Here is a 111799-nt window from a genome sequence, read left to right as displayed (position 1 = left end):
CCAAGAATTGGCTATCTACCAAAAGACATCAGAAAGCTGGTCTTTGTATGGACTAGGAGGGAATTTAAAAATCTCCAGAGGGCAATGAAATACGCTGTTAGGGCTCCAGAGCCAATAGCATTCAGCAATAACGTTCTCATAATGGAGTTCATCGGGGATGAATACCCCGCTCCAAGATTAAAAGACGTGGAAAAAGAACTCACTAAAAAAGAATTTGAAGAGCTCTATAACTTTGCCATGGATTCAATTGAAAAGCTCTGGAAAAGAGGAGATATGGTTCACGGTGATCTCAGTGAGTATAACATCCTAATCTGGGATAAGCCAGTAATAATTGACTGGTCTCAGGCAACGGTGAAGAGGAATAGAATGGCGCTCTCACTGCTCTATCGTGATTTAAGAAATGTCATCAATTACTTCGCTAAAAAGGGAGTGGCGGTTGATAATCTTGAGGAAAAGTTTAGAGAGCTAGCTGGTGATTGAAATGGATGAGTTTGAAGAGAAGCTGAAAAAGTATGAGTATGTAGACAAAGAGGGAGAAAAAAGGGAGTCCTTTGAAATTGAAGAGTTTGAGGCCCTAGGCGAGCAGGAAGAGTTTGTGAGAATTCCTAAAGAGAGAATTGGAGTGGTTATAGGGAAAAAGGGCGAGACAAAGAAAAAGATTGAAGAGGCGACAAAAACCAAGATAGAGGTAGACAGTCAAACAGGGGAGGTATTTATCACTTCCACAGAAAAAACTGACGATCCTTTGGCAGTGTGGAAGGCGAGAGATATTGTGTTGGCTATTGGAAGGGGCTTCTCTCCAGAGAGGGCATTCAGACTGCTTAACGAAGGTGAGGTTCTTGAAGTCGTTGACCTGACAGATGTTGTTGTAGGGAATGAGAAGAATGCCCTTCCAAGGGTTAGAGGGAGAATAATTGGTAGAAAGGGTAGAACGAGGGAGATAATCGAAGAAATGAGTGGGACGGACATAAGTGTCTATGGAAAGACCGTTGCTATCATTGGAAATCCAATTCAAGTCCAAATAGCCAAAACGGCTATTGAAAAGCTCGCCAAAGGTTCCCCCCACGGAACCGTTTACAAATATCTTGAAAGAAGAAAAAAGGATTTAGAGCTTGAGGGAGGCATGTATTATGGCGAATTCTGAAGCAAACAAGCTGTTTAAAGAGTTTAAAATCCAGAGTGTCAGTGAGTTCTTTAGAAGAAATGCCGCAATGCTTGGCTATACTGGAAAACTGCGCTCCTTTACAACTCTTATCCACGAAGCGGTAACAAATTCTTTGGACGCTTGTGAGGAAGCTGGTATCCTGCCTTACGTTAGAGTCGAGATAGAAGAACTTGGAAATGAGCACTATAAAATAATCGTTGAAGACAACGGCCCTGGAATTCCAGAAAAGTTCATAGCACATGTCTTTGGTAAAATGCTTGCTGGTACAAAGGCTCATAGAAATATTCAAAGCAGGGGTCAGCAGGGTATTGGTATTAGCGGTGCCGTAATGTTTGCTCAAATCACCAGTGGAAAAGCCACCAGAGTTATAACCTCCACTGGTGGTGATGAGATAATAGAAGCTTGGGTCGGCATAGATGTGGAAAAGAACGAAGGAAAAATTTTCAAAAAGATAAAACACCCCAACCCTACGGGATGGAGGGGAACGAGAATAGAAATGGAAGTTAAGGAAGTTCGTTACATCCGCTCCAAGCAGGGCCCTTACTGGTATCTTAAGCTTACCGCGATAGCCAATCCTCATGCCCATATTGAACTTATAGAGCCTGATGGAAAGTTGATAGTCTTTCCGAGAAGCAGTGAAGAAGTTCCAGAGCCTCCGGAGGAGATGAAACCCCACCCAAAGGGAGTAATGACGGATGACGTTTACAGAATGGCCAGAAGAACGACAAGAACAACAGTGAGGACTTTTCTTATAGGAGAGTTTTCAAGAATAAGCGACAAAAAAATAGACGAGCTTGTAAAATATATAACCGCATTGAGGCTTATAAAGGAAGAAGAGGAGCAGAATGTCAGGGAACAACTCTTAAAAAGGCTCGCTGAGGGAGAGGTTGATAGAATAATCGCAAGTTTTGGAAGAAGAGGTAAAAAAGTTCTCAGAGAAGTCAGAAAAATTATGGAAAAGTCTCCGGATAAGCTCACTTGGCACGAGGCTGAAGAGATTGTAGAGGCGTTTAAGTACATGACATTTTTAGCTCCCCCAACCCATGGATTAAGACCAATTGGAGAAGAGAACATAGAAAAAGGACTTTTAGGAATTTTAAAGCCGGAGTTCGTAACCGCTGTAACAAGACCTCCCAAAGTCTATCGTGGTGGAATTCCTTTCCAAGTAGAGGTGGGCTTGGCATTTGGGGGAGAGCTGAGCAGTGGTTTTGATCTCCTTAGATACGCTAACAGGGTTCCTCTGCTCTTTGATGCCGGTTCGTGTGTTATAACCTCCGCGGCAAGAAATATCGATTGGAAGAGATATAGAGTGGATGATCTCGAAAGGACACCGCTGGTACTTTTGGTTAACGTAATCAGTGTGCACGTTCCCTACACCTCTACAGGAAAGCAAAGCGTCGCCAGTGAAGAGGAGATATACGAAGAAATAAGACTTGCTGTAATGGAAGTTGCGAGAAGACTTGCTAAATATCTAGGAGGAAAACACCGCAAGCTCTATCAGGTGAAAAGAAGGAAGACGTTTGAGAAGTATGTTCCAGAGATAAGTAGGGCTTTGAGCATTCTAACCGGAGAGCCTGAAGGCACAATAAAAACCCTTCTGATAAAGATTATTGAAAAGAAATTTGAAACCATAGAAGAAAAGCCACTGGAGGCTGAGGAGAATGCTTAAACGTGAAAAGCCTAAGGAACGCTTCAGCTACGATCCTAGAAAAGTCCTTCAAAAGCTTGAGGAATTCGGAAAAGAAGTTCTCGAAGAAATAAAAGCAGGCAGAAATCCCTTTATAGATGTTCCTACAAGAGGCCTCAGCAACGTTTATTTCGATGAAAAAGATCGCTTAATTAAAATGGGTAACAAGACCTCAAGGAGGTACCTCTTCCACGTTGCCCATGCTAGGAAATTTATGCAGACGCTCTTGATAGCGGCATACATAAAGAGATTGGTCGCTGAGGGTAAGCACGCAAGCTTGAGAGAAGCCTATTATGCAAACAAACACACAATCCCCGGTACGAAGGAAAACACCTTCGAAGATCAGAGCGAGAGCGATCCCATAATAGAGGACCTGGAGAGAATGTTCGGTGTTTTGAGAGAGGAAATGCACATAACTGCGGACAGAAGGGGATATGTTTACGGTGATATCGTTATTAAGGACGGAGAAGATGAGTTCAACGCTTCAAAGCTCGGTATGGGTGGATGGGCAGTCCCCGGAACCGTGGAGCATATAGAGTTCCCAGAAATTAATGTAGATTACGTTCTTGTAGTAGAGACTGCCGCTATGGCGGACAGGCTTATAGAAGAAAAGTATCCAAAGAAAGAGAAAGCCCTCATAGTTGCCACCCAGGGACAGGCTTCAAGAGGCGTTAGAAGGCTCATTCACAGGCTTCACTACGAGGAAGGTTTGCCGATAATTGTCTTTACTGATGGTGACCCTTATGGATGGTACATCTACTCTACAATCAAGCAGGGATCAATAAACCTCGCTTATCTCAGTGAAAAGCTTGCAACGCCAGAGGCAAAGTTCGTTGGCATGACGATGGACGACATCAAGAAATACGGTCTTGAAAACGTTACAGAAAAGCTCAAGGGAATTCCGCCAAACAAGAAAGGTGGTCCAACCGGGGATTACAAGCGTATTATAGAGGAGATGAACTACCCGTGGTTCCAGAACAAGGAATGGCAGAGACAGCTTAAATTGGCACTCAAGTGGGGAGTTAGGATTGAACAGCAGGCTCTGGCAAACAAGAGTTTGGAGTTCGTTGCGAGAAGATATCTCCCCGAAAAAATTGCCAATGAGGAACTCCTGCCATGACGACAACTGAGGAGCTTATAGCACAGATAAATAGGGTTTTGGACGATATAAAAATAAACATGGGCAGGTTATTTGAGAATTTCGACCCTCTTTATTTAGCTTTTAATTTAAACCGCAATCTTGCCTTCCTTAAAGATTTGGAAGAAGAACTTTCCCGTAGAGTTGGTGAGACGCTCTCTTATACAATGTCAAGTAAAAGGGAACGAGATCCCCATATCAGAAGAATTCTGCTGAGAAATCACTACCGCATGCTAACCCTTGAACGGCTTAGAACGGCAATAACAGCCCATAAAATGGCCCTTGCTACAATAGAATCCAATTATACCTTTTACAAAGGGAAGAAAATTGTTGAAGTTAAAGACATCACTAACAAGGAAGAACTCGGCTCAATAAGAATCTCTGAAAAGCCCATTAAGCTTGGAAGAGTGGAGATATTGCCTCATTTGGCTTACTCAGGTGATGTTCTTAGAATCCTGGGGCAAAAGAGCAACAAAACTAGAGATACTTTTAAGGAGATAAAGTCCAAGCTCAAGGAAAAAGGTCAGGTTCAAAGAAAGGGGATGAGAATAGAGGTGGAGTACTGGCAGGGAGGAAGGTTAAAGAAAGAGAGAGTTGAGCTCCCTGTAGATGCCGATATAGACGGGGAACTCAAGAAGCGCTTTGGTCGAAAATTCAGATGGAGGCTCTTAACATATGTGAAAACTAAGGGAGTTCTGATAAACAGTCACTACACCATAGACAACCTATCACTCGCCTATGCTTCCTTATATCCCGAAGACGGGGCTAAAATTCTTGCCTTAGATTTATTCAGATATTACTACATAACCTCTGAAAAAGAGAGAGAAACTATTGGCCTATATCCCCAAATAAGGCCCTGTATAGATTGCCATTACTCAATCTTCGATCTGCCGTTTATGGATGAGCCAGAGTTCCGTACTGGATTTGGCAGTATGCTTATTATTAAAAAATGTGAAATTGAGACTCTCTTAAGCGGGAGGAGGAGCGAGATTTCGAACATCCCCAACTACCTTTTGGGCGGGGTTATTCTGTATGGAGTTAGCCCCTTTGATGAAGAAAAAGTGAGCAAGCTACTTGGGATAGATGAAGAAGAACTCAAAGAAGCTATAGAGAAGTTTGTACTCTCTGGCTTACACATGGCGCTATTTGAGGATACAAGCAAATTTGAGAAGTTTATGCCAAAGAGTGATAAGGCAAAACAATTTTTGGAGCTCCTCCAAGGGTGAGAAAGATGAGGGTTGAGATAAAGGCGAGAAATAATGATGAGCTCTTGAGAAAAATAGAGGAGAAGCTTAATAGGGATGTTACTGAGGTTTACATAAATCTCAGACCAACCAAGATAATCCTTGTGAAGATACTTGAGAGGGCTCCAAATGTGAAAGTCATCGGATGCCCTCCGAGTTTGTATCCAAAAGTTTCCAAAAAAATCATTAAAGCACTTAACCAAATGGGAATTAAGCTTGTCCCTATGAACCACGCCCGAGGAAGACCTAAAAAGTATGATCCGGCTACATTAAAGCTTATTGAAGAGCTCATTAAAAGCGGAAAAACACCTAGGGAGATAAGTGAAGAACTTAACATTCCTCTGAGGACCGTCTACTACATAATAAACGGGCGGTAGATATGAGGCAAATACTGCCATTTTTGCTTATGTTGTTGCTCTTTGCCGTGCTCTTTAGGGCTACTGTGGAACATGGACAAAGCACCTTCAATATCGAGGTGATTTACATCCTGTGGGCGGCACTATTTTTTGGACTTCTTGCCTATTCAGTATGGTTTCTTTTCGAGAAAGGCATCCCCCTGCAGTCAGTTAAAAAAAGAAAGCGAACAAAAGGAGATTATCTCCGAGAGCTTGTAATTATTCTGGCGATTGTGATAGCGCTGAGGGCTCTTTTCAGCAGGAGGGTTGAGCCTTATAGGGGCGTTCAAGCGCCTATAATAAAATACCCGAAGTTCAGCTTCTTTAATGATACTTTCAAAATAACCTATGAACCCCTTCCAGGCTATGCTTATCTTGCCCCAATTTTTGTTTTTGCCCTTATCCTCGTTTTTCTTTTTATAACTAGAAGAAGGAAACCAGAAAAACTTGAGATTGCCAAATTTGATCCTGAGATAGCTTTTGATTCAATTGAAGGAAGTCCCGAGGAAAGAATAATCAAAATGTACAAAAACGTCGTTGCGGGGTTAATAAGGAAAGGTTATCCTTATCAAAAAAGCTGGACCCACTGGGAGCATGAGGACAAGCTAAGGGATATTTTTGAGGATCTGGAGGATTTGGATAAACTTACCCGCGTGTTTGAGAAAGCAAAATACGGGTATCGACTCAACAGGGAGGATATTACTGTAGCAAAAGAAAGTTACGAGAAGCTTATGAGATTTTTGAGATAAGTTTAAAAGAACCGATTAGGTTCTCCTAATGGAGGTGAGAAAATGTTTGAGACTCAAGAAGAGATTCCAGAGATCAAAGAGAGACTTCACAGAGTTGGCATAACAAACTTGAGAACAATAGCGAGAATAAACTGGAAAGGTAAGCTTTACACCTTTATCCCAACATTTGAGATAACGATAGACGTTCCTGAGGAAAAGAAAGGCATTCACATGAGCAGGCTTGTTGAAAGCATCACCGAAACAATGAGTGAGGCCGTTGAGGAGGAAGTGAAAGAAGCACACACTTCTCTTGAAGAACTTGGTCTCGCGGTGATAAAGAGGTTGGAAGGAAAGCATCCCCATAAGAGGGCTGAAGTGTGGATTAAAACACAGCTTATCATGGAGAGAAAAACACCTGCCAGCAAAAAAATCAGCCTTGAGACGTATGATGTTGAGGTTGGGGTAATAAAAGAGCCCGGGCAAATTGAGAAAGTTTTGAGGGTTAAGGTAATTGGAAACACCGCTTGTCCACACGCGATGGCCAACAATCAAGGGAAAACCCACATCCAGAGAGCAGTTGCGACACTCGAAATAAGAACAGACTACAATGAGGAAATAGCCCTAGAAGATATGATAGATGTGGTAGAGAGTTCTTTTAGCTCCCCGACATATACCTTATTGAAGACCATTGATGAGAACGCAGTTGTTCAAAATATGTACTCAAATCCAAAATTCGTGGAAGATGTTGCGAGAGAAATAATATTCAAAGCAAAGCAGAAATTTAAGGGCAAAATCCACGTAAAGGTTGTAAGTCATGAAAGCATACACAAGCATGACGTTATAGCTGAAACCTGGTATTGACTTTCTTCTCTAAATTTTTAAAAAGAAGAGAAATCAAAGGAGCATTCTAGCATCAACTGCAACTGCACTGTCTTCGTAAGCGAAGATGGGGTTTATGTCAAGCTCCTTGATCTCTGGAAGCTCCAAGGCTAATTCTCCAACTTTGACGATTATATCCGCAAGGGCATCGATGTCAACTGGCTTTTCTCCTCTTGCTCCGGCAAGGATTGGGTAAGCCTTTATTTCTTTGATCATCTCAAGGGCTTCGTCTTTGCTTATTGGAGCAACCCTAAAGCTCACATCCTTGAGAATCTCGACAAATATTCCACCGAGACCAAACATTACTGCGGGTCCAAATTGTGGGTCTCTTATCATACCAACGATAACTTCCTTGCCAAGAGGGAGCATCTTGTACACTATAACTCCCCAAAGATCTGCATCGGGCTTGTAGTTTTTGGCGTTCTCCATAATAGTTCTGAAAGCTTCTCTAGCCTCTTCGTCGTTCTTTATGTTGATCTTAACACCACCAGCGTCGCTCTTGTGGATAATTTGTGGAGAAACTATCTTCATAACAACTGGATAGCCTATTTCCCTTGCGAATTGAACAGCCTCTTCCTCGTTTCTTGCAACCTTAAAATCTGGAACTGGAATGCCGTAAAGCTTAAGAATTTCCTTTGCCTCCGGTTCCACAAGTGGTCTGTTCTCAGCTTTTGCCTTTTCGATTATTTCCCTAGCTTTTGCAACTCTATCCATCTCTACCACCTCGATTATAGTGATGACAGTTTCAGTTATGTTGACAATGTTAAAAGTCTTTCCATTTCGAATGTGATTGAAGCTGTCGATTCCTATAAATAGAATGAGGGTGATATCCTCTTGGGTGATTGAAATGAAGCGAAAAATTGTTGGAGGAGTTTTAGTGGTTTTTGTTCTTCTAGCCATGATTGTATTCCATCAAACGAAAGCTGAAGAGAGCCACACTGCACTTGCACTCTATGATTCAGCCAAGATTGGAGTTGTGGAAAAGACCATTCAAGTTGAGCTGAAGAAAGGCATAAATGAAGTTCCGCTGGAGATGCTTAAAGGACTCCAGATTGATGAGGTTACGCTGAAGCCTCTTGATGAGAAGGTTAAGGTTCTTGGAGTCGTAGGTAAAGAACTTAAAGGAAAAGATCTGGTTGAAGCCAATATTGGAAAAGAGATAACAATAAAACTGAAAAGCGGAGAAACACTAAGTGGAAAATTCCTGGGATACAAAGACGGGAAGATAGCAATCCAAGGAGATGGCTATTATTTGATAAGTCAGGAGGAAATAGCCTATATAAAGATGGCCTCAATCGGTGAAGAAAGTACCGCGGATGTTTATGCCATAGTAAACGCTGAGGAGGATGGAAAGTACTTCTTCAAGCTCATCTACCGGGTTGGAGGAATAGGCTGGAGCTCAAGGTACAAGCTTTACCTAGGAGATAAGGCGGAGTTTTATGGGTATGTGGTGATTGACAATCCTACCAACAAGAGCTTTGAAAACACTGACGTTCTTCTTGTTTCGGGAGATGTTCAGTTTTACCAGCCTCCTCAGATAATTATGGATAGATACTATACACTAGAGGCAGCTACAAAAGAAGTACCTCAGCAACCAATCCAGAGGATAAAATTGGAGGCTTTTTATCTCTACAAACTCGGAACTATTGACATTGAGGCATTTGAGAAAAAGCTCATCCCTTACATCTACCAGGAGAGCAAGTTTACGCGGGAATACCTCTATGAAAGCTATCCCTACGGTGGAAGTCAAGATGTTTATGAGATTATCTCCCTAGAGACAAGTGAAGTCCTGCCCAGAGGTGTTGTGGAAATTTACAAAGAAATGGAAGACAAGAACGTATTAATTGGAGAACAAATGATAGACCACACTGCGAAAGGCGACATTTTGAGGCTTAAATTAGGCAGAGATGTGGACTTAAAAGGAAAAACGGAAGTGCTGGAAGAAAAGCACAGGGAAAGATATTCTTACTATAAAATCAAAGTCACGGTGGAAAACTTCGGCAAAGAGAGCAGGGAAGTGATTGTCAGACACTACAAGTGGCGTGGAAAAATCTTGGAAAGCTCAGTGAGCCCAATAGTAGAGACAGCCAACTACGTGGAATTCAAAATAACGGTTAATCCGGGAGAAAAGGAAGAAATAATTTTCGATTATGAGGTGACCTATTAAAGCTTTCTCAAGAGGATTTCGTAGCTCTTGTTTTCTTTTACTATTTCCAGCACAAGGCTCTTCTCATAGTCCAGGAACCTTGTGCCCTTTAAAGTGTATCCCTCCTCTTTCAGGTGGTTCATTATGCTCAATCCCAAGTCTCCGAAAAGCTCCGCTGCCATCGTGGCAAAACTTGGTTCTTTTATGCCCAGTTCAACATGATATTTTTTAGCCAGCTCAAAAACATCCATGCTATCACCCGTAAGATAATTGGCATTCAGAACTTTAAGCTCTTTCGATTCCTAGAAAAGTTGTTAAGTGGCGGGCCGGACGGGATTTGAACCCGCGACCACCGGGTTAAAAGCCCGGTGCTCTAACCAGGCTGAGCTACCGGCCCTCGATAAGTTAGGGATTACAATGCTCTTATAAATTTTTTGGTTTTTAAGGGCGTGTTTATAGTAACCTTTATTAGGGTTTTTGCTGAATTCTTTCAGGTGGTTGTCGTGATCCCCAGATGGGATCACAGACTCAAAGACCCTGAAAGCGTGGCATTCGCAATTCTTGACGTTTTAGCAGACTTCGAATCAGAAGGAAAGCTGAAGAACCTACCAAAATCCAAAAAATTCCCAGTAAAAACAATACTGGCAATACTCCTCTTTAAACAATACTACAACCTACCTCTCAGAGACGCCCAGCACTACGGCAGAAAATTCTTCGGAGCAAACATTCACTACTCAACCCTCCACAACTGGGAGAAAAAGCTGAACCTCGAAGAACTGACAAACCACCTCCTGAAAAAACTCCAGAAATTACCCTACGCCAGCACTCAAGCAGACTCAACCATTATCACAAATAAAAAAAGGACAGAATAGAAGTTCAGGCAATAACGAGAATCCTGCCGGGTTTACTGTATCCGGTTGCTGTGAAGATCACGACTTCTGAGAACGAGCTGATTGAACTCCTGCCGGAGGGTTCTGGGAATTTTTATGCTGATGGGGCTTATGATTCAAAGAAAGTTCTGAACACTGTGGTGGAAAAGGGTTATCGGCCGATTGTTAAGAAGACTAAGAACCCTCCAGGTGGTTTTGGTAGTAAGAAGAGAGACAGAGTGTTTTCTGAAGAAGAGTACGGGCATAGGAATCCTCATGAGGGGTTCTGGGGTGCGTTTACAACTTGGTTTGGCAGTAGAATCCCCTGTTTTCTGAAAAAGACTACTGTAACCCGAATCCTGCTTGGGGTAATGTGTTATGGTCTGAAAATCCTCCTCAGAGTCAAATACTGTTTAAATAACAGGGGGTGAAACTAAACACGCCCTGGTTTTTAACGTGCCGCTATCAGGATAAGCCGTTGGGTGTTGCGTTTTAATATCTGACCTCCTCCCCGCCCCTGAAGGGCGAGGCTTTCAAAAGAAAAATTTAACCTTTTGATTCAAGAAAGTGGAGAAGGAGATAAAGCGAGTTTCTTGGTTTGATAAATCTAAGGCGATGCTACCAGATGGCTTCAGAGAATGTTGTCCTGATAAGGGGGTACCTACACAAAAAACTTTTAATATTCTTCTAACTTAGGAATACATTAGGGTTTATAGTTGGAGACTGGAGGGTGTCATTTCATGAATACGAATTTTCTAAATACTCTCCGTTATGTTGGGAAGAACAAACTAAGGCTTCTTAGATATCTAGCTCGAACATATCCCTCGCCAGCTTATCTTTCAGAAATAGCCAAAGCTACAAATTTAAGCATACAAGAGGTCAAAGACATGCTCTTAGGAACAGCATCTATACATCAAGATGATAAATCACTTGTGGACTTAGGGTTAGTTGACATTGTTGAGGGAGAAGGATTTAAGTATTATCGCTTATCTGAGGAGGGAAAGAGTTTTTTGGATTTTTTGGAATCTCAAAATGTGAAAGAGAAACTTCTTTTTCAAAAAAATGGTGTAAAGACCCTAGTTCGTGTCCTTGATACAACGCTATCTTTTGCCGTGAACTTAGCACTGCTTAATTTACTCAAACTTGGTTTGGAGTATGGAGTATTTCATGCAATAAATGAAAAAAAGCATTATGCAGACGCCCTGGTGGACATTCCTGTTAGAAATAAAGTTTTACTCAAAACAATGCTAGAGACTTACACAACACTTGGGTTTGCAGAAACCGCATTTAATAGAATCTGGGGGAGGAGTATAAATTACAAACTAGAATTAGACATAGGATCCATATCGTATCTCACTCTCGATGTAATCCCTATATTTGACAGAATGCTTGAATTTGTAGAAGTCTCCTTAAATTCCAACTCTCCAATAAGTCTTATGGACTTTGACAAGAATGCAGAGTTTTGGGATATGCGCCTCAACAGTCACTTGACAAGAATTTACCGAACAATTATCAAAGAGGTTGGTGGGATTACCCGGGGTAAAAGGGTTCTAGATCTTGGATGTGGCTCTGTATCTCCAGAAGAGATTGGAAAAATTGTTGGTTATGAGGGAGTATATACAGGAGTCGATTTTTCCCATAATCTTCTGAATATCGCAAAAAGACGAGTAAAAAGAAATGGGTTAGACTGGGTGACACTAAAAGAGATTGATGTTCAAAAAGTTAAGCCGAAAGGAGAGTATGATGTAGTAATAGTGAGTTTTCTCTTAGAATATATCCCAAATATTCAACATGTCATAAGCAGTGCTGTTAATGCTTTGGGTGAAGGAGGAAAACTTATAATAGTTGAACCTTTTAGAGAGAATTATCCTGGAATTGAAGCTTGGGAGTTCTTTGAAAAATTAACTAAAGAATTTATCAAGTTTCCAAGCAAAAATGAAATTATCTATTCATTGGAATCTACCGGTCGAACTTTTAGAGTTGAAGAATTTGGAAAAAGTGTTCTCGCAATTGAAGTTCTATAACAACCAAAGCAGTTATAAACCCAGCTAGTTTTTCTCCCTTAGGTGAGATAATGAGAAAAGGGCCAGTATTTTTAGGGAAAGCCCACATTCACTGGTGCGAGGAATGTAATGTCCCGTTAATAAGTGAGAAGTGCGATATACATGGTGAGGGATTTAGGGTAGACTTAACTCCCCCTGCAGACGTGAGACTTGCTTTTGAAAAGGATTTAGAGTTTATTAAGAGAGAGTTTAAAGCCCATTATGGTGTTGATGTAGGGGAGATACTTGACGGCAAGGTAGTCCTTTTGAACAAAACCCCTGGGGAAGACGATGTATATGAGATAATTGTAGACGGCTACGTTTTTGGGTGGCTTCGCTTTGACCCGCTTGAACTTAAGTGGAAGCCGGGGTTGAAGATTGAAGGTGCCATAGCCTTATGGAAGCGCTTTGGAAAAAATATGAAAAAGTGGGTTATAGTTGACAAGGGTGCAAAAGAGCCGATAAAAAACGGTGCAAACGTTTTGCCTGTGGGAGTTATCGAGGCAGAAGAGAGCATTAGAATTGGAGACGACGTTATAGTGGTCTGTGAGGATGAAGTCATCGCTACAGGAATAGCTAAAAAGAATTACGAACAGCTGATTGATAAAAAAGAACGCGGTACCGGGATAAAAACAAGGCACCAAAAAAAGGTTCAATACCGGGAAGGGAAGAAAGCAACTATGGAAGAGGTAATAAAGGCCAACAAATCGGCGCTAGAGGAGAGAGTTAAAGAAGCCAGAGCGTTTATGAGAACAACTGCTCAAAATACAAATAAGCCAATTGCCGTTGCCTTCAGCGGTGGAAAAGATAGCTTAGCCGTTTTGGGTTTAGCCCTTGAGGAATTTGAGAACTTTACGGTGTTTTTCAACAACACTGGAATAGAGTTCCCAGAAACCCTTGAGTATGTAAGAGAAATTAAGCAGGATCTTGAGAAAAGAAACATAAAATTTATCGTGGCTGATGCTGGCGATGCATTCTGGAGCTCTCTCAGCGTTTTTTCACCCCCGGGAAGAGACTATAGATGGTGTTGCAAAGTTACAAAGCTGGGCCCAATAACCTTAACGATAAAGGAACACTACCCAAATGGTGTCCTAATGTTTGTGGGCCAGAGAAAGTACGAGAGCCTGCAGAGATACAAGCAGCCCAGAGTGTGGAAAAATCCATGGGTGCCTAACGAAATTGGAGCCTCTCCAATATTTCACTGGAACGCCCTCGAGGTGTGGCTCTACATATTCTCCCGCAAGCTGAAATACAACCCCCTCTATGAGAACCGTTTGGACAGAATTGGCTGCTTTATGTGTCCAAGCTCTTCCCTAGCTGAAATTCAAACACTAAAGGAGGAAAAGCCGCAGCTGTGGGAAAAATGGGAGAGTGAGCTTAGGAAGTGGAAAGAACGCTTTGGAATGCCAGAGGAATGGATAACCTACGGCTTCTGGAGGTGGAGGCGGTTAACTAAAGGGCAAAAGGCCATTGCAAAGGAACTTGGAGTAAAGATTCCGGAAAAACGGACATGGGAACCTATAAGATATTCGCTTGAAGAGAGAGATGGAGAATTTATTCTCAAAATAAATACGAAGATACTCTTGAAAAGAATCAAAGAAGTAGCCCCGATATTGGGTGAAGTAAGCGAAGATAAAAACTCCATAAGGGTAAAGACTATAGTGTTTACGGAGGAAGAGGTTAGGGCAAAGAGCAGAGAAGATGCTATAAGGGCGTACTACCTAATAAAGAGGGCATATGAGTGTGTTGGATGTGGGGTTTGTGTCGGAAAGTGTCCAGAAAATGCTTTAAGAATAAACCCCCATACAAAAAAGATAGAGGTTGATTCAGCGAAATGTATTCACTGCGAGGAGTGTATGGAAGTATGTCCACTGTTAAAAATAAAAAACCCTCAAGAAGGAAGTCAGCTTTAATAGCCATGCTATTTTTCCTGCTCTTGCCTTCAAAATTTGTAGTTTCCCAGGAGTACGAATATAACTTGGACAGTTACTCCCTTTATTTTGATATTCTGGAGGATTATAAGGTCAAAGAAACCATCGAGGTTGTTCTATTTCCAAACGTTCCCCTTTCCTATTACACTTTCTACTCTGAGTACCCAATCGAAAACCCAGAGGCAATAATTGAGATCAACGGCAAAACTCAAATAGCCAACATAAGTGTTTCTAAAATTGTGGGTGACATAAATGCCGTTTATATTGAATTTCCTGAGGTCTCGCCGGGAAGCAGGTTAAAGATAAGAATAAGCTTTTATTCAGAAGGAATGCTCCAAGAGGTTAGTGGGAAAAAGCAGTTTTCATACTACGTCAAATTTAACCAGCCGGTTGGGTATTTTTACGCGAGACTCTACGTTCCCAAGGGTTATGCAATTCTATCTCCTGTAGTTCCCTCCCCGGATAAAGTTGAAAGCACGGGAAATGCACTGATTTTGGAATGGAAAAAGACAGACGTTAGACCAGAGGAGGAGTTCTATTTTATAGTGGGATTTTCGGGAGAGGTGACAAACCAGTTCCCGTTAGCGATGTTTCTGGCAACAATTTTTATAGCCTTTTTAGGCGGCTTTTTTGCTGGAACTATCTATAAGAGAAAAGAAAAAACCCTAATTGACCTTCGCTCAGATGAAGAGAAGGTTCTTGAACTGCTTAAAGAAGGCCCACTCTACCAAAGCGACCTTGTAAAGCGCCTTGGCTTTTCAAAGGCAAAAGTCAGCTTGCTGTTAAGAGACATGGAGGAAAAAGGCTTAATAGAAAGGGTTAAAGAGGGAAGAACGTATCTAGTTAGATTAAAAGAAAGCTGAGCTAATCTTTATAAAGAAAAGTCATCCAAAGCTGCAAGGTGAGGAAAATGGAAGAGTATTTTGTATGTCCTGAATGTGGAAGCGAGGAAGTTGAGGTTATATCAGAGAGAGGGAGAGAAGTAAAGCTAAGATGCAGTGAGTGCGGTCATGTATGGCAGATCACATTAAGCAAGCTCATTAAAATCCCAATAATAGTTAGCAAACATGAAAGAAGCTTCAAGAGATTTGCGGAGCTTCCCGAGGATGAGGAAATAAAGGTAGGGGATATAGTGGAGATTGAGGATGATGAAGTTAGGATTACTGGAATTGAGCTGGAGGAAAACAAACGGGTTGAAAAAGCCCTAATAAAGGACGTTAAGACGCTCTGGGGAGAAAGCCTGACCTACCCAAAAATAATTGGAGTTTCCATCTATCTTCCCAAAGGAATTACGCAGTCATTTAAGGTCAAAGTTGATAGGGAAGAAGAGTTTGCAGTTGGGGAGGTTCTGGAAGTCGGAGGCTATACCTTCAAGATAGACAAAATAAAAACTGAAAATAAAATGCTAAGGCATGGAAAAGCTAAAGCTGACAAAATTGTTAGAATTATGGGGAGACCTATAAGGGCAAGGGCAAGCAGAAGCCTTGAGATTTATAGGGGGTACAAAGGGGAACAATCTCCACAAACTTAAAATCCTTCTTTTGCAATTTTTATATGTGAAGGACATGGAAGAGGATGAGCTGTATAGAAAATGGATGAGACTTGTTGAGAACCTCGAAAGAGAAGGAATAATCAAGAGTGAAAAAGTAAAGAGGGCTTTTCTTCGAGTGCCGAGATATAAGTTCGTTCCTGAGAGGTATAGGACATATGCTCACGTTGATGAGCCTCTTCCAATTCCCGCAGGTCAAACAATAAGTGCTCCCCACATGGTCGCTATAATGCTGGAGCTTGCCGAGCTGGAGGAGGGAATGAACGTCCTTGAAGTGGGAACTGGAAGTGGATGGAATGCTGCTTTGATCTATGAGCTCGTTAAACGAGATGTCTATACAATAGAGAGAATTCCAGAGCTTGCAGAATTTGCCAGAAGAAACCTTGAGAGAGCAGGCTACAAAGATAAGGTGCACGTAATCGTTGGCGATGGCACTAAGGGGTTTCCACCAAAAGCTCCCTATGACAGAATAATCGTTACCGCCGGAGCTCCCAAAGTTCCCGAACCTCTGATAGAACAGCTCAAAGTGGGAGGCAAAATTTTAATTCCTGTAGGAAGTTACCACCTGTGGCAAGAGCTCCTTGAGGTTATAAAGATAAGTGAAGACAACAGGGTAAAGATAAAAAACCATGGTGGCGTGGCATTCGTGCCTCTAATCGGAGAATATGGATGGAGGGAATGAGATGTACCTCATAGCGTTTGATTTAGAAGGAACCTTGGTAAAATCCAAATCAAGCTGGGTTGAGCTTCATAAAAAGTTTGGTACGTGGGACAAAGGGAAAGAATACGCAGAAATGTTCTTTGCTGGGGAGTTTGACTATGCAACATGGGCAAAGTTGGATGCTTCCCTCTGGAAAGGGAGGACAAAAGATGAGGTTATGGAATGGGCAAATTCAGTTGAGTATTTTGAAGGTGTGGAAGAGCTTTTTCAATTCTTGAGAGAGAGGAACTTTAAAATTGCAATAATTAGTGGTGGCCTTAAATGCCTTGCTGAGAGGGTCGGAAGGGAACTTAAGGCTGATTTTGTGTATGCAAACGAGCTTGTCTTTGACGAAAAAGGCAAGATAACCGGAGAAGTTCTTCCATGGGTAGACTTCAGAAACAAGGGGGATATATTGCTCGAGCTTAAAAAAAAGCTCAAGCCGAAGCTGACCATAGCTGTAGGTGATGGGCATAACGATATAGCGATGTTCAAAGTTGCGGATGTGAGCATAGCAATTAACCCCCATGAGGGCGTTGAAGGGGACTACCTTGCGAGAAACCTATATGAAGTAAAGGAAATCATTGGGAAAATTCTAAAAGAAAAAGGGTAGGTCAGAGAAGGGCGTGTTCATCACAATCAGCAAAGCAAAAGCTCATCATCCCTTTTCTATATTAAATTCTGCAAGGTTTTTAAAGTTTAAAGCCCTGAGCTTTTTAGCACGAGCCACCAGAATAAGTCGCCGTAAAACACCGATATTAAGAAGCCCAAAAATAAGGCCGGTGCAAAGGGCATCGCATTCCTTACAACAAATTCATCTTCCAACTTTCCTTCGTTCACAAGAGCTTTGAGGGTCTCTATGTCCTCTTTTCTGAGCCCTTCAGCCGTTGGTGAGGCGATTAGTTTGTCGTATTCAACTCTCAGCGCATTTAGGTTAAGAGTTTTCAAAGCCCTAATAACCTTGTCAAAAGAACTTTCTCTGTCTCTGTAGATTTTGCCGTCCTTTTCATATATCCACTCGCCGAGGATGTCCCATTCCTTAAGCTCATTAGCAGAAACTTTTTTTGTCAATACTTCCTCCCTTAAAACCTTTACAAGGGAAAAGAACACCTTAAAGGTATAAAATGTTGCGGCAAGTTTCAAATAGCTGTAGACGATTTCCGGCGTTTTAAATGCACCATAAGCAAAAAGCATTAACCCAACGACATCTCCAACCTTTTGCAGTTTTGCTAAGATAACTATCGCTATTGCCCATATTAAAACCCCAAATTGAGGAGGAATAGCTTTCCCGACAATTCTGAGAATCACAAAAGCCGCGGATATCCAGAGGGCAAGCTCAAAGGGCTTGAGCCATTTATCGATGAAAATCCCCTTTAATTGGGCAGTTTTTCTCCTTATTACTAACACTGCGAGAGAATAAAAGAAAATGAAGGGGAACACAGCAAGTATGCTGTTAAATAAGAGGGTTATGCCGTGCAGGGGGTATCTTATCGCATAAGGAGGAACTATCTTTGCATAGCTTGATGCGTATGGAAAGAGAGCTGAGTAGCCCATTAAGATAACAACGTCCCCACTTGCCCAGCCTCCCATGAGATAGAGCAGATAACCCAACAAAAATCCGATGGCGAGTCCTATTAATCCGGAGAATGCGTAGAAAACGTCATGCTTTATGGCAATCCCATAGTAGAGATAATAAAGAATCCCAATCCCGGCAATTGGAAAAACGTGCTTATCTTCTATAAATCCAGTTTTTATATCAGTGTAAGAGGTTAGAATGCCCATTATAACCCCGAGACCTATTAAAAAGAGCTCCATTGAACCACCTCACAGAGTCTCAAGAATCTTGTCCTTTACGGTGTCGATGTATTCAGTTACTGATGAGTTTAATGCCTGAACACTTGTGAAAACAACTCTTATGGTTACCATAACCAGTATCAGAACAGCAGCCAGTATGAACAGGTACTCAAGTGCACTTTGAGCTCTTCGCATTTTATCACACCAAGTATATTTAGCTCTCAAATGATTTAAACCTTTTCATTTTTGTGCAATCTTTTTAAGGCATCTACCCCACTAACTAAAGGAGCAATGAAAGTGCACAAACTATACGTTAGGGATGAATATCTTGAGATGATAAAAAGCGGAGAAAAGCGGATCGAGGTTAGGGTAGCCTACCCACAGCTAAAGGGGATCAAGCCCAAAGATAAAATACTATTTAACAATGAAGTTCCTGCGGAGGTTATCTCAGTTAAAAAATATGAGACCTTTAGGCAGGTTTTGAGGGAGGAACCTATAGAAAAGATTTTTCCAGATAAGCCCAGCTTTGAACAGGCTGTGAAAAGATTCCACAATATGTATCCAAAATGGAAGGAGAACCGCTATGGAGTAATCGCCATAAAGTTCCGCCTCCTGAAACCAAGGAGGGAATAAAATGAAGAATCTAAAGTTCGATGGAAAATACAAAGATATGCTCCTTAACGGGAAGAAAAATGCCACTATAAGGATGGGCAAAGTTAACCTAAAACCAGGAGATGAGGTTCTTATCCATGCAGGAGGTTATGTTCTTGGAAAGGCTAGAATAAAGAGAGTTGAGAGGAAGAAAGTTTCCGAGCTTACTGATGAAGACGCTGTTAAGGACGGGTTTAAGAACAAAGAAGAGCTTTTGGATGCCCTTAAAGAACACTACAAAAACATAAAACCTGACACGGAGGTAACTATAATTGAATTTGAATTCACAAAGCTGCTGGATAAGCCCATATTGTCGGCAGATTTTCCATATGAGGGCAACAATCCAATCGAGATAGCAGAGCTTGCCCTGAAACACCTAAAAGATTTAAGTTTTGAAGAGGTTGCACTTTTAAAGCTCTTTTTGCAGTCAGGCAGCCTTAGAAAAGCAGCTTATAAGCTTGGAGGGCTCAACAAGAGGTATAAAATCCGAGAAGTCCTAAGGAAAGCTTATGAAGAACTTAAGAAGATGGGCATTATGGAACCGAAATTATGAATTAATTTGACTTTAGGGCTGGAAAGGTTCCTTTCTTGCTGAATATTTTACTGGATATATTTTAAACTTCTCACTTCCAATTAGATGATGCAGCTCTCTCTTGAACTCCTCCAACTCTTTGTTGTCTTCAAATCTTAAAAATGCTATGAAGTCGTATTCTCCGTACAGCCAGTGACCTTTTATTGGAAGTTTTTCCAATACCTCGTCTCTAACCCCCCATATCAGCAGTACAGCCTCGAGCACAGTCACCCCCTTCGATTATATTCCCTTGCTCTATAAATACATTTTCCAAGATTTTACGTTTAAATGGCAAAATCAGGCAAAAGTATTTCTATTTAGTTGTCTTTTCTCCAACTATATTTCACGCTTGTTAGATATTTAATCCCCCCACAATAAAAGGATTTTTAAGACGGGAGACCATTTTTGTATTGGTGATAAGTAATGATAAAGGCGGTGTTTTTTGATTTCGTTGGTACGCTGCTCAGCAAGGAACATGAAGACATTACCCACCAGAACATAATAAAAGAAGTTTTGAGAGAGGTTAAAGCGGAGAACGTTGACCCAGTGGAGGTATGGAAAGAATACGAAGCTCTTACAAGTGAAAGATTTAAGGAATTTGCAGGGAAGCCCTACAAACCAATTAAGTTGCTTGAGGAAGAAATTATGCAGGAGCTTGCTAAGAAATACAATTTTGAGGTCTCTCCCAAGTTCTGGGAAATTCACCTTAAAATGCATCAAAAGTATGGGAAACTCTACGATGAAGCCCTCGAAACTCTAAAAACCTTAAGAGCCAATGGATATCATGTAGGACTCATCACGGATTCTGACAATGACTATCTCAAAGCCCAACTAGAAGCCTTGGGTATTCTAGAACTCTTCGACAGCATAACAACAAGTGAGGAGGCAGGTTTCTACAAACCCCACCCACGGATATTTGAGTTAGCTCTGGAAAAGGCAAATGTAAAAGGGGAAGAGGCAATATACGTTGGTGATAATCCTCTTAAAGACTGTGTAGGCGCTAGGCAGGTTGACATGGTCAGTGTTCTGCTGGATAAGAAGGGAAACAAAAAAGAGCTGTGGAAAGAGTGTGAATTTGTTATAAGCGACCTTAGAGAGATAGTGGTAATAATTGAAGAGCTAAACGGTCAGTAACGGCAGGGATCTTCACAAGCTCCGCTAGCGAAATTTTCATCATCCCGTTTTAGCTTTTCCTCTCAATCCAATCTTTTCTTCGCTTCCCACAATCTTTGGAATGCCGTTATCCATGCTAAAACTGCAACGGCATAAACACCAATATCGACCCTGTTGAAAAGGGCCGTTACAATTATTATGAGGAGCCGCTCTGCCCTCTCAGCTATTCCAATTGCGAGAGTACCGCTTCCAGCAAGTTCCGCCCTGCATCTCTCGTAACTAACCAAATATGAACCTATGAGCGCAATAACTGCAATCTCCCATTTTACTAACCCTCCATATGCGATTCCAAACAGCACTGCCCCATCGCTTATTCTATCGAAGGTTGAGTCTAAAAATGCTCCAAACCGTGAAGTTTTTTCTGTAAGCCGTGCCAAAGTTCCGTCAAGGGCATCTACAAGTGATCCAAAGAGCAGTACTAATGCGGCAATCCTCTGAGAGCCTTGAGCAAAGAAATACGCCCCTAAAAGAGATATCAACAGTCCAACAAATGTAAGCTGGTTGGGGGTAATGCCTATTTTAGCTAAAGGCTTTACTATAGCCTCTAAGTATCCCTTAACTTTTGAACGGTATCTATTCAACATCTCCCTGCTCCTCCAGAGATATTACCTTCTTCCCTTTTTCTTGTGGGATTATCTTAACCTTTGCGTTTTTGAATTCTTTTTTGAGTCCTTTTCCCTCAAGAAGTCTATCGAGAAACACCGCCAATGCTGCAACTTCGCTGTGGGGCTGATTCCCAACAGCCACGTTGTAGTGGGCAATCTCATAAACTTCCCTCGGGACTTTCTCAGCACCAACAACAATCAAGATGTCCTCATTCTTTGCTACTTCCCTTATCTTTGAGATAGCTTCATCAATGTGTATTCCATACATAGTTAAATGAACTATCTTTCCTTTCCACTCTCTCAAAATCTGCCTCCAGTGGGGGTTAAATTCAATCTCAAACGGCCCTCCCCAACGTTTTACAACGTCTGTAACGCTCTCATACACATGCTCATCCTTTTCGGCTGCTATTATAATTTTATCCGCTCCAAAAGCCCTCGCAGTTAGGGCTACATGGGTTGTTATTCTTTTGTCCCTTTCCGGCCTGTGTCCCAATCTGAGCACCACTATCATTTGTACACCTCCATCAGGATACCCCAGTACTCTCTAAAGTTTTCTGGCCATGGTTTGTCTTTATAAAATTTGTATAGTGCATCAACGTTTTTTGCGAGGTTCTTTGGGTCAGCCTTTTGAAAGACAAGGTTTAGTTCTCTTTCAGAGGCAGAAGCAAATAAGAAAAGGGTGAATATACGCTCGTTTTGATTCATGTTGATCAGCACCACTGATAGTTTTGGCTTTACCATAGGGTTAAGTCTTTCAGAGACGACCTTCTTTAAGGACTCTTCTATATTGGCCAAATACTTGGGGCTTACATCCACGTGCTCGTGCTTTTCTTCCTCTTCCGGTGCTTGAGCTACAAGATTGTAGAACCCATCCGTTACCATCTGATAGATCTTGGGGAAATGTGGGGTTGCTATGTATTCTTCTCTCGAGCCAAAGAATTCTCTCTTGAAGTCTACAACATACCATCTCCCCGCTGAATAAAACTCTGAAATTGCATTCTCCGTGCAGTCTTCCCCGTTATAAAGTGTTACAACCCTAGCCGGAATATTCAAAGATCTTAAAATCCCTGTGAAAAGAAGTGTGCCCTCTTCGTAGCTTATCTTATTCTGGGGAAGTATATTAGAGGGGTTTGTGGTCGTTGTGATGTCCCCAAAGGTGTATCTGCTTTTAATCATATCATAAACTGCCTTCGCAGCTTCAATCTCTGAGGTGGCGTTTTTCACAAGTGAAAGAGACTCATTCTTTAATAGTTCTCGGTTTATCCTGGATGTAGAATTGAATTTTTCTTTCCAAAATCCATCAACGAGGTAAGGTAGCCCTATCCAGTAGTACTCCTCACCATAAGCGACTCTTAAAATGTCGTCATCATAGTTCCACGGTCTCCAAAGAGTTTTGACAAATCTGTTTTTAAGCTCTCTCTTCTCCTCTCCATTTTCAGAGTAGATTACGGAGATAGTTATATATCCCTCTTCTGGCATGTAGGGGGCTTTGATCACATAAATCAGCCCATGTTCTTCTCCAGGAAGAATATTTGCTGGAACCTCTGGCTCTCTGACAATTTCCATGCCATCTAATAGATTCAGCGAGATTCCTTTAAGTGTTATGGGGGCGTTGCCAGTATTTTTCAGCGTTATCTCAACTCTAAATTCGCTACCCCCTTCAACTTTCTCTGGAGAAGCAACGCTTGCACTCAAAACCCCAAATAAAGGTATCTCGCTTTCTTTTTCCACGACGTTTATTATCAATTCTTTATAGAATCCACCCCACGTTCTCTGAAGTTCATCCACTACCTCTACGGATGCTTTGAGCATATATCTACCGGGATTTGAAGGAGCCTGGACTATCCATATAAGCTCTGCCCTCTCGCCTACTTTGAGAGGTGCCTGCAAAGAAGGGGCTTGAAGTATCCTAAAGTCTGGGTTGTTAAGATACAGGTTAACCCCAGTTATCGCGACTTTTCCAGTGTTGTTGACCTTAACTATTATATGAAAAATATCCCCCTCCTTAACGACGCTTTTGTCTAGGTTAATATCAACTTTTGCCGGTTCCTTAACTAAGCATCCAGAAGAGAAAATCAGAAGAATGAGCACGATTGGAATAAATTTTAAATACCTCATGCTTTCCCCCAAAGTTCTTTTAAAGATAAACCTTAATAATTTTTAGGTGGTGCCAGTGATAACTCTAACCACAGATTTTGGCGTCAAAGGGCCCTATGTGGGAGAAATGAAAGGTGCTATTTTGACAATAAATCCGGAAGCAAAAATAATTGACATTACTCACTCGATAACACGGCACAGCATTGTTGAGGGCTCTTTTGTTATGGAGCAGGTTGTAAAATATTTCCCCCCAAACACTATCCACGTAGGGGTTATTGATCCAGGGGTAGGCACCGAGAGGAGAGCAATCATAATAGAAGGCACCCAATTTTTAGTGCTCCCTGACAACGGCTTAGCAACGCTTCCCCTTAAGTGGATACAACCAAAAGCCGCATATGAAATAGACCTCAAAAAAATGGAGACGATCATTGGGAGGAAAATAAGCTCAACTTTCCACGGAAGAGATGTTTTTGGCCCTGCGGGAGCTCTGCTCAGTCTTGGGTATGAGCCTTCGAGGTTTGGAAAAGAAATTGACATAGAAAGCATAATCAAGCTTGATCTAGAGCCCAAAAAACAAGAAGATTGCTGGCTTTTGAAGGTTATCTATATCGATGACTTTGGAAACGTCATTCTAAACCTCGAGAACTATGAACGACCGAAATACGTCGAGATTCTGGGAAGAAAAATTCCCTATTTGGACACCTATGGCAAGGTAAAACCTGGGGAGTTGCTCTCTCTTCCAGGGAGTCATGATTATCTTGAGATAGCGGTTAATCAAGGTTCAGCTGCAGAGCTTTTGGGACTGAAGGTTGGGGATGAAGTGAAGGTAAAACTAATCTATGGGGAGGGATAGATGATGAGGGGTCTTTTCGTTGGTAGATTTCAGCCCGTACATAATGGACATTTAAAAGCCCTCGAATACGTTTTTAAGCAGGTTGATGAGGTTATAATTGGCATTGGGAGTGCTCAGGTTAGCCATACTTTGAAAAACCCATTTACAACAAGCGAAAGAATGGAGATGCTTATAAGGGCTTTAGACGAAAAAGGAATTCCGAGAGGAAAATACTTCCTCGTTGCCCTACCAGATATAAACTTCAACTCCATTTGGGCCCCGTATGTGGAAGCAATGGTGCCGAAGTTTGACGTAGTCTTTACCGGTAATTCCCTTGTCGCACAGCTTTTTAGAGAGAGGGGTTATAAAGTAGTAGTCCAGCCGATGTTCAGGAAGGATATACTCTCTGCTACAGAAATAAGGAGGAGAATGATTGAAGGCGAACCATGGGAGGATCTGGTGCCAAAGAGTGTGGCCGAGTTCATAAAGGAGATAAAGGGTGTCGAGAGGATAAGGATGCTTGCGACGGATCTTGAAAAGAATGAAAAAGAACTCCAGGCGCCTATAAGGATTCCTGAGTTTTGAGGCGAAGTGAATGAGGAGAAAGCCAGCTCTTATGGTGACATATTCCTTCTTTGTCTTTTTCATCGAAACATACCTCGGAATCGGCAACTGGAAAGTTGTCAGTTTCTACATGACTACTCGAAGAGTCGGACAGAACCCCTGTGTCGAGTTTTACTGTGTAACATCTACTTGGATTCTCGCCTTAGCCATTTTGATAGTTCCCTTGCTCATTGCTTACCTTATCCTTGGGCGTTATGGTTTGAAGGAGTTCGCAAAGAGCCATTTACTCTTCGGCCTTCTTCTCGTCCCTGTTGGCATCTGCAAGACGCTCTATGGTGGAGGCTTTGTGATGATGCTCATCTTCCTTTTCCTCGCAACTGCCCTCTTGTACTTTCTTCATCGCGATTACTACGAAAAACGCATTGACGAGCTCGCTTTAGTGGTTTTTACATGGTTTGTAACAACATCGGCACTGATGGTCAAGCCCTGGGCATGTTGAAAGCTTTATCAGATGGACATCTTAACCGACAAATATTTATAGTAGCGGACTCAATCTTTCCACCATGAGTGACTCAGTGCGGCAACTCAAAAGGCTCCTAGGCTACCTCAGAGACCACAAACTCCACTTCATAGGTGGTCTAGCCATAGTTCTCCTGATGTCGTACACCAACGGCGTTATTCCGGTTCTTATAAGGGAGGCCATAGATCAGGGTGTAACCACCGGCGAGTATAGGCTCGCCATCCGCTATGCTCTCCTCGTGCTTCTCGTTGCTATTCTCAACGGGGCCTTCAGCTTCAGCGGGAGGTACCTTTTGGTTAAAGCCGCTCAGCACGCCGTCTACCACCTCCGTATGGACGCCTTCAGGGCAATCCAGCGGCACAGGATGGAGTTCTTCGACAAGACTTATTCCGGCCAGCTCATAAGCAGGATAACCAACGACACGGAGAGGATAACGCGCTTTTTGTCGTTCCGCGTGAGAATGTTCGTCTATTCCATCTTCCTCATCCTCGTCTCGCTCTACTACATGGCCCGCATGAACAGGGCCCTCACAGGTGTTGCTCTCCTCACGATAGCCCTCGTGGTCGCTTTAAACACCACCTACGCGAAGAAAGTGAGGCCCATATACGACGAGGTGAGGCACCAGACGGGAGTTATAGCCTCGGTCTCGACGGGCAGCATAGCGGGAGTTAAGACGATAAAGGCCCTCTCCGTGGAGGAGGAAATCCAGGGGAGGTTCCAGGAGGAGAACGAGAAGCTATATTCCCTCAACGTCGAGGCCACCAAGATAACTGCCCTCTACGGCAACGCGCCATTCCTTGTAATGGGGATAGCTATGAGCGTCATGCTCTACTACGGCGGAAGGGCGATAATGGGCCAGAACCTTACCGTTGGTGAACTCACGGCCTTTCTAACGTACATGCTAACCATGACGTGGCCCCTTAGAGCTCTCGGCTTCACCATAGGCGACATCCAGAGGAGCCTTGCCGCCGCGTCAAGGCTCTTTGAGGTTATCGACTCTGCCCCTGAACACATCGACCCGCCTGACGCTGTCGAGCTCACCAACCCGCGCGGTGAGATCGAGTTCAAGGACGTTTACCTCACTTACCACACCGGAAAAACGGTGCTAAAGGGATTGAACCTGAAAATCAGGCCCGAGGAGAAAGTCCTCATAACCGGCCCGCCCGGAAGTGGGAAGAGCACCCTGTTAAAGCTCATAGCGCGCTTCTACGAGCCGGAAAAGGGGGAAGTCCTCATTGACGGCGTGGACGTGAGGAAGATAAAGACTTCTTGCCTGAGGAAGATAGTCGCCTACGTTCCCCAGGAGCCCTTCATCTTCAATAGGAGCATAAGGGAGAACATAGCGCTGGCGAAGCCCGACGCTAGCCTTGAGGAGATCATCAGAGCGGCCAAGATAGCGAAAATCCACGACTTCATCTCCTCGCTCCCCGATGGCTACGACACCGTTGTCGGTGAGAAGGGCGTAACCCTCTCCGGCGGCCAGAGGCAGAGGATAGCCCTGGCGAGGGCCCTTCTCCTCGAGCCGAAGATAATCCTCCTCGACGATCCAGTGTCAAACCTCGACGCGAAGACCGAGGAGAGCCTGATTGCTGATCTTAGGGACATCCTAAAGGGCAAAACTGCCGTTATCGTCTCCCAGCGCCTTTCAATGGTGAGGCTCGTGGACAGGGTCATAGTTATTGTTGATGGCAGGATTGTGGAGGACGGGAAGCCGGAGGAGCTGGCAGAGAAAGGAGGCCTCTTCAGCGAGATGCTGGGCAGGGGTGGGTGGAATGGCGGCTAACTCGTCCCTTGCGCTCCTAAAAAGGTTCATAGGTGAGGCCCTGTCCCATAAAAGAACCCTCGCGATAGTCGTTGCGAGCATAGTGGGCTCCGCCCTGGCCACGCTCGCTCCCCCGTACATCCTGAGGATAGCGATAGACCGCTACATTTTGGCGAACAATTATTCCGGCTTCTTAGCTGTGGCTCTCCTCTACCTTGCCTCCCTCGTGGCCCAGTGGTTCTTCGCCACGCTCCAGACGTTCTACATCGAGGTCTTTGGGCAGAAAGTCCTCCGCGACCTGAGGGCAAGGCTCCACGAGAAGGTGCTCCTCTCAAATTTAGACTTCTTCAAGGACAAATCGACCGGAGACCTCGTTTCGAGGATAGTTAACGACACCGGAATAGTGAACGACGTCCTTGTGTCGGGCCTCCTCGGCAGCCTGGGCAGTCTGCTCAGCCTCATAGGCATAATAATTGCCATGCTCCTCCTCGACGTGAAGCTGACGCTTGTGACTCTCACGAGCGTCCCGCTGATGGTCATCGTCGCTTACTACTTCGGCGGGAAGATGAGGAGGGCCTACAGGGAGACGAGGCAGAAGATAGCGAGGATTTCGAGCGTCGTGGAGGAGAGCGTGGCTGGAGTTGAGACCATAAGGGCCTTTGGAAGGGAGAGCGACGTCGAGAGGGAGTTCTCGAAGGTCTCAAGGGAGACCATAAAGGCCTATTTGAGGGTGGCCGTGTATATGGGCCTCTTCTGGCCGCTCATGAACATAACCAGCCTGCTCTCGGTCATAGTCGTGATTGCCTATGGGGGCTATTTAGCCTACCAGGGCGCGGTTAGCGTTGGCGTTGTCGTTGCATTCATCCAGTACGCCCAGCGCTTCCGCGGGCCGATAAACGAGGTCATAGGCCTCTACGACAGCCTGCAGTCGGCCCTAGCCGCGCTTGAGAGGATATACGAGGTTCTGGATGACGAGAACGTTGAGGACTACTCTGGAAGAGAAGTGGAGAGGCTGAAGGGCGAGATCAAGTTCGAAGACGTCTGGTTTGAGTACGAGAACGGCGTCCCCGTCCTCAAGGGGGTAAACCTCCACATACCCCCCGCCACGAAGGTGGCCGTTGTCGGGAAGACTGGAGCCGGAAAGACCACGATGGCGAACCTGATAATGCGCTTCTACGACCCGACGAGCGGTAAGCTTCGCTACGACGGAATCGACGGGCGGGAGATAAGCAGAAAGAGCCTGAGGAAGAGAATAGGCTATGTCCCGCAGGAGACCTACCTCTTCCCGGGAACGATAATGGAGAACATCCTTATGGCGAACCCGGAGGCGAGCGAGGAGGACGTGATAAGGGTCTGCAAGCAGCTTAGCGTCCACGAGTTCATAGAGAGGCTTCCGCAGGGCTACAACACCTCCGCGGGGGAGGCCGGAAAGCTCCTCTCCGTTGGGGAGAGGCAGCTCATATCCCTCGCGAGGGCCCTTCTAAAGGATCCTGACATAGTTATCCTCGACGAGGCGCTCTCAAGCGTTGACCCGAAGACCGAAAGGCTGGTGCAGGATGCCATGCTCAGGCTGATGGAGGGGAGGACTAGCATCATAATCGCCCACCGCCTCGGAATAACGCGCTTCGCCGATAAGGTCGTGGTGGTTGACGACGGGAGGATTGTAGAGGAAGGCTCTCCAGAGGAGCTGTTAGCGAAGAAGGGCTACTTTTACAGGCTCTACACATCGCAGATGGGTGAGGCGTGAGACTTTCCTCCCGCTTCTATCTTTAGCCTCGACATCGAAAGATATTAATTTCTGGTACTCAAACTAACTTCGGTGGGACGATGCACTACGAAGAAGTTGAGGTTCTCCTTCAGATGTCAGAGGACTACATGGAGCTTGCTAACTCTGCTTTTGAGGGGAAGAAGTACGACGCCGCGATTTTTCTGGCGGAGCAGGCGCTCCAGTTTTACCTCAAAGCCCTACTGATTAAATACGCTGACGTGAGGCTCAGAACCCACTCGGTGAGGGAGCTTCTAGCGGCCCTTGGGAAAGCCCTTGAATCGGAAGAGAAGGTAGCTGACTTCATAAGGTCGCACAGGAGCCTCCTAAGGGAGCTTGAGGATGCATACATAGGCACGAGGTACGAACCGCGGCGCTACTACCGCGAGGATGCAGAGGAGCTCATGGAGTTCGTGGGAGAAGTTATGGACTTCGTGGAGGGCTTAGCTAATGAGTTCGAGAGAAAAAACCCTTGAGGCAATGATCGAGCGCGGGAGGAAGAGGTACCTCATGATAAAGAACTACCGGCGCTACCTTCCTACGATAAAGAGAGCCTGTGAGGAGGTTTTTGGCGAGTGCGAGCTCTACGTATTTGGAAGCGTCTTAAGTGGTAAGTTCACCGCCGGGAGTGACGTTGACCTGCTGATAAAGGTTCAAAAAGTCCCAAAAAGCCTCCGAGAGAGGGCCGAACTTGAGGCGAGGATAGAGGAGCTCGCAGGTCTGCCCGATTATCACCCATTTGAGTTCCACATCGTTGATGAAGAGGGATTCGAGCGGTACAGGGAGCTTTTAAACGTTAGACTCGAGAGGGTTGGGTAACTTGGACGCTGTGCTGTCCTGGTGGCTGGCACATCACCCCCGAATCCGTTTGGTAATGTTGTCCGGGAGACTGCCAAGCGTGGGGGTCACTCCAAACAAAACAAAGGGAAGATAAACCAGGGGCCCCTGTCCAACAATAACCCGCTCCTCAACATTTCTACTCAATTTAAACGCCCCCACGCTTACCCGATGGTATCAAGAGCCAGCCCCGAGGAGCTTTTCGAGCTTGTCCTCCTTTTCCCGGGCTATCAGCTCGGCCGCGAGGGCATAGAGGCAGGCCCTAAGGAAGGCCTCCTCGTTAAGCTCTCCCTCGGCTATCTCCTCAACCTTTTCCCTGAGTTCTTCAGTGGCCTTGCTCCTCGCCTCTGGAGAACCTACGAGCTTAACGGCCTTCACGAGGGAGAGGACCTCCAACCTCACTCCCTCGGGGACTGTCTCCAAGATCCATTTGGGGACGTCCTTCTTCTGAACCTGGGTGAAGTTGGACTTAGCTCCAGCGGGCTCCAGTATTTTTGGATCGATGCCCTTCTTCTTGAGGAATTCGTACCAACGGTCGCCGTAGACTTCCTCTGGCTTTGAGAATCCGGGGAAGAGTTTATTTAGTTCGAGTATGGTGTCTCCCACTTTTTCGAGAAGATCCACCCCCAGAGTTTTTTCAGCGTATTCTATTGCTTTAAAACCCTCCGTTCGGTGCACTTCTGCAGATTCCGCTACCATGTGGTACATGCTCTCATCTACGCCTCTGAACATATCATGGAATCTTTTGCCATATTCCGCTGCGAGTTCGAAAGCTCTTCTCAGCTTTTGGCGCTCCTCAGATGTTAGCTTCCTACCTAGGATCCTCTCTATACTTTCTGTGGCTCGGTTTGCAAACTCTTCTTTGTGGTTCCTATAAAAGTCCTCGTATTTTGGGTAGTAAACTAGAATGTGCTGGTGATAATTTTCCAGCTTTGGGTTGTCTGGGCTAAATTCTTTTACGAATTCTCTGTCGTTTTCCTTTCCGAAACTCTGCAGTATATGTAGTGTCGTTTCGACGGGATCTTGTGTTCCGGTTACTCTCTTTATAATCTCTTTGCCAATTGCAACCAACGCGTCGTACCCCGCTGCGTCGTGGTGCCCTTCTACAACGTTTGCGTAGCGAATCTTTCCGACAAAGTGTGTGTGGACACATCTGTTCCTAATGCCTTTCCTAGGGCATTGTCAGCAAGTGGTGTAAGCCCAATATGTTTCTCGTACAGATATTCTTGCTCGATCTTTTTTTCTCTACCAAAAAGCCCTTTCTCGACAACATATCCTTTCTTTTTGCGGTGTGCAAGCAGCATTTTCTCCACCCCTTAAACTTTGGCCTCAAAAGAATTAAGCCTTTCGAAGTCCCTCAAATCCCAAACCTGCCAGCCCTCTTCTCTGAGCTCTCCCTTTCCCTCCACCCTCTTTGCCACAAGTCCGTAATACTTCTCCCATTCATCGAGACCCACGAGCTCGGCCTTCCTCTCTAAGTCCTTCAAAATCCCCCTCGCTTCCCTCCCCCTAAGATCTTTCCATTTCACCTCAACGAAGAGGGCCTTCTTTTCACGCTCGTTCAAAGCAACGAGGTCAATCTCCTCCCCCTTACGCCACCAGCGACCTATTTTGATAAAGCGGAGCGGGGGCTTTCCGGCTTTGTTCAGCTCGATGAGGAACTGCCTAGCGACCTTCTCAAACACCCGGCCGAGGTAGTGGGGGTAATCCTGCTTGATCTCAGCCACATCAAAAGTCCCCTCCTCGATGCGGGAGAGGTTCGGATAGATGAAGCGGAACCAGAAGGCGAGGAAGTTGTCGGCCAAATAGTAGCGCCCCCTCTTCGAGGTCGGCTTTTCCGTCACCGGAACCTCGCGGACGACGAGGTCAACGGCAATTAGGTTCCTGAGGTAGGGGGTTATGTCGGAGTGTTTCATCCCAGTGAAGTCCCTTATCTCCTTGGGGGTCGTCCTTCCGAGGGCTATCGCCTCAAGGATCCTCTTGTAGGTGCCTATTTCGCTGAACTCGTAGCGGAGAAGAAAGTCGACCTCGTCCCTGAAGAAGCTCACCGGATCGCTCAGTTCTTTCTCAAGCCACTCCCAAAAGGGCAGTTTAACGCGAGTGATGTAGAAGGGAATACCATCGGTAAGGCCATAAACTTCAACCAGCTCCTCCCAGCTCGCATCTGGGAAGAACTTTTTGAGGGCAAAGAAACTCATCGGCTTGAGCTTCATCGAGCCAGTTCTCCTGCCGTAGAGGGGGCTCTTGTAGCTGAGGACCTTTTCGGTCATCATTCCGACTGAAGAACCAAGGAGTACCAGCTTCGTTCTTGAATTCAAGAGGTCGAGATCGATCGCCCTCTGAAAAACCGAGAGGACTTTGGGATCTTCCTTTATCAGGTTCGGGAACTCATCTATGACGATGACCTTCCCTTTGAGCGCGTGGAGCGTTCCCTCCCAGTCCTCGCGGGAGTACCTGACTTCAGGAAAGACCCTCTCGGCGGTCTCGCGGAAGTGCCTGAGGTTGTCCCCCTCGACTGCGAGGTAGTAGACGTGGGGTAGGTCTTTGACTGCCTCAAGAACGAGCCTCGTCTTTCCGACCCTTCTCCGACCATAGATAACTATAAGCTCGAAGCCCTCTCCCTTGAGCTTCTCGCGGAGGGACTTCAGCTCCTCCCTCCTGTCCACGAAGGGCATCATTTGATAATCACCATTATCATAATGGCAGTTATCATAATTAAGGTTTTCGGATGTTAGGGTTTCAACTGTGTGAACGAAAGGGGGCTCAACGCTCCTTACGGAGCTTTTCTAGTCTGTCCTCCTTTTCCCGGGCTATGAGTTCAGCGGCACCGCGGCCCAATCCTTAAAACCCTTTTGAGTGCATGGGCGGGAAGAGTTTTGCACTCTCACTGCAAAAGTTTTATAAATACCTTTGCACTACAACTGCACATGCTTGAGGTCCAGAACCCCTGGTGGCTCGGCGAGCCAGACAAAAGCTGGGAGCTCTTTGAGAGCCTGCCCTACAGGGTGAGGCCGAACTGGCTTGAGGAGCTCTCGATGAAGCCCTTCTCCCTCAACTTCGTCGTCGGGCCGAGGAGGGTCGGAAAGACCCTCGGGATAAAGCTCCTCATCAGGGAGCTCGTGAAGGAGAACCCCTACCGCGTCTTCTACTTCAGCTGCGACGTCCTTGAGGACTACAAAGATCTCCTTGAGGTTCTCCGCGAGTACTTGAGGATGCGGAAGAGAAAGGGAGTTAAGGGCTCCTTCATCTTCCTCGACGAGGTCAGCCTCGTCCGCGACTGGTGGAGGGCACTGAAGTTCCTCATAGACAGCGGCGAGCTCCGGAACGACGTCATAACGGTTACCGGCTCAATATCGCTCTTCGTCGGCAGGCAGGTGGAGACCTTCGGCGGCAGGAGGGGGCACGGAAGGGACGTAACGGTGATGCCCCTCAGCTTCAGGGACTACTACAACCTCTTCTACGACGACTTCTTCCCCTCGAAGGGACAGGAGGTTTTTGAGGACTACCTCGAAACCGGCGGCTACCTTGCCCACCTCAACGGGACTCTGAGGGTGGAGGAGCTGGTTGGGCTCATCAAGGCAGATCTCAAAGCCCTTGAGCGCTCCACTGGTCTGGCAAGGGAAATAATGGGGGCCGTGATCGATAAAGCCCCTTCGCCAGTTTCCTTCAACTCCATAGCGAAGGCAGTAGGAGTTTCCCCCCACACAGCGAGGGACTACATAGAGCTCTTCGAGGCCCTACACCTGCTCCTCCAGATCCCCTACCTCGGCGGGGATGGAAAACTCTATCCAAGGAAGGAGAGGAAGTTCGCGCTCAGGGACCCCCTGATGGCGAGGGCCATGGAGCTTTGGACGCGCAGGGAAATTGAGAGGGATATACTTTACGAGTGGGTTGTCCAGGAGCACCTCTACCGCGCCTTCGGCGAGGTCTTCTACTATCGCAATTCCTACGAGGTAGATGCCATAGCCGATAGCCTAAAGGTCGAGGTGAAGTCTGGGGAGAGGGCCAAAACGGGAAGGTACCCAAAGGACGTCAGGGTGCTCTCTGGAAAGGAAGTTCCCCGGTTCCTCTATGAGCTGCCCTCCTAACTGCCTTACCGTGGGTTCGTTGAGTAAATGGGGGAGGAGGCATGGGAACAAGACTGTGGCAGGTGTGGGATGGGGTAGTGTTCTACGTCCAAACTTTTTTATCCCCGTCCTGCCAAGTTATGCCGGTGGTGCCATGCACGTCCTTGAGCTTGCGAAGCGCAGGAAGACCGTGAGGAAGTTTCTCCCGGATAAGCCGCCAAAGGAGGACATCCTGAAGGCCATAAAGGCGGCAAAGGAGGCCCCCTCCGGGATGAACGCCCAGCCCTGGAAGTTCGTCGTTGTTGATGACAACTGGCTCAAGGCCAAAATCCGTGAAGCCTGCGAGAGGGAAGAGGAGAAGTTCTACTCTCACACCAAGGGAGAGCTCATAGCCTGGCTGAACGCCAAGGGCTTTAAGCCGGAGAAGCCCTTCTTAAGTGAAGCTCCCTACCTAATCCTCGTCTTCGGACACACTAAAGCCCCATACTGGCTCCACTCCACTTGGATAGCCGTTGGGTACCTTCTCCTTGCGCTTGAGGAACTCGGCCTCGGGACGGTAACGTATACGCCCCCGAACCCAAAGCCCATCAAGGAGCTCCTCCGGGTGCCAAACGAGTGGAAGCTCCAGACGATACTCCCCGTTGGCTATCCAGCCGATCCAAAGCCAAAGTACGAGAGGAAAAAGCTTGAGGATGTCGTGAGCTTCAACGAGTTTTAGCCTTCTCTCCCACCATTAGGAGCATCGCCCCGGCCAGGGCGAAGAAGGTAAGACTCGCGCCGTAGGGCAGCGTGGGGCGAATGCTCGCCAGGGCTCCTGCCGCGATCGGCGTTACGAGGCCGAGGGCCCTGTTGTAGCTCGAAAGGGCCGCGTGGAACTCGGTGGTTTTTTCCTTCGGGATGAGCTTGAAGAGCCACGAGCGATAGAATGGGAACCACAGCGCGTTGCCGAAGTCTCCGATGGCGTAAACCGCCAATGCAAGCCAGAATGGCGGAGCCAAAGCCATCACGAAGGCGTAGAGGGCATTGAGGAACATCCCCAAAGCTATCACGTGGAAGCCCTTATTCTTTGGAACGCGCTCGCTGGCGTAGGTACCCGCTATCCTGAGAATGCTGCTCGCGACCGCTATCAGCGTTATCTCGAAGACCGTCTTTTTCAGCACGAAGACGACGTAGTTTATGAGGATGAACTCCGGTGCAAGCCCCCACGCGAGCGTTAAGAGCGTCTCAAACGCGATTAGACGCTTGAACTCACCCGCTTTGAACGTGAACCCTTCCGGGCTTATCCTCTCCTCCTTCCCGACGCTCGGGAGGAAGAGCCAGAGATAGGTAACCGTTACGACCGAGAAGAGGCCGAAGAAGAGAAAGGTCAGGCGGTAGTGCTCCGGCTTATTGTACACGTACCCGAGGAGGTAGCCCATTATCGGAAAGCTCACCAAGGTGGCTATCTCGGGCAATCTTAGATGCCAAGCGAATATCTCCTCGTACTTGTCCTCAGGATAAATTATCTGCTCGTAGGCCTGGTAGAGAGGATAGAGGAGAGTGGAGAGCTTGTCGATCACTTTTCCGCCGAAGAGCATCAGCGGCGCTGTCGCTCCCTTGGCGAGGCCGTACATGACGTAGGCTATCCCGTCGAGGATGTCTATCGCTATGAGGCCCTTCTTGATGTCCCAGCGGTTGAAGAGCCTGCCGAAGATGTAGGTGAGCGGGATCGAGGTGATGTTGACTATCGTGAAGAACGCTCCAACTTCGAGGACGGAGTAGCCCGTCATCATGAGGTAGAGTGGGAAGAGCGTCCAAGTTATTAGGCCTGGCGCTATGAGGGTGTGGTAGATCATGTAGGCCTTGGCTTCCCTGGGAATTTCACTCCAGCGCATAAAGAACCCTCACAGAGTTTTAAAGCGTCGTGCTTTGGGTGAAAAAACTTTAAATAATTTTCGGCAGGAGTAATGGGAGCATCCTTGAGGGAACTTAAATAGCAGGGTCTTGTACGTTTTTTCCTCATGGTGTATTCTCAAATCTTGAACGAATCACCGAAAAATTTATATGTAATCATTTTATTACATGTTATCAAGTGATAACATGGATGTGGAAGAACTGGCAAGAATACTCGATGGGCTGGGACATCCACTAAGGCTCAAAATTGTTGGGGTGCTTGCCAAAGAGAACAGACCAATGTATCTTAATGAGATAGCCATAGCACTTGGAATAAGCAGGGCTCTCGCAAAAATCCACTTAAAAAAGCTCGAAAAGGCGGGAATAGTTAAGAGCAGAGTCGTGATGGATGAAAAACGAGGAATGGCCCTTAGGTTTTTATGAACTTGTTCCGTTTGATGTTAGGATCTCTCCTGATATCCTGAAGGAGGTGGTCGGATGAGAACGAGAGATGTGATTATTTTAGCAAGTTGGTTAGCCGCAATAGTTCTGTCTACAGTAATAATCCTGAAAGGGGGCGCAAACTATTCAAACATAGGCATTGCAATAGTATTGTTCCTGATGGCGGCAGGTATCTCCTACTCCGTTGGCTACTCTTTGCATGACAGGGAAGAAATTAAAACGGCAAATGAAATCTCCCGGCTTGTTTCAAAGCTAGAAGGCATTGAAAAAAGGCTTGAAACTATAGAAGGGAAGGTAGAGAAGGTGGAAAGGTTTTTGGAGGAATAAAATCTTTTTTCAAAATTTTAACTCCTTCCTGAACACCAGCACATTGGGCTCCTTGCAGTTGTCCCAGACTTCAAAGCCAAGCTCTCTGAGGGGCTCAAGCAATTTCTTTCTCTCTTCAGGCACCATAATTTCAAGGTATTTTTGATTTGCTTTCAAGGCTTCTTGGGCCATGCAGGGGAGGAGTTGTTTTACATATGGCTTTGAAAGGTGAAACGGTACAAAGGCACTTTCGGAGTCTTTGGGCATCATGAACTTGGTTCCGCCGCATTCTTTGATAATAGCTTTTTCTTTAAGCCAGTCTAAAGCTTCCGGGACTTTATGAACGAACTTCCATCCTACTGGGATATACTCCTCGTATTCAAGCTCTTCTAAAGAGGCTATTGTGCTGTCGGATGGCTTTGAAGGTTTAATTTCTTCTACAGCTTTCCCCATAATGTAGTAGCGCTTCACAATCTTGAATCCATCCTTCTTTGCCATTGCTATGCTCTCCTTGTTGAGGAAGTAAGTCGAAAACTCCAAAGCATTTATGATGCTCTTTTCTGCAAGTTCCCTTCCTTTCTGTATCATGAAATTGTGAACTATTCTTCCAAAGCCCCTGCCCCTATAGTCAGGGTGTACTCTAAGCCCTTCAAGCCAACCAACCTTATCGGGTAAAAGAGTCAGCTTTGCCGTTCCGATTACTTTTCCCTCAAGCTCAAGAACATAGAGGTTTCCATCTTCTACCCAGCTATCAAAGACTCTTGCGAGGTAATCTTCACCTTCCCATGTTAGCTTTGCTATTTCTTCGATGAATGGTTTATCCTCGGGTTTGGCCTTGCGGATGATGGGTTCCATTGTGCTTCACCTTATTAGAAAGGTCGATATCTTGGAATTTATACTTTACTCGCCGAAGGAACCCACAAGGACAAAAAGCTCAGGAACTGTGGCATTTGGGAACCACTAAGCCTTAATACTCACTGGGCACTCTCCTTCTCCAAAATTGTACACTCTGCCTTCCCAGCTTCTGCTTCCATCGGTGTAGATTACTTTCACCCATCCCCTCTTGAGCCCTTCCCTGTGTTCGGCTATAACCTCTGAGCGGACAATCTTAATAATTTCGCTATTTCCAGGGGATACCAGGATCACTAGGGTGTTGTTCTCAAATTTTAAGTCCTGAAAGCTGTATCCTTCTGGAATACGGATTTCTGCAATCTCGCTTAAGTTGTAAGGGCTCACAATGTACTGCATTCCAACAATATCTCCCTTGTTATCAAAACTCATGATATAATCCCTGCAGGTTGGGTTCAGAGAGGCTCCATCTATAAGGATGGTTGCGTTCTCAAGATCAAGATTGCAGAAGAAGCAACGAACTTTGAAGGTTTCATGCTTCGTCTTGATTTCCTCGGAGCTATTTAGTGCATGGAACTTGAGGATTACTTGGCCGTCCTCCACGAGGTAGCCTTCGCTCACGAGTTCCCCTGGGTAGTATATGGTGACCTGGACTTCGGCGGTTTTCATTGCTCGGGAAAATACAAAAGCTCCAATAAGCAATAAAAAGAAAAATACAACAACAGCACGCCTAACTATCATATGCCACCACCATGTTCCCTAACTCACAGAATATTCCGTCAATTTCGCTGAAACCCGTTACTGTTGTCCCTTCCACACCACCAAAGAAAACTCCGACGATCCTTGTTGCGGTGGTGTAATACGGTTTTACGAATACCGGTGCACCGCTATCTCTCTTTTTCCACTCCATGCCTACAACCTCTGAAGTGTCCTTTAATCTGACCTCCTCCCCGCCGTGAACGACGAGGGTTCGGCTTTAACCCCTTGCCAATGGCGGAGAGGTTTACGGGCGACTCATTCCCTACTCCCGTTGCCGGTTTCGGTTCAGCCCGAGGGGACGGTCTCGCCCCCGTTACCCCTATCCCCAAAGGGGACTTGGGGTTATGGTTTCAGAGGCTAAACCTTTGGTTTTTGGCCGCTCGAAGGCGGTTTTTGAAGACGCCTCACAACGTCAACCACTCCAAGGCGGAGTGGTAACGTAAAACCTTGTCTCATCGGGTTTTTTGAGTGGCCTCTCCGAGGCCTTATTAAAAAGCCAAGACATTTAAGGGTTTCGTCTTCCCAAGGGCTGGTTTTTCAATCACTGCATCCCCACCCTAAAGGGCGAAGCTTTCAAAAGAAAAAAGTAATTTCTCCTTTCAGACTTGGAATCCTTTTGCCCCTTTCTTAGAGGTGGCAATAATGTACAAGCACCTCTTTATTTCCGGATCACCGCTACGTAGCTTTTAACGACTCCTCTTAAACGATTGAAAAGCCTTATACAAAGCTATCCCCAACAAGGACCCAATGTAGAAAAGGACGGTAACAACTACCCCACCTGAACTCTCATCGTAGTAGGCTGGACTCAGAATCCTCGCGATTATGGACTGGGCAAATATTGTAAAAGGTGTTACCAAAAGGGTGAAGACTCCAAATTCTCCTGGCGACACACGAACCAATGAGAGGAATAGAGGGGTTGAGAGTAGCGGGAACAAAAATGATAATCCCCAATGATAGCCAGACCCCCTCCGCTCGCGGTTATTAAACCCCCCACCTCGCTTAGGGCAAACACTGTCAGCTCAATGAGCAGGATTATAAAAACAATAGAAAAAGTGTATTCTTTCACCATCATCGGATTTTTGTGCTCTAATGGGGTTTCGTTCATAACATCTCCTCTTTACATATTCATCCTGTCATATCTCCATTACTATGAACTCGAACTGCTCTAAGTGCTTGATACAAAGCGACTCCAAGCAGGAATGAAACAACCGGCATAATGTACGCACCAAATATCAGCACCGGACCGCTATCGCTGTAATCGGAATGGCCGGAGAGTGAACTGATGGCAAATGCGAATACTAACGTTATTAATGGGACAGTTAATGCCAAGACTCCGAATTCCCGGGGGGACACTCTCGTTTTCCACAGGAATGCCAGTGTGAGCACCGAGAGCAAGAATGTGGGATACACGAGTTCGTAGGCCCCGGATAAAAGATACCTTCCTGAAATAGGGTCATAGTGAACCCTTACAAGGGGAATATTGTCTATGGCATTAGGATAATGCTGGGCAAGCTCGGTGATTCCGATTATGGTTAAGATCCAAAGGGGAGAGGCAAGGAGTAAAAAGAAAATGGCACTTTTGTGTTCCTTCATGGCTGTTCACCATCCACCCCAGAGGGATTCCCATAATATTATGTGCGTTTAGACTATTTAAGAATTCCTATTTGTGCATGTAAAATTGTCTGAAAAAAGAAAGTAACTTACAATGCCCTGCGTTTCTAGAAATAGCCGAGATCAAAGTGAACAGTGAACATGGAATCAACAACAATATGTCTGAGCCTTCTCTCATTTATGTCTCTGCTTTCTGTCTATTCAGAGGTATTGCAATGGTGTAGTTGATGTCTCCGTAGATATAAACTATTATTTTTTCGGCTTTGACTTTGGGAGTGACCTTAAAGATCGATGTGTATCCAAGTAGTGGTATGGTGGCGTTTATTTCTTCGCCTGAGGGCAAGGTTGTAGCAACTACCCTCCTTTCTCCTGAGCCTTTGAATTTTAAATATAGTTCACCTCCAGAATATGAACACATAACAAGCTCGAGGTTCGTGATTTCATCAACCATTATAAAGGCACTTCCATTTTTTATGCTTATAAAGGCATCATTAACCTTTTCCCAGTTTGTTATTGGGGATGACATTCCCTCTAGAACGTGGTATTCCACTAGGCCATCGCAGTCATTACTCCAGGAGATGTTCCCTTTCTGTGATCTGCTATGATCAAAGTAAAAATAAAGAATCCCAGTCAATAATATAAATAAAAAGCATAAGAGTAGAACCCTTTTTTTCTTCATCCTATCTTCACCCTCTCATCAATTTACGTCGAGAGTTACTCCTAAGTCCTCTTCAATTCCGTCTATTGGGCTATAGGCTGAAACAGTGCTAGTACCTCCCCAGAGAATGCCATAAAGTTCGACAAAAGTGCCGTATGACTTGAATACCGGAGCACCACTATCCCCTCCGGCACTTTCCAAGTTCGTCTCCATCTGACAGTACAATGCAACTAAATCCGGATAGTAGTCCTCTTTTGGGGATAGGAATGAAGTTACACATTTATTTGTAATCTCACCTGTAGTTTTTCCTGTTGTTGCGCCCACTTTGATAACAGTTTCGCCAACAATTTGATCTGCGGAATATCTTTTACCTATAACAATATAATCCGAGCTTGTATATGGTGATGGATTATATATTTTCGTTGAGCCTGCAACATCTGCTTTGACAAGCATTGAGTCGCTGTATCTATAGGGAATTGACTCATCATCCCGGAAATACGGATTGTACGTAACTGTTCCCACGTAATTCTCTTCATCCACTGTGGGTTGATAAATCCTCTGACCACTGGTACCCCAGATCCCAAGATGCCCTGCTGTAACAAAATATGGGGTTGATCCAATGAATCCAATATAACCTAAGGTTCCCCAAGAGTCTGGAGCATCTTCTCTCCTTATCATAACACCTCCCACTAACGGTCGTGCTCTGTGATAATCAGCCAGTAGTTTCATGTATTCTCTCCTCTCAACCCTTACTGCTTCTTTTGGTATTCCAAGCTTCTCTAATCTATTTTCAAGTAGCTTCAGTTTCTCCGGTGTTATTTCTTCCAAACCAATGGTTAGAGAGTTGTGGGCTTCGTCGACATCGAGCATTGTAATTCCGAGCTGTTCAATGATTCTTTCATCCAGTTTTTCCATCGAGTGTTTCCATTTTACTAACTGTTCAAAGCTGTATTTGCCTTTTAAAAACACCACGTTCACTTTTCCTCTGTATTTTCCTAATGCCTGTTTGAGTTCCGCCTTATCTTTCTCATCCCTCACATACACGAAGATTAATCCTTTTTCCTCGTTGATAAACATTCCCCCGTAGGATGGCAAGCTTGTGGAGAATTTCCCGCGAGGCTCATCAACTCCCACCAAATTTATTAAATCCCTTGCAGCTTGGTGCAATGTCATTGGATCCGGTTTCTTGAATAAACCATAGGGCATTTCTTTGAATGCAAAACTCATAAAACCCTTGACTCTCTCGGGCTCTTGGCAGTACCACCAAACTCTGGGCTCGCTCTTCTGAACCCACTGTCCATTCTCAAAAACCCAGTAACTCACAAGCTGGCAAGCCTTGTCATTCCCGTTCTTAACAATATTTGCACTCCCAAAAGAACCCAAAATCAACAAGCCAAGCAACAAAATACCCAGTAGTTTCCATCGCATTGGCATCACCATATGAAGTTTTCATAATTTTATATAATCTGTAAGATATTTAAAATTTTTGACTTTAAGGTATCAAATTTATTTTAAAAAAAAAGTAAGTGTTAGAAAGTCCTATTTTTGAAATAGAAGGAATTTAAAGCATAAAAATCCCAGAAAGTAACCAAAATGTTGATACTTTTTTGATTATCTGAATAAATTACTACTTTAATGTGTCAAACTGATAGAAGCTATCACTCTCTTTAATTCTCCCTATGAGTAACTCTTTATCCCTAAACTCTACGCCAAAACCATTCTTCTCAAGGGCATAACGCAGAATCCATGGGGACCATATGTAGAACTTATCCCTTGAGAATACGCCTTTTTCAAAATCAATGAGCAGTCTCTCAAGATATCCCTCGTAAACGTTTACATCTATGTTTATTCTAATCAAGCCCTCAGCTTCAAGTCCCGGCTGGTTGAACCCCCTTATGAGTGTCCAGAGGAAGTCGCTTTCTTGAATCACAATCCAGCCTTGAGGCTTCAGAACTCGTCTAACTTCCTGCAAAATCTTATCAAAATCCCAGATGCTAAAATGTGCCAGTGGATAACCTAGCAGAGCAACGAGGTCAAAGGTGTTTTCTTTGAAATCCAGATTTTTAGCGTTCATAACATAAAATTTTGCCTTTGAACCTCGCTTTTTGGCTAACTCTTTAGCCCGCTCTACGGCCTTTTCTTGAATATCTATGCCCACCACGTCGAAACCCAGCTCTTCTAAAACAAAACTGCTTAGCCCAGCGTTGCAGCCAATGTCCAAAGCTCTGCCTCTTTTAATGGGTAAATGCCTTGAAAGAATCTCTCTTAACTCTGAAAATCTTTCTTTACCTCTCTCGCTTTCTATATCGTATTCATCTTAGGTCTTTTCGTAAAAGGGTGAATCAGTATAGCCGAGGTCTTTAAACATGGCAACCCCTCGTTATTACGACTCAAAAGAGTTTTAAATCTTTATCGGTAAATTAAAGTTTGGTGGTTGCATGAAGAAAAACTTATATTTCATTCTCATAGCATTACTCTTAGTTTCAGCCTTCTCGATATATTCTTGGTGGCAGTGTAAAGAGAAGGAGAAAAGAATGCTTGTTGAGATGTACACGAAGTTTGAGTTGAATAGGTGGGAGCTTGAATCAATGGGAGAAACTTTTGAACATCTTCTCCAGAACAATGCTTCTGATGAAGTTATCCAATTATATGCTCGAAACTATCGTGATAATGTTTTTGTTGCTAAAAACACATTTATAATCTTAGCTTCTAAAGAAGAGAAGTTTTGGAAACTTTATGTTGCGATGGGAGATTTATTTGATTTTCTAAACAATGTTTCAAAGAGGAAGGATGTTGAGGAAAATTTAGAGACTCTAAAACAATTTGATAGTCTGTTCAAAGAACTCAACAAGTACCGAGATCCGTTTGATATTCCTGATGAGCTTGCAGAAAAAGCATTCAACCTAAGTAAACAGCTGAAGTGGTAGTTTTCCTAGTATGGGGTGCATTACAAAGATGTCTTTGTAATCCAATAAACTAATAAGTAGTGAATTCCACAATTATGATGGTGGTATAAGTGGAGGTGGCAATGACCGAAGGTGCTAAAATATGGGAATCAATTGTTCCGGGAGAGAGTGTCTTGATAGAGTACGATTCACTGACACTTCCCTACAAGGGGTTCTACTACTTGCTCACCTGGGCTAGAAAAAAAGGTATGATGTCATGATCATTGATATTCTCGATACTCTGTCTTTATACAAAACTCAAATAGGCCTTGCAAAGCTGGAAACGAACTTTTTTGAGAACTTAAAGGTCATTAAAGTTGGTGGTCGCTTAAACGTAGGCAAAGTACTTGCTAGACTACCTGCGAGTGATATTCCAAAGCTCATTAAGGATTTTGAATTAACTTGCACTCCCTACTTCTCCCAAAATGAAACCAAACAAACCATCGTCGTCGTTTTAGGCTTATCTAGAGTGTTTTTACTGGCTGAATCAAAGTTTGAAGCCCTTATGCTCCTTGACCTGCTTGTGAAATACGAAAACTTCCGGAAAAATACTATATTTTACTTTGTGAACAGAGATGTCCTAGATGATGGTTCCAGATACGTGATGTCCCTCCTAGAAGAATTGGCAACCACTGTAATAAGAGCTGTAAGGGCAAAAGATGGGAAGGAAACTAAACCATACGTGTATGTTATGGTTTTAAAGGCAATTAACACAGAGATGGAGGGCTTTAAACTAAAACTCTAGCACTTTTTATTGCTTAATTTTTCTGGTGTTTAAGGTGAAAGTTGCTCTAATCCCGATGCGCGTTGAGGATGGAAACTTTGGGACTAACTGGAAGGAGTTTGAGAGACGATTCAAAGAAGCACTACAATATAGTCCCGATTTTATAGTTTTCCCGGAGTACTGCCTCACGGGCTTTAGGGAGTGGGACTTCAGTGGAGCAAAGCTATATGATGAAATTGTTAAGAGAGTGAGCACTCTTGCGAAGAATAACGCCGTGTATGTAATCTTTGGGCTCTTGGAACCGTATAAGAGCTGTGTCTATAACTCCGCTCTCCTGATAAACCGTGAAGGAGAAGTGATCCTTAGGCACCGCAAGTTTCAGGAACCAATGAAGTTCTGTACGGGCAATACAGTGAAGACTGCTAAGACTGAATTCGGTAAGGTTGCAATAATCATCTGTGGCGATCTTTACAACAAGCGCATAGCGAAGTGGATAAGGAAGAAAAAGCCCGATTTTCTGTTTGTGCCTATGGAATATTCACCCGAGAGCGGAAAGATAAGCGAAGAAGACCTTAAGGCAATGTCCGAAAGAGTTAAACTCCTCAGCGTTAAGACTTTTATCGTTAACAGTTACCCTCCAGGTGGAGCTTGGGTGTTTGATGAGAGCGGAAATCTCTTGAGGAAAAGTAGCGGTGATAAGCTCTTAATTTTTGACATCTAACAATTTCTCCATTATAAGTGCTCTTGCTTGATACCCTCGTTCTTCGTACCATTTTACTGCAGGGTTATCAACTTCCACCCTAAGTACAACTTTCTTTGCTCCCTTCTCTCTTGCCCATGCTTCAGCTCTTCTTAAAAGGGCTGAACCGATTCCAAGCCCTCTTGCCTTTTTAATAACTTCAATGTCGTAGATATAGGCTATTTTAACGTAATCCACAGTATCAAGGGTCAAACAAACCCAGACATGGCCCAGTAGCTTTCCTTTCTCATCGAGGGCTGCGAAGAACTTGTGCTCTCCATGTGAAAGAAGTTCCCTAAAGAGTTCTTCGTGCCTCTTTGCGAAGTCCTCATAGGGAATGGAAAAGCGAACGAATGAGTAGCTTATTTCCCTGTCAAGCTTTTTGATCTCTTCCAGGTATCTCTCCCCATCAACTATCGTGTACTCCATGGAGCGCCTCCTCCCTTGTTATTTCAACCCATTTGCCTTCCTTTAGGTAGGCATAACCCCTTGTATACTGCTCGAATATTGAGTATATCCTCTCTCTGAACTCCAGAGGGATGTTGTCGAAGAGGGAATTTCTGTCATCGAAGTGGAGCATCTCCACGTGGTCTCTCCTCCCCCCGCTGAGGGGAAAATCGGGTTTTCTCTGCTTTATCAGATAGAGCGAGTGTAGGAGTTCATCCTCGTCAAGTCTAACTTTTCCTTCTGCTATCCTCTTTGGAAGCGTCTCTATGTGGTGCGGTTTGTATTTAATTAGCTGGGGATCTATTCCATTAGCCAGCAAGAATGTTTGTATGCCGTTGCACTTGAAGCACGTGCCACAGGGCACATAATCTCCGCCTTCCTTATGAACTGAGTGACAGCTCCTCTGGAGTTTAAAGAGCTCCGGATAACGGTTGTAGAGGATTCTCTCAACGATAAGTCCCGTTATTGGTCTTACGGCAGACCACTGCCTTATATTTAAACCCCTCTCGGCGAACCATCTCGTCATATACTTGTCGAAGAACTGGCTCTGGTCGAGGACGGCATAAAAGTGAGGTATCCCATGGAACTCATAAGTAAGCCCCCTCGGGTCGTCATATTCGTTGCCCAACAAAACGTTTCCTATGCTGTACTTTTCAATTAATGGCAGGAATGAGAAGACGTAATGCTCAAAGAAGAATAGCCTTATCGGATATACCTCAGCCTTTGGCTTCCCAACGTTTTGGAGTATCTTCATGTGCTTTTCTATAAATGTGTAGAGCCTGTCCACGTTGCTCCACACTTTCTTGGTGTTTGGCTCCTGCTCCTTGAACCACTTGTACGCTGTTAGGGCGACTTTCCAGTGCCCGCCGGACTCATTGAAGAAGAATGGATAAACTTCACACCCTATTTCCTTCATAAGCCCATAGGTGAGAAGGCTCTCCTTTCCACCACTAAGCATTACAGCGCATTTGTTGTAGTCGGGAGTGAGTTCTGCCTCTTCCTCTTCGACTCTTTCCGGGACAACCTCCGCTAAAGGCTGCGGTTTTATCTCTTTGGGGATGAACTCTTCCCTGACAAATCCTGTCCTCCTGTATATCCTGTTCACAAGGATATCATTTGCAGTAAGCTCCATCATATCCTTGAAGAACTGCAGGTCTCTTGGATCAAGGGAAAAGTTAAAGGAAATTTCTGGGGTGAAGAGAGCGTAGTTTATCGCTGGAGTTATGACCATAAGCTTTGCGAAGACTTCATTTCTGGGAATTTTTTCTTCGTAGGTGTGAATGAGCCTAAATTTTTCCTCATTTCCATCAATAGAAATTGTATAAACGGAGGAAATCCTCCGAGAAGAGAGCTTTGGCTTTTCAATGGATATGTAATCAAAGCATTTGAGAGGCATTTGCAGCCACCTCTTGCTGGGTCACTGCTTTTAGGCGTTCTGCGTCTTCAAGAATTGCCTTAACTATGTCTTCGACACCTTCATATAGAGGTACTCTCGTTAGAATTCCGTAAGTTGCTTCTATCTCTCTTGCTTTTTGAAGAGCCTCTTCCTTCGTGAGTCTTTCAGAGTTTATTGTGATAGCTATCGGTTTTTTACCGGAGAGGAGTTCAATCAGCTGTATGTACCTCTCCAAGGGTGGAATCTCGTACTGGGGGAAGTCATCGAAAAATCTTCTTGCCGGGGCATGTTGGAGCACAATGTAGTCCGGTCTACCTGAGGCTATTAACTCAAATCCACCTGGATAAGCTGGGTGGAGGAGAGAACCCTCTCCGTGTGTAACAATAACATCCGGATTTTCTTCTTTCCAAGCTCTCCAGATAACGTCCTCAATAGCCCCTGCAACGAAGTCGTTTACTATTGAGTCCATTACTATGCAGTATTTTGCCCCTTGCATCCACCCGGTCTGTCCCATTGCCACAAAAACGCTCTTCTTTCCAAAGTGCTTGAATGCCTCATGAAGCATTATCGCGGTGGTTCTTTTGCCTATTGCACCATCAGTCCCCAGTACGGCAACTTTTATGGCTTTGACTTCCTCAATTTTTCCTGTGAAAGGAATCTTTAGGTCTCTGTATATCTTCCTTACATCTATCAGCTGAACTTTGTACCTCTTGGCTAGGCGAGAAAATTCGGGATCGTCGCTGAGAAAGTTGTGGAGACCATTAACTATGTTCATCCTTCTTTTTATTGCCTTTTTTATAATCTCCCTGTAGATCGGAGGCAAATATCCGCCAGGGGTTGCCACTCCAATTATGAGGTACTTGACATCGGGATTCTCTGCAACTGCTTCCTCGAAGCTTCCGTAGATGGGAATGTTGCGGGGTATTCCATCCAAGACTTCTCCAGCGTCCTTTCCAGCCAAAGTGGAATCTATTACCCCCACAATCTTAAACCTCTTAGAGTATCTAACCAACCCATGGGCAGTCTTTCCATCGGTCGTTTTGTACCTTCCTTCCGCAAGAATCAAGGCTTTCTTCATTTTCAAACCCCTCCAGTAAGGAGCAGGACGAAATTCTCGTTATTTACACCGAATTTTCTAACAAACTTAACAAGCCCGGCTAAAGTTAGGGCAGAGGCTGGGAGAACCTTTATCCTCTCACTCATTTCCAAAATCTTGGCATATTTTAAGGCTGTATCATCGGTAAAACCAAAAACATACCCTTTCGATGCTTTTACAGCTTCAAGGGCATTTTGAAGATCAAAGGATATCGATGAGACAAGGGGTTCATTAAGATGAGTTTCAACGAAGTCTCTAACTTCTTCCATACTACCGGTATAAAATGCGTTCAGTATTTGATTTCCGTAGCTTGTTGTAACTCCAATGATTTTTGGCATCTTTCCATATTTTTTGAAACCATAGTAAACCCCCACTAGAGTGGAACCGTTTCCTACGGGAACAAAGACTGCATATGGCTCAATTTCTTTGAGAATTTCTTTTGAAATGAGGGAATAAGCTTCGTAATCTATCATGGGTTGCGATCCCGGGTTTGCATCGTAATAATTCATAGTTGCTGCAAAAGTTTTGCTCATAAAGACTGCTGACTCATATGGCCCGTCCACAAATATAACCTCTGCCCCATGCCTTTTCATTTCTTCCACTCTTGAGTTTTCATAGTGCCTTGGAATAAAGATCACGGCTCTTAGTCCCTCTTTTTCTGCAAAATATGCTATAGATGTCCCGTAATTACCACAGGTTCCCACAGTAATCCCAGAAAAGCCGAGGGCTTTTGCCCGTTTAACGTGTGCCTTTGCGATCCTGTCTTTGTGTGTTTTTGTTGGATTTGCCGCTTCGAGTTTTAGATAGATTTTCGAAATCCGCAATTTCTCCTCTAGGCTTATTGCCCTTAATAGGGGGGATTCATCAGAGTTCAGTTCTGTCTCCATTTCCCACACCAAATCCGCCTATTTTTGAATTTGAGGGCTCAAATTTGGATTTTTATACTCTACGCTTATTCAGCCCTTGTATTATGGATATTAGCCATTCTAAAGTTGGTTAAGGGTATATAAACCTTTCTCCCAGGTATGGCTGTTATATCTAATTAACATTGTTATACAGCCCTAATATTTTTAGATCTTGAATGAGAACCGAGAAACCATGACGAAAAGTTTATAAACCCATGATCTCTGTATATAACGCCCCGAGAGGGGCGGGAGGTGTCAAACATGCAACCCCCAAAGAAAAAGAAGAAGGTAGAGGACTACGAGGAGGAGCCATTGGTAAAAGAGGAAGAAGAGTTTGATGAGGACTTCGATGAAGAGTTCGAAGAAGATTGGGATGAAGAGGAATGGGAGGAGGAAGACTGGGACGAAGATGAAGACTGGTGAACTGCTCTTCTCTTCTTCTTTCATTACTTTAAGGTGTCCCCAATGAAGGCTTCTCGGAAGAGGGAGAATGCATCCCTAAGAGCCATCGAAGATTCAGCCCTGTTTGCCTACACAAAGAAGTCCAAGATTAGATGGTTTTACGCATTTGTCCCATTCAAGGTTTCAACAGGTGGTACTTCTACACTGATACCCCTCCTAACTTTAGAAGCAGGTGGATCTGCTCAAGAAGTAGGAGTAATTAACGCTATTGGAAGCATTGCCTCAATGATAGGGGGAGTATTTTGGGGAAAGCTCTCAGATAAAATGCTTAAAAGAAAACCTTTTTTGATACTGGGCTTTATCGGGACATCTTTGTTCTCGTTTCTAATGGCGTTTTCAAGGAGCATTACTCAGCTAATGGTCCTCAACTTTCTGTATTCTTTCTTCATCGCAGCCACAATTCCAATTCCCGTTATACTTATTGCAAGAGTCCTAAAGAAAAAGCAACTCGACTACGGGATTGCGAAGTTCAACGAGATAGGTGGTTGGGCGTGGGTTATTGGACTTATTCTGGGGTTTTTCCTAGCTTATTTTCTAAGTATTAGACAACTTCTTGTAGTTTTTGCTGTTGTTAATATTCCTTCGATTGTTTTGGGAGTTAAGTGGATTCAAGAAGCCCCGTTTAGGATTGAGAGAAAGAGTCTGGGAGTTTATGCAAACTACATTGTCGAAAAGTTTAGGTATCTGCCAAACATCATGATTCACCTGCCCGAGTACAACAAGCGAGCTCTCACAAGATTTTTGGAGTTTAAGGAGTTTTATCTTGCCTCAATCCTCTTCTGGGTAGGAGCGATGTTATATTTTTCACAATTCCCAGTCCTGTTAAAATCCCGCAATGTTAGCACGTCCGAGATATATCTAGCTGCTGTTCTAAACTCATCAATAGCAGCCTACATGTATATGAAAGCCGGAATACACACCGAGAGAAGAGGTGGAAAAGCTTCTCTCCTTAGGGGATTGAGCATAAGAAGCTTTGGCTTTTCCCTTATTCTGCTCGGCTTATCTCAAACTGGAGCGGTATTTAAACTCTACGCCTTCGTCTCCTATGCACTGGCTGGCTATTCATGGGCATACATAGGCATATCAACGACTTCAATAATCTCTAAGCTTGCGAAAGAGAAAGAAAAAGGGGCAATGATGGGCTTTTATAACCTGATAAGTTCTCTCGGTGCTATCATCGGAAGTATATTGAGCGGATTTATCGTGAAAGCAGGGGGATTCTTTGCAGACTTCCTTCTTGCTTCCCTCTTAATACTTCTCAGCATTTTTATCATTTTGAAGTTTAGTGCAGATGCTTCCTCCCAGCACAAAGCCTAAATATTCGCTTCCCCAATTTTTTGTGGTGAAATTTATGGAGCTTTATGATGTCAATGAATTCTGGAAGTTTGACCTTAGGGTGGGCCTCGTTAAGAGAGCTGAAAAGCTGAAGAGAACTAAGAAGCTCATAAAACTCGAAGTGGACTTTGGAAGTGAGCAGAGGACTATAATAACTGGTTTAGCTGATCAATACACTCCCGAGGATCTTGAAGGAAAAAAGTTTATTTTCGTCTTAAACCTGAAGCCCAAAAAGCTTTCAGGTGTTGAGAGCCAAGGAATGCTTATAGTTGCCGAGAGCGAAGATGGCAAAGTTTACCTTTTACCAGTTCCGGATGAAGTTCCAATAGGAACGAAGGTGTGGTAGATGCTTTTTGGAATCCCTTCATCTAAAAAACCAAACCTCTACATCCTCGGGATTCCATGGGATAACTCCTCTTCCTTCAGAAGAGGTTGCGCTGAAGGGCCAAGAGCCATAAGGGAGGCAACTTCCGAGGAGCTTTACAACAGCTTTAATGAAGAGTTAGTAAATCTGACTGAACATTGGAGTTACAAGGATTTAGGTGATATCAAGGCGGACACCTTCGAGGAGCTAGTTGAAAAGGTTAACGCAATAGTTAGGAAGCATTATAATGGAGAACTCTTCCTTTTTCTAGGTGGAGATCATTCTATAACCTATGCAACTTTTAAGGCGATTAAAGAAGCCTCAAACGAGGATTTCGGCTTGATTTACTTTGATGCTCATCCAGATATGTACCCAGAATACGATGGCGATGAATACTCCCACGCCTGCACGGTAAGGCGATTGATAGAGGAGGGCTGGGTAAAAGGGGAGAACGTTGTCCAAATTGGTGTGAGGGCACCTACAAGAGAACAGGTCGAATTTGCAAAGGAGCATGGAGTAAAAATAATCTCTGCATCGGGGATTTATCGTTCCCCAGTGATCCAAGTTCCATTCGAAAAAGCATACCTTTCGTTTGATATGGACGTCCTAGATCCGGCCTTTGCCCCTGGCGTGGGAAATCCTGAGCCTGGAGGTCTAAGCACGAGGGAGCTTGTCGAGGTAATAAAGAGCTTGAACGTGGAAATAATTGCCTTTGACATTGTGGAGCTCAATCCTAAGTACGATTACAAAGGTATAAGTGCTTTTGCTGCTGCAAAGATAATAAGGGAAGTTCTGGGGAAAGCCGCAAAAACCAAATGACGGTGCATGTTGGAGGTGAATTCATGCTGAAATGTACTGCATGCGGGAGAGGGTACTCTCTGAGAAAGCCATATCAAAGGTGTGAGTGCGGAGAACCCTTGGAGCTTGAACTTTTCAAGAGCGTTCCCGGAATAGGGAGAAGAGTTTGGGAGAGATTCTCCGGATTTTTCCCATTTGACCTCAAGCCAGAGCTAAGTCTTGGAGAGGGGGACACCCCACTAACAAAGGCAAAAAAGCTCTCAAAGGAGCTTGGAGTTAAACTTTATCTCAAAAACGAGACCACAAATCCCACGTGGAGCTTTAAGGACAGGGGGACTTATCTCGGCATTCATAGGGCTCTTCAGCTGGGGTTTGAAAAGATTGGTACGGTCTCAACGGGTAATATGGCGGCAAGTGTGGCCGCTTATGGGGCATATGCTGGACTCGAAACGTACATCCTCGTTTCATCGACGATAGCAGAAGAAAAACTCAAAGCTTTAGAAGTTTATGGAGCAAAAATCATCAAAGTTCATGGAGATTACGGGGAGCTCTATTACAAAAGCCTTGAAATAGGCCAGAAAAAGGGTATATACTTCATAAACTCGGACGATCCCTTTAGGATTGAGGGTTATAAGAGTATAAGCTTCGAAATAATTGAGGAAATAACTCCAGACTACGTAGTGATTCCCACTTCCTCAGGAGGCCTGTTTAGAGGGATTGTGAAGGGATTTTTAGAACTTAAAGAGAGTGGGTTAATTGAAAACCTCCCTCGTTTTGTGGTGGTTCAAGCAGAAGGCTGTTCCCCGATATGCAAAGCCTTCAACAGTGGAAAAGATAGAATAGAGAGGTTTGAGAGCCCGCACACAATAGCCCACGCCATAGAAAATCCCTACCCGCCAAGCGGGAACGCAGTGCTGAGACGTTTGAGAGAACTTGACGGGCTATGCGTTACCGTTAGAGATGGGGAAATACTAGAAGCACAGAGAGCCCTTGGCAGAGAAGGTCTCTTTGTTCAGCCTGCCTCTGCAACAGGAGTTAGTGCAATAAGAAAGCTCAGAGAAAGAGGCGTCATTAAAGAAGGAGCGAAGGTCGTTAGCATTCTCACCGGGGCTGGATTAAAGACTTTAAGCCACATTGAAGCTCCAAAAGTAGAAGAATGTTCTTTAGAATCCCTTGAGGAATGTTTTAGGTGGTGATGCAATGTTAATTAGTGCAGCTATGATGCCTCATGGAAACCCTGTTCTCAAGCCAGAGGACGAGGAGACGAGAAAGCTTGCAGAAGTCCTTAAGGAAATTGGCAGGGAGCTTTCAAAGGCTGAAGTTTATGTTCTTATAAGTCCTCATAATGTTCGCATGAGTGAAGCCCTTAGGGTTATAATGGCTGAGAATCTAATTTCGTGGCTCGGCTTTGCTGGAGTTCAGCTTCCAGGGGAATACAAAACGGACAAAGAGCTTGCCAGAGAGATATGCCTAAAGGCAAAGACTGAAGGTTTGCCCGTGGTTGATATAAACTTTGCCTCGCTGAGCGGGGAATACTCCCGTTTTCCCTTAACCTGGGGAGAACTTATCCCTCTCCACTTCTTGGAAAAGAGAGCATTGGTGCTTTTAACTCCCGCACGGCACATTCCGAAAGAAACGCTCGTCAAATTTGGTGAGGTAGTTGGGGAAGTCCTTGAAAACTATGAGAAAAGGGCAGCCTTCATAGCGAGTGCGGACCATGCCCATGCACACGGCAACGGCCCGTACGGCTATGCACCAGAAGCTAAGGGATATGATGAGCTCATCATGAGAATAATTCAAGAAAATAGACTTGAAGGGCTCCTTGAGATACCGGATGAGCTAATAAACAAAGCTTTGCCGGACAGCTACTGGCAGCTGCTCGTCCTTTACGGCGTTTTAAGGAAGGTTCCAATGAAGCTCATAAAAGCTGCTTACACTTGCCCATCATACTTTGGCATGGGCGCGGCTTTGTTCATAAGGGAATAGCTAGCTCAAGATTGAAGCGAGTTCAATGACTTCTTCTTTTTCTCCATACAGAATTATCAACCTCCCATATGCCATCACGTCTGAGCATTCTAAGTATACGGCTTTGTTGCCTTGTTGAAGCATCGTGGCATTGATAAGCCTTCCGATGAAATTTCTCTTTTTCAGAGCTTCGGGAGGAACTTCTATACTTTGCCATCCTTTATTTTTGAGCATCTCTTCGAGATCTCTGAGAGCGTTTTCGCATTTAGGGTTCTTGTGTGGACTGGGATAAACAAAAATCCCCATGTAAACACTGCTTATGTTCTGGAACACAAACCCACCGGTTCCGTTAACTATTCCTTCCTCTCTCTTCAGATATCTGCTAAGCCTTAGACCATATTCTTTTGTCCAGTCCATTTCTTTAAATGGGAGGGAAATTTCTCCGAAATAGGGGTTAACGTAGACCTCATTTTCATAAAGGGTATAGTAGATGACTTTCTGTGGAGAGGGTCCAATACTTGGAACGTTGATTGTATACACAGAGATAAGAAGTGCAATGAAAAAGATCGCCAAAAAAGCTATTCTAGCTGGTTTTTCTTCTTTATAAATCTTCAATGTTACAATTTTAACCAAAAATCCCACAATAAACGCAGACAAAACACTCCCAATTACTGGCAAGAAAGAGGCACTACGTGGCAAAATCTTAGAGATGTCACTTATATCCAGCAAAATCATTATAGCCAGTCTTATTGGGATTAAGAGAAGCAAAAGCAATAGGGAAACCAGCATTAAGATAACGGTTTGACGTCTCATTGTGCATCACCTTTTAAGCGGGCTATGGTGTAGTATATGAATGCCCCTAAAAGGAAGGAAACCACGGGAAATAGATAAAAGAGAAGGAAAACAAAAAAGCCCGGGTCATCGCTGTGATAAGGGCTGGAGCGAAGGTCTTCAATCATCGTTACTATAGAAATTGGTATTGCTACTATGAGGGGAGCGATGCTTGCCATTACAGCAAATTCTGGGAGAGAAATCTGCAACTTCCATAGAAAAATCGTGGTTATTAAAGCCACAATAAGGGTTGGATAGATGAAGAAGAGGATTTCAGGGTAAATTTTGCCATAAATACTTTCGAGTTTTTCTATCCCAAAAGCTATTAAAGTCCACAATGGAGTTGCAAAGATGAGAAAGAGGAAAGCCTTGGTGCTTTCTTTCATTTGCAGTCCCCCAAAGTGCTGTAGGTGGAACTAGTATTTATCTTTTGCTCAGGAATATCGGAAATCTCCCTCATATTTCTAGTTTTACAAAAAATCAGAGCTACTAAAAAGAGGGAAAAGCGAAAATGTTTTTTTCATGCTCTCTTACTTCTACTTTTTCTCGATCTCCACGACCCTTCCTTCACTTATTTTTACAGTTACGCTGTCTCCTTCTCTTAAGCTAAGCACTTTGAGGATGAGCTCATCGCTTAACTGGTCTGCACTTAAATGGAGAGTTTCGTTTCCAATTATCAGTACCCAGTGGGTGTTTCCCTCTTTGATGTATGAGTACATTCCCTTAACAACTCCGCTGATCTCCTCAACTTTTGCTCCTACCTGCCCATAGAGAAGGAACGCTCTAACTTCGTCTTCGTTTTCAAAAATCTGCACGTCTTTGGTCTCCGCATTTACAAAAGCTATCTTCGCAACACCCGAACCGCTTCCGGGGATTATCGCAACCCTCCACCATAGCTCTCCGTTTAGGAAGATTGGAATCGGCTCAACTGCCATAAACTGGCTCCAGTCGAAAGTTGGGAGGGCTTTTTTAACATAATCTATTGCTTTTACTGGCCCTGTTAGAGGGGTCTCGAACTTTACTTGGCTCATTTCTCCAGTTTGAGCATTGATTAAATATATTGCAGCTAACCCATGGGCCCTACCATATGGCTCCACAGCAATCATCCAGTATTCTTTCCCATCGTTGGCAATGACAAGGAAAGGCTGTCTGTTTCCTTGACCACTCACATCTATAAGCTCTATCTGGTTCTCGTGGTGAAGCCAGAGGTTCTTTATGTTTGAAAGCACACTTTCCTTCCAGTAATTTTGAGCGTGAACGATCTTTCTTGTTAAAAGCTCTGGGAAGATTGGAAAGTCCTTAAGACGTTCATCTTTAACGGCTTCTTCAGGGGTTAGATCCTCTATGTTGCCATCTTCATCAACGATTAAGACTCCTCCCCATTCGGGAACGGTATAAAAGACGCGGAAGCTGTACGAGATGTAGGGCACAACGATGTAAATCTTGCCCTCGTAATAGAGTGCCCGCGGAATGTCGAGGTCTATTAGATAGTGCTTTTTGTAGAGATTCCACTCAAGGTTGTCAAATATCTGCATTCCTGGGCCGACTTGGAGTTCGTTCTCGATTCTTTTCATTCTTGCTTGGGTGGTGTTCATGTCAACGAAGAGAACACCCTTATCTTTGAGCCTTATTGCGTTCCATGCTCCATCGGGGATTATAAAGAACCCCCAAACCGGAGTTCCGTCCCTAATGGTTAGATGGGAAGAACCTAGTGTATATCGGGCATATTCTATCGTATCGACCGCATAACGGTACGCAGTTAACTTGGGCAAAATCCTGATCTTACTGCTTGAAAGTTCGAGCTCGTTTGAAACTTGGATGGGGTGATATTCTTTGTAAAGGGCGGTATTTGAAAGGGCTCCTGTGAATACCGAGATAATGATCAATAAGAGGATCACTAAGGCAAAGATACCTCCCAATGAGGCATTTCTTCTTGTGGGTTCTTCAACAAACTTTTTCTTGGAGCTGTATATTAAGATGGCTGCTAATATGATGAAGAGGTATATTATCGTTGGGTTTCTGTAAAAGCTCATTGCAATTCCATGGAACCACGGTCTGAAAAACCACAAGATTCCTATAAAAACCAAAACTGGCAGAAAGAGCCTAAGCTCTTCTTTTCTCATTTTTCTCACCTTAACTAAAGATCAGCGTAAGAGTTTATAATGTTATCCAGCGAATTTTGGGATGGGGCTAAAAATGGTGTATCCAAAGTTCGTTGATGAGAATGTGGCTTTTTCACCTATGCCTTACCCGGAAAACATTCCAGAAATTGCGGAAAAATTTAATGCTGTGGTTGTTCTTACCTACGAATACGAGCTGTATTACGACTTGGAGGAGCTTACCAAAAGGGGTGTTGAAGTTCTTTATGCACCAATAGAGGACTTTACCGCACCATCTTTAGAGGAGCTGCTTAAGATTGTCGAGTGGATAGAAAAGAAAACCAAAGAAGGCAAAAAGGTCTTGGTACATTGCCTTGGCGGAAGTGGAAGGAGTGGAACTGTGGTAACTGCATACCTTATGCACGCTCATGGGCTTTCTTTAAGGGAAGCACTTGCAAAGGTGCGCTCCCTTAAGCCTTCCGCAGTCGAGACTCAAGAACAAATGGAAGTGCTGAAAGAGCTTGAAGAGCATCTAAAAGGCTGAAATTTACTATATCAATGTCAAAATTTAAGGTTCAATCTTAGAACTATTTTCGCCAAATTTTCGTTTTATTTTGAATAAAAGAAAAATATTTAAGGATGAATGTCCAAAATAGTAATGTAAGTCTCCAAAATCGGCCCTACTCGGGCTCTTAGTGGAGGTAAAGAGACATGAAAAAATTCAACCTCTTGTTGGCTTTCTTTTTGGTTGGTTTGGTTTTTATAGCTGGCTGTATTGGAGGAGGAACAAAAACCCAAGAAACTTCTACCCCAACACAGACCACCACACAAAGTGAAACCCTCACCCAGACTACAACCTCTTCTCCGGCCCAAACTACGACGACTTCTTCCCCCACACAAACAACCACAACTTACACTACAACCACCACAACTGAGACTCCAACTCAAACTACAACTACTCAAACTCCCACGGAGGAAGCTTATTGGAGACCATGGGAGTACGCTCCCTTCGAGCTTAATGGAAAAAGGTATATCATAACCTATTACAAATACTACTACAAGGTTAAGCCAAATCAAACAGCACCTATGTACGAATATGAAATTGAGAAGAAAATTGGAAAAGAAACCATACATGTTTATGGACAAGATATGCAAATGAATAAAAAAGATTTGGGCGAATTCGAGGTTTGGGCGTATCAGACGGTGGTTACTCCAATAAAGGCTGAAAGCTTGGAGGGGAAGCTCACAATAACAATTTGGTACAAGAGCAACCAGACCACTGCCGCTATTTATCCATGGGATATTGCATGGTTTGCTGCGTTATCTCCCTATGGGGGAGATGCACAGTTTGTGGGGATGAGAATTGAATACAATGGAAAAACATTTGCATTCTACAATCCAACGCCATTCCAGAGCGGTTTGTTCCCCTACTTTGAGGGTGACAATGACATTCTCTCTGACGTTGACTATGATTTGAGCTACCTCTACATGGGCTGGTTTGCAACAATTCACTTTGGGATATGGTACACATGGGAAGATTACAACTTGCTCGTTCCACAGAGCGGAACCTGGAGCGATGGACTGCACACATGGACTTGGGAGACAAAACCCGATGGAAGTATTACGCTTGGAGGTCTATCCTTCAAGGTTGTAGAGGCTCAATGGAGTTACGCCGGAGCAGAGGGGCTCTCATTGAGTGGAAAAGGAAAGATCTCTCCTTACCTGCCTCTCGTAATAGAGGGTGAGGGGACTTATGGGTATAAAGATCCAAAGACCAACGAGGAGCTTTATATATATATGCATACCTCAAGCTCGAAGACCTTGGAGTGGAGCAAGTAAGCTAGCTTTCTTTTTCTTCAAATTTTTCAAAGCTGATAACTTCTTTAAGGGCTTTTCTTTCGTATTTAGGCTTTTCATCGTCGGGATAACCTACAGGCAGTATTGTCTGGAGCTTGTAATATTTAGGAGCATTTACAAGTTCTTCAAGCTCTTTGGGATTGGGAGGAGTGTAAGTTACCGTGCCGAGCCCTTCTTCCTCAAGGGCAAGCAAGAGATACCCTACAGCAAGCCATGTTGACTGGACTGCAAAAGGCGCCCTAACATCGGTAAACACGAGAACGAGATAGGGAGCTTCACTCAAAAAGGGCTTTTGCCATGTAAACCCCTTCTCCTGCAGCCACTCTCCAAGTTTTCCTTTCATTTTCTCGTAAAACTTTCTCTCTCCTCTCTCGCAGATCTCCCGAATCTGTTTCTTCATTTCAATGCTCTCAACGATAACAAAATGCCACGGCTGGGCATTCATTCCGGAGGGAGCTTCTTTTGCTGCTTCTAAAGCCATTAAGAGCTTCTCTATGGGCGGCTTTTCTTTTCTGAATTTTCTCACGGTTTTCCTTCTTTTAGCAAGCTCGGGTATCATCATCTCACCTCACACGTAAAAGAGCATCCCATCGTATGCTACAAGAACTTTTCCTCCATATTTCTTTCTTACGTACTCATCCAGCATTAAAAACGGGAGGTTTTTGTGAGATATGTGGCTTAAAAGCGTTCTTTCTGCCAGTTTAAGCCCAATTTGAGCTCCCTCATCGACGTTGTTGTGATAGGGATCATCTATGCCCGGTGAATAGGTGGCATCCACAATAGCTAGGCGAAGGTTTTTCTTCTCTAATAGTTCGAGTGTCTCTTCGGGAAGTCCCTTGGTGTCATAAAGAACCGCCACACTCTTGTTGTCTTCCTCTATCAGGTAGCCTAGGGTTTCCACTTGATGGTTGAGTTTTAGAGCGGTTATTCTAAGGGAATCAATTTCCAAGACATCCCCAGCTTTGATGAACTTCACATCAATATTCTTGGGGTCGTTAACCATGAGCCAGTCTGCATCTCCTTTTGGGGCATAAAGGGTTGTTTTCTTTGCAATCCACCGGAGCTTATATAAGCCATATATGTGATCGTGGTGCCAGTGAGTGAGGAGGATTGCCTCAAGAGGAACGTGCAGTAAATCCCTAATATCCGTTCCAACGTCTATAAGAACGGCTTTTTTATTTTTGGTGATTATAGCCAGCGTGGAGGGTTTTCTTTGGGCAAAACCCAATTTGCGGGCTTCTTCACATGTTTGGCATGTGCAAAGATGAGCTGGAATTCCTTCACTGCCCCCAGTGCCGATGAAATACACTATCATTTGAGCCACCAGAGATAGAAGTGCTGAAGAGGTTATAAGGTTTCTTCCAAAAGAAATTTATTGTTTCACTCCAAAGTAGCGTTGATGAGAAGAAAAAGCCCAAAGTTTATTGCCGACATGATGCTCGGAAGGCTGGCAAGATGGCTTAGGTTATACGGTTACGACACGCTCTACGGGATAGAGAATGACGAGGAAATTCTGAAGGTTGCTAAAGAAGAAGGCAGAGTAATTCTGACGAGGGACGAAGACCTTGCAAAGAGGTGTGAGAATGCAATTCTTATAAAATCCAATAAGTTTGAAGAGCAGGTAAAGCAGCTTATGGAGTTGGGCTTTGAGTTTAAAGAGTTATTTCCAGAAAATGCACGATGCCCAAAGTGTAATGGGCTAATAAGAAGGGTCAAAAAAGAAGAAATCAAGGGGAAAGTGCCAGAAGGCGTTTATGAAGATTACGATGAATTTTACATCTGCACTCAGTGTGGTCAAATCTACTGGCCGGGAAGGCAGTGGAAAGAGATGGTAAAAATAGATAGAAAGTTGAGAAACCTGAAGGAAAATAAATAGCTTAGACAAGAGGATGATAACAGGCAACAAAGTGTTCTTTGCTTATTTCTACAAGTTCTGGTTCCTTTGTTCTGCATTCTTCTGTCATAAGTGGGCATCTTGGGTGGAATCTGCATCCACTTGGAGGATTAACCGCATTGGGAACTTCACCTGTTATCTCTATCCTCTTTTTCTTTTCCCTTTTAACGATTGAAGGAACGGCTTGAATTAGTGCCATTGTGTATGGATGGGCTGGATTTTTGAGAACTTCCTCTGTTGGTCCTACTTCCACAATTTTTCCCAGGTACATAACAGCTATTCTATCAGCTATGAGCTTTGCAACGGCTATGTCGTGTGTTATGAAAAGCATGCTTAGGTGGTATTCCTTCTTAAAGCTCTCAAGAAGTTCCAAGATGGAGGCTCTCATTGAAACATCAATCATGGATACTGCTTCATCCGCAACTACGAACTCTGGTTTCAGTATCATGGCTCTAGCTATGACAACCCTCTGTCTTTGCCCACCACTCAAATGGTGGGGATATCTTTCGTAAAACTCCTCTTCTGGCGTTAAGCCCACTCTGCGAAGCATTTTTAGGGCCATTTCTCTTGCTTCTTCTTTTGTCGCTAGGTTGTGAATCAAAAGTGGATGAGCGATTGCATCTCCAATTTTCATTCTTGGACTCAGACTTGCATACGGATCCTGGAAAACCATTTGCATTCTTCTCCTGTAGGGTCTCAACGCCTCGTAGTCGAGGTGAGTAATGTCTACCCCATCAAAGATTATCTTTCCATCGGTGGGCTCAATAAGTCTTAGAATAACCCTGCCCGTGGTAGTTTTCCCGCACCCACTTTCTCCAATTAACGCGAGGGTTTCACCTTTTCTCACCTCAAAACTTATTCCATCCACAGCTTTGACGTATTTTTGAGGTTCTTTTCTGAGGGTTTCCAGAATAGTCCTCTTGACTGGGAAATATTTCTTGAGGTTTTCAACTTTGAGTATGCTTTCCATTTTTATCACCTGTACAGGTGGCAACTTACGAAGTGACCTTTTTCAATTTCAATAGTTTCAGGCTCTATGGAATCACAAACTCCCTTTAAATTGGCTTTTTCGTTAAACACGGGACATCTTGGGTGGAATCTACATCCACTTGGAGGATTTCTGAGATCGGGAGGATAGCCAGGTATTGCTTTTATCTCTTTTTCACTCCATAAATCAGGAACACTTGCAAGCAGTGATTGGGTATAGGGATGAAGGGGATTTTCAAGAATTTGTTCTACTTTCCCGAACTCCACTAGTTTCCCTGCATACATTACAGCTATTTTATCACTTCTCTCTGCCGCAAGGGATATATCATGTGTCACAAAAAATATGCTTGTTCCCTCTTTCTTGAGGCTCTCAATAAGATCCATAATTGCATCCTGCACTATAACATCTAGGGCAGTTGTGGGTTCATCTGCTATAAGGAGCTTTGGATTAAATGCCATGGCAATGGCTATGGCAATCCTCTGTCTTTGCCCACCACTGAGCTGGTGAGGATAATAGCTCATTCTATCTTCTGGGAGGTTTACCTTCCTAAGCAGTTCCTTGGCTCTATTATATGCTTCGTCTTTTTCCATACCATGTTCCGTCATAACTTCCACTATTTGATCGCCAATTTTTCTTAGGGGGTCTAAGCTCGTCATAGGGTCTTGGAAAACCATGCTGATTTCTTTTCCTCTTATCTCTCTCAGCTCATCTTTTGTCAATCCAAGTATGTTTTTTCCCTCAAAGATGATCTCTCCATTGACGATTTTACCGGGAGATGGGACGAGGTTCAAGAGAGCGTAGGCTACTGTAGATTTTCCGCTTCCACTTTCCCCAACAAAGCTTACCCATTCTTTTTTGTCTATTGTGAAAGACACATTTTCAACTGCTCTCACAGTGCCGGCAAGGGTGTAATAATAAATGCTTAAGTTTTTTACTTCCAACAACATTTTAATCACCTCGTCCCAAGGGAAATTCTTTCGCTTAAGGCTTCTCCAATTAGTGCAAATGCCATTGCGAGCAGCATTATCATCACTCCTGGGAAGAACACAAGCCACCAGTAGCCATCTAAGAGGAATGGTTGTCCTACTCTTAAGTCGTATCCCCAGTCTGGAGTTGGAGGTGTTACGGATAACCCTAAGAAACTCAATCCTGCCTCTGTTAGAATAGCGTCTGCAACGCTTAAAGTGAAAACGACTAATACAGTTGGTGCTAGGTTGGGGAGGATATACTTAAACATTATCTCCCTGTTCTTCGCTCCTAATGCCTTAGCAGCCTCGACAAATAATTGTCCTTTTAAGCTCAGCGTTTGTCCCCTAACCATTCTGAAATACGTTGGCACATATACAAATGATATTGCAATGGCAGTGTTTACCGGACTTGGGCCTAGGACTACGGCAATAACTATTGCAAGTATGAGTGCCGGAAATGCGTAGATGCTGTCCATGATTACACTTAGTACCCTGTCTATCTTTCCTCCGTGGTATCCAGAGATGAGGCCTAGAGGAACGCCTATGCTCATAGAAAGCATAGTAGCTATAAAAACGACATAAAGGACTACTCTCGATCCCCAGACTATTCTTGAGAAGACGTCTTGTCCTAATCTGTTCGTTCCCATCGGATGCTTCTTACTTGGCGGCGCGAAGCTATCTTCCGTTGTCTTTGTAGGATCATATGGTGCTATAAGCGGTGCAAAAATCGCCATTAGGATAACTATCAGCACTATTGCAAGTCCAAACAATAAAAGCCCTCTTCCGGGTTTTTTATCAAAGATGAACCCTGTAATTTTGGTTATTACTTCCATTTGAATCACCTCAGTATTTAACCCTCGGATCTAAGAGTGCGTATACAATGTCTACTATCAAGCTGATAAGCCCCACAAAGAACGCAAAGAACACTACAGCACCTTGAATAGCATTGTAGTCTCTGTAATCAATCCTATCTACTATGAAGGTTCCCATGCCTGGCCAGTTGAAGGTAGTTTCAGTTAAAACTGCACCCCCAAGCAAAATTGCAAACTGAAGTCCCATTAGGGTCACGACGGGAATAAATGCATTTTTAAGAGCGTACCATGTAACTTTCCAGTCCCTAACTCCCCTAGCATAGTAGGAGCGGATAAAATCTTGACTAAGGACATCGACCATGTTGTTTCTAACAAGCCTTGTGTATGCACCACTAAGCACTATGCCTAATGTCGTTGCTGGAAGTATGAGGTGGCTTATTGCGCTGGTAAATGCTTCCCAGTTTCCAGTTAATATGCTGTCCAATACATAAAGGCCGGTTATTCTTTGCAACTCTATTCCGGGGTCTATTCTTCCAGAAGTTGGGAGTACATGAAAGTGTATACCAAAAACATACTGAAGCATCATTCCAAACCACGGGATAAAGAGTGTGTATGCTATTATGCTGTATAGCCTCATTCCTGTATCAATCTTTGTACCTTTCTTTGTTGCCGCTATTGTTCCAGTCAAAAGGCCAAGGAGAACGCTTACAGTGAATCCGAAAATAGTTAATTCTAACGTGGCCGGAAATCTCAATTTTAAATATTCAACAACAGGCTTTCCCATAGGGAATGCTAAAGTTACTCCAAAATCCCCATGAAGCATCTTCCAGAGATAATCAAAGTATTGAACATACAGGGGCTTATCAAGCCCCGCCATTTCCATCAAATGCTGAAGCTGTTCGGGAGAAATATTTTTGGTTCCAACAACGGCTAAAACAGGATTTCCGGGTAAAATTCTGAGGAATATAAAAACAATTGTATAGAGGATCAAAATTGTTGGGATTATCATGAGACCCCTTATCACTATGTATTGACCGATTCCACGAGCCATTTGACCACCACCTTGATTTATTGCAGTTCAAAAATTCAAAAAGAAGGGAGAATAAAGGAAAAATCAGCCCTTCTCTTTATAAATGGTGGAGTACTTGAATATCATGTCTGGTCCTATTGTCACGCCCTTGACATCTGGACTGGTCACAACAAAGAGTTTCCCTTGTATTAGCGGTATGTAGGGAACTTCTTCGGCAAGTATCTTCTGTACTTGTTCGTAAAGCTTTGTCCTTTCATTTTGGTCTGTGAGCGATTGCGCTTTTGTCAATAACTCATCAACGGTTGGATTTGTGTATCCTGTTCCAGCCCAACTGTTTGCGGTGCTCTTTAAGAATGGAGTTGTGTAATCGTCTGGATCCAGATAGTCTGGATACCATCCAAGGAGATACACTTGCATTTGTCCCTTTCTTGCATAATCCACGTATGTTCCCCATTCGGCACTCTTGATATCCACTTTTATTACTCCAGTTCTCTCCCACTGTTCTTTAAGCACTTGAGCAAGGTCTGCTTCAGTGTCACCGTAGTGAGTTGGAGTGTACCAGAGCTGTATCATTAGTGGGTTACTTTCATCATAGCCTGCCTCTTTGAGCAACTTCTTAGCTAGCTCAATATTGCCATCACCATACTTCTCTTTGAATGCATCTATGTGGGACCACATTCCATTTGGAATCAGGCTGTATAATGGCTCAACTGTACCTTTGAAGACTTTGTTTGAAATTTCCTGTCTGTCGATTGCCGCTGCAAGGGCTTGCCTTACTTTCACGTTGCTTGTTGGCTCGGCCTTTGTGTTAAGACATACGTATCTTATGAATCCTCCAGGTACCTCAATAACTGAATATTTGCCCTCACTCTTCAAGCTCTCAATGTCCGTTGGCCTTAGGGTTCTCCATGCAATATCTATCTCACCGTTTTGTAGTGCCAATCTCATGGTTGAAGCATCTCTATAGAACTTGATTATTATCCTCTTAGTCTTGGGAGGCTCTCCGTAGTAGTTCGGATTGGCTTCGAGGACAAGTTCTTCATCTCTAACCCACTTGGCTATTTTATATGGCCCAGCTCCACCTGCAGTCTGATCACTTTGAATCTCATTTGGAGAATAGCTTGGATGAACTGGAAAATATGGCGGCGTTGTCAAAAGTGCCAAGAAGTAAGATGTTGGCTGTTTCAGGTAGAACACGACTGTATAATCGTCCTTTGCCTCAACTTTTTCCACAAAGTCGGTAACAAGCCACGAAGGATCTCCTTGGATTGTCATTACTCTCTCTATGCTTCTTACAACGTCTTGAGCTTTTAAAGGTGTTCCATCTGCAAATTTTAGGTCTTTCCTAAGGTGAAACGTCCAAACGGTGGAATCTTCATTAACTTCCCAGCTTTCTGCAAGAGCGGGCTCTATCTCAAGAGTTCCGGGCTTGTACTTGACAAGCCCCTCCATTATGTTGTTGAGAACTTCCCATGTGTAGAAATCGTATGCATTTGCGGGATCTAGGTCTGTGACTTTATCCGTTACTCCTATTACTATTTGCTCTGCATATCCTGCTCCGCCCGTTTGGGTAGTTGTTTTTTCTCCTCCTATACATCCACTGGCCACTACACTAAAAACAAAAATGGCCAACAATGCTAAAGACAGTACTTTACTCTTCATATAGATTCACCAAAGTGTATCTAAGAGGGGCCATGTATTTAAAATTTTTGTAGTCATTTAGATGACAAAATCGCTAAATTGGAGAAATTTTTACTTTTTTGTAAAAGTCGTCTGATGTTCAAACAGACATAGGCGAAAAATTACTCCAAAACCATTCTTCTTTTGCACCCTTTGATTTCCCTTTGCAACAAAATCTCTATAAAGTAGAATGCCATAGACAAGCACATGAAATGGTCGGAGTGGGAGCCGTTTTACGTCCAAATTCTAGACAAAATGGGCTACGATAGAGGGAGAGACAGAGAAGCCGCGTTTCTATTGAGAGAACTCTTGTTAGAGAACAAAAACTATATTCTGGCTGAAGACCTCAAAAAAAGAATTAGTGAGAGAGTTCATGTTTTTGGAGCTGGACCGAGCTTGGAGAAAGCACTCGGGGGAGAAAAATTTGAGGGAACCTTAATAGCCGCCGATGGGGCAACCTCAGCCCTTTTGGAATATGGCATCACTCCGGATATTATTGTCACTGACTTGGATGGAAGGTTTGAAGATATAAAGAGGGCAAACGAACTTGGGGCTTACGTTGTTGTTCATGCTCACGGGGACAACATGGACAAGCTTAGAGCTTATGTGCCAAAGCTCAAGAACGTTTTGGGGACGTGTCAAACAGAGCCTTTAGACATTGTTTACAACTTTGGCGGTTTTACCGATGGAGACAGAGCTGTTTTTCTTGCGGAGGAGCTTGGAGCGAGAGAGATAATCCTCGCTGGCTTTGATTTTGGGAGGATAGTGGGAAAATGGAGCAAGCCCTATCTAAAGAAGCACACACCAATATGGGAGAGTAAAAAGAAAAAGTTTGAAATTGCTCAAATGCTTCTGGACTGGCTTAAAAAGAATGGGAGAGCCAGGATAATAAACCTTTAAGCTCGGCCACTCCCGTAGTCATCACCGCTCGGTTAGTCAAAGTATCCTCATTGTTCAGGAGCATTATCTCATCGAAAGATTTAAGCTTTGCCAACACAACTTAACTAGGGATTGAACTTGCGGAGAGAAGTAATTGGCGTTATTATTGTAATAAGCATCATGGCAGCCGTGGCTTTTTCTTTTTTGAAAGGAAAACCCGAGGAATGGTCTACGGTTGATTATGTAAATTTCTATCTGAAAGACAACTCTACGGGTTCCACATTTTTAGGAACGGTTTTTGCTCAAGTGAGAGGTGATGAACGGAGAGTTGTCTTGGTTGGATGGGTTAACATAACTGAAAAAGATTTTGGAGGAGCCTTTGTTGGTGTACCTCATGGATGGAGACTGATAAGTGCAGAAACAAATTATAGAGACAGAAATATTACGAATATCTCCGATTGGATGAACATTCTTATGACATACGATATAACCTCTCCAGTAAAGTATCGCATATTTATAGGGCCTGCTGGGTACGATGTCTTTTTTTGCAGCCAACATCCCTGTGGTGGAGGGATGGGGAGTGTTTTTGTCGAGTTAATACCAGAGAAGGATTTTGAGGATCTGAGGTTGACATTAGCGGTAGGAAGTGCCACTAGAGTCTTAGAAAATGGAGAAAAAGTTTTAGCAGTTGCAACAACCTCTAAGAATGTGACAGTTCGTCTCTAAACTCTTCCCTATCGTGAAAAACAAGGCTTTTAAAAGAAAAATAAGAATAACCAAGCGACTTAAAGATTAAGGAGGGTCACTTTTCAGTTTTGCACTCTTTTAATATCTTCTCCACATCAAAGCCTTCTTCATACTTCTTGAGCTTTCTTTCGAAGAACTCCATGAAGAGCTTGTAGCGCTTTGCCCTGTGTCTTGGGCTCCCCCTTAGGCTGTGCCCGTGGGCGCCGCGTTTAAAGATTGCAATGTAGACTTCTTTACCCAAGTCCTTAAGCACATGGTAGAACATCACGCTCTGGTCAAGTGGGCAGCGATAGTCTTCAAGGGAGTGAATCAGCAGTAGAGGGGCCTTAACGTTTTTGGCATAGAAGAGTGGGCTCAGCTTTTTGTAGTTCTCGTTTTCGAGTGGGTTGTCTCCTATTACCTCCTTGTCGAACCACAAGCCTATATCGGAGAAAGCATAGCTTGTGAGCCAGTAGCTTATGCCGTTCTCGCTTATCCCTGCTTTAAAGAGATCGCTCTGCGTTAGTGCCCAGTTTGTCATGAAGCCGCCATAGCTTATACCCGTTATCCCAACTCTCTCCCTATCTGCCTGAGGCTCAAGTTTAAAGAACTCCTCTACTCCGTTTAGAATATCTTGGAAGTCTTCTAAGCCCGTTCTCTCAAGAACTCTTAGGGCAAAGTCTTCCTCATAGCCGTTGCTACCCCGTGGGTTAACGAAAACCACGTAATAGCCTTTGTCAGCCATTAGCTGCATCTCGTACTTGAAATAATAGCCGTACATTCCTTTAGGCCCGCCGTGGACAAACACTATCACCGGAGCTTTTTCGCCTTCTTTGATATCGGGCTTAATGTACCACCCATCAAGTTCTAAATCAAGGCTCTTGAAGCGGAAGTGCTTTATTGGTCTTGTCTTAAGCTTCGCAAATATCGGCCCGTTGTAGTCTGTTATCTGCTTCAGCTCTCCATCCCAAAGGTAGAGCTCCCTAAGCCTTGTGTCGGTCTCTTTAAGGAGAACTACTTTTCCATCTCCGCTCACGTCGAAACCCATTACCCAGGAGTTGTCCTCTACTATTGGGGTTAAAGTTTCCCTTTCGAGCTTGTAGAGGCTTATTTTTCCTTCTTTTGCCATGGTGAAGTGGAGGTTTCCTTTCTCATCGAGCTTTCCTCCTCCGTTGTTGTAGACGAATTGTTCCGTTAGGGGTTTGACGTCTTTGCCGTCCCAGAGGTAGAAGAAGTTATGCTCGCTTCTCTTCTCTTTCTTTGGCTTTCCATAGAGTAAAACTAGCTCTCCATTGGAGTGTACAGCAGCATATGAAACTCCTTCAAAGAGTTTTTCGCTCTCTCCATCCCTGTAGAGATACACGTCATAGAACTTGAAGAACTGGGGCTTTTCGTTTATTCTGTGGGGGACGTTGTAAATAACCGCATCCCCGTGCCATATTGCGGAGGAGAACCTCTCTGCATCAAATTCTTCAAGAACTTCTTCGCTCTCAGTATCGACTATCCAGAATGTTGTCTTCTCACCATCAAAAAAGCCCTTAGCATCGAACCACACGGGAACGTCGTCTTCAAAGACGAAATCCTCGTCGTCTCTCCTTTTGAAGCCCGTTATTAGTATTCTCCTATCATCTTCATTCCAGCTTACGTCGAGGATGTTCTTTGCCTCAAGGACTTTCTTTCCGCTCATTGAGCTCAAATCATAAAGCCACACTTCTGCAGTTTTCTTTTCTTCATTTGCCCTTACAAAGGTTATTTTCTTTCCGCTTGGAGAAAACCGAGGCATCGAGGCATTTTCAATGAATTTTCTTCCGCCTTCTTCAACCTCTTCAACCACTATAGTGTTTTCATACTTGTTGTCCTTCAGGTTTGCCTTTGTTAGGACGTATGCAACCTTTTTCCCATCCTTTGATATCCTCGGGTCGCTCAAATAGGCAAACTTAGAGAAGGTGTTTTCATTCCATTCGATCTTACTCATAACGCTATCACCTAAATGTAAACTAAGCCCTAAATTATTTAAAGTTAATTGATGACCTCTACTCTATGAAGAGTGAATACGCTGTCTTGGGAATACTTCTAATCGGCCTAATTGTTTCGATCGTCTCCAAAAGCTATGTTGGTGTAGCAATAGCTGCCCTGGGAATCCCTCTGTATCTTGCTTACCTCTCCAGGGAGATGAACATCCTCGCGAAATCTAGAATTTTTGATCGAGACCTGTTTGTTATGATCGGCATAACGGTTTTCATTATCCTTCTCTTTGAGTATCTCATTGATCCAAGAATAGGGCTCATCATTGCGGCGTTTTTGATTCCTCTCTCAATATGGGGATGGGACAGATTAAAGACTAGAAAGTAGCTCCCCGATCTTCTCAATGTTTTTTGTCCTCTTATATTCCCTCAGCGCCTCTCGTAAAGCGTTTAGGAAGCGAGTATCTAGGTTAAATTTTTCCCTAACCCTTTTTGCGATAATGTTGTCGTTGAGAAATATCATTGCCATGGCAGAGGTTACGTTCTTTGGCTTTCTAAAGCCCGCTTTTTCAAAGTCGATTATCCAGACGGTATCGTTGATTATAATGTGCTTTCCTCCCTGTATCTGCCCGTGATCAATGCCTAGAGCATCGAGCCGATATGTTTTTTCAAGTATCTGAAGTATGTGCTTTTTTTGAGGAGTTGCATACAGCAGAGGCTCACCTTCGGCAAACTCTCTAACGAGAAATTCTCTCCCCTCAAAAACACCATAATCCACCAAGCGTGGCGTTATTTCTTCTCTCTCAAGAAACTTCAGGATTTCTGCTTCCCTCTTGAAGTTCTTTCTCGGTGAATCAGGCCTCTCGAGCTTTATGATAACCTTTTTGCCCTCTGCATTTCCAGTAAACACTAAGCTAGTCGTTCCTTTAGAGTAGAACTTTTCGAGCTTAATTCCCCTTTTCCCGAGAAGCTCTTTGAACTTCTCGAGCTCCTTCTGAGTTATGAGATGCTCCATTTTTCTTCCCCGATAGTTTAATTAACATTGCTGGGATATTTTAAATCTGGTGGTGTACATGCTCTTTATAGATAAGTCCAACCATATTTTTGCCTTTGGGCCAAACCTTAGACCAGTTGCAGAAGCAGAAAACGGGGAGATAGTAGTTTTTGAAACTTTAGATGCCCTTTCTAACCAGATAAGCTCTGAAGAGCAAACCCTCGCAGCTGTGGACTTCTCAAAGGTAAATCCTGCAACAGGGCCGCTCTATATAAAAGGTGCCGAACTAGGAGATGCCTTAAAGGTTGATATTCTGGATATAGAAGTGGCAGAGAGAGGAGTGGTTGTTATTGCACCAAATGCAGGAGTTTTAGGGGATATGGTTAAAGAGCCGAAAACTAAGGTCTGCAAAATCAAAGATGGCTACGTTTATTTTGGAGATCTTAGAATACCTGCAAAGCCTATGATAGGAGTTATCGGCGTTGCTTCTCGTGAGGAGATTCCATGTGGCGAACCCGGCAAGCATGGTGGAAACATGGACACCAAGCTCATAAAGAAGGGTACCACTCTCTATCTGCCCGTCTTCGTTGAGGGAGGATTGCTGGCTATTGGAGATCTACATGCAGTAATGGGAGATGGGGAAATCTGCGTCTCAGCTTGCGAAGTATCGGGAAAGGTGACGGTAAGGGTTGGCATCGTAAAAGGAATGGCTCCTCCATATCCGGTACTTGAAACATAAGACTCATTGTATATACTCGTTTCCAAGGAAGATTTATGGGATGCTATTAGGCAGGCAACTGAACTCGGCGTTAAAGTCCTTCAAAAAGCCTTAGGCTTAAGCTGGGAAGAAGCGTACATGCTGGGGAGCCTTATTTTGGACGTTGAGGTAAGCCAGCTGGTGGATCCTAAAAAGACCGTGAGAATTAAAATTCCAAAAGAGTATGTGTCGGCGAAAGATGTTTTAAAGGCGCTATCTTTGGAATAATTAGCTTCCCCTAATTTGTCATTTTTTCCTTGTCAATGGCGATAAGCTTAAATACTCAAAAAACCAAATATTATTGGTGGTAAGCTATGGTGACGGCGTTTATTTTGATGGTGACAGCCGCTGGAAAGGAAAGGGAAGTTATGGAGAAACTTCTTACCTACCCGGAAGTAAAGGAAGCATATGTGGTTTATGGAGAGTACGACCTCATAGTTAAGGTTGAGACAGATACGCTCAAAGATCTCGACCACTTCATAACAGAAAGGATAAGGAAGATGCCCGAAATACAAATGACCTCAACCATGATAGCTATCTGAAGCTTCCTTCTTACTTTTCCTTGGAGAACTAACAAAAACTTAAAAAAGCAGAAAACCAGAGCGGTTCATTTGTTCATCATTAGTCTTATTCTCTCTGCTGCGTCTTTTGCTCTATCTGATATGTTGCTTAGTGTTTTTGCAATGTTGAGGAGGTACATTCCAAGTCCCCACTCTAACCTGGAAGAGTTTTTGAAAATTATCTCCATGAACTTAGTATCGAGTTCATCTATCTTGTGCTCAACGCTTTCTATTCCCTTGATTATCTCATATTCTCTCTTGATTTCTTCCTCTCCAAATCCGCTCTCTATAACTCTATCCATTTGAACTATTGCCTCATAGACGAGTTTTGCTGCTTTGATGCTTTCCTGACTCATCTTCATTATTAGACTTCTCACTTCCTCCTTGAGGTCTTCGGGAGTGTCGTTTGGGTCTCTAACTAGAAGCCACTTTGCAGTGTTCTCAGCGGCATCTGCTATTTTATCCTGCATCTGAAGATACCTTAAGATGTCTCCTCGGTTAACGGGCATAAAGAGTTTTGAACTTAAGCTATCCCTTATCTCCTCTTTGATTTTGTCGGCAAAGTCCTCTAGATCGTCTACTTTCCTTGCGTATTCCCTCATTGCCTCGTATTCTCCTTTATCCCATGCCTCAAGAGCCCTCTCAAGAGTTTCCACAGTCTCTAAAACAACTTCAGCGTGCTTTATTAATGGCTTAAACGGGCTTTTAGCGAATAATTTTGTCCAGACCTGCATCATTTTCACCCCACAATCATTAGTATCTTAAACACAACGCCCGCAATTATAGCCGCCACAGGCACGGTTACAAACCAAGATATGACTATATCCTTAACGATGTCCTTGTTTATTGCTTTTACCCCTCTTGCCAGACCCACACCTATAACAGCTCCTACAACGGTGTGTGTTGTGGAAATTGGCAGTCCCAACCAAGAGGCTATCAGCACTACTGTTGCAGCGGAGAAGTCTATGCTAAATCCTCTGGTGTTTGTCAGCTCGGTAATTTTCTTCCCAACGGTTTCCATAACCTTGTATCCATAAGTTGCTACTCCTATGGCTATTCCCAAACCACCCATCGCTAAAATCCATCTTGGCACTGGAACCTTCATTCCAGCTAACCCCATAGTTGCCACTGCGTAGACAGCTGCAACCGGTCCAACTGCATTTGCAACATCGTTTGCACCGTGGGATAGGGCAACATAGGCAGAGGTTAACACTTGAACCTTTCTAAATATCGCCTCAGCCCCCCAGTATGGATCGGTCGCTTTGAAGTTTCTTCTCAAAAGTGCAAAGCTGACCAAAAATGCCCCGATTCCTGCCGCAAGACCATATCTACTCACCGCAATGAAAATAGACTTTCCATGCATAACCTTAATATAGAACATTGAACCTATGACAACAAATGCAAGTCCTATCCACACAGGTGCCCATTTTTTAGCGCTTTCTATTGGGTCTTTTTGCTGGAGTATGGTTTTAGAGACAAGTTTTATGACGACGAATGCAACTATTGCGCCAAATATCGGAGAGAGTATCCAGCTGGCAACTACTTGTGCCATCTTGCCCCAATTCACTATTGAAGTTCCGGCGTATGCTATACCATAACCAACTATACCCCCTATAATAGAGTGGGTCGTTGACACCGGCAATCCAAACTTTGATGCAAACAGCAACCATAGCGAGGCCGCAAGAAGGGCGGCAATAGAGCCATAAACAATAACATTTGGATCGCTTATTTGAGACGCATCGATTATTCCTTTCCTAACAGTTTCGGTAACGCTTTTTCCGAAGAGGTAAGCACCTGTGAATTCAAGCACACCCGCTATTATAACTGCCTGCTTTGGTGTTATTGCTCCGGCTCCAACGGCTGTGCTCATTGAGTTTGCGGCATCATTTGCACCTATTGCCCATGCCATAAAAAGACCAACCGCAATTGTGATGAACAACCAGGGATCACTAAGCAGCTCGATCATTTTCATCACCAGAGCGAGCTAAATATGATGTATATAAATACCTTGCCGCAATAGAATATAGCTGGATACAGTGGACTATATAGAATATATAGAAAAGGGAAAAGAACTATTCGACTTTCACAGGCTCTACAGCTATGGTATCTCCTGCGTTTATCCTTACGTAGTGGTAGAAGCCTCCTTCGTCGGGCTTTGCATAGAGCGGAGCTCCTCCGCCACCGGTTATCACCATTTCTACACCATCTTTTTCACCGTACCAGTATATGTGGATGTGCCCAAACACTCCAAAGGCGTTGTATTCCTTCATGAGCTCTAAGAGTTTTTTGGCACCTGTTGGATTCATTGCATGGTCTCCCTCAGGTCTGGGATCTATAGGGGGAGTATGCATAACTATAACAGGTCTTTTGCCTAGGGCTTTAGCTTTTTCAAGTTCTTTCTCAAGCCACGTCCATTGAGCGGATGTTAGCTTGTAGTTGTTTTCAACGTTATTGGCAAAGACGAAGTAATATTTGCCAAGAACAAAGGAATAATCTGTCGGTCCAAAGAACTTGTGATAGATGTTCTTGCCTTCTCCTTGGTATTCATGATTTCCGGGAGCAACAAACACGGGCTTGTTGAACTTCCACTCCTTCAACAACTCTGCCCATTCTTCAACTTTCCCCGAGTAGACCAAATCTCCGCTGTCAATTATAAAAGCTCCAGTATCTTCGTTCATGAAGTCTCTTATCTTGAAGAATACCTCCGGTTGCTTTGTCCCGCTTCCAGGTCTGTGGTCGCCAAATGCCAAGAACGTGAAGCTCTCTACTTCTTTGGGAGTTATAGAGAAGTCATCACTCGTGGTAAGCTCTATCCAAGTATCTCCTACCTTAGCACCGTTTGGATACTCAACGAACTGGGGATTTATGTTCTCAATTACGTAGGTTATCTGGATGCCTTTCGGATCCTTGACCTTAACGCTTACGTTGAATCCAAGTGCTTTTATATGGACTTTTGAGCCGTTTACAAGTCTTATAAAGCCTCCGCTTACAGTTATGTTCTCTCCTTTAACGATTCTCCACGTATAAATGAAGGGCTCTTCCACGTATATCTCCTTTAGGAGCCAATATTCGTCATCATCTTTTATTCCATCCCAGTCGTTATCCCCTATCACTTTAACGACTACTCCTTCGAAGTCACCTCTCCTCAGAACAACAGAAGGATTTAACTTTCTCCCCTCTTTTAACTCTTCTGCAAATTTTAAAGCGGCACCTACTCCTGATTTTCCATTTCCTGTGAAAATAAGCCTATCCTTGCCGTTTTCTTTGTATGCAATTACAGCCCCTATTTCCTCACCAACGAATTTGATCCCAGACTTGTAGACCACATATCCAAAATACTCCCTTGGGGTTGTGACAATGGGCTTTCCTCTAAGGAGCTCCCTTGCATCTTCCGGAGATAAGACCGCTATACCACTTTCAAACTCGTTTTTAGTCTTAATTTGAGCATTTGGGAAGTAGTGCTTTGCAAGCTCTTCATATCCCTCGCTTACATAAACTGTCTCAGTGTTGAATATCCCCGCCCATTTTTGGATTATTTCTCCCCTGTTGTAGGAGCTAAAGTCTATTCCTCCTTGAGTAGTTGTTGAAGTCGGGGTAGAGGTTTGAGTACATCCGGCTGCAAAAACTAATAGTCCTATAAATAAAATAGGCAACATCTTTCTCATTTTGCTCACCACCTATAATTCGTCTAATCCACCTTTTTTCTTAAATCTCTTTTGAAGAATTGTACTTTTCTTGAGGACAAAAAACGGCCCGATAACAATTAAGAGCGCACTGCCAACGCCAATCAACAATGCCGAAAACTGGGAGCGTTTGATTAAATACACCCTTCTAACCACGAGAAGTTTGGCCGGCAAAAGAGAGCTTTGAGAGTTGTCGTAGTATATCTGATATATCCCCTCTTTCGAAGTTTTGAAGTGCAAATATAGCCCTCCTTCATTAATTTCCCCTCCAGAGGCTTTCTCTACAGCGTAGAGGACAACGCTCCTGTTGCCGCATTCTACGGTGGCATTTACCTCAAAAAGAACTCCTTTTGCAAGCTTCCACTCTTCCATAAACACATGGCCGGGCTTTATCGCTATCTCATCCTCCCACTGCTTGTACAGCTCATGGGTTTCTCCAAAGTTCATACCGATAGCTGTTAGTAGCCCTCCAAGCAAAAACGGAAACACTAAAGCTTTCCACCCCTTAATCACATTCAGCACCTTTATTGTTCAACACTTTAAGAGTTAAGAACTTTGTCCTTTGCAAACGTTTATAAGGTGATGAATACTAGGAAGAATGCAAAGAAAAAAATCCAGTTAGAGCGCGGAACGTTAGAAATCACTCAATAATCCTCTGTTCTGTTCTCTAATGGACGTAAACTTGAGGAGATGTAAACATGAGTTTTGAAAAGTTAGGACTATCAGAAAGCAGTTTAAATGCCATACGGAGAAAAGGATTCAAAAGACCAACCGATATCCAGCGAGAAGTCATTCCAAGACTTCTAGGTGGGAATAAAGATATAATTGGGCAATCACAAACTGGAACAGGTAAAACCGCCGCGTTTGCCCTTCCGTTGATAGAGCTCATAGAGGAGGATATAAAGGATGTGCAGGCGATAGTTATAACTCCAACAAGGGAGCTTGCAATCCAGGTTGCGGATGAAATAAGATCCTTGAGAGGAAAAAAGAGAATCTATGTTCTTCCAGTCTATGGAGGCCAGCCTATAGGGCCTCAAATTAAAAGCCTAAGGAAAGGTGTCCACATAGTTGTTGGCACTCCTGGAAGGGTAATAGATCACATAGAGAGAGGCACACTTTCACTTAGCGGTGTGAGCTACTTTATACTGGATGAAGCCGACAGAATGCTGGATATGGGCTTTATAGAAGATATTGAGAGAATTTTGAGGTATACAAATGAAGAGAAAAGGGTCCTGATGTTTTCTGCTACCATTCCAAGGGAGATCCTTCGCTTGGCAAGGAGGTATTTAAAAGATTATGAGGTCATAAGAGTCCAAGAAAAAAGTCTCGCCCCAGAGCAGGTTGAACAGTGCTATTTTGAAGTGCGCCCAAACAACAAGTTTAAGCTTTTGTGCAGGATTCTTGATAACGAGGACTTTTACGGGATAGTTTTCTGCCAGACAAAAAAGGAGACAAGAGAACTGGCAGCTAGGCTTAAGGCTAAAGGGTACAAAGCAGAGGCTTTGAACGGGGATATCCTTCAAAAGGGGAGAGAAAGGATTTTGGAGCGTTTTAGAAGGGGCAAGACTAAAATCTTGGTTGCGACGGATGTTGCGGCAAGAGGGTTAGACGTCAAGGGCTTAACGCATGTAATAAACTATTCAGTCCCTCAGAATCCGGAGGCTTATGTTCATAGAATTGGCAGAACCGGAAGAGAAGGCAAGAAAGGAAAAGCCGTAACCTTTGTGGCTCCATGGGAATCCCCCAAGCTGAGGGACATTGAAAGGACTGCAAGGGTAAATATCAAAGAAATGAAACATCCAAGGAGGCAAAGACAAGACATGTTTTTTGAAGCTTCTTGAATTTCCAAATCACGTTCTTCTTATTTTTATATTCTTATTCTGTGGGGGATTATTCCCAAATTCTTTATCGCTGTAACTCTATGGGGGGGCTCAAGTTCAAAACTTTCTTAAAAAAGAAGAAACTCCCTAATTCTTGGACGGAACAACAGCCCTTGAAATAATCATTAATGAAAATAATAAAGTCTGTGGTTCTTGTTGAGCCTTATTTTCAGTTAAGGGTTTTTTCTGCAAGAACCCGCCTGTAGAATTAAATTCTCCTTTTTCTGGCAATTCTAACCAAGAGTTTCCTTTATATCCACGCCCATAGGGCGTCGAAGTTGGAAACTCATTCCTAAAATGCCAACACCTCTAGAATTCCATCCTCAACAAACTTTAGAACATAAAAACACTCATAGAACAGAAAATTCGATAAGAACCACGAACCTTGATCAAACTTCGCGTAGGCGAAGTTTGTTATGGCGGGCCCGGCGGGATTTGAACCCGCGACCTTCGCCTCCGGAGGGCGACGCTCTATCCAGACTAAGCTACGGGCCCTCGATAATATCCAGAGAAAATGGAATTAAAAATCTTTTTCCCTTTTGACCAAAACTTTTTTAATCCTTTTCCACACTTCAATGTGAATTACTTCAAATATGGTGTGGTCATATGAACGAAGGATACCTGGCTCTGTTTGTTTATGTCTTAAGTGTATTCATAGCTACTGGAACCTTAGGAGTGTTATTTCACACGTATTTAATGCACAAAATAAAAGCTCTCCTTTTTTGGTCAGCTGCATGGGTGTTTTTCATACTAATGCAGGTGGCTTTTTATACCGGAAATAAAGAGGGGGTTGCACTCTTTTACTCTTTCTTCTCAGGGACTCTGATATATGGAGCCCTAGTGTACCTCAAAGAGTATGGGGACATTAAAACATCAATAAGGCTGGAGCTAATAGGGATTATTCCTCCAATCTTTGCACTTTACGGGATATTCTTAGCTCATCTAGGGCTCTCGTGTGGTTTTTCCTCTATCGAGATGCCGTTTGTCGTTCTCTCAGGAATATTCTTTTTGTTTTCTGGCTTCGTCTTCTTGGCGATAGGTAAAAAGAAAAAGAGCAGTCTTCATCTCGGTATTTTGACAATTGCATTTGGTATCTTCGTCCTCCTCTATCCAGTAAGGTTAAGCTTCCCACATCTTAGTTTTGTATGGATATTTCTCGGCACTGCACTCTCTGTAGGCATGGCACTCTTCATGATAAACCTCATAACTTCCAGAGAATTTTTGTTCTTTGAGGAGCCTGTGGAACTAAAGGTTGTTTTGGAGCCCGGTGCTAGACTTATAACTCCAAACGAGTACGAGCAAATAAAGGAGACTCTTAAGGATTACCCGGTTCTGGCATTTGTTAGAAGCTTAAACGTTCCAGAAAAATGGAATGCCTACTACCTAAGCACCGAGGAGCGAGAAAATAGGATTTCCCCTACAAATCTTGCCTACATGGCTCAGATGACAAGTGAGTACTTCAGAGAAGCAAAGGAAAAAGGTCTCGAAGGTGTGGTGGTAATAGATTGCCTGGAGTATCTGGCAATGTACAATGGGTTTGAGTCCATTGTAAAATTTTTAGCTGCATTAAAGGACTTTGCAGTAATAAACAATGGAGTGCTTCTTGTAGTTATTGAAGAGAATGCCTGGGACAAACGTCAGCTTGCAATCCTAAGGCGCATTTTCAGTTAGAACTTTTAAGTCATAAGTTAAAAGTTATAACTTCAAAGTTAAGTTTAAGAAAATCAAAAGCCTAAAACTTAAGGTGTCTCCATGAAGATCATTCCACTTGCCTCTGAAAGCCTCGGTGTTAGAAGCCTCGCAACTTTCTTAGAGATTGGAAAAGTAGGCATTCTTATCGATCCTGGAGCGGCATTAGGTCCAAAACGTTATTCCTTACCTCCAGCTAAAGCAGAGCTTGAAGCCCTGCAAAAGGCAAGGGAAAAGATACAGCGTTATTCAAAAAAAGCCCAGATAATAACAATCTCTCACTACCACTACGACCACCACACTCCTTTCTTTGAGGGAATTTACGAAAGCTCTTCTCCCGAAAAAGCGAAGGAACTCTACACTGAGAAAATCCTCCTTATAAAGCACCCTAAAGAGAACATAAACTTCAGCCAGAGAAAGAGGGCTTGGGCTTTCCTTAAGGAGGCAGAAAAAATAGCGAAAAAGATAGAGTACGCTGACGGAAGGAGCTTCGACCTTGGCGGCGTTACAATCGAGTTTTCACCGGCAGTACCGCATGGAAGCGAGGGAAGTAAGCTCGGCTTCGTCGTGATGGTTCTCATCGACGATGGCTCCAAAAGGGTAATCCACGCAAGCGATATCCAGCTGTTGAACAGAAAGGCCGTAGAGTGGATAGTCGAGAAGAACCCGGATTTGCTCATAACCGGCGGGCCCCCAACTTATCTCGGCCCGAGAGCAACGGGATCGTGGGAAACCGGCGTTAAGAACCTCAACGAGATAATCCGCGAGACAGATGCGGAGATAATCCTTGACCACCACATAGTTCGCGACAAGCGCTACCCGGAGTTCTTCGACGAGCTTGAGAAGAGACCAAAGACCTTCGCCGGCTACCTTAAGGTTGAAGATAGGCCGCTTGAGGCCTACAGGAGGGAGCTGCACAAGATCGAGAGGGGAGAAGGTGCTGAGGTGCCTTTCATGCTGTAATCAACGTTTCCCCTCTTATTCTGATTGCATTTTAGTTTGACACCTAGTCTAAGAGTCTAATTTTCAAAACATAAATTCCATCAAATCATTGCAATGCTGAATCCAAAAAAATTATAATGATATTGGGTAAAAACTAAGTGGGGTGGTATCATGACGACGTATGCACTGTGGTATTTCAAGCCGCAGTATGGAAACTACGCGACCTTTGATACCAACATGCCGACCTCTAAGCTGAGGGATCTCGGGTTTGACTACATGATAGTCCTCCATGCCCCTGGTAGGGATGGAGAGTATGGGCAGATGCCGATGAGCGGTTACTCCTACGATAATGGCTACAACGACGGCAAGCAACTGGCACAATGGCTGGAACAAAAGGTAAACCCCGAACTCCCCTACCTCGTCGAGATTCCCGTACTCGTCAGGGATAATAAAGAGCAGTGGGAGCTCTTTAAGAACTCGAATTACACCATAAAGCCCGCCGTTAGGGGTATAGATTACTGGAGGGGGTGGATCGATGGAATCTATACCAACACAGGAGGACTTCAGAGGGGGGTTCTACTGGAACTTAGAATTCCCCTGGCAGGTTGTGCGAGAGGTGGTCCACAAGAACGATATAAGTGCTCTCTCTGAGAAGATAAAGGACTGGGGTCAGCAGTTCATCTGGATACCGTATGCTCACGAAGGAATAAATTTAGAGCACACCGATATAAAGGTAATTGCTGAATATTTCACGTACGTCTTTGCCCAGCCAAATTACTATCAAGGAAAAACTAATGATTTCAATGAATGGAGCTACCTTTTCAAATCATTCAAGAATGGACATGCTCTAAGTAATCTTTTTGTTGAGATGGAGTGTGACAGTGGAGTCCAACGCGGAAAGTGCTTTGATAACAAGAGCGCTGGGGAGTGCATGAGTAGGGCTTGCGAGTATGTGAAGTACTTTGGAAATTATCCTCAAAAAGCGTACTATTATGGGACAGATATCCAGAACCTAGTGGTTATGAAAGAACACTGTCCGGGCTACATTGATTAGAGGGGATATAAATGTCAAGCGTTAAACCATTGGTCGTCTCCTTACTTTTTCTGTTTATGGTGTCCCTTTATCCGCCTGCACTCGCCGGGAAGAACGGGCTCATGCTCAATGTTGAGGCAAATGTTACCGTAGGTTCTGAGGATTCAGTTGCGACTGTATGGGTTGTCGAATATGTGTTTCCACTTACTCCGGACTTCAATATCTCAGCCTTGGTGCTTGGGCACTACAATGGAACCACAGAGGTAAGAAGAGTGAAATACGTCTTTTACATTAATGCTTCGGGTGCATATCTCTTGTATGAGGGAAGTGGAAACGGGAGCCCAGCGGTGTTTTATGACGATGGGTTGAGAAGTTGGTACCTAGGTTTTGATTTTGGAGAGAAAAATCCAGCACTTAAGGCTTTCTTCGGTTCGATGGGTTGTACTATTAACGAAAGCAATCTGAAAAGTGCATATCTTGCGTTTAATAGCTCCCATATTGAGTACGTCTCAAAGCCATCCCGTTTGGCTTCCACCTCTGGCATTCAAACTGAAGCCATAAATAAGGGAAACTTTTTCCTTGCCAACTTCACAATAAGCTACGTTGACCCTGCTTATGGGGCCAATTGGGCCGATTATTCCTGGAAAATTCCTGTTGGGTGGATAAATGAGCGGCTTGGCATGAACCTCACCTCAATCACAGTAGCGGCTCCAAACCTTATCAACTGTAGCAAAGGAGAGTTAGAAGGCGAGGAGTACTGCTTCCCGATTGACCCAAAGGTGATTTACTTATACCCAGACAATTTTCAAATTTTTATGTTGCCGGAGAATGGCCGTCTGAGGTATGTGGTCACTCATTCGCAGGTGGGCAAAAAAACCTATAGCATCCTTCTAAATACAACTGACATTAGGGAGGTACCACCTTATGAAGTTTTCCAGTACAATCTTGAGAAAAACACAACAAGAGCATTTTCTCTGCTGAGATTTTCTGGTGCTTCCCCATACATCAAACTGGAGGACAGTGTCGGGCCTTTTAATCCCACACCTATGAAAAGGCCCGTTACGACTCCCTGCACGTCGAGGCCTCTGGGAAACGAGCTTTGGGTTGGCCTCATAGGTGTCTGTATTGGGTTGGTCTTAGGAATTGTTCTAACGAGAAAAATGGCCCAATAGAGCTTACTACTACGGTACTAACCTAAGGAATGTTAGCTTGGTGAGGGAGAAATGCCCCGATTGGTGACCTGCGCTGCCCTCGCTTCTATTTTCATTCTCCTGCTTCTGAGTCCCACTCCGGCGCTGGGCATTGAGAACAGCCTAAAAATCGTGAACGCCTACCCGGCAGGCGATAAAATTGCGTTTCTGCTCCTCAACGAAACCTCGAACGGGTTCTACGGCGTGGTTTACGACGGCCGCTCCTTTAAGGCTGAGAGGCTCCCCTTCGGCGGGGAGTACATCGTGAGGCACTGGAATGGAAAATACTGGCTCCTCCAGAAGGGGGACACCGTAACGGTGGAGCTCTATCTCTACCGCCACGGCAAGTTCAAGCTCGTACACACCTTCCGTGGGGGAAGTGCGTGCACCGACAACGACCTTGACATCGCCTGGAACGGCGGGGAGTACTACATCACCTTCCTAGGGGCAGGACCAAACGACGACCTCGCGCACGGGGAGTGTTCCTACGAGTTCAGGGACTACCTCCTGAAGGATGGAACCATCGTACCCCTCAACGTCACGGGGCTTGAGAGGTGGGTGCCCCAGCTCAACGCCTGGCTGGTCGCATCTGATTTCTGGATCTATCTGGTTGATGAGAATGGGAACATTCTCACGAAGCGCAAAATTAGCGAAACAGGCTGGTACTCAACTGAAATAGCCGTTGATGGTAACAGAACCTTCCTGGTAGCCTCGGCGGACGGTGGATGGGTTAGAATGTTCACCATCGAGAACTCGTCGCTGGTTTTGACTTACAATAGGAGGCTAGAAAACAGGACTCCAGAAAACGCGGGAATTTATCTACCCGATTTCTGGATCGGGAGCCCGATACTCTTTGGAGAATCCCAAAACGGTTCTACTGTGGCAGTCTGGGTGTTCAACGGTACGGATTTTATCAAAATTCGCACTTTTGAAGACGAAAACGACTACACTGAACTCCACGCGTTAGTGACATCCAATAAGGGCTACATCCTATCGACCACCCCGATTTTCGGGAATTCCGAGGGGGCCAGCCTAAGGCTTGAGCTGTTCGAGCTCAGGAACCTCTCACTCGTTCCTGTAAACTCCCTGAACGTCAACGATTCAGTTGTTAGGATAGCGTACGTGAGGGACTACGGGAGTTTCGGGGCTGACTGGCCCTGGTGGACTCTATCAGGATTGAAAGTCGAATCGGGATTCCCTCTTGTGGTCTCCGGCGGAAGCTCGGTTCTCTTTTTTAATCTGACCCACGTCTTTAACCTCACATCGGGGGAGAGCGTTGAGCTGCCGAGTTCCCTCAAAGGCAGCGAGTACAGGGTGGCTTTTTGCTGCGGAGAGTGGTTGGTGTTCGGCGATGATAGCGTGTACGCCTTTAAGAACGGCCAGTTCAGCGACCTAACTCAGGAGATGCTTTCGGCGCTGTATGAAAAACCAAGGAGTGGCATTCCGCTGGGGGCAGTTATCACGGGCGGTCTTGCTGCTATTGCCGCGTTGGTGGCGGTCGTCATCCTTAGACGGAGAAACGATGGGGAGCGATGATCTTGAGTTATGGTGCGTCATAATTGGCTGTATGCCCTCTATGTGGACAGAAAGCCCCCGTCTACGGGAACTATTGCCCCGTTCACGTAGCTCGCCAAATCGCTCGCGAGGAAGAGGATTACTCTCGCCACTTCATCGGGCTCTCCAAAGCGGCCCATCGGAAGGCGTGCGTTGAAGTGGAAGGATATGCCAATCTTCTCGGTGTCGAACTTCATTATCGCCTCCTTTTTGAGTTTCTTTACACCCTCCGTCTCTATACCCCCTGGGACGACGACGTTGGCCCTTATCTTCTTCCCGTACTCCCTGGCTATGGCCCTCGTGAGGGCGACGACTCCCAGCTTTGCAGCGTCGTAGTGGACGAGGCCCCTCGCGAAGGGCAGGAATGCCTCGATGGAGCTAACGTTGACGATAACGCCGCCTTCATCTTTCCTTGCCCTCACGAAGTGCTGGCACATCCAGAAGACGGAGTGGAGGTTGATGTTCATCACCCTCTCATAGAAGTCCTCATTAACTTCGGTAAAGTCCCTGAACCAGTAGACGCCCGCGTTGTTGACGAGGATGTCGGGTTCTCTCCCCTCAAGGGCCTTCCAGAGGGCATCGATCTCGACCTTACGCGAGAGGTCAACGCGGTGGATGTTCACCTCTACGCCGAACTCTTCGGCCTCCTTCTTGACGCCTTTGAGGCCCAGCTCGTCTATGTCAACCAGCTCAAGTGACGCCCCGGCCTCGGCGAAGCGGAGTGCTGTTGCCCTCCCAATCCCAGAGGCCGCGCCAGTTATGAGAGATTTTTTTCCCCTTAAAGAGAGGAGCTTTAAGAGCGGTTTTTCCATCGGGAACACCCCATCAAGATTCCTCAAATAGTTTTTGTTTTATGTATGTATTAAGCCTTTTCCTAAACCTTAAATAAAAAAGAGTCCACAATTGGGAAGGGGTTCAGAATATGAGAATACTGGAAGAGTTTGGGACTCTCTTCTTGATCATAGGCCTTGCCGTTGCAATGGCGTTCCTAATAATCCTCACGAGAGTCCTTGCAACATACACCAACATATTGATAACAATGATTGGAATGGTAGCCTTTGTGGGCTTGATAGGGTTCATATTATGGCTTTTTGATAAGAGGTCAAAAATCTAAAAGCCTAATCATCCCGCATCATTTTCAATTCTCCCGGAAGTTTAAATACCCATCTTTGCTACCATATCTTTTTAAATGCTCTAAGGGATTGGATTGCGATGAGAGTTCACATAGAAACTTATGGGTGCACAAGGAACAAGGCAGATGCAGAGATTATGGAAGCCCTGCTGCTCAAAGCGGGCTATGAGATAGCGGAGTTGGATAGTGCGGAGTATGTTGTTGTTAACACCTGTGCCGTCAAAGACCCAACGGAAAAGCACATGAGCAAGAGGATTAAAGAGCTCATTGATAGTGGAAAAAGGGTAATAGTGACGGGCTGTTTGCCACACGTTAATCCAGATGCAATAGATGAGAGAGCCTCTGGAATTCTTGGGGTTAAAAGCATAGACAGAATTGTTGAAGCCATACAATTGGCAGAGAAGGGAGAAAAGCTAATCAGTGTTGAAGGGTGGAAAGAGAGGAGCATTGACAAACTAGAACTCCCCAGAATTTGGAAGGGAGGCGTTGTTTTTGTAGTTCCGATAAGCGAAGGGTGCTTGAATGCCTGCACGTATTGTGCCACAAGATTTGCAAGGGGAGTATTGAAAAGCTATAAACCCGAGCTCATTGTGAAATGGGTCAAGGAAGCTTTGGCCAAGGGATATAAGGAGATTCAGCTCTCAAGCGAAGACACCGGTTGCTATGGCTTCGACATAGGCACAAACCTGGCAAAGCTTTTGGATGAGATTACGGCAATAGAGGGCGATTTTAGGGTAAGGGTTGGTATGATGAACCCCAACAATGCAATCAAAATACTAGATGAGCTTGTAGAGGTTTACAAGGATGAGAAAATATACAAGTTCCTGCATTTGCCGGTGCAGAGCGGCGACAATGAAATTCTAAGGAAAATGGGAAGAACATATACGGTTGAGGAGTTTGAAGAAATAGTTAAAGAATTCAGAAAGCACATCAAAGACCTCAACTTGAACACCGATATAATAGTTGGTTTTCCAGGAGAAAGCGAAGAAGCCTTCCAGAATACGGTAGAGCTGGTTAAGAGGATAAAACCGGACAAGATAAACGTTTCACGCTTTTCGCCAAGACCTGGAACATTAGCGGCAAAGATGGAAGGACAAATAGTTGGGTGGAAGGTAAAGGAACGCTCCCGCTATCTGCACAGATTAAGGCTTTCAATAAGCTACGAGATAAACAAAAGATACATAGGCAGAGAAGTAGAAGTTTTGACACACTCTCCGGGAGAAAAAGGAGGAATAGAAGGAAGGACAATGAACTATAAGGATATAATACTTCCCGATGCCCCCATTGGAGAATTCGTGAGGGTAAAGGTTACAAAGGCAACCTCGACATACCTCATGGGGAAGTTATAGGATAAAAAGAAAAAGCCAAAGCCCCATTAAGGCTCAAATAAGCTCCCTGTCTGTTTTTGTTAATCTTTTCGCACCGTTCTTTGTTATAACGACGGTATCCTCAATCCTAACGCCGCCAAACTTTGGAATATATATCCCCGGCTCTATCGTGATTACCATGCCCTCTTTCAGCACGGTCTCATCTTGCTGAGAAACTCTAGGCCACTCATGAACCTGAAGTCCTATCCCATGTCCAAGGGAATGGATGAACTTGTCACCATAGCCGTACTCCTCTATTACCTTTCTCGCAACGCTGTCGAGTTCTTTTGCAGTCATTCCCGGCTTTGCAGCTTCGACGGCTTTCTTTTGAGCTTCGAGAACTATCTCATAAATCTCCTTTTGCTTTTCATTTGGAGTACCCACAAATATTGTCCTCGTTATGTCGGAGTTGTAGTGCCTATATAGGGCTCCAAGATCTATGACAACGAGGTCTCCTTTCTCAATCCTCTTGTCGCTTGCAACTCCATGAGGCAGGGCGGAGCGGTAACCGCTTGCAATTATCGTGTCAAAAGCTGGTTTCTCAGCGCCTTCGAGTTTCATCACATATTCAACCTTAGCGGCAATCTCTTTCTCGCGCTTTCCTTCGCTTATCTCCTCTATGGCAGTCATAACCCCTATATCCGCTAACCTGCATGCGTCTTCGATGAGCTTTATTTCCCCTTCGCTCTTTATCATCCTGAGCTCCTTTATTACATCGTCCAAAAGCTTGAATTCTTTAACCCCGGCTTTTTCCTTCAAGGCATTTTGGAAGGAAATGCTCATGTTGCCTTCAACTGCAAGCGATTTAAAGCGCTTGAGGTATTCATAGAGCTCGTCCATTTTCTTGAACTTCTCAACGCTGACCCTGGCTTCCTCTTTTGCCTGTTCGTACTCGAGTTCAGGGACGAGTAGAGTTTCTTCCTCCAGGGTTACCACAAGGTAGCCACCAACCAAGGGCGCGGCGTTTGTGAAGTAGAGAAGGTTTGGAGCACTTGTTATTAAAGCAGCCTCAACTTCGTTCTCTTCCAAATACTTTTTGATGGCTTCAATCCTTCCCATGTTTTTCACCAATTTAGATGACTTTTATCATAATAAAATGCTTTCGGTAGGTAGTTGTGGAAAAGTTCAAAAACCGTCTCCCTAATTATCACTGGTGAGCGAGATGTTTGAGGAAGTTGAGGTTGAAGCTTACGTTTATCCTACGGAGGACATTGAGAAGGTTAAGAAGGCTATGCTTAACTTAGTGTCGCCCCTCGAGTTTGAGGCGTTTGACAAAGGGGATTACATCCTTTTAGTGGGAAAGACGAGGGATAAAAAAGCACTTCAGAGACTTTATGAACTCTTCAGGGGACAGCAGATTCTTGATACAGCGAGGGCAATGCTGGAAGAAGGTTACTTTGGGGAGGAGATAATAATCAAGGTGCACAAACAGGTCGCATATGTGGGCAAGGTCAACTTTAACGAGGAATCTCCCTTAGGCCCGATAACGATAATAATAAGAACAAAGGATCCGCAAAGGCTAATGAAGTGGCTGGCTCCAAGAACAAAAGACGGCGTGCCGATAGAATAGCTAACTCGGATGCTTTAGCTCTACTCCCATTTTTGTAAGGCTTTTTATCATACCCACTTGAATGTAGGCTGAAATCCTTGTCGTTTCGCCGTATTTTACATCTAGGATTTCCCCTATGGAGTTTATTAAAGCTATCACCTTTGGTACCTTCTCCCTTTCCTTGACCAGAATCTCAAAGAGCCTGTATTTCGGAAGGGTGAACATTACCTCCTCAAGGGCGGTGTAGAGTTCTTTCAGATCCCTCTCCTTTGCAGATATTGAGGCGATCCCACTTACGGTTATTCCCTTCCTGCTGATCAGCTCCTCAATTGCCTTCTTCTTGTCTGAAAGCTCTTCCTCACTGGTAAGGTCTTTCTTGTTTAGAACGACTAAAATGGGCTTGTCAAGGGCTTTAAGTTCTTTTAGCACTTCTATCGATGCTAAAAACTTTCTCTTTATCTCTCTCCAAGGTTCGCTTGAGTCCAAAACAAGAAGGACAATATCTGCCCTCACTATTTCCTCAAGGGTTGAATGAAAAGCTTCAACTATAAAAGGCGGAAGATCATCTATAAAACCAACGGTATCGGTTATCAAGGCCCTCTTTCCGTTTATTGTAAACCTTCTTGTGGTCGTGTCAAGGGTTGTGAACATCTGTGTCTTTGCCTCTATGTTCTCATCTGCTAGTGCATTTAAAAGAGTTGACTTACCAGCGTTTGTATAGCCTGCTAAAGCAACAAGTATAAATCCCACTTCTTCTCTTCTCTTTCTTTTTACTTCTCTATCTGCTTTAACCTTTTCAAGCTCTTTTCTTATTTTCCCCATTCTGTAGCGGATGTGCTTCAGATACTGCTGCGTCTGATATTCACCCATACCTTTGAAACCCGCCCTATCTCCAAGCTTAATTCTCCTAATGGCTTCTTTTACGAGAGGCAACTCGTATTGGAGGTTTGCCAGCTCGACCTGAAGCTTGGCTTCTTTTGAATGTGCTCTCTTCTCAAATATCTCAAGAACAAGCTGCCATTTGTCAATGACGTCAATTTTAAGCTCTTTTGTTATGTTGAAGGACTGGGAAGGGGTGAGTGGATTTGCAAATATTATCCTATCAGGGTTGAGCTCTTTTATGAGTTCCTTCACTTCCTGGAGCTTTCCGGGTCCTATGTTATACTTGGGGTGTTCTTCTCTAGTCTGTTCAACTATTGCGAGAATTTCATAACCGGCACTTCTCAAAAGCTCCTCGAACTCTTCTTTATTGACCCTTCTATTGGGTGAGTGTCTTATTACTCCAATAGCTCTCATCGATTGGAGCTAAGCAAAGGGGTTTATATTCTTTTGGATTAGGTATTTATACTCAAAAAACTAATTTTACAGGGTGGTATTATAGAGTGTGAAGGCACCCAAAGGAAATATCAGCCTTTTCAAGGTTTTTGAGGGAAGTTGCAGAGACAAAAGCTTTAACAACAAGAGAAAAAGAACTTATAGCCTTGGCTTTGGGGATAGCTGCCGGTTGTGAGTGGTGTATCTATTTGCACACCCAAAAGGCCATGGAAGCAGGAGCAAAGAAGGAGGAACTTATAGAGGCTGGATTGGTGGCAGTTCTAATGGCTGGGGGACCTGCTCTAATGCATTTAATTCCTCATAATGAAAGCAATTGAAGCATTTGAAAAGGAACATAAGGAAGAGTAGATCTAAGATTCTTGGAGTTTTAATATTGCTTCTGCCAGGTCTCCTTTTGTTTCTTCCAATGCCTTTTTGGCCGTCTCGTAGTCAACGCCTGCCTGCTCCATAACGAGTTTTATGTCCTCTTCGGGAATGTTGAGAACTTCTCTGACTTCCTCCTTGCCCACTATTTGGTAGCTCTTCTCTCCCATAGCTGTTATTACGGTTACTGCAGCGTCTTTGATAACGATTTCTTTATTTTCAAGCCTTATTATAACTTCCTTAACTCCCTCAAGCTCTTCCATCTTAATTCCAAGCTGTTTCATGAGCTTCTGCATTTGTTTGGGGTTCATACCCTTCATTGGCATCATACTTACCACCAGAAAGGAATCAAAAAAAGGATATATAACGGTTTCCCAAAAATGAAAATGTCATCAAGATTTCTTCCCCTCTTCCGGGAAGTTTGAAGTTTCTTCGTTGCTTTTCATTATTCTTTGCCTATATTCTTCGTACTTCTTCCTTGCTTCTTCAGCTTTATCTTTTTCTCCCAGGTATTCATAAGCCTCTGCAACGTGCTTCCACCACATGGGGTCTTCTTCGGCCTCTTTTAAGCAGTATTCAAGGAATTTTTGATAAGCCTCTTTCGCAAGCTCTTCATTTCCGAGCTTCCTCGCTATATTGCCAACATCCTCCCAGAAGACGCCCTCTTCTTGGGCTTCACCCTTGTAGTATTCCAACGCTTTTTCCCAAGCTTCTCTTGCTTTTTCCTCATTGCCAAGCTCTTCATAGAGCTTTGCAACATCCTCCCAGAACCACGGCTCTTCCTCGGCATATCTCTCTAACGCTTTTGCGGCTCTCTCCATGTTGCCAGCCTTTTTCCAGTACTCGTGAGCCTCTTTGAGGTAGTAGGTGTCTTTTTCCTTCTCGTAAAGCTGCTCATAGATCTCTGCAGCTCTTTCGTATTTTTCAGCCTTTTCATATGCCCAAGCTGCGCTTTCCATCCAGCCAAGCTTTTCATACATCTCTGCGGCTTTTAAGTAGTTCCCTTTCTTTTCATATTTTCTCGCAGCGGCTTTGTATTTGCCAGCCCTCTCGAGGCTTTCGGCACTTCTAAAGCGGTCAGTTAAGCTCAAATCGGGTTCACTTATGTACCATATACCAAACGCAAGCCCGAGAACAAAGAGGACTATTATTCCACCAACTATCTTTAGCTTCTGCCATGTAATGCTTAGATACGTTGCATAGGCACTTAATGCCGTCGGGATTACCAAAAGCCCAGCGTACTTCCAGCTTTCTGCGTAAAGCGTCAATGCCAAGAAAAACCCGAGCATTAGAGTTAATCCTAAAAATCCCAAGCTCAGCACTATCCTAACCAGCATCCAGAAGCCCCATTTGTATATTATGCCTGCTGCTATCGCAATAATAGCCACGAGGAACCCTATGAGGTAGAGTTTTAGCTTGTCCATTTTTTCACCCCCTCCAGCATGAGTAAAAACTTTTTGTAGTCTATTTTCGGAGTGTACCATCCTAAGCCGCTTGACGCAACAACTCTATGACAGGGAACCACTATAGGATAGGGGTTTCTTTTCATTGCCCCTCCGACGGCTCTTGGTGAACTCTTGAGCATTTTAGCAAGCTCACCGTATGTTATGACTTCCCCTCTTTTAACCTTTTTTGTAAGCGTCTCGTAAACTTTCTTCTCAAAGGGAGTGGTTCCCTCAAAGCTAAGGTACTCCAGTGCTTCTTCGTTTTTAATTTCTCCCAGAAGAACTCTGTAAACCAGCTGGGGAAAGTCGCTTTCCTTTTCCCTTAGATCAACATTCACACCACGCTTTTGTAAGTGCTTTACCAAACCCCTAATTCTTTCTCGAAGAAACTCTTCCCCATCAAGGGAAAAAGCTATGCCTTGAATTTTCTCTTCATAGATTACGGCTATCTGTATTTCTCTTCCGCCTATTTTGAAGGAATCAATAGCAATCATCTTTACATCCCTCCAATCTTTCAATGGCTTTTCTTAGAGGCCCATACATGGAGTGTATCTCCTTTGCGTATATGAACCCTCTTCCCAGAAAACGCTGGAACATCAGCACAGAGAGCCTTCGTCTTTCCAAATCCTTTGGATACTCCAAGGTGTTTAGGAGCTTTTCCCAAAGCCCAACCAATCTGGCCCTCTCTTCCTTTGTAGACTTTCTAAGCTTCTCTTTTACCTCTACAGCTTCAGCCTTTGTTCTTTGCTTGTAAATCTCGTATAATATCACGGCAACAGCATGGCTCAGGTTCATTACTGGGTATTCTTCGCTGGTAGGAATCGTAACTGTAAAATCGAGCTTCTTAAGTTCTTCATTGTCCAATCCCCTGCTTTCCCTACCAAAAACTAGCCCAATACTCCCATCGTAAAGAAAAGCCCTCTTTGCGAATTCTTCAGGTGTTATGGGGGTTCTCTCCGGAATATAGTCTCCTCCAGCAATCCCGCTAGTTCCTACAGCTAGATCTACCATTTTAAGGGCTTCATCGAGAGTCTCGACAACTTTTGCATTTTCTAAAACATCTACAGCATGGACGGCAAATTTTCTGGCCGTTTTGTCATTAGGACTAACCTTGGGATTAACCAAGATAAGCTCCTTTACCCCAAAGTTTTTCATAACCCTTGCAATAGCTCCGAGGTTTATGGGATATTCGACCTCAACGAGTATTACCGCCAGCTCCATGACTGCAAGATATTTAAGGGGATGTATTAAAATGGTTACGGTGGAGATTGTGAAAAAGACCCTGCCAATAGGCATATATCTCCTATCCCTTGCAGTTTTTGTTTATAGCATAAAGACAGAGCTCCCGAGTAGGTTGAGTAATAAATCGGAATTGTTTTACCTTTCTCCCCTTCTCCTGGCACTTCTCTCGGTTGTCTACCTGAATAAAAACTCAAGATTTTTTGGAGGAGTTTCCCTATTCTCGGCGTTTATGGTTGACATATTCTACTGGGCAGATGTTAAGATTCCCTTATTCCTTGCTATAGGCCTTTTGCTCTCACTTGTTGCCATAATTTTTGCTCTCCCCAAAGCGAGCCAGCCGGTTAGCTTAGCTGAAAGAGTCATCAACATTGGCATCGGGCTTGTTTCTTTAGCTACTCTGCTAAGAGCTTTAAATATCACGTGGCCAGATGAGATAAAGCCTTACATATTTTCTTTAGCAATTGTTGGGAGTTTGTTGCTCTTTTTCAAAAACAGAAAGCTTTCAATCGGTGGAATTCCCCTCTTGGCAGTGTTCTACACGGCCCTTTCCTACACAATCTACACGTTTAACTACTCACTTCGGGGCTACTGGTGGGTATTCTTTGCAATTTCTCTTACATTGTCCGTTTACTCGTTATTTCCACTAAGGAAGGTGATGAAGGGATGAAAATTTATGTTCTCGGTGCAGGCTCCATAGGTTCCCTTTTTGGTGCACTTTTAACGAGAATTGGGGAAGATGTGACGCTGATAGGTCGGAAAGAACATGTAGAGGCTATAAACAATAATGGCCTCATGGTTGTTGGGGTTGAGGAGTTCACAGTGTATCCGAGGGCCGTTACCGAAACTCCTCCAGAGCCTCCGGACTTGATAATCTTAGCAACAAAATCCTATTCCTCTGCTTATGCCTTACAATGTGCCAAAGAAAGCATAGGAGAAAACACATGGATACTAAGCATTCAAAACGGGCTTGGAAACGAGGATGAAGCATTAAAATACACAAAAAATGTTCTAGGCGGGATAACTACCAATGGGGCAACCCTTGAGAGATGGGGAGTTGTTAGATGGACTGGAAAGGGAATAACAATAATCGGAAATTACCCTAAGGGAAAAGGAGAATTTGCAGAAAGGCTTGTTGCCCTTTTTAAGAAAGCCGGGCTAGAGGCAGAGATCAGTGAGAGCATAGCAGGATGGAAGTGGGCTAAGGCTATAGTTAACTCCGCAATAAACCCAATTGGAGCTATTATGGAAGTCAAAAACGGAGATATTCTGGAAAATGATTATCTCTTAACCTTGGCGATGGAAGTGGTGAAGGAAGGCTGTCAGGTCGCTACTCAATGGGGGATTGAGTTCGATATGCATCCAATGGAACTTCTCATTGAGACTCTTAAGAGAACAAGAGAAAACTATAACTCCATGCTTCAGGACATAAGAAGGGGCAAAATGACAGAAATAGATTTTATAAATGGTAAAATCATCGAATACAGTGAGGAAATAGGGCTAAAAACCCCCTTAAACTTTGCACTCTGGAGTTTGGTAAAGGCTAAGGAGTCACAAACTAAATAAAGAGTCCCATTGATAGTATACTGGGGATGAGATATGCCCATATTTGGAGGGAAGGAAAATAATGTTTTTGCAACAATTGACAGACATCTTGATGCGGTAAATTCCACCATAGTAAAGCTTAGAGAACTTGTGGAAGCTTACCTCAATGGAGAAGTTGAGAGGGCAGAGGCTCTAATGAAAGAAGTTGAAGAACTGGAGAGGGAGGCAGATACTTTAAGGAGAGAAATAGAGACAATGCTTTATCAAGGCGCATTTTTACCGGTTAACAGAGGGGACTACGCTAGATTATCTGAGCTAGTGGATAGTGTGGCAGATGCAGCGGAGAGTGCCGCCCATTCTCTGATCTTGGCAAAACCCAAAGTACCCTCAGATCTGAAGGATGAGATCCTAGAGCTTTTGGATTATTCCTTGAGGACATATCAGCTCCTTGAAAAGGCTGTTAAAGCACTCAACACAAACGTCGATGAGGCGATTGAGTATGCAAAAAAGACTGAAATAGCAGAAGAAGAGGCTGATAAAATTGAGTATTACCTTTTGAGAAAAGTTTTTGAAGGTGAAAAAATAACAACATTCGCAAAAATCATATGGGATAAGGTTATAACAAAGATCGGAGATATAGCCGATAGGGCGGAGGATGCCTCCGATCAGGTTTTGCTTATGGCACTAAAAAGGAGGGGTTGAAAATGAAAGTGTTAGTTGCCGCACCTTTGCATGAAAAGGCAATCGAGATTTTGAAAAACGCTGGGTTAGAGGTAGTCTATGAGGAATACCCTGATCAAGAAAAGCTCAAGGAACTCGTTAAAGATGTCAGTGCTATAATAGTGAGGAGCAAGCCCAAAGTGACGAAGGAGATTATAGATGCCGCATCGAGCCTCAAGGTTATAGCCAGAGCTGGCGTTGGTTTGGATAACATAGATGTCGAATACGCAAAGAGCAAAGGGATTGAGATCGTCAACGCTCCTGCCGCATCAAGTAGAAGCGTTGCCGAGTTGGCTATTGCATTAATCTTCAATGTAGCCAGAAAAGTAGCCTTCGCTGACAGAAAAATGAGAGAGGGGATATGGGCTAAGAAGCAGTGTATGGGCTTTGAGCTTGAAGGAAAGACTCTTGGTGTTGTAGGATTTGGAAGGATAGGCTATCAGGTAGCAAAAATAGCCAACGCCATCGGGATGAAACTCCTCCTCTACGATCCTTACCCGAATGAAGAGAGGGCAAAGGAAGTTGGTGGAAGGTTTGTAGAGCTTGAGGAGCTTTTGAGAAACAGCGATGTTGTTACAATCCATGTGCCTCTCCTTGAAAGTACTTACCACCTCATTAACGAAGAGAAGTTGAAGCTCATGAAGCCCACTGCAATCCTCATCAACACATCAAGGGGCCCCATTGTAGACACAAACGCTTTAGTGAAGGCACTTCAAGAGGGATGGATTGCTGGAGCTGGCTTGGATGTCTTTGAGGAAGAACCACTTCCCAAAGATCACCCCTTGACAAAGCTCGACAATGTGGTTCTAACTCCTCACATAGGAGCATCTACGGTTGAAGCCCAAGAAAGAGCTGGCATAGAAGTTGCTGAAAAAGTCGTTAAGATTCTGAAGGGCGAGTAGCCCTTTAGCTTCTTTTTGGCTTATTTTTTCTTCATGCTGAAGTGAGAACTTATAACTTAAAAGTTAAAAGAAATGTCAGAGGAGTTTAACCTCTTCTATTGGCCTTATTTTAAGAACTTCCTTGTTTACGAGGTTTTCTGGAATTTCGCCCTTAAAAATCGATAGCAGATTGTTTACTGCTTGGAACCCCATGTCCTCCATAGCCTCTTTCGCCAATCCTGCATGATGTGGAGTAAGCACGGTCTCCCATTCCATTTCAAAAAGCTCGCTCTCTTGAAGTGGCTCTTTTTCGTAAACGTCAGTGGCAAATCCCTTGAGTTTTCCTTCTTTTAGGGCTTTAATAAGGGCTTTTTCGTCAACTAAGCTTCCTCTTCCTATGTTTATTAGATACTTTCCTTCCATGAGCTTAAGTCTTTCCTCATTTATTAGGTGGTATGTCTCGGGAGTTGAAGGTAGTGCAAGGATAACTATGTCGCTCTGCTTTAAGACCTCCTCAAGTGGAAGCCACTTTGCACTTACTTCCTTTTCTATATCCTCTTTTCTGCTTCTGCTCCAGTAGTAAATCTCCGTTCCAAGGGCTTTCATTCTCCTCGCTATAGCTTTGCCTATTGGACCCATTCCGAGGATTCCAACCTTCTTGCCGTAGACCGTTTCCACTCTTTTGTACCATCCCCAAACCGTCCTGTGAGAGTCCCAAAGGCCCCTTCTCATGAACTTGTCTGAATAGGCAATTTTTCTCAGAAGAGCTATGGTCAAACCCACCGCAAACTCTGCAACGGCTTCACTTAAAACCCCGCTAACCTTTGTTACGTATATTCCCTTTTCAGTTGCTGCTTTAAGGTCTATATGGTCATAGCCAGCAGAGTGGGTACTTATGACCTTAAGCTTCTCTCCTTTCTCAATTATTTCTCTATCCACCCTATTCAAGGGTGAGACTATTAATCCGTCGTATTCGCCTATTATTTCTAATATCTTTTCCTTCTCTGGATAAACTAAGACATCAACGTCGCAATACTGCTTCAAGAGCTCTAAAGGTTCACTCTTCATGTTAAAAAGAACCAAGACTTTTGGCTTCATTTCTTTCACCACTAAAACTTTCATCGAAACATGTTAATAAAACTTTTTGAGAAATCTGCGAAAGATTAAAAAACATTAGGAGGTTTTAAAAAAGAGGTGGTGAATGCATGGAAACCAACATCGAGCAAAAAGTAAAAAGAGAAAGGTGGTCCAATGAGTTCAGCGAATGGTACAACGAAATGATAGAACTCGCTGGGATACAGGATAAAAGATACCCGGTAAAGGGAATGAACGTCTGGCTGCCATATGGATTAAGGATTATGAGGAACATTGAAAACTTCATCCATGATGAGATGAGAAGAACCGGGCACGATGAGGTGCTCTTTCCAGCTTTAATTCCGGAGACAGAGTTTGAGAAAGAGGCGGAACACATAGCGGGATTCCATGGAGAGGTTTTGTGGGTAACTCATGCTGGCGAGAGACCTCTAGATGTGAGACTTATCTTAAGACCAACTAGTGAGACCGCAATGTATCCTATGTTTAACCTATGGATTAGGTCTCATGCAGATCTGCCCTTCAAGGTTTATCAGATAGTTAACGTTTATAGGTATGAAACGAAGCACACAAGACCTTTGATCAGGGTAAGGGAAATAAGCAGATTCTTCGAATCCCACACCGCTCATGACAACTTTGAAGATGCCGAAAGGCAGATAAAAGAAGACCTTGAGATATTTGACAACCTTGCCAAAAAACTCGCTTTACCTTACATTGTCTCAAAAAGACCGGACTGGGATAAGTTCCCAGGAGCATTCTATTCCCTTGGTGCAGAAGTAATAATGCCCGATGGAAGGACTCTACAAATTGGAACAATGCACAACTACAAGCAGAATTTTGCAAAGGCATACGAGATAACCTATGAAAAAGAAGACGGAACCCACGACTATGTTCACCAGACTACATTTGGAATGAGCGAGAGATTGCTTGCTGCTGTCATGGCGGTGCATGGAGACGACAACGGCCTTGTGTTGCCTCCAACAATAGCTCCCATTCAAGTGGTGATAGTTCCGATCCCAATGAAGGACTCTCCATACGATGTTAATGCCTATGCCAAGGAAATTGCCGAAGAGCTCAAGAGGGCTGGCATTAGAGTTCATGTGGATGATAGAGAAGAGATAAGGCCTGGAAGGAAATTCTACGACTGGGAAATTAAGGGCGTCCCATTGAGAATTGAAGTGGGGCCGAGGGACGTCGAGAGCAAAAAGGCAGTGTTGGCAAGAAGAGACACCTTTGAAAAATTCACCGTCGAGAGGGAAAAAATCGTTGAAGAAGTTAGAAAGACCCTCGATGCAATAATGGAGAATCTCTATGCAAGGGCAAAAGAGTTCTTGGAGAGCCACATAAAGAGAGTTGACACAATAGAAGAAGCTAAACAGCTCTTTGAGGACAGAAGAGGGGTAGTGGAGCTTCCATGGTGTGGTGAAGAGAGCTGTGGTGTTGAGATGGAAGAAATCCTAGATGCAAGTATGCTCGGAATACCGTACCCAGAAGAGACTGCAAAGATTGAAGGAAAGAAGTGTGCCCATTGTGGAAAAGAAGCGAAGTACATAGCAAGGTTTGCAAGGACGTACTAACTCTTTATGCTTTCTTTTATTGCTATTTCTATTGCTTTCCTTATCATCTCGAGACTCATCGAAGGCTGTGGCTTTTCTAAAACCTGCTCAGGGATATATGGGACGTGTATAAAGCCCGCTTTCGCCTCTAATCCATTTATTGCTATGTAGTGCAGAGCTATGTACATGGCGGTGTTGCACACGTAGGTTCCGGCTGAGTTGGACACCATGGCGGGAATTTTATTTTCCCTTAGAGCATTTACAATTCTCTTTACAGGTACTGTAGCAAAATAAGCCGCTGGAGCATCTTCAAATATTGGTTCGTCTTCTGGCTTGTATCCTTCGTTGTCTTCCATCCTTGCATCCATAACGTTTATCGCGACCCTTTCAACGGTTATGTTGACCCTTCCACCAGCCTGGCCTGTGAGGACTACAACATCCGGCCTAACATCTTCTATAATCTTGGGCAGCTTTTCTTTAACTCCCTTAAAGCTCACCGGAAGCTGATGCTTTATTATCTCTGCATTTCCGATCTTCTCAGGAAGCTCCTTGACGGCTTCCCAAGAGGGGTTTATTTTCTCTCCCCCGAAAGGCTCAAAACCCGTAGCCAAGATTTTCATTTTAGTCACCAAAAAGCTAAAGTTTAATTAAGATTTAAAGGTTACACTTTTCGGTGAAGCTCATGAAGTATGACGTTGTGATAATAGGTGGAGGGGCAGTTGGGAATTATCTTGCAAATCTTCTTGCGGGGGAGTTTAAGGTTGCACTAATCGAAGCAAAGACCTCTTTTGGAGGTAAGGCATGCACTGGTATAATCGGGGCAGAAAATTTTGAAAAGCTCAACCTTCCAAGGGAAGCAATTCTTAACGAGTTCAGAGGCGCGGTGTTTTATTCCAGAATTCAGAGCTTTGAAATAAAAAGGAAAGCCCCACAGGCATATATGGTCGACAGGAAGATTCTCGAAAAGAGCCTTGCCGAAAGAGCGGTCAAAAAAGGTGCCGAATACTATATGGGAGCCAGATTCTTAGGGTTTAAAAATGGAAAAGCTCTTGTACAGAGGTTTAACGAGAGGTTCGAGATAGAGGGCGATTTCTACGTTGGAGCCGATGGAGTGTCAAGCAAAGTCGCCCAGGAAATTGGGGCAAGAGCAGAGGCGGAATTTTTGAGCGGTTACGAAGTTGAAGTAGTTGGAGACTTTAAAAAGAAGGATTTCGTTGAAGTGTGGGTGAACAAAGACATAAATGAGGAGTTCTTCATGTGGGTTGCTCCGGTAAACGAATCCCTAGCAAGAGTGGGCACTTTTGGAAACTATGGTAACCTTATGAGGTTTTTAAGGCTAAGGCTCCTCAAAGAAACACAATTTGTTGAGATAAAAGCCGGAAACGTCGGTTTTGGATTTAGAAAGCCATGGGTAAAGGGAAACGTTGCACTAGTGGGAGATGCCGCTTTGCAGATAAAGCCTCTAACGGCTGGAGGTATTGTATACGGGATGCTCTGTGCTCATGCACTCAGATACGCCATAAGAAGGAATAGTCTAGATATTTACGAAAAGCTCTGTGGAGATATAAAGAAGCAGATCGCCTTTGGGCTCAGAGTTAGGAAGCTTTTCAAAGCCCTCGACCAAGAAAAAATAGAGAAGCTCTTTGAGGTTCTTTCAAGCAGAGAAGCGATAGAAGTAATAGAGAATTACGCAGACTTTGACGACCACAAGAAAACAATAACTGCTCTTGTAAAGCATCCACGTTTGCTTGCAAGGGCTTTGAGAGTCACTCCAATGTTATTGAGATACCTGGTGATTTAAAATGGAGTGGGAAATGGGGCTTCAAGAGGAGTATCTGAAGCTGATAAAAGAGGGAAAAAAGAAGATTGAGGGAAGGCTGTACGATGAAAAACGAAGGCAGATAAAGCCGGGAGATGTAATAATTTTTGAGGGACGCTTAAAAGTAAGAGTAAAAGCCCTGAGGGTCTATCCATCGTTCAAGGAAATGCTTGAGAAAGAAGGACTTGATAGGGTTCTCCCAAACGTGAAGAGCATAGATGAAGGAGTTAAAGTTTACAGAAAATTCTACAGCGAAGAGGAAGAAAGGAAATATGGGGTTGTAGCGATTGAAGTGGAGCCAGTAGAGGAGATAGAAAAAAAGAAAGAGACTTCAGCCTAGATATTTCTCCTTTATGTATTCTATGAAGTATTCTGGATTTATGCCTTCTCCGAAGCTTCTCTCAAGCAACTCCTTTGGTGGATACATGCTTCCGTATTTGTGCACTTTTTCCCTTAACCATTCTCTTATCGGCGCAAATTCTCCGTTTGCGACCTTTTCGTAGAAGTCCGGGATGTCCTTAAGGATGTAGCTCCTAATCTGCGTTGCCAAGAGTGTTCCGAGGCTGTAGGTGGGGAAGTAGCCAACGGTTCCGTGGGCCCAGTGGATATCTTGGAGAATTCCCTCTTTGTAGTTCTTTGGTCTTATACCGAGAAGCCTTTCTATCTCGTCGTTCCAGAGCTCGGGTAAATCCTTAGCCTTGACCTCTTCGTTTACCATGAGCTTCTCAAGTTTATATCTCAGAAGGATGTGCAGGTTATAGGTAACTTCATCTGCTTCCACCCTTATGAAGTCTGGCCTAACTATGTTGAAGTAGTTATAGATGTCATCTTCAGTGTATTTTGATATGAATGGAAGATTTTCCTTGAGAATTGGATAAATTAACCCTGCAAATTCCCTGCTTCTTCCAATGATGTTCTCCCAAAATCTGCTCTGGCTTTCGTGAATTCCAAGGGACACTCCTCCGGCTATTGGAGAGAACATGAACCTCTCATCCACCTGGAGCTCGTAGAGCGCATGACCGAATTCGTGAACCACAGCTAAAAGGGTTCTCCTGAAATCAAAGCCCTCGTATCTGGTTGTTATCCTTACGTCGTGGATTCCAAACTCCGTCGTGAACGGATGAGGTGACACATCCAAGCGACCTCTTGTTCCTAAAGGATATCCCAAGAGCTCAAGAACTTTCAAGTTGACTTTTTTCATACTCTCAACGTCGTATTCCTCCCTCTCTAGGGGGTGCTCTCTAGGAACCTTACCCTCTTCAAGTATTCTGTCCAGAATTGGCTTCAGTTCTTTTTCTAGTTTTTCAAATATCGGTTCCAAGTCCCTCGTCCTCAATCCTTCCTCATAGAGGTCAAGGAGGGCATCGTATGGATACTCCTCATAGCCGAGGTAATCTGCTGCTTTCTTCGCAAGCTCTATTATTTTATCAAGCCATGGCTCAAACTTCTTGAAGTCGTCCTTTTCCTTCGCTTCAGCCCATGCCATGGTTGCTTTGCTTCTAACTTCGCTTAGCTCCCTAACGAACTCCGGTGGAAATGCCTTTGCTATTCTTATCTCCCTCTGCAGTACTCTGACAACTCCTCTCTCATAATCGTTTAACTCTTCTCCAGCTGCTTTCTCTACAAGCTCAACAAACTTTGGCTCCAGCATAAAACTATGGGCCAAAACTGAAAGCTCCCCCTGTGCAGTGCTCCTCTCGGTTATTCCCATTTTGGGCATGTTTACTTCCATATCCCACCCAAGGACGCTCTGAGCGTGTCCAATTGCCCATATCTTCCTATAGTGGGCTAAAATCTGTTTTATGGTCTCGTTTTGAAATATCTCCTCAGCCATCTTTGTTCACCTATGTGTATCTAAGTCCACTACATTTTTAACTCTTTCGATATGCATCTTAACGCAAAAAACTCGCTTGAAAACACTAAAACTTTTTAGAAAACCAAGAAAAAGATATTGAGGATGCAAGATGAAAGCGGTAATTCTGGCGGCTGGGCTTGGAACTCGAATGGGAAAACTCAGCAAGGAAACTCCCAAGGGCCTAATAAAAGTTGCTGGAAGGGAGATACTTTACAGAACGATGAAAATTCTTGAAATGGAAGGAATTGATGAGTTTGTGATTATTACCAACCCGTTATACAAGGAAAAATTTGGGGAATTTTTAAGGAAAAATAACTTTAGATATCAGCTCGTGATTAATGAGTTCCCAGAAAGGGGGAACGGATACAGCTTATATCTCGCCCGTCCATACGTTTCGGAAAGGTTTGTCGTAGTGATGAGCGACCACGTTTATGAAGAGACCTTTATCAGGGAAGCTCTGAAAGGTAAGGGGCTTGTAGTTGATAGGGAAGGGAAATTCACAAATACTGAAGAAGCTACAAAGGTGAAAATAGAAGATGGAAGGGTAGCAGATATTGGAAAAGCCCTTGAAGAGTACGACGCCTTGGATACGGGATTTTTTGTTCTAGAGCCGGATATCTTTGAGATAATAGAAAAGCTGATCAGAGAAAAAGAGAAGCTTGAATTAGCTGAAATCGTCAAAGAGGCTGGCTTGGAAGTATTTGAAGTAAGTGGGCTTTTCTGGATGGACATTGATACACCAGAAGATATCAAAAAAGCCAAGAAGTTCTTGATAAGGAATGCCATAAAAGGCAGTGGGGACGGAGTTATATCGAGGTATTTGAACAGAAGGATATCCACAAAGATCAGTGAAGTTCTCGTGGATTATGTTGAACCAATCCATATGACGCTATTTTCCTTTGTGGTTGGTATAATCGCGGCTGTTGTGGCTTTTATTAGCCCTCCTATTGGTGGACTGCTGTACCAGTTAAACTCAATTCTCGATGGAGTCGATGGGGAGATAGCAAGGGCTGCAATGAAAACAAGTAAGTTCGGCGGATATTTTGATTCTATCTTGGATAGATACGTCGACTTTTTCGTGTTGCTGGCACTTGCCCTTCACTTACGCCCAAACATATGGGAGTGGGTTGTAGTTTCCCTAGCCATCTTTGGGTCTGCCATGGTAAGCTACTCAACAGAGCGTTACAAAGGAGAGTATTTTGTTGACATATATAAAGCAATTTCCCAAATGAAATACCTTTTCGGTAAAAGGGATGAAAGGATATTTTTAACAATGATTCTTTGTTTGATTGGGAGGATAGAGCTGATTTTCATAACACTAGCATTGATAACCCACATCCGGGTGTTCGTTACGGTTTGTTTGGTGCAAAAAAAGGAAAAACTTCCAAAGTAGTTTATGGACATCTGCGTACATTAATGAATTTGTATTCAACATAGTGTTCCAATGTGAACATTGCTGTTTAACCTCTTTCTTTTCTGCAAACTATTTTATTTTCGTCAAATTTTATAATTTGAAATGCATAATTATATGTTGATATTTGTTTGAGGTGTTGCTTTATGTTTGGATATATGGGAAAGATATTGAGAGTTAACCTAACGACGGGAGAAATAAAAGTGGAAGAACTGAAGGAAGAAGACGCAAAGGAGTTCATTGGTGGTAGAGGTCTCGCAACAAAGCTTCTTTTGGAGGAAATAGATCCAAAAGTTGATCCACTTAGCCCGGAGAATAAGTTAATCTTTGCCACGGGCCCCTTGACCGGAACAACCGCCCCAACCGGCGGTAGGTACATGGTAGTTACAAAGTCTCCATTAACAGGCTTCATAGCCTCAAGTAATTCCGGTGGCTTCTTTGGGCCAGAGCTCAAGTTTGCAGGTTATGATGCCTTGATTGTTGAGGGAAAGGCAGACCATCCAGTTTACATTAGCATAAAGGATGAAGATGTGGAGATCAAAGATGCCTCCCACCTTTGGGGTAAGAGAGTTGGAGAAACTACTGACAAGCTTCTTGAAGAGTTTGGAGACAAAAAGGCTAGGGTTGCTTGTATAGGGCCTGCGGGAGAGAACCTTGTAAGGTTTGCAAACATAATGAACGATAAACACAGGGCAGCTGGAAGAAGCGGTGTTGGAGCAGTAATGGGAAGCAAGAACTTAAAGGCTGTTGTCGTTAGGGGAACAAAGCAAGTAGAGCTTGCTGACAAAGAAAAGTTCATGAGCGTCGTTAAGGAGAAGATAAAGAAGATAAAGGAGAATCCAATTACGGGCGGAGGACTTCCACAGTATGGAACTGCAGTTCTAGTAAACATAATCAACGAGAATGGTCTTTATCCAACGTACAACTTCCAGACAGGAGTCTTTAAGTACGCCAATGAGCAGAGCGGTGAAGCTTTGGCCGCGAAGTATTTAGTGAGGAACCACCCATGCTTTGCATGTCCAATTGGATGTGGAAGAGTCTCATATCACCCAGCTGTAGGAATTACCGAAGGTCCCGAATACGAGAGCATATGGGCTCTTGGTGCAACCTGTGGCATAAACGACTTGGCGAGCATAGTGATAGCAAACCACCTCTGTGACGAATTTGGTCTTGATACGATTTCAACAGGTGGAACTCTAGCGGCAGCTATGGAGCTTTATGAGAAGGGAATCATAAAGCAGGAAGAGCTTGGAGATGCACCACCATTGAGGTTTGGAAACAGTGAAGTGCTCCATTACTACATTGAGAAAATTGCAAAGAGAGAGGGCTTTGGGGACAAACTAGCTGAAGGAAGCTACCGCTTGGCTGAGAGCTACGGGCATCCAGAGTACTCAATGAGCGTTAAGAAGCAGGAGCTCCCAGCATACGATCCCAGAGGAGCAGAAGGACACGGTGTTACTTATGCCACCTCCAACAGAGGCGGATGTCACGTTAGAGGTTACATGATCAGTCCAGAAATCTTAGGTGTTCCAGTAAAGCTTGATCCTCATGACGTAAGCGAAGAGAAAGCCAAGTGGGTTAAGATATTCCAAGATTTGACTGCAGTAATCGATTCTGCTGGACTGTGCCTCTTCACAAGCTTTGCACTTGGAGCGGATGACTACGCCGAGATGCTAAATGCCGCAACGGGCTTTGATTACACAACTAACGAGTGGCTCAAGGCGGGAGAGAGAGTATGGAACATTGAGAGGATCTTTAACCTTAAAGCCGGCTTAGTCCCAGAAAAAGACGATACTCTACCCAAGAGATTCTTAGAAGAGCCGATGCCTGAAGGGCCCAACAAAGGACACGTGGTAAAACTCCACGAGATCCTTCCAAAATACTACAAGCTCAGAGGCTGGGACGAGAAAGGATATCCGACTGAGGAGAAGCTTAAGGAGCTTGGTTTGGATAAGTATTATTAACTTTTCTTCATTATTTATTTTTTGGGTGAGGAAAATGGTTAAGGTAAGGGTTTTTGCTACACTCAGGGGCATTGTTGGAAAGAGCGAGCTCGAAGTTCAGGCTGAGACAGTGGGAGAGCTTCTGGAAAAGCTCTATAACGAATATTCCAAAATGAAAAAAGAGCTCGAAAAGGGAGCCGTTATCTTGGTTAACGGAAAAAACATCGAGCACCTTGAGAAGCTTAACACCAAGCTCAAGGACGAAGACGTGGTAAGTATATTCCCTCCAGTGGGAGGCGGTTGAATGCATGAGTTTCATTGGGATAACGCTAAGATTCTGCTTCCTAAAGCTCCAGATATGAGATACCTCTACATTGAAATAACAAACCGATGTAATTTGAGATGTGAGATGTGTTTTAAGCAGTACTGGGAAGATGAAGAGGGCGATATGGACTATAACCTTTTCTTGAAAATTCTAGATGATGCCAAAGAGTTTCCTAACTTAAAGATGATTTACTTTGGTGGCATTGGTGAACCCCTTGTGCATCCCCGTTTTATGGACATGGTAAAAGAGGTAAAAAAGAGGGGATATGCTGTAGGTATTTCAACGAACGGTTTTCTTCTCACGGATAAACTTATTGAAGAGCTTGTAAAGCTCAGAGTTGATTTAATGTATATTTCTCTGGATGCAATCCCAACACAGCCAACGAGATTAGGCCATATAATGCCCAGCGTTACAGTTGAACGGCTCAAAAAGTTTGCCGAGGTAAAGAAGAGGGAAAATACGGAGATTCCGCATGTTGGAGTTGAAGTAGTCTTGACAAAAGAGAACTACACACAAATGGCAGAGCTTGTGAAGTATCTCTCTAGGTTTAACATAGATGCCCTGCTTTTCTCAAACCTAATGCCGATTACAGCAGAGCATGCCGAGATGATAATCTACGACGGGAGTGTCGATATAAGCAATGCACTTTCCAAACTTTATCCCCAGATATATCGTGGATTTCCAGTTAAAGTAGCGGAATTTAAACTTAGAAGTGAAAGACACTGTGACTTTGTTGAAAATAACGTCGCTGTGGTTAGGTGGGATGGAGAAGTTGCACCGTGTTATCGCTTTCTTCATACATACCCGGAATACATTTTCGGAAGGGAAAAAAGGGTGGAAGCTTATTCCTTTGGCAATGTGAGAGAGAAATCTCTGAAAGAAATATGGACGAGCAGAGAATATACGTGGTTCAGGTTTAGTGTTAGAAATTCCCTCTATCCCTCCTGCACAGATTGTCCTGTTGTTGACGCGTGTGATTATGCCAAGGGCTCAAAAATGGACTGCTGGGGAAACGTACCAAGCTGCGGAGATTGTCTGTGGGCGAGGAGAATAGTTCTCTGCCCTATTCCAAGAGAAGAACACGGAAAGTTCTGGTAGTGTTTCATTTAGCCTCATAAAATCTTGAAAATATGTTCATTGGTAATGTCCTCTTTCTTGATTTTATTTCATTGAGGTTCATAAATGTGCTAGAAAGTTTTAAATAATTCTTTAGCGTTAATCTTAATGCCATAGTGCACTATGCAGTACTCTTTGGAGGTGCTAAGATGAGTGCCATAATGGACTTTATAAACTGGCTGGATGGCATGGTTTGGGGCCCCCCAATAATGATTTTACTGGTAGGTACAGGGTTGTTGCTAACAATATACCTTGGGGGCATACAGTTCCGCAGACTTGGGTGGTCTATAAGGTTCACCCTCTTCGAGGGAAGAAAAAAGCAAGGTGAAGGTGATATTACACCATTCCAAGCTTTAATGGCAACCATTGCTGGAACAGTTGGTATAGGAAACATAGCGGGTGTAGCAACTGCAATAGCTGCCGGAGGACCGGGTGCACTGTTCTGGATGTGGGTCACAGCTCTCGTTGGAATGGCAACTAGGTACTCGGAGGGACTTTTGGGAGTTGCCTTTAGAAGCAAGTTGCCAGATGGAACAATGATCGGTGGAACCTTCAACTTCTTAGAGAGAGGACTGGCAGAAGAGGAAATCTCACCAACTTTCAGGACAATAGCTGGGCTGTTCATAATCCTCTTCGCAATATTCATCGGGTATGAAGCTACAAAGCTAAGCGGAGGATTAATGGCACTAGCTATCATAATAGCAATTCTCTTCCTCATACTGGCGCTGTATCTATTAACAGGGCGCTCACTTCCAACCCTTGGCAAAACCTTGGCAATACTCTTCGCGTTATTTGCGGCAATTTCAGCATTTGGAATTGGAAACATGACACAGGCAAACTCCCTAGCATTGGGAATGAAGCAGGCATTCAACGTTCCAACATGGATAACAGGTATCTTCTTCGCGTTCATAACCTTCATAGTTATCGTTGGTGGAATTAAGAGAATCGGAGAAGTTGCAGAGGCTCTAGTTCCCTTTATGGCAATAATCTACTTCATCTTTGCAATTGGTGTCTGGATTAAGTACGCTGGTCAGCTGCCATCTGCAATAGCCCTCGTATTCAAAGACGCATTCACTGGACAGGCAGTTGCCGGTGGTGCAGTAGGTACCGTTATAAGATGGGGAGTAGCTAGAGGTCTATTCTCCAACGAAGCTGGTCTAGGAACTGCTACACTCGCTCACGCTGCAGCAAGAACGGATCATCCATCAAGACAGGCTCACGTGGCAATGCTTGGACCATTCATTGACACGCTCATTATCTGTTCATTAACGGGTATCTCAATTGTGGCAACGGGGGCATGGGAAACTGGAAAGACAAGCACTCCTCTAACCCAAGAAGCTTTCGCAAGGGCATTTGGACACATAGGTGAAGCCATGGTGGTTATAGGTGTTATCCTCTTCGCGTACTCTACGGTGCTTGCATGGTCCTTCTATGGCAGGCAGAACATTATGTACCTTGCAAAGTGGATTGAAGGCGACCCAGAAAAGTTCGCGAAGCTCTATCCAAAACTTCACTTGATCTACAACCTCCTCTTCGTAGTGTTCCTCTACATAGGTGCCACAACGGCCCTTGAAAACGTATGGACATTCTCAGACATGATGAACGGACTTATGGCAATACCAAACCTTGTTGGACTCATACTTCTAGCAACGGTCATCAAGAGGTACACCGACGAGTTTGTCTCTGCAAACCCGTGATTTCCCATTTTTCTTTTCGGCTTTTTATCGTTTTGTGAGGTGATCTAGATGGAATATCCAAAACTAGTTGTTACTCCTCCAGGACCAAAAGCCAAGGAACTCGTAGAGAGGGAAAAAAGAATTATTTCACAAGGCTTAGGTGTTAAACTTTTCCCCGTTGTTCCCGAGAGAGGTTACGGAGCCCTAATTGAGGACGTGGATGGCAATGTTTTTATAGACTTTCTTGCCGGAGCCGCTGCAGCCTCAACTGGTTATGCTCATCCTAAGCTAGTTAAAGAAGTTCAGGAGCAGGTGGCAAAGATACAGCACTCGATGATCGGCTACACATACAGCAAAAGAGCGATAGAAGTTGCGGAGATTTTAGCCGAGAAAGCCCCAATAGGAAATCCAAAAATTCTCTTTGGGCTAAGTGGGAGTGATTCCATCGATCTGCTTATGAAAGTTGCCCGTTTTGCCACAAGAAAACCTTGGATAGTTGCCTTCATTGGGGCTTACCACGGCCAAACCTATGGAGCAACCTCTGTCGCTGCCTTTCAAAGCTCGCAGAAGAGAGGATTCTCACCACTAGTCCCAAATGTAGTCTGGATTCCATATCCCAATCCTTACAGAAACCCGTGGAGGATAGACGGCTATGAAGAGCCTAACGAGCTGATAAACGCCTTTTTGGACTATCTAGAGAACTATGTTTTTGCCCATGTATTGCCTCCGGATGAGGTAAGCGTTCTTTTAGCTGAGCCTATTCAAGGAGACGCTGGAATCGTTGTTCCACCAGAGAACTTCTTCAAAGAGCTCAAAAAAGTGCTAGACGAATATGGGATTCTCTTGGCAATGGATGAAGTGCAGACAGGAATTGGGAGAACTGGAAAGTGGTTTGCAAGCGAGTGGTTTGGTGTTGAACCCGATTTCATATCCTTTGGAAAGGGTGTAGCAAGTGGAATGGGTCTTAGTGGAGTAATTGGAAAAGCCGAGCTCATGGATATGACAAGCGGTTCTGCTCTGCTCACACCTGCCGCCAATCCCGTTATTTCAGCGGCAGCATACGCGACGCTCAAGATAATAGAGGAGGAAAGCCTCCTAGAGAACGCACTGAAGGTTGGGGACTTCATAAAGAAGCGCTTGCTTGAAATGAAGGAGAGATATGATGTCATTGGAGACGTTAGGGGCAAAGGGCTGATGGTAGGTGCAGAAATAGTAAAGCCCAACACCAAGATTCCAGACCCAGAGTTAACCGGAAAAATCTGTTGGAGGGCATTTGAGCTTGGCTTAATTTTACCGAGCTACGGTATGTTCGGAAACGTCATAAGAATAACGCCACCGCTTGTGATAACAAAAGAAATTGCAGAAAAAGGCTTGGAGATTATGGAACAGGCATTAAAGGATGCCCTTGCTGGAAAGGTGAAGCACAAAACCGTTACGTGGCACTAGTTCTTTTCTTTTTAACACCTTTTGTTTGAAACGCCACCATTTATAAACTTCCTCGCTTAGAGTTTTCTGGTGAAGATCATGCACGAATGGGCGCTCGCTGATGGTATAGTTAGGACTGCAATTGAATTTGCAAGGCAGCATGGGAAAGACAAAGTTCTGGGCATGAGGATCGTCCTTGGAGAACTGCAGGACGTTAATCAAGAGATACTTGAGTTTGCCATCAACGAAATAAAGAAGGGGACTATTGCAGAGGAGGCGGAGATTGAGTTTGTTATTGAGGAGGCGGAATTTAAGTGCAGAAACTGTGGAAACGAATGGAAGCTCAAAGATGTCAAAGAAGGTTTTGACGAGAGGATAAAGGAGGATATCCATTTTATTCCCGAGGTTGTTCATGCTTTCCTTGCCTGTCCAAAATGCGGTAGCAGGGACTTTGAGGTTACAAAGGGGAGAGGAGTTTATCTTGCGGCAATAAAGGTCGAAGGTGATGAGGAGTGATTGACCCAAGGATAAAGGCAGTTGAGGCCAGGCTCGAAAAAGTCAAGAGGATTATTCCCGTAGTGAGCGGCAAGGGAGGGGTAGGGAAATCAATGGTTTCCACTACTTTGGCCTTAGTTCTGGCAAAGAAAGGTTATAAAGTTGGCCTTCTCGATCTGGACTTCCATGGGGCAAGTGACCACGTCATACTGGGCTTTGAGCCCAAGGAGTTTCCCGAAGAGGACAAAGGTGTTGTTCCTCCAGAAGTGCACGGAATTAAGTTTATGAGCATAGTGTATTACTCCGAAGATAAGCCAACCCCCCTGAGGGGAATGGAAATAAGCGACGCCCTGATAGAGCTTTTGGCAATAACAAGATGGGATGAGCTTGATTTCCTCATAATTGACATGCCCCCGGGAATGGGAGATCAATTTTTGGACGTTTTGAGATTTCTCAAAAGAGGCGAGTTTCTGGTTGTGGCTACACCTTCAAAGCTTGCTATCAACGTTGTTAAAAAGCTCCTTGAACTGTTGAAAGAGCAAAACCTCAAAATAATTGGCATAGTGGAAAACATGAAGCTCGATGAAGAGAAGGACATTGAGAACCTCGCCAAAGAATTTGGCGTGCCTTATCTTGTCGGCATTCCTCTCTACAAAGACCTTGATGGAAAGATAGGCAACGTGGAAGAGCTTTTGAGCAGTGAATTTGCCAAAAAGGTTGAAAAAATTGCAGAGTCTCTTTAATTTCAATTTTTGGTGATAATTATGGAGGAATTTTTTAAAGGGGCAAAAAAGGTTGTTGTATGTGGAATCGGAAACGACGTTAGAGGAGACGATGCTTTTGGTGTCTACGTTGTGGAAATGCTAAAGGAAAGAGTTTCAAACCCTAAGGTGGTGTTTTTAAACTGCGGAGAAATGCCTGAAAGCTATGCCGGGAAGATAATAAGGGAAAACCCCACTCACGTGGTTTTTGTAGATGCGGTGCACTTCGAAGGAAAGCCAGGCGAAATAGTTTTGGCGAACCCTGAAGGAACTCTAGGAGAGGCTTTTTCAACTCACAAAATGCCCTTAAAGCTTCTGGTCAGCTACCTAAAAGAACACATAAACGCAAAGTTCATTCTCATCGGTGCCCAGCCAAAGCAGACGGGACTTTTTGTTGAGATGAGTGAGGAGCTTAAGGAAAGTGCAGAAAAGCTGGTTAGCATTTTAGAGAGAATTTTGGCAGAAATTTAAGACCTTGGTAAGCAAGAACTTTTAGTTTTTATTCCCTTCTTAAGGATTATTCAAAAAAGGGGCTCAGTTACGGGTCCAGCTCATCATATTCAGCCGGGGAGACCTTATGGTCATCATTGCCATAAACTCTTAGGGTTGGAGCTTAAGGAAGAATTATGGTGTAGAGATGTTTCTGAAGAATTTATGGCGGGCCCGCCGGGATTCGAACCCGGGACCTCCGGCTTAGAAGGCCGGCGCCCTATCCTGCTAGGCTACGGGCCCTCGGAGTTTATTGGGCTTGATTGCATTTATAAATCTTACGGTTTTTGGGAATTTAAAAGGAAAGAGGGCTTTTATGGATAAATTCTTGAGGGTGTTCTCGGGAAGAGCGTTGCCCATCTGATGTGGTCGAGCTTTAGCACCCATGTAACGAGCCTCTCCAACCCAAGCCCAAAACCGCTGTGCGGAACACTTCCATACTTCCTAAGGTCGAGGTACCACTCGTAGTTCTTGGGATCCATTCCCTCCTCAATTATTCTTTGCACAAGCTTGTTGTAGTCATCTTCCCTCTGGCTTCCACCAATGATCTCACCGTATCCTTCGGGAGCAAGCATATCAGCAGCCAAAACCTTTCTTGGATCTTCGGGATCTTCCTTCATGTAGAATGCTTTAATGTGTTTGGGATAGCCGTAAACAAAGAAAGGCCTGTCGAATTCTTCGGTTAAAACTCTCTCCTCATCTGCTCCCATGTCCTCGCCCCATTCTATCTTAACCCCCTTGCTCTGGAGGATATCTATAGCCTCGTCATAGCTTATCCTTGGGAACGGGGGCTCTGTGTTTTTAAGGGTTGTGAGATCCTTCCTAAACCCTTCAATCTCCTTTTTT

General features: G+C 44.1%; 127 protein-coding genes and 3 tRNA genes (2 of these 130 running past the window's edge). 77 read left to right on the top strand and 53 right to left on the bottom strand.

Translation table 11 applies throughout. The features are described from left to right. The 8 genes in view from OCC_RS12015 to OCC_RS11980 are tightly spaced (at most 42 nt apart) and all read left to right on the top strand, a layout consistent with a single transcriptional unit that may run on beyond the window. Positions 1–480: the 3' portion of a serine protein kinase RIO gene (locus OCC_RS12015; RefSeq protein ID WP_004070140.1), read on the top strand. It extends 297 nt beyond the left edge of the window; the window shows 480 of its 777 coding nt (coding positions 298–777); the start codon falls outside the window, past its left edge; it ends in the stop codon at positions 478–480. 1 nt (position 481) lies between these two features. Then, positions 482–1144 carry a KH domain-containing protein gene (locus OCC_RS12010; RefSeq protein WP_004070143.1) on the top strand — a complete coding sequence of 221 codons (663 nt, stop codon included), beginning with the start codon at positions 482–484 and terminating at the stop codon, positions 1142–1144. Continuing rightward, positions 1131–2834, top strand: coding sequence for a DNA topoisomerase VI subunit B (gene top6B / locus OCC_RS12005; RefSeq protein ID WP_004070145.1), 1704 nt, complete (start codon positions 1131–1133; stop codon positions 2832–2834). The genes OCC_RS12010 and top6B overlap by 14 nt, the downstream gene beginning before the upstream one ends. Next, positions 2827–3972 (top strand): DNA topoisomerase IV subunit A, encoded by a 1146-nt coding sequence (locus OCC_RS12000; protein ID WP_004070146.1) that lies wholly within the window; start codon positions 2827–2829, stop codon positions 3970–3972. The genes top6B and OCC_RS12000 overlap by 8 nt, the downstream gene beginning before the upstream one ends. Continuing rightward, on the top strand, positions 3969–5216 hold the full coding sequence (locus OCC_RS11995) for a DUF530 family protein (protein ID WP_004070148.1): 1248 nt from the start codon (positions 3969–3971) through the stop codon (positions 5214–5216). The genes OCC_RS12000 and OCC_RS11995 overlap by 4 nt, the downstream gene beginning before the upstream one ends. Before the next feature lie 5 nt (positions 5217–5221). Continuing rightward, positions 5222–5611: a DUF1699 family protein gene (locus OCC_RS11990; protein ID WP_004070150.1), complete on the top strand. Its 390-nt coding sequence runs from the start codon at positions 5222–5224 to the stop codon at positions 5609–5611. Positions 5612–5613: 2 nt separating this feature from the next. Next, positions 5614–6378, top strand: coding sequence for a DUF4129 domain-containing protein (locus OCC_RS11985; protein ID WP_004070152.1), 765 nt, complete (start codon positions 5614–5616; stop codon positions 6376–6378). 42 nt (positions 6379–6420) lie between these two features. Continuing rightward, positions 6421–7218 (top strand): GTP cyclohydrolase IV, encoded by a 798-nt coding sequence (locus OCC_RS11980; RefSeq protein ID WP_004070154.1) that lies wholly within the window; start codon positions 6421–6423, stop codon positions 7216–7218. Positions 7219–7251: 33 nt separating this feature from the next. Here the strand turns inward: OCC_RS11980 and OCC_RS11975 are convergent, their stop codons facing one another. Continuing rightward, entirely contained in the window at positions 7252–7950 is a 699-nt protein-coding gene (locus OCC_RS11975; protein ID WP_004070156.1) for an acetate--CoA ligase family protein, read from the bottom strand. 133 nt (positions 7951–8083) lie between these two features. On the opposite strand from OCC_RS11975, the gene OCC_RS11970 reads away from it, so the two are divergent. Beyond that, positions 8084–9403 carry a DUF4139 domain-containing protein gene (locus OCC_RS11970; RefSeq protein ID WP_004070159.1) on the top strand — a complete coding sequence of 440 codons (1320 nt, stop codon included), beginning with the start codon at positions 8084–8086 and terminating at the stop codon, positions 9401–9403. On the opposite strand, the gene OCC_RS11965 is transcribed toward OCC_RS11970, so the two are convergent. Both OCC_RS11965 and OCC_RS11960 read right to left on the bottom strand, forming a co-directional pair. Continuing rightward, positions 9400–9633 (bottom strand): hypothetical protein, encoded by a 234-nt coding sequence (locus OCC_RS11965; RefSeq protein WP_004070161.1) that lies wholly within the window; start codon positions 9631–9633, stop codon positions 9400–9402. The genes OCC_RS11970 and OCC_RS11965 overlap by 4 nt on opposite strands. 68 nt (positions 9634–9701) lie before the next feature. Beyond that, positions 9702–9779: transfer RNA gene (locus OCC_RS11960), tRNA-Lys, on the bottom strand. A gap of 97 nt (positions 9780–9876) precedes the next feature. Here OCC_RS11960 and OCC_RS11955 point away from each other — a divergent pair. The 8 genes from OCC_RS11955 (at position 9877) to OCC_RS11920 (ending at position 17086) form a co-directional block, all read left to right on the top strand. Then, entirely contained in the window at positions 9877–10254 is a 378-nt protein-coding gene (locus tag OCC_RS11955) for a hypothetical protein (protein ID WP_148290382.1), read from the top strand. 50 nt (positions 10255–10304) lie between these two features. Beyond that, on the top strand, positions 10305–10682 hold the full coding sequence (locus OCC_RS11950; RefSeq protein WP_020953604.1) for a hypothetical protein: 378 nt from the start codon (positions 10305–10307) through the stop codon (positions 10680–10682). Positions 10683–10991: 309 nt separating this feature from the next. Next, a complete protein-coding gene (locus OCC_RS11945) occupies positions 10992–12275 on the top strand; it encodes an archaellum operon transcriptional activator EarA family protein (protein ID WP_004066942.1) in 1284 nt (427 codons plus the stop codon). A gap of 50 nt (positions 12276–12325) precedes the next feature. Further along, positions 12326–14206, top strand: a complete 1881-nt coding sequence (locus OCC_RS11940; protein WP_004066943.1) for a phosphoadenosine phosphosulfate reductase domain-containing protein — start codon at positions 12326–12328, stop codon at positions 14204–14206. A gap of 5 nt (positions 14207–14211) precedes the next feature. Further along, positions 14212–15087 carry a helix-turn-helix transcriptional regulator gene (locus OCC_RS11935; protein WP_004066944.1) on the top strand — a complete coding sequence of 292 codons (876 nt, stop codon included), beginning with the start codon at positions 14212–14214 and terminating at the stop codon, positions 15085–15087. A gap of 47 nt (positions 15088–15134) precedes the next feature. Next, positions 15135–15755 carry an HVO_0476 family zinc finger protein gene (locus tag OCC_RS11930; RefSeq protein ID WP_004066945.1) on the top strand — a complete coding sequence of 207 codons (621 nt, stop codon included), beginning with the start codon at positions 15135–15137 and terminating at the stop codon, positions 15753–15755. Positions 15756–15789: 34 nt separating this feature from the next. Then, the gene (locus OCC_RS11925) at positions 15790–16455 is read left to right on the top strand and encodes a protein-L-isoaspartate(D-aspartate) O-methyltransferase (RefSeq protein WP_004066946.1); all 666 of its coding nucleotides are present in this window, start codon (positions 15790–15792) and stop codon (positions 16453–16455) included. A 1-nt stretch (position 16456) separates the two neighbouring features. Further along, a complete protein-coding gene (locus OCC_RS11920) occupies positions 16457–17086 on the top strand; it encodes an HAD-IB family phosphatase (protein WP_004066947.1) in 630 nt (209 codons plus the stop codon). An 86-nt stretch (positions 17087–17172) separates the two neighbouring features. Here OCC_RS11920 and OCC_RS11915 read toward each other — a convergent pair whose 3' ends face one another. Further along, on the bottom strand, positions 17173–18288 hold the full coding sequence (locus OCC_RS11915; RefSeq protein WP_004066949.1) for an A24 family peptidase C-terminal domain-containing protein: 1116 nt from the start codon (positions 18286–18288) through the stop codon (positions 17173–17175). Positions 18289–18297: 9 nt separating this feature from the next. Next, positions 18298–18462 carry a class III signal peptide-containing protein gene (locus OCC_RS12355; protein WP_004066951.1) on the bottom strand — a complete coding sequence of 55 codons (165 nt, stop codon included), beginning with the start codon at positions 18460–18462 and terminating at the stop codon, positions 18298–18300. A gap of 96 nt (positions 18463–18558) precedes the next feature. Between OCC_RS12355 and OCC_RS11910 the strand changes: the two genes are divergently transcribed. Both OCC_RS11910 and OCC_RS11905 read left to right on the top strand, forming a co-directional pair. Beyond that, positions 18559–18900 carry an ASCH domain-containing protein gene (locus OCC_RS11910; RefSeq protein WP_020953841.1) on the top strand — a complete coding sequence of 114 codons (342 nt, stop codon included), beginning with the start codon at positions 18559–18561 and terminating at the stop codon, positions 18898–18900. Position 18901: 1 nt separating this feature from the next. Continuing rightward, positions 18902–19471: an ASCH domain-containing protein gene (locus OCC_RS11905; protein ID WP_004066954.1), complete on the top strand. Its 570-nt coding sequence runs from the start codon at positions 18902–18904 to the stop codon at positions 19469–19471. A 12-nt stretch (positions 19472–19483) separates the two neighbouring features. On the opposite strand, the gene OCC_RS11900 is transcribed toward OCC_RS11905, so the two are convergent. Continuing rightward, positions 19484–19714 carry a hypothetical protein gene (locus OCC_RS11900; protein WP_004066955.1) on the bottom strand — a complete coding sequence of 77 codons (231 nt, stop codon included), beginning with the start codon at positions 19712–19714 and terminating at the stop codon, positions 19484–19486. A 198-nt stretch (positions 19715–19912) separates the two neighbouring features. Here OCC_RS11900 and OCC_RS11895 point away from each other — a divergent pair, with 198 nt between their 5' ends. Beyond that, positions 19913–20623 carry a TIGR02253 family HAD-type hydrolase gene (locus OCC_RS11895; protein ID WP_004066957.1) on the top strand — a complete coding sequence of 237 codons (711 nt, stop codon included), beginning with the start codon at positions 19913–19915 and terminating at the stop codon, positions 20621–20623. A 62-nt stretch (positions 20624–20685) separates the two neighbouring features. On the opposite strand, the gene pgsA is transcribed toward OCC_RS11895, so the two are convergent. The 3 genes from pgsA to OCC_RS11880 are packed head-to-tail and all read right to left on the bottom strand — an operon-like array spanning position 20686 to position 23385. Beyond that, positions 20686–21246: an archaetidylinositol phosphate synthase gene (gene pgsA, locus OCC_RS11890; RefSeq protein WP_004066960.1), complete on the bottom strand. Its 561-nt coding sequence runs from the start codon at positions 21244–21246 to the stop codon at positions 20686–20688. Further along, a complete protein-coding gene (locus OCC_RS11885; RefSeq protein ID WP_004066963.1) occupies positions 21236–21778 on the bottom strand; it encodes a tRNA (cytidine(56)-2'-O)-methyltransferase in 543 nt (180 codons plus the stop codon). Before OCC_RS11885 ends, pgsA begins: the two co-directional genes overlap by 11 nt. Then, a complete protein-coding gene (locus OCC_RS11880) occupies positions 21775–23385 on the bottom strand; it encodes a transglutaminase-like domain-containing protein (RefSeq protein WP_004066965.1) in 1611 nt (536 codons plus the stop codon). The genes OCC_RS11885 and OCC_RS11880 overlap by 4 nt, the downstream gene beginning before the upstream one ends. A 55-nt stretch (positions 23386–23440) precedes the next feature. On the opposite strand from OCC_RS11880, the gene OCC_RS11875 reads away from it, so the two are divergent. The 7 genes from OCC_RS11875 to OCC_RS11845 all read left to right on the top strand — a co-directional run bounded on the left by OCC_RS11875 (position 23441) and on the right by OCC_RS11845 (position 29626). Next, positions 23441–24217, top strand: a complete 777-nt coding sequence (locus OCC_RS11875; RefSeq protein ID WP_004066967.1) for an SAM hydrolase/SAM-dependent halogenase family protein — start codon at positions 23441–23443, stop codon at positions 24215–24217. Further along, positions 24218–24781: a nicotinamide-nucleotide adenylyltransferase gene (locus OCC_RS11870; protein ID WP_004066969.1), complete on the top strand. Its 564-nt coding sequence runs from the start codon at positions 24218–24220 to the stop codon at positions 24779–24781. 10 nt (positions 24782–24791) lie between these two features. Further along, positions 24792–25259, top strand: a complete 468-nt coding sequence (locus tag OCC_RS11865) for a hypothetical protein (RefSeq protein WP_004066970.1) — start codon at positions 24792–24794, stop codon at positions 25257–25259. Between the two features lie 64 nt (positions 25260–25323). Then, on the top strand, positions 25324–27063 hold the full coding sequence (locus OCC_RS11860; protein ID WP_048874646.1) for an ABC transporter ATP-binding protein: 1740 nt from the start codon (positions 25324–25326) through the stop codon (positions 27061–27063). Further along, entirely contained in the window at positions 27053–28789 is a 1737-nt protein-coding gene (locus OCC_RS11855) for an ABC transporter ATP-binding protein (protein WP_004066973.1), read from the top strand. The genes OCC_RS11860 and OCC_RS11855 overlap by 11 nt, the downstream gene beginning before the upstream one ends. An 80-nt stretch (positions 28790–28869) precedes the next feature. Next, a complete protein-coding gene (locus OCC_RS11850; RefSeq protein ID WP_004066975.1) occupies positions 28870–29283 on the top strand; it encodes a HEPN domain-containing protein in 414 nt (137 codons plus the stop codon). Then, positions 29258–29626, top strand: a complete 369-nt coding sequence (locus tag OCC_RS11845) for a nucleotidyltransferase domain-containing protein (RefSeq protein ID WP_004066977.1) — start codon at positions 29258–29260, stop codon at positions 29624–29626. The genes OCC_RS11850 and OCC_RS11845 overlap by 26 nt, the downstream gene beginning before the upstream one ends. A 195-nt stretch (positions 29627–29821) precedes the next feature. On the opposite strand, the gene OCC_RS11840 is transcribed toward OCC_RS11845, so the two are convergent. Genes OCC_RS11840 through OCC_RS11830 form a run of 3 tightly spaced genes read right to left on the bottom strand, consistent with a single transcriptional unit; the run spans position 29822 to position 32322 of the window. Further along, positions 29822–30715 (bottom strand): hypothetical protein, encoded by an 894-nt coding sequence (locus OCC_RS11840; RefSeq protein ID WP_004066979.1) that lies wholly within the window; start codon positions 30713–30715, stop codon positions 29822–29824. A 32-nt stretch (positions 30716–30747) separates the two neighbouring features. Beyond that, positions 30748–30957 carry a hypothetical protein gene (locus OCC_RS11835; RefSeq protein ID WP_148290464.1) on the bottom strand — a complete coding sequence of 70 codons (210 nt, stop codon included), beginning with the start codon at positions 30955–30957 and terminating at the stop codon, positions 30748–30750. Positions 30958–30960: 3 nt separating this feature from the next. Next, positions 30961–32322, bottom strand: coding sequence for an ATP-binding protein (locus OCC_RS11830; RefSeq protein ID WP_004066983.1), 1362 nt, complete (start codon positions 32320–32322; stop codon positions 30961–30963). A gap of 249 nt (positions 32323–32571) precedes the next feature. Between OCC_RS11830 and OCC_RS11825 the strand changes: the two genes are divergently transcribed. After that, entirely contained in the window at positions 32572–33732 is a 1161-nt protein-coding gene (locus OCC_RS11825; protein ID WP_048874726.1) for an ATP-binding protein, read from the top strand. A 133-nt stretch (positions 33733–33865) separates the two neighbouring features. Then, positions 33866–34429 (top strand): nitroreductase family protein, encoded by a 564-nt coding sequence (locus OCC_RS11820; protein WP_004066987.1) that lies wholly within the window; start codon positions 33866–33868, stop codon positions 34427–34429. Here the strand turns inward: OCC_RS11820 and OCC_RS11815 are convergent. After that, on the bottom strand, positions 34416–35585 hold the full coding sequence (locus OCC_RS11815) for an MFS transporter (RefSeq protein ID WP_004066989.1): 1170 nt from the start codon (positions 35583–35585) through the stop codon (positions 34416–34418). The two genes, OCC_RS11820 and OCC_RS11815, sit on opposite strands and share 14 nt — an antisense overlap. Before the next feature lie 187 nt (positions 35586–35772). Between OCC_RS11815 and OCC_RS11810 the strand changes: the two genes are divergently transcribed. Then, a complete protein-coding gene (locus OCC_RS11810) occupies positions 35773–36027 on the top strand; it encodes an ArsR/SmtB family transcription factor (RefSeq protein ID WP_238565063.1) in 255 nt (84 codons plus the stop codon). 54 nt (positions 36028–36081) lie between these two features. Then, on the top strand, positions 36082–36372 hold the full coding sequence (locus OCC_RS11805) for a hypothetical protein (protein ID WP_004066993.1): 291 nt from the start codon (positions 36082–36084) through the stop codon (positions 36370–36372). A 9-nt stretch (positions 36373–36381) separates the two neighbouring features. Here the strand turns inward: OCC_RS11805 and OCC_RS11800 are convergent, their stop codons facing one another. The 7 genes from OCC_RS11800 to OCC_RS11765 form a co-directional block, all read right to left on the bottom strand. Further along, complete coding sequence (locus OCC_RS11800) at positions 36382–37206, bottom strand: GNAT family N-acetyltransferase (protein ID WP_004066995.1); 825 nt, start codon at positions 37204–37206, stop codon at positions 36382–36384. A 105-nt stretch (positions 37207–37311) separates the two neighbouring features. Next, positions 37312–37941 (bottom strand): hypothetical protein, encoded by a 630-nt coding sequence (locus tag OCC_RS11795; protein ID WP_004066997.1) that lies wholly within the window; start codon positions 37939–37941, stop codon positions 37312–37314. After that, a complete protein-coding gene (locus tag OCC_RS11790) occupies positions 37931–38110 on the bottom strand; it encodes a hypothetical protein (protein WP_023843740.1) in 180 nt (59 codons plus the stop codon). Before OCC_RS11790 ends, OCC_RS11795 begins: the two co-directional genes overlap by 11 nt. Positions 38111–39084: 974 nt before the next feature. Further along, positions 39085–39552 (bottom strand): hypothetical protein, encoded by a 468-nt coding sequence (locus OCC_RS11780; RefSeq protein WP_004066731.1) that lies wholly within the window; start codon positions 39550–39552, stop codon positions 39085–39087. Positions 39553–39748: 196 nt separating this feature from the next. Continuing rightward, complete coding sequence (locus OCC_RS11775) at positions 39749–40120, bottom strand: hypothetical protein (protein WP_148290463.1); 372 nt, start codon at positions 40118–40120, stop codon at positions 39749–39751. A gap of 147 nt (positions 40121–40267) precedes the next feature. Continuing rightward, positions 40268–41656 (bottom strand): chymotrypsin family serine protease, encoded by a 1389-nt coding sequence (locus tag OCC_RS11770; protein WP_004066733.1) that lies wholly within the window; start codon positions 41654–41656, stop codon positions 40268–40270. A gap of 199 nt (positions 41657–41855) precedes the next feature. After that, a complete protein-coding gene (locus tag OCC_RS11765; RefSeq protein WP_084684337.1) occupies positions 41856–42533 on the bottom strand; it encodes a class I SAM-dependent methyltransferase in 678 nt (225 codons plus the stop codon). Between the two features lie 133 nt (positions 42534–42666). Here OCC_RS11765 and OCC_RS11760 point away from each other — a divergent pair, with 133 nt between their 5' ends. From OCC_RS11760 to OCC_RS11750, 4 genes are all read left to right on the top strand, one after another. Next, complete coding sequence (locus OCC_RS11760) at positions 42667–43155, top strand: hypothetical protein (RefSeq protein WP_004066735.1); 489 nt, start codon at positions 42667–42669, stop codon at positions 43153–43155. A gap of 89 nt (positions 43156–43244) precedes the next feature. Then, positions 43245–43394: a hypothetical protein gene (locus tag OCC_RS12665; protein WP_020953839.1), complete on the top strand. Its 150-nt coding sequence runs from the start codon at positions 43245–43247 to the stop codon at positions 43392–43394. Beyond that, complete coding sequence (locus OCC_RS11755; RefSeq protein ID WP_020953838.1) at positions 43391–43918, top strand: DUF257 family protein; 528 nt, start codon at positions 43391–43393, stop codon at positions 43916–43918. The genes OCC_RS12665 and OCC_RS11755 overlap by 4 nt, the downstream gene beginning before the upstream one ends. A 34-nt stretch (positions 43919–43952) precedes the next feature. Beyond that, positions 43953–44618 (top strand): carbon-nitrogen hydrolase family protein, encoded by a 666-nt coding sequence (locus tag OCC_RS11750; RefSeq protein ID WP_004066736.1) that lies wholly within the window; start codon positions 43953–43955, stop codon positions 44616–44618. On the opposite strand, the gene OCC_RS11745 is transcribed toward OCC_RS11750, so the two are convergent. From OCC_RS11745 to OCC_RS11730, 4 genes are read right to left on the bottom strand one after another with little or no spacing between them, the layout of a single operon-like run. Further along, a complete protein-coding gene (locus OCC_RS11745) occupies positions 44601–45065 on the bottom strand; it encodes a GNAT family N-acetyltransferase (RefSeq protein WP_004066737.1) in 465 nt (154 codons plus the stop codon). The two genes, OCC_RS11750 and OCC_RS11745, sit on opposite strands and share 18 nt — an antisense overlap. Beyond that, positions 45046–46479 (bottom strand): hypothetical protein, encoded by a 1434-nt coding sequence (locus OCC_RS11740; RefSeq protein ID WP_004066738.1) that lies wholly within the window; start codon positions 46477–46479, stop codon positions 45046–45048. The genes OCC_RS11745 and OCC_RS11740 overlap by 20 nt, the downstream gene beginning before the upstream one ends. Then, positions 46460–47557, bottom strand: coding sequence for a DUF1611 domain-containing protein (locus tag OCC_RS11735; RefSeq protein ID WP_004066739.1), 1098 nt, complete (start codon positions 47555–47557; stop codon positions 46460–46462). The genes OCC_RS11740 and OCC_RS11735 overlap by 20 nt, the downstream gene beginning before the upstream one ends. A 2-nt stretch (positions 47558–47559) precedes the next feature. Continuing rightward, positions 47560–48462, bottom strand: a complete 903-nt coding sequence (locus OCC_RS11730) for a pyridoxal-phosphate dependent enzyme (RefSeq protein ID WP_004066740.1) — start codon at positions 48460–48462, stop codon at positions 47560–47562. Between the two features lie 270 nt (positions 48463–48732). Here OCC_RS11730 and OCC_RS12660 point away from each other — a divergent pair, with 270 nt between their 5' ends. The 6 genes from OCC_RS12660 to OCC_RS11705 are packed head-to-tail and all read left to right on the top strand — an operon-like array spanning position 48733 to position 53425. Then, positions 48733–48903 carry a hypothetical protein gene (locus OCC_RS12660; protein ID WP_171814845.1) on the top strand — a complete coding sequence of 57 codons (171 nt, stop codon included), beginning with the start codon at positions 48733–48735 and terminating at the stop codon, positions 48901–48903. 42 nt (positions 48904–48945) lie between these two features. Beyond that, positions 48946–50259: an MFS transporter gene (locus tag OCC_RS11725; RefSeq protein ID WP_004066741.1), complete on the top strand. Its 1314-nt coding sequence runs from the start codon at positions 48946–48948 to the stop codon at positions 50257–50259. Between the two features lie 34 nt (positions 50260–50293). Continuing rightward, on the top strand, positions 50294–50623 hold the full coding sequence (gene metG, locus OCC_RS11720) for a methionine--tRNA ligase subunit beta (RefSeq protein WP_004066742.1): 330 nt from the start codon (positions 50294–50296) through the stop codon (positions 50621–50623). Next, positions 50624–51460 (top strand): agmatinase, encoded by an 837-nt coding sequence (gene speB, locus OCC_RS11715; protein WP_004066743.1) that lies wholly within the window; start codon positions 50624–50626, stop codon positions 51458–51460. It abuts the gene before it with no gap. A gap of 23 nt (positions 51461–51483) precedes the next feature. Further along, a complete protein-coding gene (gene thrC, locus OCC_RS11710) occupies positions 51484–52635 on the top strand; it encodes a threonine synthase (RefSeq protein WP_004066744.1) in 1152 nt (383 codons plus the stop codon). Positions 52636–52639: 4 nt separating this feature from the next. Then, positions 52640–53425, top strand: a complete 786-nt coding sequence (locus OCC_RS11705; protein WP_004066745.1) for a DODA-type extradiol aromatic ring-opening family dioxygenase — start codon at positions 52640–52642, stop codon at positions 53423–53425. Here OCC_RS11705 and OCC_RS11700 read toward each other — a convergent pair whose 3' ends face one another. The 3 genes from OCC_RS11700 to OCC_RS11690 all read right to left on the bottom strand — a co-directional run bounded on the left by OCC_RS11700 (position 53426) and on the right by OCC_RS11690 (position 56358). Next, positions 53426–54217, bottom strand: a complete 792-nt coding sequence (locus tag OCC_RS11700) for a hypothetical protein (RefSeq protein ID WP_004066746.1) — start codon at positions 54215–54217, stop codon at positions 53426–53428. Further along, on the bottom strand, positions 54214–54621 hold the full coding sequence (locus OCC_RS11695) for a hypothetical protein (RefSeq protein ID WP_004066747.1): 408 nt from the start codon (positions 54619–54621) through the stop codon (positions 54214–54216). The genes OCC_RS11700 and OCC_RS11695 overlap by 4 nt, the downstream gene beginning before the upstream one ends. Before the next feature lie 150 nt (positions 54622–54771). Further along, positions 54772–56358 (bottom strand): hypothetical protein, encoded by a 1587-nt coding sequence (locus tag OCC_RS11690; RefSeq protein ID WP_004066748.1) that lies wholly within the window; start codon positions 56356–56358, stop codon positions 54772–54774. Positions 56359–56431: 73 nt separating this feature from the next. Here OCC_RS11690 and OCC_RS11685 point away from each other — a divergent pair, with 73 nt between their 5' ends. Together OCC_RS11685 and OCC_RS11680 are read left to right on the top strand one after the other, a co-directional pair. Next, positions 56432–56878, top strand: coding sequence for a protein-tyrosine phosphatase family protein (locus OCC_RS11685; protein WP_004066749.1), 447 nt, complete (start codon positions 56432–56434; stop codon positions 56876–56878). Between the two features lie 167 nt (positions 56879–57045). Further along, positions 57046–58173, top strand: coding sequence for a hypothetical protein (locus tag OCC_RS11680; RefSeq protein ID WP_020953836.1), 1128 nt, complete (start codon positions 57046–57048; stop codon positions 58171–58173). A gap of 1 nt (position 58174) precedes the next feature. On the opposite strand, the gene OCC_RS11675 is transcribed toward OCC_RS11680, so the two are convergent. After that, the gene (locus tag OCC_RS11675; protein ID WP_048874645.1) at positions 58175–58753 is read right to left on the bottom strand and encodes a nitroreductase family protein; all 579 of its coding nucleotides are present in this window, start codon (positions 58751–58753) and stop codon (positions 58175–58177) included. Between the two features lie 6 nt (positions 58754–58759). Next, positions 58760–59506, bottom strand: coding sequence for an MBL fold metallo-hydrolase (locus tag OCC_RS11670; RefSeq protein WP_004066752.1), 747 nt, complete (start codon positions 59504–59506; stop codon positions 58760–58762). Between the two features lie 84 nt (positions 59507–59590). Here OCC_RS11670 and OCC_RS11665 point away from each other — a divergent pair, with 84 nt between their 5' ends. Beyond that, positions 59591–60067 carry a DUF5615 family PIN-like protein gene (locus OCC_RS11665; protein WP_004066753.1) on the top strand — a complete coding sequence of 159 codons (477 nt, stop codon included), beginning with the start codon at positions 59591–59593 and terminating at the stop codon, positions 60065–60067. A 1-nt stretch (position 60068) separates the two neighbouring features. Here the strand turns inward: OCC_RS11665 and OCC_RS11660 are convergent, their stop codons facing one another. The 5 genes from OCC_RS11660 to OCC_RS11640 form a co-directional block, all read right to left on the bottom strand. Beyond that, positions 60069–61055: an ABC transporter ATP-binding protein gene (locus tag OCC_RS11660; RefSeq protein ID WP_004066754.1), complete on the bottom strand. Its 987-nt coding sequence runs from the start codon at positions 61053–61055 to the stop codon at positions 60069–60071. Positions 61056–61060: 5 nt separating this feature from the next. Further along, positions 61061–62020 carry an ABC transporter ATP-binding protein gene (locus OCC_RS11655; RefSeq protein WP_004066755.1) on the bottom strand — a complete coding sequence of 320 codons (960 nt, stop codon included), beginning with the start codon at positions 62018–62020 and terminating at the stop codon, positions 61061–61063. 5 nt (positions 62021–62025) lie between these two features. Continuing rightward, positions 62026–62874 carry an ABC transporter permease gene (locus OCC_RS11650; protein ID WP_004066756.1) on the bottom strand — a complete coding sequence of 283 codons (849 nt, stop codon included), beginning with the start codon at positions 62872–62874 and terminating at the stop codon, positions 62026–62028. 10 nt (positions 62875–62884) lie between these two features. Next, positions 62885–63904, bottom strand: a complete 1020-nt coding sequence (locus OCC_RS11645; RefSeq protein ID WP_004066757.1) for an ABC transporter permease — start codon at positions 63902–63904, stop codon at positions 62885–62887. Positions 63905–63967: 63 nt separating this feature from the next. Beyond that, positions 63968–65545: an ABC transporter substrate-binding protein gene (locus tag OCC_RS11640; protein ID WP_004066758.1), complete on the bottom strand. Its 1578-nt coding sequence runs from the start codon at positions 65543–65545 to the stop codon at positions 63968–63970. Positions 65546–65770: 225 nt separating this feature from the next. Here OCC_RS11640 and OCC_RS11635 point away from each other — a divergent pair, with 225 nt between their 5' ends. Then, a complete protein-coding gene (locus tag OCC_RS11635) occupies positions 65771–66463 on the top strand; it encodes a 6-hydroxymethylpterin diphosphokinase MptE-like protein (protein WP_004066759.1) in 693 nt (230 codons plus the stop codon). Between the two features lie 117 nt (positions 66464–66580). Then, the gene (locus OCC_RS11630; RefSeq protein WP_004066760.1) at positions 66581–67168 is read left to right on the top strand and encodes a hypothetical protein; all 588 of its coding nucleotides are present in this window, start codon (positions 66581–66583) and stop codon (positions 67166–67168) included. Between the two features lie 76 nt (positions 67169–67244). Here OCC_RS11630 and OCC_RS11625 read toward each other — a convergent pair whose 3' ends face one another. Next, positions 67245–69143: a S9 family peptidase gene (locus tag OCC_RS11625; RefSeq protein ID WP_004066761.1), complete on the bottom strand. Its 1899-nt coding sequence runs from the start codon at positions 69141–69143 to the stop codon at positions 67245–67247. Between the two features lie 65 nt (positions 69144–69208). Here OCC_RS11625 and OCC_RS11620 point away from each other — a divergent pair, with 65 nt between their 5' ends. After that, positions 69209–69520 (top strand): hypothetical protein, encoded by a 312-nt coding sequence (locus OCC_RS11620; protein ID WP_004066762.1) that lies wholly within the window; start codon positions 69209–69211, stop codon positions 69518–69520. Here OCC_RS11620 and OCC_RS11615 read toward each other — a convergent pair. After that, positions 69503–70147, bottom strand: a complete 645-nt coding sequence (locus tag OCC_RS11615; protein ID WP_004066763.1) for a hypothetical protein — start codon at positions 70145–70147, stop codon at positions 69503–69505. The two genes, OCC_RS11620 and OCC_RS11615, sit on opposite strands and share 18 nt — an antisense overlap. 58 nt (positions 70148–70205) lie before the next feature. Between OCC_RS11615 and OCC_RS11610 the strand changes: the two genes are divergently transcribed. The 3 genes from OCC_RS11610 (at position 70206) to OCC_RS11605 (ending at position 71425) form a co-directional block, all read left to right on the top strand. After that, entirely contained in the window at positions 70206–70865 is a 660-nt protein-coding gene (locus tag OCC_RS11610; RefSeq protein ID WP_020953835.1) for an acetamidase/formamidase family protein, read from the top strand. A gap of 6 nt (positions 70866–70871) precedes the next feature. After that, positions 70872–71111 (top strand): hypothetical protein, encoded by a 240-nt coding sequence (locus OCC_RS12930; RefSeq protein WP_020953834.1) that lies wholly within the window; start codon positions 70872–70874, stop codon positions 71109–71111. 86 nt (positions 71112–71197) lie between these two features. After that, positions 71198–71425 (top strand): Lrp/AsnC family transcriptional regulator, encoded by a 228-nt coding sequence (locus OCC_RS11605; RefSeq protein WP_004066764.1) that lies wholly within the window; start codon positions 71198–71200, stop codon positions 71423–71425. A gap of 65 nt (positions 71426–71490) precedes the next feature. Here OCC_RS11605 and OCC_RS11600 read toward each other — a convergent pair whose 3' ends face one another. The 4 genes from OCC_RS11600 to OCC_RS11585 form a co-directional block, all read right to left on the bottom strand. Next, positions 71491–72177 (bottom strand): TIGR00153 family protein, encoded by a 687-nt coding sequence (locus tag OCC_RS11600; RefSeq protein WP_004066765.1) that lies wholly within the window; start codon positions 72175–72177, stop codon positions 71491–71493. 5 nt (positions 72178–72182) lie between these two features. Next, positions 72183–73409, bottom strand: a complete 1227-nt coding sequence (locus OCC_RS11595; RefSeq protein ID WP_004066766.1) for an inorganic phosphate transporter — start codon at positions 73407–73409, stop codon at positions 72183–72185. Positions 73410–73515: 106 nt separating this feature from the next. Continuing rightward, positions 73516–75108 (bottom strand): metallophosphoesterase family protein, encoded by a 1593-nt coding sequence (locus tag OCC_RS11590; RefSeq protein WP_004066767.1) that lies wholly within the window; start codon positions 75106–75108, stop codon positions 73516–73518. Positions 75109–75120: 12 nt separating this feature from the next. Further along, the gene (locus tag OCC_RS11585; RefSeq protein ID WP_004066768.1) at positions 75121–75639 is read right to left on the bottom strand and encodes a hypothetical protein; all 519 of its coding nucleotides are present in this window, start codon (positions 75637–75639) and stop codon (positions 75121–75123) included. A gap of 185 nt (positions 75640–75824) precedes the next feature. Here OCC_RS11585 and OCC_RS11580 point away from each other — a divergent pair, with 185 nt between their 5' ends. After that, positions 75825–76967, top strand: coding sequence for a DEAD/DEAH box helicase (locus tag OCC_RS11580; RefSeq protein ID WP_004066769.1), 1143 nt, complete (start codon positions 75825–75827; stop codon positions 76965–76967). Positions 76968–77423: 456 nt separating this feature from the next. Here the strand turns inward: OCC_RS11580 and OCC_RS11575 are convergent. Further along, positions 77424–77501: transfer RNA gene (locus tag OCC_RS11575), tRNA-Arg, on the bottom strand. Positions 77502–77612: 111 nt separating this feature from the next. Here OCC_RS11575 and OCC_RS11570 point away from each other — a divergent pair. The 6 genes from OCC_RS11570 to OCC_RS11545 all read left to right on the top strand — a co-directional run bounded on the left by OCC_RS11570 (position 77613) and on the right by OCC_RS11545 (position 83396). Then, on the top strand, positions 77613–78677 hold the full coding sequence (locus tag OCC_RS11570; RefSeq protein ID WP_004066770.1) for a DUF835 domain-containing protein: 1065 nt from the start codon (positions 77613–77615) through the stop codon (positions 78675–78677). A gap of 81 nt (positions 78678–78758) precedes the next feature. Next, entirely contained in the window at positions 78759–79658 is a 900-nt protein-coding gene (locus tag OCC_RS11565) for an MBL fold metallo-hydrolase (protein WP_004066771.1), read from the top strand. A gap of 150 nt (positions 79659–79808) precedes the next feature. Continuing rightward, a complete protein-coding gene (locus OCC_RS11560; protein ID WP_020953833.1) occupies positions 79809–80288 on the top strand; it encodes a hypothetical protein in 480 nt (159 codons plus the stop codon). Next, positions 80254–80691, top strand: a complete 438-nt coding sequence (locus OCC_RS11555; RefSeq protein ID WP_020953832.1) for a DUF4855 domain-containing protein — start codon at positions 80254–80256, stop codon at positions 80689–80691. The genes OCC_RS11560 and OCC_RS11555 overlap by 35 nt, the downstream gene beginning before the upstream one ends. An 11-nt stretch (positions 80692–80702) precedes the next feature. Next, a complete protein-coding gene (locus tag OCC_RS11550) occupies positions 80703–81842 on the top strand; it encodes a hypothetical protein (RefSeq protein WP_004066772.1) in 1140 nt (379 codons plus the stop codon). A 51-nt stretch (positions 81843–81893) separates the two neighbouring features. After that, the gene (locus OCC_RS11545) at positions 81894–83396 is read left to right on the top strand and encodes a hypothetical protein (protein ID WP_004066773.1); all 1503 of its coding nucleotides are present in this window, start codon (positions 81894–81896) and stop codon (positions 83394–83396) included. A 38-nt stretch (positions 83397–83434) separates the two neighbouring features. Here the strand turns inward: OCC_RS11545 and OCC_RS11540 are convergent, their stop codons facing one another. Next, positions 83435–84226, bottom strand: coding sequence for an SDR family NAD(P)-dependent oxidoreductase (locus tag OCC_RS11540; RefSeq protein WP_004066774.1), 792 nt, complete (start codon positions 84224–84226; stop codon positions 83435–83437). A 110-nt stretch (positions 84227–84336) separates the two neighbouring features. Here OCC_RS11540 and OCC_RS11535 point away from each other — a divergent pair, with 110 nt between their 5' ends. Together OCC_RS11535 and OCC_RS11530 are read left to right on the top strand one after the other, a co-directional pair. Then, a complete protein-coding gene (locus OCC_RS11535) occupies positions 84337–84528 on the top strand; it encodes a hypothetical protein (protein WP_004066775.1) in 192 nt (63 codons plus the stop codon). A gap of 98 nt (positions 84529–84626) precedes the next feature. Next, the gene (locus OCC_RS11530) at positions 84627–85895 is read left to right on the top strand and encodes a tRNA (N(6)-L-threonylcarbamoyladenosine(37)-C(2))-methylthiotransferase (RefSeq protein ID WP_004066776.1); all 1269 of its coding nucleotides are present in this window, start codon (positions 84627–84629) and stop codon (positions 85893–85895) included. A gap of 33 nt (positions 85896–85928) precedes the next feature. On the opposite strand, the gene pepQ is transcribed toward OCC_RS11530, so the two are convergent. Further along, positions 85929–86972 carry a Xaa-Pro dipeptidase PepQ gene (pepQ, locus tag OCC_RS11525; protein ID WP_004066777.1) on the bottom strand — a complete coding sequence of 348 codons (1044 nt, stop codon included), beginning with the start codon at positions 86970–86972 and terminating at the stop codon, positions 85929–85931. 103 nt (positions 86973–87075) lie between these two features. Between pepQ and OCC_RS11520 the strand changes: the two genes are divergently transcribed. After that, entirely contained in the window at positions 87076–87483 is a 408-nt protein-coding gene (locus tag OCC_RS11520; protein WP_023843737.1) for an RNA-binding domain-containing protein, read from the top strand. On the opposite strand, the gene hflX is transcribed toward OCC_RS11520, so the two are convergent. Next, the gene (gene hflX, locus OCC_RS11515; protein WP_004066779.1) at positions 87484–88758 is read right to left on the bottom strand and encodes a GTPase HflX; all 1275 of its coding nucleotides are present in this window, start codon (positions 88756–88758) and stop codon (positions 87484–87486) included. It abuts the gene before it with no gap. Positions 88759–88886: 128 nt separating this feature from the next. Between hflX and OCC_RS11510 the strand changes: the two genes are divergently transcribed. Continuing rightward, complete coding sequence (locus tag OCC_RS11510; protein WP_004066780.1) at positions 88887–89114, top strand: carboxymuconolactone decarboxylase family protein; 228 nt, start codon at positions 88887–88889, stop codon at positions 89112–89114. Positions 89115–89147: 33 nt separating this feature from the next. Here the strand turns inward: OCC_RS11510 and OCC_RS11505 are convergent, their stop codons facing one another. The 4 genes from OCC_RS11505 to OCC_RS11490 all read right to left on the bottom strand — a co-directional run bounded on the left by OCC_RS11505 (position 89148) and on the right by OCC_RS11490 (position 91826). Further along, positions 89148–89489 (bottom strand): nascent polypeptide-associated complex protein, encoded by a 342-nt coding sequence (locus OCC_RS11505; protein ID WP_004066781.1) that lies wholly within the window; start codon positions 89487–89489, stop codon positions 89148–89150. A gap of 63 nt (positions 89490–89552) precedes the next feature. Further along, complete coding sequence (locus OCC_RS11500) at positions 89553–90584, bottom strand: tetratricopeptide repeat protein (protein ID WP_004066782.1); 1032 nt, start codon at positions 90582–90584, stop codon at positions 89553–89555. Beyond that, positions 90572–91099 (bottom strand): methylated-DNA--protein-cysteine methyltransferase, encoded by a 528-nt coding sequence (otg, locus tag OCC_RS11495; protein ID WP_004066783.1) that lies wholly within the window; start codon positions 91097–91099, stop codon positions 90572–90574. The genes OCC_RS11500 and otg overlap by 13 nt, the downstream gene beginning before the upstream one ends. Further along, a complete protein-coding gene (locus OCC_RS11490; RefSeq protein WP_023843736.1) occupies positions 91086–91826 on the bottom strand; it encodes an RNA methyltransferase in 741 nt (246 codons plus the stop codon). The genes otg and OCC_RS11490 overlap by 14 nt, the downstream gene beginning before the upstream one ends. Positions 91827–91866: 40 nt before the next feature. On the opposite strand from OCC_RS11490, the gene OCC_RS11485 reads away from it, so the two are divergent. Genes OCC_RS11485 through OCC_RS11470 form a run of 4 tightly spaced genes read left to right on the top strand, consistent with a single transcriptional unit; the run spans position 91867 to position 95011 of the window. Continuing rightward, the gene (locus tag OCC_RS11485; RefSeq protein WP_148290459.1) at positions 91867–92514 is read left to right on the top strand and encodes a hypothetical protein; all 648 of its coding nucleotides are present in this window, start codon (positions 91867–91869) and stop codon (positions 92512–92514) included. Further along, positions 92511–93410, top strand: a complete 900-nt coding sequence (locus OCC_RS11480) for a 2-dehydropantoate 2-reductase (RefSeq protein ID WP_004066786.1) — start codon at positions 92511–92513, stop codon at positions 93408–93410. The genes OCC_RS11485 and OCC_RS11480 overlap by 4 nt, the downstream gene beginning before the upstream one ends. Before the next feature lie 33 nt (positions 93411–93443). Further along, positions 93444–94091: a TIGR00153 family protein gene (locus OCC_RS11475; RefSeq protein WP_004066787.1), complete on the top strand. Its 648-nt coding sequence runs from the start codon at positions 93444–93446 to the stop codon at positions 94089–94091. A gap of 2 nt (positions 94092–94093) precedes the next feature. Continuing rightward, positions 94094–95011 (top strand): D-2-hydroxyacid dehydrogenase, encoded by a 918-nt coding sequence (locus OCC_RS11470; RefSeq protein ID WP_004066788.1) that lies wholly within the window; start codon positions 94094–94096, stop codon positions 95009–95011. Positions 95012–95086: 75 nt separating this feature from the next. Here OCC_RS11470 and OCC_RS11465 read toward each other — a convergent pair whose 3' ends face one another. Beyond that, positions 95087–96088: a 2-hydroxyacid dehydrogenase gene (locus tag OCC_RS11465; RefSeq protein WP_004066789.1), complete on the bottom strand. Its 1002-nt coding sequence runs from the start codon at positions 96086–96088 to the stop codon at positions 95087–95089. Positions 96089–96195: 107 nt separating this feature from the next. On the opposite strand from OCC_RS11465, the gene proS reads away from it, so the two are divergent. Then, positions 96196–97659, top strand: coding sequence for a proline--tRNA ligase (gene proS, locus OCC_RS11460; RefSeq protein WP_004066790.1), 1464 nt, complete (start codon positions 96196–96198; stop codon positions 97657–97659). On the opposite strand, the gene pcp is transcribed toward proS, so the two are convergent. Beyond that, positions 97656–98258, bottom strand: a complete 603-nt coding sequence (pcp, locus tag OCC_RS11455) for a pyroglutamyl-peptidase I (RefSeq protein WP_004066791.1) — start codon at positions 98256–98258, stop codon at positions 97656–97658. The two genes, proS and pcp, sit on opposite strands and share 4 nt — an antisense overlap. 62 nt (positions 98259–98320) lie before the next feature. On the opposite strand from pcp, the gene OCC_RS11450 reads away from it, so the two are divergent. Further along, complete coding sequence (locus OCC_RS11450; protein WP_004066792.1) at positions 98321–99439, top strand: geranylgeranyl reductase family protein; 1119 nt, start codon at positions 98321–98323, stop codon at positions 99437–99439. A 1-nt stretch (position 99440) separates the two neighbouring features. Next, positions 99441–99797, top strand: coding sequence for an ASCH domain-containing protein (locus OCC_RS11445; protein ID WP_004066793.1), 357 nt, complete (start codon positions 99441–99443; stop codon positions 99795–99797). On the opposite strand, the gene OCC_RS11440 is transcribed toward OCC_RS11445, so the two are convergent. Continuing rightward, a complete protein-coding gene (locus OCC_RS11440; protein ID WP_004066794.1) occupies positions 99789–101291 on the bottom strand; it encodes a carboxypeptidase M32 in 1503 nt (500 codons plus the stop codon). The genes OCC_RS11445 and OCC_RS11440 overlap by 9 nt on opposite strands. 130 nt (positions 101292–101421) lie before the next feature. Here OCC_RS11440 and OCC_RS11435 point away from each other — a divergent pair, with 130 nt between their 5' ends. The 9 genes from OCC_RS11435 to hycI all read left to right on the top strand — a co-directional run bounded on the left by OCC_RS11435 (position 101422) and on the right by hycI (position 110935). Then, positions 101422–102705, top strand: coding sequence for a bifunctional L-myo-inositol-1-phosphate cytidylyltransferase/CDP-L-myo-inositol myo-inositolphosphotransferase (locus OCC_RS11435; protein ID WP_004066795.1), 1284 nt, complete (start codon positions 101422–101424; stop codon positions 102703–102705). Between the two features lie 164 nt (positions 102706–102869). Then, entirely contained in the window at positions 102870–104687 is a 1818-nt protein-coding gene (locus OCC_RS11430; RefSeq protein ID WP_004066796.1) for an aldehyde ferredoxin oxidoreductase family protein, read from the top strand. Positions 104688–104721: 34 nt separating this feature from the next. Beyond that, entirely contained in the window at positions 104722–104970 is a 249-nt protein-coding gene (locus tag OCC_RS11425; RefSeq protein ID WP_004066797.1) for a ubiquitin-like small modifier protein 1, read from the top strand. Beyond that, positions 104971–106089 carry a tungsten cofactor oxidoreductase radical SAM maturase gene (locus tag OCC_RS11420; protein WP_004066798.1) on the top strand — a complete coding sequence of 373 codons (1119 nt, stop codon included), beginning with the start codon at positions 104971–104973 and terminating at the stop codon, positions 106087–106089. It begins immediately after the preceding gene. 167 nt (positions 106090–106256) lie between these two features. Beyond that, on the top strand, positions 106257–107804 hold the full coding sequence (locus tag OCC_RS11415) for an alanine/glycine:cation symporter family protein (RefSeq protein WP_004066799.1): 1548 nt from the start codon (positions 106257–106259) through the stop codon (positions 107802–107804). 48 nt (positions 107805–107852) lie between these two features. Beyond that, complete coding sequence (locus OCC_RS11410) at positions 107853–109229, top strand: acetyl ornithine aminotransferase family protein (protein ID WP_004066800.1); 1377 nt, start codon at positions 107853–107855, stop codon at positions 109227–109229. Between the two features lie 78 nt (positions 109230–109307). Further along, positions 109308–109724: a hydrogenase nickel incorporation protein HypA gene (gene hypA, locus OCC_RS11405; protein WP_004066801.1), complete on the top strand. Its 417-nt coding sequence runs from the start codon at positions 109308–109310 to the stop codon at positions 109722–109724. Then, positions 109721–110446, top strand: coding sequence for an Mrp/NBP35 family ATP-binding protein (locus tag OCC_RS11400; RefSeq protein ID WP_004066802.1), 726 nt, complete (start codon positions 109721–109723; stop codon positions 110444–110446). Before hypA ends, OCC_RS11400 begins: the two co-directional genes overlap by 4 nt. Before the next feature lie 21 nt (positions 110447–110467). After that, positions 110468–110935 carry a hydrogenase maturation peptidase HycI gene (gene hycI, locus OCC_RS11395; RefSeq protein WP_004066803.1) on the top strand — a complete coding sequence of 156 codons (468 nt, stop codon included), beginning with the start codon at positions 110468–110470 and terminating at the stop codon, positions 110933–110935. Between the two features lie 184 nt (positions 110936–111119). On the opposite strand, the gene OCC_RS11390 is transcribed toward hycI, so the two are convergent. Together OCC_RS11390 and asnS are read right to left on the bottom strand one after the other, a co-directional pair. Next, positions 111120–111196, bottom strand: a tRNA-Arg gene (locus tag OCC_RS11390). 71 nt (positions 111197–111267) lie between these two features. Continuing rightward, positions 111268–111799: the final stretch of an asparagine--tRNA ligase gene (asnS, locus tag OCC_RS11385; RefSeq protein WP_004066804.1), read on the bottom strand. The gene runs 761 nt beyond the window's last position; only the last 532 of its 1293 coding nucleotides appear in the window; the start codon falls outside the window, past its right edge — the gene reads right to left on this strand; the stop codon is at positions 111268–111270.

The sequence above is a fragment of the Thermococcus litoralis DSM 5473 genome, assembly GCF_000246985.2.
In the GTDB taxonomy this organism is placed as follows: domain Archaea; phylum Methanobacteriota_B; class Thermococci; order Thermococcales; family Thermococcaceae; genus Thermococcus_A; species Thermococcus_A litoralis.
Note: the sequence above shows the minus strand (reverse complement) of the source record. Positions and strands in the feature narration are given on the sequence as shown.

Coding starts and splice junctions, on each gene's coding strand:
- OCC_RS12010 (WP_004070143.1), top strand. CDS start 482: ATGGATGAGTTTGAAGAGAAGCTGAAAAAGTATGAGTATGTAGACAAA.
- top6B (WP_004070145.1), top strand. CDS start 1,131: ATGGCGAATTCTGAAGCAAACAAGCTGTTTAAAGAGTTTAAAATCCAG.
- OCC_RS12000 (WP_004070146.1), top strand. CDS start 2,827: ATGCTTAAACGTGAAAAGCCTAAGGAACGCTTCAGCTACGATCCTAGA.
- OCC_RS11995 (WP_004070148.1), top strand. CDS start 3,969: ATGACGACAACTGAGGAGCTTATAGCACAGATAAATAGGGTTTTGGAC.
- OCC_RS11990 (WP_004070150.1), top strand. CDS start 5,222: ATGAGGGTTGAGATAAAGGCGAGAAATAATGATGAGCTCTTGAGAAAA.
- OCC_RS11985 (WP_004070152.1), top strand. CDS start 5,614: ATGAGGCAAATACTGCCATTTTTGCTTATGTTGTTGCTCTTTGCCGTG.
- OCC_RS11980 (WP_004070154.1), top strand. CDS start 6,421: ATGTTTGAGACTCAAGAAGAGATTCCAGAGATCAAAGAGAGACTTCAC.
- OCC_RS11975 (WP_004070156.1), bottom strand. CDS start 7,950: ATGGATAGAGTTGCAAAAGCTAGGGAAATAATCGAAAAGGCAAAAGCT.
- OCC_RS11970 (WP_004070159.1), top strand. CDS start 8,084: ATGAAGCGAAAAATTGTTGGAGGAGTTTTAGTGGTTTTTGTTCTTCTA.
- OCC_RS11965 (WP_004070161.1), bottom strand. CDS start 9,633: ATGGATGTTTTTGAGCTGGCTAAAAAATATCATGTTGAACTGGGCATA.
- OCC_RS11945 (WP_004066942.1), top strand. CDS start 10,992: ATGAATACGAATTTTCTAAATACTCTCCGTTATGTTGGGAAGAACAAA.
- OCC_RS11940 (WP_004066943.1), top strand. CDS start 12,326: ATGAGAAAAGGGCCAGTATTTTTAGGGAAAGCCCACATTCACTGGTGC.
- OCC_RS11935 (WP_004066944.1), top strand. CDS start 14,212: ATGCTATTTTTCCTGCTCTTGCCTTCAAAATTTGTAGTTTCCCAGGAG.
- OCC_RS11930 (WP_004066945.1), top strand. CDS start 15,135: ATGGAAGAGTATTTTGTATGTCCTGAATGTGGAAGCGAGGAAGTTGAG.
- OCC_RS11925 (WP_004066946.1), top strand. CDS start 15,790: ATGGAAGAGGATGAGCTGTATAGAAAATGGATGAGACTTGTTGAGAAC.
- OCC_RS11920 (WP_004066947.1), top strand. CDS start 16,457: ATGTACCTCATAGCGTTTGATTTAGAAGGAACCTTGGTAAAATCCAAA.
- OCC_RS11915 (WP_004066949.1), bottom strand. CDS start 18,288: ATGGAGCTCTTTTTAATAGGTCTCGGGGTTATAATGGGCATTCTAACC.
- OCC_RS12355 (WP_004066951.1), bottom strand. CDS start 18,462: ATGCGAAGAGCTCAAAGTGCACTTGAGTACCTGTTCATACTGGCTGCT.
- OCC_RS11910 (WP_020953841.1), top strand. CDS start 18,559: ATGAAAGTGCACAAACTATACGTTAGGGATGAATATCTTGAGATGATA.
- OCC_RS11905 (WP_004066954.1), top strand. CDS start 18,902: ATGAAGAATCTAAAGTTCGATGGAAAATACAAAGATATGCTCCTTAAC.
- OCC_RS11895 (WP_004066957.1), top strand. CDS start 19,913: ATGATAAAGGCGGTGTTTTTTGATTTCGTTGGTACGCTGCTCAGCAAG.
- pgsA (WP_004066960.1), bottom strand. CDS start 21,246: ATGTTGAATAGATACCGTTCAAAAGTTAAGGGATACTTAGAGGCTATA.
- OCC_RS11885 (WP_004066963.1), bottom strand. CDS start 21,778: ATGATAGTGGTGCTCAGATTGGGACACAGGCCGGAAAGGGACAAAAGA.
- OCC_RS11880 (WP_004066965.1), bottom strand. CDS start 23,385: ATGAGGTATTTAAAATTTATTCCAATCGTGCTCATTCTTCTGATTTTC.
- OCC_RS11870 (WP_004066969.1), top strand. CDS start 24,218: ATGATGAGGGGTCTTTTCGTTGGTAGATTTCAGCCCGTACATAATGGA.
- OCC_RS11865 (WP_004066970.1), top strand. CDS start 24,792: ATGAGGAGAAAGCCAGCTCTTATGGTGACATATTCCTTCTTTGTCTTT.
- OCC_RS11860 (WP_048874646.1), top strand. CDS start 25,324: ATGAGTGACTCAGTGCGGCAACTCAAAAGGCTCCTAGGCTACCTCAGA.
- OCC_RS11855 (WP_004066973.1), top strand. CDS start 27,053: ATGGCGGCTAACTCGTCCCTTGCGCTCCTAAAAAGGTTCATAGGTGAG.
- OCC_RS11850 (WP_004066975.1), top strand. CDS start 28,870: ATGCACTACGAAGAAGTTGAGGTTCTCCTTCAGATGTCAGAGGACTAC.
- OCC_RS11845 (WP_004066977.1), top strand. CDS start 29,258: ATGAGTTCGAGAGAAAAAACCCTTGAGGCAATGATCGAGCGCGGGAGG.
- OCC_RS11830 (WP_004066983.1), bottom strand. CDS start 32,322: ATGATGCCCTTCGTGGACAGGAGGGAGGAGCTGAAGTCCCTCCGCGAG.
- OCC_RS11825 (WP_048874726.1), top strand. CDS start 32,572: ATGCTTGAGGTCCAGAACCCCTGGTGGCTCGGCGAGCCAGACAAAAGC.
- OCC_RS11820 (WP_004066987.1), top strand. CDS start 33,866: ATGCACGTCCTTGAGCTTGCGAAGCGCAGGAAGACCGTGAGGAAGTTT.
- OCC_RS11815 (WP_004066989.1), bottom strand. CDS start 35,585: ATGCGCTGGAGTGAAATTCCCAGGGAAGCCAAGGCCTACATGATCTAC.
- OCC_RS11810 (WP_238565063.1), top strand. CDS start 35,773: ATGTTATCAAGTGATAACATGGATGTGGAAGAACTGGCAAGAATACTC.
- OCC_RS11805 (WP_004066993.1), top strand. CDS start 36,082: ATGAGAACGAGAGATGTGATTATTTTAGCAAGTTGGTTAGCCGCAATA.
- OCC_RS11800 (WP_004066995.1), bottom strand. CDS start 37,206: ATGGAACCCATCATCCGCAAGGCCAAACCCGAGGATAAACCATTCATC.
- OCC_RS11795 (WP_004066997.1), bottom strand. CDS start 37,941: ATGATAGTTAGGCGTGCTGTTGTTGTATTTTTCTTTTTATTGCTTATT.
- OCC_RS11790 (WP_023843740.1), bottom strand. CDS start 38,110: ATGGAGTGGAAAAAGAGAGATAGCGGTGCACCGGTATTCGTAAAACCG.
- OCC_RS11780 (WP_004066731.1), bottom strand. CDS start 39,552: ATGAAGGAACACAAAAGTGCCATTTTCTTTTTACTCCTTGCCTCTCCC.
- OCC_RS11770 (WP_004066733.1), bottom strand. CDS start 41,656: ATGCGATGGAAACTACTGGGTATTTTGTTGCTTGGCTTGTTGATTTTG.
- OCC_RS11760 (WP_004066735.1), top strand. CDS start 42,667: ATGAAGAAAAACTTATATTTCATTCTCATAGCATTACTCTTAGTTTCA.
- OCC_RS11755 (WP_020953838.1), top strand. CDS start 43,391: ATGATCATTGATATTCTCGATACTCTGTCTTTATACAAAACTCAAATA.
- OCC_RS11745 (WP_004066737.1), bottom strand. CDS start 45,065: ATGGAGTACACGATAGTTGATGGGGAGAGATACCTGGAAGAGATCAAA.
- OCC_RS11740 (WP_004066738.1), bottom strand. CDS start 46,479: ATGCCTCTCAAATGCTTTGATTACATATCCATTGAAAAGCCAAAGCTC.
- OCC_RS11735 (WP_004066739.1), bottom strand. CDS start 47,557: ATGAAGAAAGCCTTGATTCTTGCGGAAGGAAGGTACAAAACGACCGAT.
- OCC_RS11730 (WP_004066740.1), bottom strand. CDS start 48,462: ATGGAGACAGAACTGAACTCTGATGAATCCCCCCTATTAAGGGCAATA.
- OCC_RS11725 (WP_004066741.1), top strand. CDS start 48,946: ATGAAGGCTTCTCGGAAGAGGGAGAATGCATCCCTAAGAGCCATCGAA.
- metG (WP_004066742.1), top strand. CDS start 50,294: ATGGAGCTTTATGATGTCAATGAATTCTGGAAGTTTGACCTTAGGGTG.
- speB (WP_004066743.1), top strand. CDS start 50,624: ATGCTTTTTGGAATCCCTTCATCTAAAAAACCAAACCTCTACATCCTC.
- thrC (WP_004066744.1), top strand. CDS start 51,484: ATGCTGAAATGTACTGCATGCGGGAGAGGGTACTCTCTGAGAAAGCCA.
- OCC_RS11705 (WP_004066745.1), top strand. CDS start 52,640: ATGTTAATTAGTGCAGCTATGATGCCTCATGGAAACCCTGTTCTCAAG.
- OCC_RS11700 (WP_004066746.1), bottom strand. CDS start 54,217: ATGAGACGTCAAACCGTTATCTTAATGCTGGTTTCCCTATTGCTTTTG.
- OCC_RS11695 (WP_004066747.1), bottom strand. CDS start 54,621: ATGAAAGAAAGCACCAAGGCTTTCCTCTTTCTCATCTTTGCAACTCCA.
- OCC_RS11690 (WP_004066748.1), bottom strand. CDS start 56,358: ATGAGAAAAGAAGAGCTTAGGCTCTTTCTGCCAGTTTTGGTTTTTATA.
- OCC_RS11685 (WP_004066749.1), top strand. CDS start 56,432: ATGGTGTATCCAAAGTTCGTTGATGAGAATGTGGCTTTTTCACCTATG.
- OCC_RS11680 (WP_020953836.1), top strand. CDS start 57,046: ATGAAAAAATTCAACCTCTTGTTGGCTTTCTTTTTGGTTGGTTTGGTT.
- OCC_RS11675 (WP_048874645.1), bottom strand. CDS start 58,753: ATGATGATACCCGAGCTTGCTAAAAGAAGGAAAACCGTGAGAAAATTC.
- OCC_RS11670 (WP_004066752.1), bottom strand. CDS start 59,506: ATGATAGTGTATTTCATCGGCACTGGGGGCAGTGAAGGAATTCCAGCT.
- OCC_RS11665 (WP_004066753.1), top strand. CDS start 59,591: ATGAGAAGAAAAAGCCCAAAGTTTATTGCCGACATGATGCTCGGAAGG.
- OCC_RS11660 (WP_004066754.1), bottom strand. CDS start 61,055: ATGGAAAGCATACTCAAAGTTGAAAACCTCAAGAAATATTTCCCAGTC.
- OCC_RS11655 (WP_004066755.1), bottom strand. CDS start 62,020: ATGTTGTTGGAAGTAAAAAACTTAAGCATTTATTATTACACCCTTGCC.
- OCC_RS11650 (WP_004066756.1), bottom strand. CDS start 62,874: ATGGAAGTAATAACCAAAATTACAGGGTTCATCTTTGATAAAAAACCC.
- OCC_RS11645 (WP_004066757.1), bottom strand. CDS start 63,904: ATGGCTCGTGGAATCGGTCAATACATAGTGATAAGGGGTCTCATGATA.
- OCC_RS11640 (WP_004066758.1), bottom strand. CDS start 65,545: ATGAAGAGTAAAGTACTGTCTTTAGCATTGTTGGCCATTTTTGTTTTT.
- OCC_RS11635 (WP_004066759.1), top strand. CDS start 65,771: ATGAAATGGTCGGAGTGGGAGCCGTTTTACGTCCAAATTCTAGACAAA.
- OCC_RS11625 (WP_004066761.1), bottom strand. CDS start 69,143: ATGAGTAAGATCGAATGGAATGAAAACACCTTCTCTAAGTTTGCCTAT.
- OCC_RS11620 (WP_004066762.1), top strand. CDS start 69,209: ATGAAGAGTGAATACGCTGTCTTGGGAATACTTCTAATCGGCCTAATT.
- OCC_RS11615 (WP_004066763.1), bottom strand. CDS start 70,147: ATGGAGCATCTCATAACTCAGAAGGAGCTCGAGAAGTTCAAAGAGCTT.
- OCC_RS11610 (WP_020953835.1), top strand. CDS start 70,206: ATGCTCTTTATAGATAAGTCCAACCATATTTTTGCCTTTGGGCCAAAC.
- OCC_RS11605 (WP_004066764.1), top strand. CDS start 71,198: ATGGTGACGGCGTTTATTTTGATGGTGACAGCCGCTGGAAAGGAAAGG.
- OCC_RS11600 (WP_004066765.1), bottom strand. CDS start 72,177: ATGCAGGTCTGGACAAAATTATTCGCTAAAAGCCCGTTTAAGCCATTA.
- OCC_RS11595 (WP_004066766.1), bottom strand. CDS start 73,409: ATGATCGAGCTGCTTAGTGATCCCTGGTTGTTCATCACAATTGCGGTT.
- OCC_RS11590 (WP_004066767.1), bottom strand. CDS start 75,108: ATGAGAAAGATGTTGCCTATTTTATTTATAGGACTATTAGTTTTTGCA.
- OCC_RS11580 (WP_004066769.1), top strand. CDS start 75,825: ATGAGTTTTGAAAAGTTAGGACTATCAGAAAGCAGTTTAAATGCCATA.
- OCC_RS11570 (WP_004066770.1), top strand. CDS start 77,613: ATGAACGAAGGATACCTGGCTCTGTTTGTTTATGTCTTAAGTGTATTC.
- OCC_RS11565 (WP_004066771.1), top strand. CDS start 78,759: ATGAAGATCATTCCACTTGCCTCTGAAAGCCTCGGTGTTAGAAGCCTC.
- OCC_RS11560 (WP_020953833.1), top strand. CDS start 79,809: ATGACGACGTATGCACTGTGGTATTTCAAGCCGCAGTATGGAAACTAC.
- OCC_RS11550 (WP_004066772.1), top strand. CDS start 80,703: ATGTCAAGCGTTAAACCATTGGTCGTCTCCTTACTTTTTCTGTTTATG.
- OCC_RS11545 (WP_004066773.1), top strand. CDS start 81,894: ATGCCCCGATTGGTGACCTGCGCTGCCCTCGCTTCTATTTTCATTCTC.
- OCC_RS11540 (WP_004066774.1), bottom strand. CDS start 84,226: ATGGAAAAACCGCTCTTAAAGCTCCTCTCTTTAAGGGGAAAAAAATCT.
- OCC_RS11535 (WP_004066775.1), top strand. CDS start 84,337: ATGAGAATACTGGAAGAGTTTGGGACTCTCTTCTTGATCATAGGCCTT.
- OCC_RS11530 (WP_004066776.1), top strand. CDS start 84,627: ATGAGAGTTCACATAGAAACTTATGGGTGCACAAGGAACAAGGCAGAT.
- pepQ (WP_004066777.1), bottom strand. CDS start 86,972: ATGGGAAGGATTGAAGCCATCAAAAAGTATTTGGAAGAGAACGAAGTT.
- OCC_RS11520 (WP_023843737.1), top strand. CDS start 87,076: ATGTTTGAGGAAGTTGAGGTTGAAGCTTACGTTTATCCTACGGAGGAC.
- hflX (WP_004066779.1), bottom strand. CDS start 88,758: ATGAGAGCTATTGGAGTAATAAGACACTCACCCAATAGAAGGGTCAAT.
- OCC_RS11505 (WP_004066781.1), bottom strand. CDS start 89,489: ATGATGCCAATGAAGGGTATGAACCCCAAACAAATGCAGAAGCTCATG.
- OCC_RS11500 (WP_004066782.1), bottom strand. CDS start 90,584: ATGGACAAGCTAAAACTCTACCTCATAGGGTTCCTCGTGGCTATTATT.
- otg (WP_004066783.1), bottom strand. CDS start 91,099: ATGATTGCTATTGATTCCTTCAAAATAGGCGGAAGAGAAATACAGATA.
- OCC_RS11490 (WP_023843736.1), bottom strand. CDS start 91,826: ATGGAGCTGGCGGTAATACTCGTTGAGGTCGAATATCCCATAAACCTC.
- OCC_RS11480 (WP_004066786.1), top strand. CDS start 92,511: ATGAAAATTTATGTTCTCGGTGCAGGCTCCATAGGTTCCCTTTTTGGT.
- OCC_RS11475 (WP_004066787.1), top strand. CDS start 93,444: ATGCCCATATTTGGAGGGAAGGAAAATAATGTTTTTGCAACAATTGAC.
- OCC_RS11470 (WP_004066788.1), top strand. CDS start 94,094: ATGAAAGTGTTAGTTGCCGCACCTTTGCATGAAAAGGCAATCGAGATT.
- OCC_RS11465 (WP_004066789.1), bottom strand. CDS start 96,088: ATGAAGCCAAAAGTCTTGGTTCTTTTTAACATGAAGAGTGAACCTTTA.
- proS (WP_004066790.1), top strand. CDS start 96,196: ATGGAAACCAACATCGAGCAAAAAGTAAAAAGAGAAAGGTGGTCCAAT.
- pcp (WP_004066791.1), bottom strand. CDS start 98,258: ATGAAAATCTTGGCTACGGGTTTTGAGCCTTTCGGGGGAGAGAAAATA.
- OCC_RS11450 (WP_004066792.1), top strand. CDS start 98,321: ATGAAGTATGACGTTGTGATAATAGGTGGAGGGGCAGTTGGGAATTAT.
- OCC_RS11445 (WP_004066793.1), top strand. CDS start 99,441: ATGGAGTGGGAAATGGGGCTTCAAGAGGAGTATCTGAAGCTGATAAAA.
- OCC_RS11440 (WP_004066794.1), bottom strand. CDS start 101,291: ATGGCTGAGGAGATATTTCAAAACGAGACCATAAAACAGATTTTAGCC.
- OCC_RS11435 (WP_004066795.1), top strand. CDS start 101,422: ATGAAAGCGGTAATTCTGGCGGCTGGGCTTGGAACTCGAATGGGAAAA.
- OCC_RS11430 (WP_004066796.1), top strand. CDS start 102,870: ATGTTTGGATATATGGGAAAGATATTGAGAGTTAACCTAACGACGGGA.
- OCC_RS11425 (WP_004066797.1), top strand. CDS start 104,722: ATGGTTAAGGTAAGGGTTTTTGCTACACTCAGGGGCATTGTTGGAAAG.
- OCC_RS11420 (WP_004066798.1), top strand. CDS start 104,971: ATGCATGAGTTTCATTGGGATAACGCTAAGATTCTGCTTCCTAAAGCT.
- OCC_RS11415 (WP_004066799.1), top strand. CDS start 106,257: ATGAGTGCCATAATGGACTTTATAAACTGGCTGGATGGCATGGTTTGG.
- OCC_RS11410 (WP_004066800.1), top strand. CDS start 107,853: ATGGAATATCCAAAACTAGTTGTTACTCCTCCAGGACCAAAAGCCAAG.
- hypA (WP_004066801.1), top strand. CDS start 109,308: ATGCACGAATGGGCGCTCGCTGATGGTATAGTTAGGACTGCAATTGAA.
- hycI (WP_004066803.1), top strand. CDS start 110,468: ATGGAGGAATTTTTTAAAGGGGCAAAAAAGGTTGTTGTATGTGGAATC.